Origin of the sequence: Glycomyces sp. NRRL B-16210 (genome assembly GCF_000719515.1) — a bacterium.
Lineage (GTDB): Bacteria > Actinomycetota > Actinomycetes > Mycobacteriales > Micromonosporaceae > Glycomyces.
In genome coordinates, this window is record NZ_JOGR01000010.1 from 401,275 (window position 1) to 509,531 (window position 108,257).

Genomic DNA, 108,257 nt, shown 5'->3' on the forward strand with positions numbered 1-108,257 from the left:
GCCGGCGTGGAGCCAGTCGCCGTAGGGGTGCTCCTTGGCGAGGGAGTCCTTGACCTCCTCGTCGTCGAGGATGCGCCCGGCGCCGGTGTCGACCAGGAACATGCGGCCCGGCTCCAGGCGGCCCTTCTGGACGACCTGCGCGGGCTCGATGTCGACCACGCCCGCTTCGGAGGCGAGCACGACGAGGTCGTCGGTGGTGCGCCACCAGCGGGCGGGGCGCAGGCCGTTGCGGTCGAGGACCGCGCCGATCTGGACGCCGTCGGTGAAGCAGACCGCGGCGGGCCCGTCCCACGGCTCCATGATCGAGGCGTGGTAGCGGTAGAAGTCGCGGCGCTTGGGGTCCATGGTCGCGTTGTGCTCCCAGGCCTCCGGCATCATCATGAGCATCGCGTGGGGCAAGCTGCGCCCGCCCAGGTGCAGCAGCTCGACGACCTCGTCGAAGTTGAGCGAGTCCGAGCTGTTGGGGGTGTTGATCGGGAAGAGGCGGCGCAGGCGCCCGGGCAGGTGCGCGGTGGCGAGTTCGGCCTGGCGGGCGGTCATCCAGTTGCGGTTGCCGCGGATGGTGTTGATCTCGCCGTTGTGGGCGACCATCCGGAACGGGTGGGCCAGCGGCCAGGACGGGAAGGTGTTGGTGGAGAACCGCGAGTGGACCAGGGCGATGGCGCTCTGGAGGCGCTCGTCGGCGAGCTCGGGGTAGAACTGCGGCACCTGCGCGGGGGTGAGCATCCCCTTGTAGACGACGGTGCGCGAGGAGAGGCTGACGATCGCGGCGGCGCCGAGGTGGCGTTCGCGCATCTCGCGCTCGGCCTGCTTGCGCACGGCGTACGCGAGGCGGTCGAGGTCGAGTCCGGAGGCGGCGGCGTCCTCGGCGGCGAGGAAGACCTGGGAGACGCGCGGCTTCGAGCCGAGCGCGGCGGCGCCGAGTCCGGAAGCGTCGGTGGGCACGTCCCTCCAGCCGAGCACGCGGCAGCCCTCGGCCACGGCGTACTTCTCGACGATGGAGCGGGCGCGGCCGGTCTCCTCGTCGCTCTCGGGGGTGAACACCAGGCCGGCGGCGTAGTGGCCGGCCTCGGGCAGACTGAACCCGGCGACCTCGCGGTAGAAGGCGTCGGGGATCTGGAGCATGATGCCGGCGCCGTCGCCCGAGTCGGGGTCGGGGGCGGTGGCGCCGCGATGCTCCATGCGGACGAGCGCGGACAGGCCGCGCGCGATGACGCCGTGGGCGGCGCGGCCGCGCATGTCCGCAACGAAGGCGACGCCGCAGGCGTCGTGTTCCCATGCGGGGCGGTAAAGACCGGGCTCAGAGTTCAGGGCAGAACGCAACCGTGGCCTCCTTCGTCGTCGAGGGCTCCTGAAGCGAGTGGGGCGCCGGAGCACAACGGTGTGTCGAACAACGGGACGACGTCGGCCCGAGAGAATGCAAAGTGTCAGGCGAGTGTAATGCATCGCTCATCTAGCGGACACCATCGTCCTACGATCCGAGCAGCTAGCGCGGTTTTTCTCCGCGGCGTCGCAAAGCCCCGCAACCGCTCCGCAATGGCGGTGTAACAGGGGGGCGGGCCGCGCGCGGTTGTGGCGATCGGTGGCTAGAGTGATCGCATATCGCACGGCGCCCATTCCCCGTGTTCGCACCCCCCACCTTTCCAGAGTACGTTCGCAAGGAGCCATTCACCAATGACCTATCCCCCGCCCCCTGGCTACGGCCAGCAGCCCCAGCAGCCGGGATACCCGCCGCAGCAGCAGGGCGGATACGCATCGCCCCAGCCGCAGCCGTCGCCGTACGGCCAGCCGCCCGCGCAGCCCGGCTACGGGGCGCCGCAGCAGCCCGGGTTCCCGCCGCCGCAGGGCGGCGGCCCCTACGGCGGCCCGCCGCCGATCCCGCCGAGCGCCGGCGGCGGCGGCGGCGGCTTCGGCCAGTTCGCGAAGGACACCGGCAAGGGCCTGCTGTGGAAGCTCATCCCCGTGATCCTGGTGGTCCTCGGGCTCGGCATCTACTTCGTGGTCAAGCTGGCCGGCGGCACCAGCGCGAGCGAGGCGCTGAGCGACCTCAACGACTCCGACACCGCCGCGGGCGTCGAGGCCGGCGAGTGCCTCTCCTCGTGGGAGTACTCCTTCAGCGTCTCGGAGGACCCGCTCGCCGAGCTCGTCGTCGACTGCTCCTCGCCCGACGCGGCCTGGACGGTCACCTCGGTCGAGGAGGACGTGGACCACATCCGCGCCGACTCCGCCGGCGTGGCCGACGACCTCGCCCCGATCGTCGAGATCTGCGGCGACGAGGTCCTCAGCTACCAGTTCGGCGAGACGTGGAAGGACTTCAACTACGTCGTCGACTCCTCGGGCGGCAAGCTCGACTACCTCATCTGCACCGAGTCGGTCGACCAGCCCGACTCGCAGGGCCGCACCGCGCGGATGCCCGGCGTCGGCGACTGCTTCAGCGAGGACGACGGCTGGTACGTGCGCGACTGCGCCTCGGCCACCTACGAGGTGACCGTGACCGTGCCGGTCGACCCGCCGGTGGCCATGACCGAGGACGAGATCTTCGCGGCCGCCGCCTCGTGCGGCCAGGAGGACTACATCTGGACGGTCTACCAGCTCACCGACCCGGCCGGCTACGCCGACACCGACCCGGTGACCGGCGTCCTCTGCGCCACCTACACCTACTAGAGCGCTGCATCTGAGGGCCGTCCCCGCGGGGGGCGGCCCTTTCGCGTGCCTGGAGAGATCAGAGTTCGCAGAGAAGCAATATGATGGAATCCAAGCGCTCAGACCACGCCTTGCAAGCCCGGCCACGCGACGGAGACCCCCCATGACCTACCCGCCTTCGAACCCCTACGACCCCTCCCAGCCGCCGGGCTACGGGCAGCCCACGCCCGCGCCCCAGCACTACACGACCGACGCCGACCCCTACGCCCGCCCCGACTCGTACGGGCCCGGCACCGGCTACGGCAACCCGCCGCTGAACGTCCAGCCCGGCAGCGCCCCGCCCGGCCAGCCCTACTCCCCCGGCCCCGGCTTCAGCCCCGCGACCGGCGGCTACACCCAGCCGCCCGTCGGCCCGCCCGGCGGGGCCTTCCAGCCCGGCCAGGCGGCCCCGCCGCCGCCCAAGGGCACCTCCAACGCGCCCTTGATCATCACCTTCATCGTGGTGATCCTGGCCATCGCCGGCGGCGGGATCTTCCTGGTCGCCAACCTCGGCGACGACGGCGACCCGGTCGCCGAGGAGAGCACCAGCGCCCCCGACGAGGAGACCTCCGAGCCCGACGAGGTCACGAGCGCGGAGACCCCGTCCGAGGAGGTCACCACCGACTCCGGCTCGGTCTACCGCGTGCCGAAGGAGGGCGAGTGCATCGAGAACGTCGAGTCCGGCTTCTACGTCGTCTCCTGCGACTCGGCCGACGCCTACTGGTACGTCGTCCACATCGAGCAGAACCCCTCCGACCCCGACCCGGACGACAGCTGGCACTCGGTGGCCGCCAACAACGCCTGCTCGGGCTATGAGTGGACCCAGTACTACTTCACCGACACCGCCATCGCCGCCGGACGCGACTGGGACCCGTCCATCGACTCGATCACCGCGATCTACTGCGTGCGCGAGGTCTAGCGCAAGGCGTCGGACACGGCGCTCTGCGGCGCGACCGGACCGGGCCCTGCGGGCCCGGTCCGCGTTAGTATCGGCCCCATGGCGATCACCTCCGGAGACCTTGAGCGGTTCGAGGCCCACCGGCCGCGCCTGGAGGCCATCGCCTACCGGATGCTCGGCTCGGCCGGCGAGGCCGAGGACGCCGTCCAGGAGGCCTACCTGCGCTGGGAGGCCGCCGACCGCGAACGCGTCGACGTCCCCGAGGCGTGGCTCACCAAAGTGGTCACCAACCTGTGCCTCAACCAGCTGACCTCGGCCCGCGCCCGCCGCGAGACCTATGTGGGCCAGTGGCTCCCCGAACCGCTCCTCGCCGGGGACCCCATGCTCGGCCCGGCCGACACGGTCGAGCAGCGCGAATCGGTCTCCCTGGCCGTGCTCGCCCTCGTCGAGCGCCTGTCCCCGGTGGAGCGGGCGGTGTACGTGCTCAAGGAGGCCTTCGCCTACCCGCACGCCGAGATCGCCCGCATCCTCGACATCAGCACCGCCAACAGCCAGCAGGTCTACCACCGCGCCAAGCGGCACGTGGTCGAGGGCCGGGCCCGCGCCGATGTCGACGAGGCCGGCGCGCGCCGCATCGTCGAGGAGTTCCTGGCCGCGGCCACCACCGGCGAGACCGAACCGCTCGTGCGTCTGCTCACCGGCGACGCGGTGAGCATCGGCGACGGCGGCGGGAAGGTCCCCGCCCGCGCCAAGGCGTTCGCCGGCGCGACCGCGGTCGCGACGTTCATGCGGGGCCTGTTCAAGCCCTCCAAGGCCAAGCACGACCTGCTCGGCGGCCCCGCCGAGGTCTACGGGACCGTCGCCAACAACGTGCCGGCGATCATCGCGGTCGTGGACGGCCGGATCGTCGGGATCATGTGCCTGGAGGTCACCGACCAGGGCATCGCCTCGATCCTCAACCAGGTCAACCCCGACAAGCTCGAACGCGCCACCGCGCGCTGGGCCGCCGCCGAGCACGGGGAGCCGCTGCTCAAGTCCTGGTAGCGCCCGTGTGATCGGCTTCATGCCGCACCGGTGTCAGCAAACTGCGGGCCGTCCGGTTCAAGTGGTGAACCACCGCGAGACAGGAGCACGGACATGCAGCACCGCATCATCGTCCTCGGAGCCGGATACACCGGGGCCGTCACCGCCGGTCGCCTCGCCAGGCGGCTGCGCCCCGAGGACGTCCACATCACCCTCGTCAACGCCGAGCCCGACTTCGTCGAGCGCGTCCGGCTGCACCAGCTGGCCGCCGGCCAGGACCTCAAGCCGCGGCCGCTGGCCGAGATGTTCGCCGGCACCGGCGTCGAGGTCCGCCTCTCCCGGGTCACCGCCGTCGACACCGAGCGCGGGACCGTCGCCGTCACCGACGCCGACGGCGAGGCCGACCTCGCCTACGACACGCTCGTCTACGCGCTCGGCAGCGGCTGGACCGACCACGGCGTCCCCGGCGCCGCCGAGCACGCCTACGAGATCGCGAGCCGGCCCGGGGCACTGCGGCTGCGCGAGCGCCTCGCGCGCCTCGAAGCCGGAAAGACCGTCACCGTCGTCGGCGGCGGCCTCACCGGGCTGGAGGCGGCCACCGAGTTCGCCGAGGCACGCCCCGACCTGCGCGTGACGCTCGCCGCCCGCGGCGGCCTGGGCGACTGGGTCTCGCCGAAGGCGCGGGCGCACCTGCGCAAGGTCCTGGCCGGACTGCGTATCGAGGTGCGCGAGCACACCGACGTCGCACGGGTCGAGTCCGGAGCGGTCGTGACCGCCGAGGGCGAGTCGATCCGCTCGGACGCGACGGTGTGGACCACCGGTTTCGCCGCCCACCCGATCGCGGCGGCGACCTCGCTGGAGACGACCGGGAGCGGGCAGATCGTGGTCGACGCGACCATGGCCTCGGTCTCGCACCCGAACGTCTACGCCGTCGGCGACGCCGCCTACGCCATGGGCTCGGCCGGCAAGCCGCTGCGGATGTCGTGCGCCTCGGGCATCCCGACCGCATGGCAGGCCGCCGATTCCATCGCCGCGCGCCTGACCGGCGGGAAGCTCCCGAACGCGCCGCTGCGCTACGTCAACCAGTGCATCTCGCTGGGCCGCGGCGAAGGGCTCATCCAGTACGTGTCCGCGGACGACACGACCCGCAGCTTCTCACTGCGCGGCCGCAACGCCGCCCGCTACAAGGAGCTGATCTGCAAGGGCGCGGCCTGGGGCGTGGCGAACCCCTTCTTCAAGATGCCGGTGCGCCGCAAGAAGGTCCGCACCGCCGAGCGCGGCGCGGCGCGGGCCGCCGCGAACGCCACGGCCTGAGAGAGGGAACCGGAAGGGCCGCGCTCGCATCGAGCGCGGCCCTCGCCGTCGTTGTGCGCCGACTCAGGCGGCGACGATGCCGGGATGCAGGTCCTCGGCCGGGGGGTTCCAGGCGTCGACGTCCACAGTGGCCTGATCGCCGGAGCGGATGTCCTTGATCTGGTGGCCCTCCTCGTTGGCGCTGAGCCCCTGTTCCCCTCCGGGGAAGAGCACGAACGGGATGCCGCGCTTGTCGGCGAACTTGATCTGCTTGCCGAATTTCGCCGCCGAGGGCGAGACCTGGGTGGGGATGCCGCGGCGGCGCAGGCGCTGGGCGAGGGCGTTGGCGGCGGTCCGCTCGTCCTCGTTCGCGAGCGCGACGAGCACGCAGGTGGGGACCTCGCGGGTGGCGGTGAGCGCGCCCGAGTTGAGCAGGGGCACCAGCAGTCGCGAGACGCCGATGGACAGGCCCACGCCCGGGTAGGTGTTCTTGCCGTCGGAGGCGAGCGTGTCGTAGCGCCCGCCCGAGCACACCGAGCCGAAGTGCTCCTCGCCCTCGATGAAGACCTCGTACACGGTGCCGGTGTAGTAGTCGAGGCCGCGGGCGATCTTCAGGTCGGCGACGACGAAGCCGGGGGCGGCCTCGGCGGCGGCCGCGACCACCGCGGACAGCTCGCTCAGGCCCTCCTCCAGCAGCTCGTTCGTGACGCCGAGGGCGCGGACCTCGCCGACGAAGGAGGTGTCCTCGGCGCTGATGCCGGCCAGGCGCAGGCAGGCCTCGGCCTGCTCAGGGCTCGCGTCGACCTTCTCGATGAGCTGCTTGGCGACCGCTTCGGGCCCGATCTTGTCGAGCTTGTCGATGATCCGCAGCGCCTCCTCGGTGTCGGCGATGCCGACCCCCTGGTAGAAGCCCTGGGAGAGCTTGCGGTTGTTGACGTGCATCCGGACCTTCGGGATCGGCAGGCCGCGCAGGGCGTCGGCGACGACGAGCGCCACCTCCACCTCGTAGTGCGCGGGCAGCGCGTCGCGGTCGACGATGTCGATGTCGGCCTGCCAGAACTCGCGGAAGCGGCCCTCCTGGGGGCGCTCGCCGCGCCACACGGGCTGGATCTGGTAGCGGCGGAACGGGAAGTTGAGCTTCCCGGCGTTTTCGAGCACGTACCGCGCGAAGGGCACCGTGAGGTCGAAGTGGAGGCCGAGCCCGGCGTCGGCGCCCTCGGCGTCGGCCTGGAGGCGGCGCAGCACGTAGACCTCGCGGGAGGTCTCGCCCTTGCGCAGGAGCTGGTCCATCGGCTCGACGGCGCGGGTCTGGAGGTTCGCGAAGCCGTGGAGTTCGAAGGCGCGGCGGAGATGGTCGACGACCTGCTGCTCGACGATCCGCTGCCGGGGCAGCAGTTCGGGGAAGCCCGAGAGCGGCTGGGGTCGTGACATGGCGGTCTCCTCGTTTGGAACGGTGGCGGGAACGGTCGCGGACTGCGGGCGCCGCTAATGGGCGCTCTGGGCCGCGCGCTTGAGGTAGGGGTTGCCGGTGCGCTCGGCGGCGATGGTGCTGCTCGGCCCGTGCCCGGGGAGGACGACCGTGGCGTCGTCCAGCGGCAGGACCTTGCGCCGCAGGCTGTCCCACATGGCGTCCTCGCTGCCGCCGGGCAGGTCGGTGCGGCCGATCGCGCCGCGGAAGAGCACGTCGCCGGTGAGCGTGTACGGCGCTTCGGCGTCGGCGGTGTGGAACATGGCCGAGCCGGCGGTGTGGCCGGGGGCGTGGTCGACGGTGAAGCGCATCCCGGCGAGTTCGAAGACGCCGCCGTCGGCGAGCGTCTCGACCCGGTCGGGCTCGGTCCAGTCGAGGCCGGTGCCGACCAGCGACATCATGTTGGCCCCGAAGCCCCTGGTGGGGTCTTCGAGCAGGTGCGCGTCGTCGGCGTGAATGAAGGCGGGCACGTCGTTGGCCCCGCACACGGGGGTGACCGAGAAGGTGTGGTCCAGGTGGCCGTGCGTCAAGACGACGGCGACGGGCTTGAGGCCGCGGTCGGCGAGCAGGTCCTCCAGGCGCGGCGCGACGCCGATGCCCGGGTCGACGACCACGCACTCGGCGCCGGGGCCTTCGGACAGCACGTAGCAGTTCGTGCCGAACGCATCCGCCACCAGCGTCTCGATGAGCACCCGCGCCTCCCCCTACTTCGCGGGCCCAGGATACACGGGGCATCCTGCGGTGACGCGTCTGACTTGACCCGGTTAGACTGCGGAACTCGTAACCCCCAGAACGCGCGAGCGGTTTTCACGCGCCACCGCGTTCGACAGATACCGGCAGTCGTAGGAGGCCCGAGGTGCCCGCCAAGTCCAAGCACATGGAGCGGCGCAAGCAGCGCATCGCGAACGCGAAGAAGAACGCGCGTCTCGCAGGGAAGCTGCGCCGACGCCGCCGCCTCCAGGCGTTGTTCGGGCTCCTCGCGATCGCGGCGGTGCTGACCCTCGCCTTCCTGTGGCAGACCGGGTTCTTCGAGTCCGAGCCCGAGACCGAGGAGTTCCCCACCGGCGAGTTCGAGGAGGACCCCCTCCTCGACCCCGAACTCGACGCCGAGCTCGACCCTGAGGCCGACCCCGACGCCGAGGCGACGGAGGACCCGGCCGGCGAGGCCGACGAGGACCCCGCCGGCGAGGCGGACGAGACCGATTCCGAGACCGAGTAAACACCCCTTAACCGCGCGAAGGAGAACCGACGGTGGCGTCGAAACAAGCCCAGCGCCTGGCCGCCCGGCAGCAGTTGGAGCAGCGCATGTCCGTGAAGGCCGACGAGGAGCGGCGCAAGCGCACCGTCCTGTGGAGCATCGGCGGCGTCGCGGGCCTGGTCGCCCTCATCGTCATCGCCGTGCTCGCGGTCAAGCTCTTCGCCCCCGAGGACGAGGAGGGTCCGGCCTCGGACCCCGACATCGCCGGCCTGATCGCGGACGCCGAGGCCGCCTCGACCCGCTGCGACGGCGTCGAGCCCAGCGGCGAGGGCGAGCTCGGCGAGGCCGTCGAGGGCCTGACGGACGGGCGCCCCGCCCAGGACGTCTACCTCGAGTGCTTCCAGATGAGCGCCCCCGACGCCTCGGCGACCAGGGACTGCCTCTACAACTCCGTCGACGGCGTCAGCCCGACCCCGCTGTTCACCCAGCCCGCGGCCGGGACGCAGGAGATGACGATCGTCACCAACCTGGGCACGATCACCGCGGACATCGACACCGGGCGCGCCCCCTGCACCGCCGGGTCGTTCACGACGCTCGCGCAGGACGACTACTTCGACGGCCAGCAGTGCCACCGGCTGACGACCGACGGCATCTGGGTCCTCCAGTGCGGCGACCCCGACGCGCGCGCCGCGATCGAGGGCGGGACCCCCGAGATGGCGGGCATGGGCTCCCCGGGCTACCAGTACAACGAGGAGAACCTGCCGGTCCAGGCCGAGGCGAACTACCCGGCGGGGACCATCGCGATGGCCAACGCCGGCGCGGGCACCACCGGCAGCCAGTTCTTCATCGTCTACGAGGACACGACGCTCCCGGCCTCCTACACGGTCCTGGGCCAGATCACCTCCGGCCTGGACATCGTCGAGCAGGTGGCCGCCGCGGGCGCGATGTAGCGAGCGGCTCGGTGCGAAGCGGCTCACGGTCGCCAGGGGGTCTTGACGGCCCCTCGGCGAGCCGGTGTCAGAGGCCGTTCGGTCGCCCGGGAGGCGCGAGGGCCTTCGCATACAGGCGTTGTAGGCGAAGGCCCGACCACGAAGCGGGCGGGCGAACGGGCCGCACGGCGGCCGTCAGGGCTCCGTCGACACCCCTTAGGGGGAGTCGCTCCGCACGGGCCCGGGCCCCGCGAAGCTAGGATGGGTGTCGAAGCTTTGTTGAGGTTTTGAGAATCCGATGAGCCGTGTGGAGACCGAGGAGGCGTCCGTGGTGACCGAGCGAGCCGCGACCGGCGATACCGCCGACGCCGTGCCCGCCGCGAGCGGCCCCACCGGGCCGCCCACGGGCCGGCGGATGCGGGCGCGCCTGGCGCGATTCAACGCCCCGTGGCAGTCCTCCCAGCTCCCCGAGGTCCTCGAACCGCTGGTGGCGGCCCACCGGGCCGCCCATCCCCGCGCCGACGTGCGGCTGCTCCAGCAGGCCTACACGCGGGCCGAGGAGCTGCACAGCGGCCAGTTCCGCAAGTCCGGGGACCCGTACATCACCCACCCGCTCGCGGTCGCCTCGATCCTGGCCGAGCTGGGCATGGACACGAACACGCTCGTGGCCGCGCTGCTCCACGACACCGTCGAGGACACCGACTACGAGCTGGACGAGCTCGGCGCCGAGTTCGGCGGGGAGGTCGCGCTCCTGGTCGACGGCGTCACCAAGCTCGACAAGGTGAAGCTGGGCGACGCGGCCAAGGCCGAGACGATCCGCAAGATGGTCGTGGCCATGGCCAAGGACCCGCGGGTGCTCGTCATCAAGCTCGCCGACCGCCTCCACAACATGCGCACCCTGACGTTCCTGCCGCCCGAGAAGCAGGAGCAGAAGGCCCGCGAGACCCTGGAGATCCTCGCTCCCCTGGCCCACCGCCTGGGCATGAACACCATCAAGTGGGAGCTGGAGGACCTGTCCTTCGCGACGCTGTACAAGAAGCGGTACTCCGAGATCGCGCGGCTGGTCTCCGAGCACTCCCCGCAGCGGGAGATGCTGCTCCAGCAGGTCATCGCGCAGGTCAAGGACCACCTGAAGAACTCGCGCATCAAGTCCGAGGTCTCCGGGCGACCGAAGCACCTGTACTCGATCTACCAGAAGATGATCGTGCGCGGGCGCGACTTCAACGACATCTACGACCTGGTGGGACTGCGCATCCTGGTCGAGAACGAGCGGGACTGCTACGCGGCGCTCGGTGTGATCCACTCGAACTGGCAGCCGGTGCCGGGTCGGTTCAAGGACTACATCGCGATGCCGAAGTTCAACATGTACCAGTCGCTGCACACCACGGTGATCGGCCCGAACGGCAAGCCCGTGGAGATGCAGATCCGCACGTGGGCGATGCACCGCACCGCCGAGTACGGCATCGCGGCGCACTGGAAGTACAAGGAGACGAAGAACTCCACCGTCGCCGGCCCGCCCGCGCACATCGACGACATGGCGTGGCTGCGCCAGCTCCTCGACTGGCAACGCGAGGCCGCCGACCCCTCGGAGTTCCTCGACGCGCTCCGGTTCGACCTGGCCTCCTCCGAGGCGTACGTGTTCACGCCCAAGGGCGACGTCATCGCCCTACCTGCGGGGTCGACCCCGGTGGACTTCGCTTACGCGGTGCACACCGAGGTCGGCAACCGCTGCATCGGCGCGCAGGTCAACGGCAAGATCGTGCCGCTGGAGTCGACGCTGTCCAACGGCGACGTGGTCGAGGTGTTCACCTCGAACTCCAAGACCCCGAACCCGAGCGAGGACTGGCTCGGGTTCGTCAAGAGCCCGCGGGCGCGCACGAAGATCAAGCAGCACTTCAAGCGCGAGCGCCGCGAAGAGGCGATCGAGCAGGGCAAGGACGAGCTGACGCGGGCGATGCGCAAACGCCGCCTGCCGCTCCAGCGGATGCTCACGCACGACAACCTCACCTCGCTCGCGAAGGACTTGAACCTCAAGGACGTCGAGGCGCTGTACGCGGCCCTGGGCGAACACCACGTGTCGCCGACCCAGGTCGTGCAGCGGCTGCTGGAGGTCCAGGGCGGGGCCGAGGGCGCCACCGAGGACATGGCCGAGGCCACCGCGCCGACGCAGCCGGCGCGGATCGTGCCCGAGGCGCACGGCGACATCCACGCCGCGGTCACCGTGGCGGGCATGGACGAGGGCGAGATGCCGGTGCGGCTCGCGCACTGCTGCAACCCGATCCCGGGCGACTCGATCATCGGCTTCGCGACCCGCTACCACGTGATCTCGGTGCACCGCAGGGACTGCGAGAACGCCGAGGAGCGCATCGAGCTCCAGCCCGACCGGGTGCTGGAGGTGCACTGGTCGCGCGACGAGGACGACCAGGCCACGTTCGTGGCCACCGTCCAGGTCGAAGCGCTCGACCGCCACCGGCTGCTGGCCGACGTCACGCAGGTCCTCTCGGGCGAGCGGGTGTCGATCCTGTCGGCGACGGTGACCACCACCAGGGACCGCGTCGCCTTGTCCCGCTTCACGTTCGAGATGGCCACACCGGAGCACCTGGACCACATCATCAAGGTGATCCGCAAGATCGACGGCGTCTACGACGCCTACCGCCTCACCGGCACCGAACGCGTGTAGCGGCCTCCGCGCACGCCTTCGGTATGGTGTGGCGGTTCCCCGCCGGCACAGTAGAAAGCGTGCGCATGACCGACCTCTCCGTTTTCGGCGACGACGAGCTCGCCGACGTCCTGGCCGCCCCGAAGGCGGTGATGGAGGGTGCGATCGTCGCCGACGGAGCGCCGAACGCCCTCCGGTTCCTCAAGGAGCTCACCGCCGCCGCCAAGGTCTTCAAGGAGGCGCAAAGGCACCGCAACGCCCTCGTGAAGGCCGTCGCGAACCGCCTGCGCGAGCGCGACGTCAAGGAGCCGCGCAGCGAAGGCCTCCTCGAACAGGACGAGGCGATCGCGAAGGCGCTCGGCACGACCGAGCGCGCCCTCGCCGCGCTGCGCGAGCGCGCCGGCCAAGAGGACTTCGACGCCTACGGCGCCTGGCTGGTGCGCATCGCCACCAAGGTCGCCGAGGCCGCCCGGTCCAAGTCGGGCGGTTTCTTCAGCAAGAAGGTCGCCGTCAGCGACGGCGAGCGGGAGTTCATCGAAAGGCTCGAAGCCCTCATCGCGCGCTGAGTCCGGCCGTGGCGTCCCAGTCGATCGTGTAGGCGTACTGCCAGGCGGTCTTCTCCGGAGTCGTGAAGCGCTCCATGAAGAACGGCATCAGCGCGTCCCTGAAGCGGGCGGCGATCGGCCCTGCGGCCTTGGACTGGTTGGTGCGCGCGGCCGCGGCGATCACGCGCTCGACGCGGGCCCTGCGCGCCCGGGTGTAGGCGGTGAAGGCTCGGTCGATCGGCAGGTCGCGCAGGCACCGGGCGAGTTCGACCGCCGATTCGATCGCGAGGCTCGCGCCCTGGCCCGAGGAGGGCGAGGTGGCGTGCGCGGCGTCGCCGATGATCGCGATCCGGCCCTTGGACCACGCCGGGACGTGCGGCAGGTCCTCAAGGGGCGATGCGGGGATGAACGACTGCGGCGTCACGTGCTCGAGGATTCGCAGGGCCGGGCCCGCGTCGTCGGCGAAGGCCGCGCGCATCCGCTCCATCCACTGCGCGAACGTGGTCTCGCGCATGGCCTCTCGGTCGAGGCGCTTGTGCGGGAGGTTCGCGAACCATCCGGTGCGGTCGCCGTCGGAGACGTACCCGAAGAAGGCCCTGCGGCCGAAGATCATGTGGAAGGCCCCTCCGGTGGAGGGCACTCCCGCGGGGCCGTCGATGAACCCGCCGAGTCCGATGAGGCCGGTGTAGCGCGGGCGCGGCGCGGCCGGGTCGACCAGGCCCCGCGCGACCGAGCGGATGCCGTCGCAGCCGATGAGCAGGTGGGCCTCGGCGGTGGTGTGGTCGTCGAACTGGGCGATGACGCTGTGCCCGGTGTCCACGGCGTCCACGAAGCGCTTGCCGCGCGCGATCGGCACGCCGGCGTCCGCGGCGCGCTCCCTCAGCAGCTCGGCGACCCGCCCGCGCGGCAGCGTCACGTGCCCCGGCAGGTCCGGGTCGGCCTCGATCGCGCCGAGGACCTTGCCGGAGCCGGAGTGGATGACCATGCGCGGGGTGGGGATGCCCGCGGCGGCGAAGTCGGTGTCGGCGTCGATCACCTTCAGCGCGCTCAGTCCGTTCGGGGCCAGCGTCAGCGGCCCGCCCTGCGTGTCGGCGCCGGTCGGGCGGGCCTCGAAGACCTGCGCCTCGATGCCGGCCTTCTGGAGGGCTAGGGCGGCGGCGGGGCCCGCGATGCCGCCGCCGACGATGAGGGCGCTGCGGGCCCGGCCCGTGGAATTCGATGCGTTCGTCATGGTCGCGACGGTATGGAGCAATCGGCCCGCACCGCGTCATCCTCCGGTAGCGTTCTGGATTCGACCGGGGATGTACGGGGAAAACGCTTCGGCGGACCCGGAGTGCTCATATAGTGATTCCGACTCACGTAGGGAGGGGTTCACCGTGGGGATGTCAGACAAGTTCAACGAGATCAAGGACAAGGTCGCGGACAACGCGGACGATCTCAAGGACAAGGCCGGAGAGCTGTACAACAAGGCCAAGGAGTCTCCGGCAGGAGAGAAGATGGGCGGACCGAGAGGGTCCGCCCGCCGTTTCGTGCTCTCAGGTGCCCCTCAGCGGCGCTTGCGCCGCTTCGAGTTGTTCACGTTCTGACGGGGCCGGGATCCTCCCCCGGTCCGCACCGGCGCGGGCTCCTCCAGCAGCTCCAGCGGGAGCTCGTCGGTCTTGGCCCGCACGAGGCGGTCGTCATCGTCGTCCTCGGCGGCGCGGCTCTGCGCGCCCTTGCGGGCGGGCCTGTCGTCCTCGGGCTCGCCGGCGCGCTTGGAGGCGATCTTCTGGTTGTGCCTCCGGTAGACGGCGCTGCGCTCGGCCAGGTCCACCAGCCACGGCGCGGCCAGGAAGATCGAGGAGTACGTGCCGACCACGATGCCGACGAACAGCACCAGCGCGAGGTCCTTGAGCGTGCCGACGCCGAGCAGGCCCACGCCGATGAACAGCAGCGCCCCGACCGGCAGCGCGCCGATCATCGAGGTGTTCAGCGAACGCATCAGCGTCTCGTTGATCGCGTCGTTGACGCCCTCGCCGAAGGTCTTCTGGCGGCTCTGGAGCAGGTGCGCGGTGTTCTCCTGGACCTTGTCGAACACGACCACCGTGTCGTACAGCGAGTACGCCAGGACCGTGAGCGCGCCGACCATCGTCGAGGGCGTGACCTCGAAGCCGACCAGCGAGAACACGCCCGCGATGAGCAGCCCGTCGTAGGCGAGGGCCGCGACCGCGGCGATCGCCATGCGCCGCTCGAAGCGCAGCCAGATGAACACGGTGATGAGGACCAGGAACACGATGAGCGCGAGCAGGGCCTTCTGGGACACCGAGGCGCCCCAGGTGGCCGAGACGGTCGCCGTGGCGATGTCGGAGGTCTCGGCGCCGACCGCGTCCGCCATGGCCTGGCGGATCTCGGCGGCCGTGTCCACGTCCGTGGCCGTGGTGCGGATGACGAAGGCCTGGTCGTCGCCGGTGCCGGTGGACTGGCCGGAGGCGATCTCCGCGCCCGCGGCGGCCGCGGCGGCCTCGACCTCGGTGATGGTCGTGCCGTTGGCCGGCACGGTGTACTGGTTGCCGCCGGCGAAGTCGATGCCCAGCGAGAAGCCCTTGAAGACCATGACGGCCACGCACAGGGCGCCCATGATCGCGGCGATGAGGTACCAGCGCTTGCGCTTGGCCACGAACTGGAAGTCGGTGCGGCCGCGGTAGAGCTTGCTCCAGACGGAGAGGCGCTCGGTCTCGGCGTTCTTCTGATCAGTGCTCATAACCGTTCCTTAAGCGCGCGAGGCCGAGGTGCCGGACGACGACGGGGCCGCCTTGGTGTGGAGCCCGGACAGCCTGGTGTTGTCGAGGAGCTTGCCGCGCGTGAGCAGTTCGGCGACCGGGTGGGTGAACAGGAAGACCACCAGGAGGTTCACGATGGTGGACAGGCCGAGCGCGAAGGCGAACGCGCGGACCGGGCCCAGCGCCACGAAGTACAGGACCAGCGCGGCGATGATCGAGATGGTGTTGGCCGACAGGATCGTCCGCCTGGTGCGCACCCAGCCCCTGGGCACCGCCGAGCGGGCCGAGCGGCCGTCGCGCATCTCCTCCTTGATCCGCTCGAAGTACACGACGAAGGAGTCGGCGGTGATGCCGATGGCGACCACGAACCCCGCGACGCCGGCGAGGGTGAGCGTCAGGCTGATCTGGGAGCCCAGCAGCGCCACCGTCGGGTACAGCACGAGCGTGGCGACCGTGAGGCTGCCGAGGACGACGAACCCGAGCATCCGGTAGTAGACGAGGCAGTACAGGAACACCAGCGCCAGGCCGATGACCATCGCCATCAGGCCGGCCTCGAGCTGCTCCACGCCGAGGGTGGCGGTGACCTCGTTGACGGTCTCGACCACGAACGTGGTCGGGAGCGAGCCGAAGTTGAGCTGGTCGGAGAGCTGGCGGGCCTCCTCGGAGGAGAAGTCGCCGGAGATCTGCGTCGAGGTCTTGGAGACCTCGCGGATGGTCGGGGCGCTGACGACCTCGTTGTCGAGGACGATGGCGACCTGCGAGCCGAGGCCCGCGGTGGTCATCGCGCCCCAGTTCTCGGCGCCGGCGGTGGTGAACTGGACGTTCACGACGAACCGGTTGGGGTTGGCCTGGTCGGTGCCGACGTCCGCCGAGTCCACGTCCGAGCCGAGCACGGTGGCCGGCTGGAGGAGGTACTTGTACGAGAACATCAGGTCCGGGTCCTCGTCGGTGGCCGGCTCGGGAGCCGAGCACGCGGTCACCTCGATGTCGGCCTCCTGGACCGCGCCGGGCGGGCGGTTGTCGAGCTGCGCGCAGGTCACCTGCGGGACGAAGAACTGGACCGATGCCGGGAGAAAGGAGACCTCTTCGGGAGTGAGGTCTCCGAACGGGTCCAGGAGCGCCATGGTGGTCTCGTCGGCCGGGGGGCCGGTCAGCGACTGGGCGGTGGCGGCCGCGTCGGGGCCGACCTTCTCCCACACGCTGTCGAGGGTGATCACGACGTCGTCGGTGGTGGGGGCCTGGCCGTTGCCGGCGGGCTCCTCCTCCTCGTCGGTGGCGGCCTCGTCGGTCGCCTCCTCGGAGCCGTCGTCGGCGGGGGCCTCTTCATCGGCGGGGGCTTCGGCGTCCTCGTCCGCGGACGCCTCGGCGTCCTCGTCGGGGGTGCCGGCCTCGCCCAGGGCCTCCTCCAGTGCGGAGTAGTCGGGCGTGGAGTTGGTGACGAGGCGGAACCGCAGCTCGGCGGGGGCGCCGACGTCGCGGAGGGATTCCTCGTCGATGTCGTCGCCGGCCACGTTGACCACGATGTTCTCGGTGCCCTCGACGAACACCTCGGGCTCGGCGACGCCGGTGGAGTTGACGCGGCCCTCGATGATCTGGCGCGCCTGCTCCATGGTCTCGGCCGTGGGGGCGGCGTTGGAGCCCTGCTGGTAGGCGGTGAGCGTCATCGACAGCCCGCCCTGAAGGTCGAGACCGAGCTTCGGGGTGGGGAACTTCCAGCCGGCGCCCGCGAGCGCGGACACCCACAGGAGCACGAGGAGCGCGGTCAGTGCCAGGAAATAGGTGGCGACTGGCTGGCGCTTGCGCTGGATCTTCTTCCGTGGGCGGTCAGCGCCCGTTACTGAAGCCAATGGTCGGTCTCTTCCTCAGAACTCGGATAGGGGCAGGCGCCGCGGTGACCTGCGCAGACGCTAGCGGGCGCCGGTCGGCCTCTCGGCCGACCGGAGGGAGTGGGCCCTCGGCGCTGCTTGCGAGCCGTAGTGTCGGCTAGCACACGTATCCTCGGCGCGGCTCATTCTAGGACGGCGGCCTTTGTCGGCTCTGCCCGCCCTGGGTGCGGCCGGATCGAAGCGGGTCCGCGGTGTCCGGTCCCGGTGGGCGCGGGCGGGCCCGAGGGCCCGTCGCGGCCTAGTACTCCTTGCGGTCGGAGTTGCCCGCGTGCTTGTCCTTGCCCTCGCCGCCGGTCTCGCGGAGCTTGTCGAGGTCTTCGTCGGTGAGGGTCGCCTCGGCTTCGGTGACGGTCTCCTCCTCGGCCTCGGGCTCGGTCTCGGCGGGGGTGATGACCTTGGCGATGGCCTGGCGGGCGAAGACGAGGAAGGTGTCGTCGCTGGCTTCGAGGGTGACGGACTCGTCGTCGGAGTCGACGACGGTGCCGTAGAGCCCGCCGATGGTCATGACGCGGGCACCGGGGGCGACCGTGTTCTGCATGTCCTGCTGTTCGCGCTGGCGCTTCTTCTGCGGGCGGATCATCACGAAGTACATGAGGGCGATGAAGCCCACGATCATGATGATGAACATGAAGTTCCCACCGCCGGTGCTGTCCTGCGCGAGGACGTCTGCGGATGCAAGCACGATGGTGCCTTTCGTCGTGGATGGTCGCGTTCTGTGTCGGTGACGTGGGCGGAGTCTATCGGGTGGAACGCGCCGCCCGGGCCGCCGCCTAGGGCCAACCCTACGCGTCTCCCGAGCCGAACAGCCCTTCGGCGGTGGGCGGGGTCAGGCCGAGGTGGTGCCAGGCGGCCGCGGTGGCGACGCGTCCGCGGGGGGTGCGGGCGAGGAGTCCGGCGCGGACGAGGAACGGCTCGCAGACCTCTTCGACGGTGTCGGGCTGCTCCCCCACGGCGACGGCGACGGTGGTGAGGCCGACCGGTCCGCCGTTGAAGGTGGTCACGAGGGCGCGCAGGACGGCGCGGTCGAGGCGGTCGAGACCCAGTTCGTCCACGTCGTAGAGGGCGAGGGCGGCGGCGGCGACCTTGGCGTCGATGGTGCCGTCGGCGCGGACCTGGGCGAAGTCGCGGACGCGGCGCAGGAGCCGGTTGGCGATGCGGGGGGTGCCGCGGCTGCGCCCGGCGATCTCGGCGGCCCCGGCGGCGGTGACGGCCACGTCGAGGATGCCCGCGGAGCGGGTGACGATCGCTTCGAGTTCGGAGCGGTCGTAGAACTCCAGTTGCCCGAGGAACCCGAAGCGGTCGCGCAGGGGCCCGGTGAGGAGCCCGGCGCGGGTGGTGGCGCCGACGAGGGTGAACGGTTCGAGTTCGAGCGGGATGGCGGTGGCCCCGGGGCCCTTGCCGACGATCACGTCCACGCGGAAGTCCTCCATGGCGGTGTAGAGGAGTTCTTCGGCGGGGCGGGCGATGCGGTGGATCTCGTCGATGAACAGCACCTCGTTCGGGCCGAGGCTGGTGAGGATCGCGGCGAGGTCGCCGGAGCGCTCGATGGCGGGCCCGGAGGTCTGGCGCAGGCCGACGCCGAGTTCGGCGGCGACGATCATGGCGAGGGTGGTCTTGCCGAGTCCGGGCGGGCCCGACAGCAGCAGGTGGTCCGGCGAGGCGCCGCGGCGGCGGGCGCCTTCGAGGAGGAGGCTGATCTGCTCGCGGACGCGGGACTGGCCGATGACGTCGTCGAGCTTGCCCGGGCGGATGCCCTCCTCGACGAGCCGGTCGAGCTCGGTGGCCTCGGCGGCGGTGAGCGCCGCGTCCCACTGCTCGGGGGTGAAGTCTTCGGGCTGGTCCATGGCTTAGCGCTTCCCGAGGAGTCGGATGGCCTGCTTGAGGAGGGTGGGCACGTCGGTGCCGTCGGCCCCTTCGGCGTCGAGCTGCTCGATGGCCGTCTCGGCCTCCTTCGCCGACCAGCCGAGGGCCTGGAGGCCCTGCCCGACCTGGACGCGCCAGCCGCCGGGGCGGCCGGCGGCCTGCTTGGGGACGTTGCCGAGGTCGACGGGGCCGATCTTGTCGGCGAGGTCGAGGACGATGCGCTCGGCGCTCTTCTTGCCGACGCCGGGGATGCGCGAGAGCGTCGCGGTGTCGGCGGTGGCGATGGCGTGGCGGATCACGTCGGGCCGCAGCGCCTCGATGGCGTCGCGGGCGATGCGCGGGCCGATCTTCTGCGCGTTCTGAAGCAGCTCGAACAGGTCCCGCTCCTCGGCGGTGTTGAAGCCGTGCAAGGTGATCGAGTCCTCGCGGACGATCGTGGAGATCGCCAGGACGGTCTCGGCGCCGACCTTGAGGTTCGCGAGCGTGTGCGCTCCGGCGTGCACGGCGTAGCCGACCCCGCCCACGTCCACGACGGCGTAGGCCTCCCCCACGGCGGCGACGGTTCCGGTGAGCTGCGCGATCATCGGGCACTTCCTCTCGGCGCCTGGGAGCGGGCGGCGGCCGCGGCGATGCGGGCCTTGACGCCGCCGCGCCACAGGTGGCAGATCGCGATGGCCAGCGCGTCGGCGGCGTCGGCGGGCTTGGGCGCGGCCTGGAGGCGGAGGATGCGGGTGACCATGGTGGTGACCTGGCGCTTATCGGCGGTGCCGTTGCCGCACACGGCGTTCTTCACTTCGGAGGGGGTGTAGGTCTCGGTGGGCAGTCCCAGGCGGGCCCCGGCGAGCAGGGCGATGCCCGAGGCTTGGGCGGTGCCGATGACACTGGCCACATTGTGCTGGCTGAAGACGCGTTCGACGGCGACGGCCTCGGGGCGGTGGGCCTCCAGCAGGGCTCGCAGTCCATCGTCGAGGGCGAGCAGTCGTTCGCCAAGGGGCGCTTCGGGGTCGGTGCGGACCACGTCGACGGCGACCATCGTGCCGGGCGCTCCGGGTCGTCCTTCGACGACCCCCACGCCGCAGCGGGTCAGGCCCGGGTCGATCCCCATGACGCGCACGCGCTCCTCCTGTCGCTCGGTTCGCGTCAGCTTATCCGCCCCCACCGACCGTCGCTTCGCAAGAGCGCCCGCGGGCGCGTTCGGGGCCCGCGATGGTGCGACGGGTGTGGCCGGAGAACGCTGCCGTGGCCTTGCCCATAAACCACTTGCCGGTCGGCTAGCGGCGTGGTTGTGTAGTAGGGGACCGGACACTCCGCGCGCGCCTCTCATCGGCGATCAAGGCGGGCCGCGAATCCGGCGCCCCCATCTCCGCTCCGCACACCACTGGTTTGGACTCACTGTGTCTGCTGCCGCATTCATGCCGCCCGTCGGCGCCGACGGGCACTCCCGCCGATTCATCGCCACGATGGTCTTCGTGCTCGGCGCGCTCTCGGCGACCGCGCCGATCGCCATCGACCTCTACCTGCCGGCGTTCCCCGCGATGGCCGACGCGCTCGGCACGCCCGAGAGCCGCATCCAGCTGACCCTCACGTCGATGATGATCGGCATGGGGCTCGGCCAGGCCGTCATCGGACCGCTGTCGGACCGCATCGGGCGGCGCAAGCCGCTGCTCATCGGCATGGCGGTCTTCACCCTGACCTCGCTGGTGTGCGCGATCGCGACCAGCGCGGACCTGCTCATCGCCATGCGCTTCCTCCAGGGTCTGAGCGGCGCCGCGGGCGTGGTCGTCGCCCGCGCGGTCATCCGCGACCACTTCGAGGGCGACGACATGACCCGCTTCACCGCGAAGATGATGTTCGTGACGATGCTCGCGCCGATGCTGGGCCCGATCGTCGGCGCGCAGCTGATCCGCTTCGGCCCGTGGCAGACGGTGTTCGTGTTCATGGCGGTGCTGTCGGCGCTGTCGACGTTCCTGGTGTGGAGGTTCCTGCCCGAGAGCCTCCCGGCGGAGGACCGCCGGGTGATGACCGGGCCGGAGTTCGCGTCCTCGCTGGGCACGCTGGTGCGCGACCCTCGTTTCATGGCGCCGACGATCGTGGTGATCATGAACTTCTCGATGCTGTTCACCTACGTCTCGACGTTCAGCTTCATCTCGCAGCAGGAGCTGGGGGCCTCTCCGGGCTTCTTCTCGCTGCTGTTCGCGATCGGCACGCTGGCGCTGCTGGCGGGCAACCAGGCGAACATGCTCATGATCGACCGCAGTCGCTCGGAGCAGCGCATGATCGCGGGGATGGCGATCTCGCTGGCGGGCATCGCCTGGCTGGTCGTGGTCCAGATGGTGGACGTGGCGAACCTGTGGACCATCCCGATCGGGATCGCGACCATGATGCTGGGCTGCGGCGTGCTCTTCCCGAACGCGGGCGCGGCGGCGATGTCCTCGCAGCCGCCGCAGATCGCGGGCACGGCTTCGGCGTTCATGGGCTCGGTCCAGATGGCGGCGGGCGGCGTGATGCCGGCGCTGGCGACGATCGGCGGCGTGACGCTGGCGAGCATGACCTTCGGTGTGGGCCTGTACGGCCTCATCACGGCCGCGGCGGTGGTCTGGACGATCCGCGTCTACCGCAAGGCCCCCAACCCCGCCATGGCGTAATGGCATACGCGACAGGGCCCGAAGCGCAAAGCGCTTCGGGCCCTGCTCGTCCGGGCTTATTCTTCGTCGAGTTTGGCGAAGACCTCGTCGCTGATGTCGGCGTTGGTCCACACGTTCTGGACCTCGTCGCTGTCTTCGAGGGCGTCGACCACGCGCAGGACCTTGCGGGCGCCTTCGACGTCGACCTCGATGTTCGTGGAGGCCTGGAAGCCCGCTTCGGCCGAGTCGTAGTCGATCCCGGCCTCCTGGAGGGCGGTGCGGACCGCGACCAGGTCGGTCGGCTCGCACAGCACCTCGAAGCCGCCTTCGCCGAGGTCGTTGACCTCGTCGGCGCCGGCGTCGAGGACGGCCATGAGGATGTCGTCCTCGGTCAGCTCCGGGTTCGGGGAGACGATGATCGTGCCCTTGCGGGAGAACATGTAGCCGACGCTGCCGGCCTCGCCGAGCGAGCCGCCGTTGCGCGTCAGGGCCACGCGCACCTCGGCCGCGGCGCGGTTGCGGTTGTCGGTCAGGCACTCGATGAGCACCGCGACGCCGCCGGGCGCGTAGCCTTCGTACATGAGGGTCTCGTAGTCGACGCCGCCGCCGTCGAGGCCGCCGCCGCGCTTGACCGCGCGGTCGATGTTGTCGTTGGGGACCGAGCTCTTCTTGGCCTTCTGGATCGCGTCGAACAGGGTCGGGTTGCCGGCCGGGTCAGGACCACCGGTGCGCGCGGCGACCTCGATGTTCTTGATGAGCTTCGCGAAGATCTTGCCCCGCTTGGCGTCGATCGCGGCCTTCTTGTGCTTGGTCGTCGCCCACTTGGAGTGGCCACTCATTCCGGCGTTCCTCGTTCCTCTTGCTCGACCGGTCCGGCGTTCGCGCCGCGGACCATTCCCACGAAGTACTCGTGCACCCGCGCGTCCGGCGTGACCTCCGGGTGGAAGGAGGTCGCCAGGCAGACGCCCGCACGTACGGCGACGATCCTACCGCCCGGCCCCTCGCCCCCATCGCGACCGCTCTCGGCGCCGGCCTCGACCGTGCCGATCACCCGGACTCCGGCGCCGACCCGCTCGACCCACGGCGCGCGGATGAACACCGCCTCGAACGGGCCCCCCGGGACGCCGTCGATGGCGATCGGCGTCTCGAAGGAATCCACTTGGCGGCCGAACGCGTTGCGGCGCACCGTCATCGGGATGACGCCGAAGGAGCGCTGGTCGGGGCGCCCGTCGAGGACCTCGTCGGCGAGCAGGATCATCCCCGCGCAGGAGCCGAAGGCGGGCATGCCTTCGTCGAGGCGCTTCTTGACCGGGTCGAACAGGTCGAAGACCTCCAGCAGCCGGCTCATCGCGGTCGACTCCCCGCCGGGGATCACCAGGGCCTCCACCGCGTCGAGCTCCGAGGCGCGCCGCACCGGCGTCGCCTCGGCCCCGGCCGCCTCCAGCGCGCGCATGTGGTCGACCACGTCGCCTTGCAGGGCGAGGACGCCGATTCGGGGCACGGTCATCAGAGAACTCCAAAACTCGTCGGGGGCCGGGCCACTCAAGGGTAATTCCGGCCCGGCACGCCGCCTACCTGGTCGATCGCCACTGTGACCGAACGGGCTGAACACGGCGGGGAGGTGACGATCCGTTAAAGTCTGCCTTCGAACGTGATGCACCCCTTGAGTCCGGGAGTTACAACAAGATGGCCAAGACCTCGAAGCGCAACCCGATGCCCCGCTCCGTCCGGGCCGCGCGCAACACCATGTGGATCCAGGCGGCGATCAGCCTCGCCGCCGGCGGGCTCGTCGTGCTCGCGCACCACACCGCCCGCGGGCTGGTGCCGCCCGCCGCGGAGCACGACGTCTACCGCGCCGCGGTCGGACTCGGCGGACTCGCGCTGTTCTTGATCCTCGCCACGGTCCTCATGCGCTTCCAGTGGCGCATCCTGTGGATCCTCATCCTGGTCGTGCAGGTCGCCGCCCTCGTCGGCCTCGGGTGGCTGCTGTTCACCGGCGGCCTCTACTGGGCGCTGTGCATCGGCCTCGCCGTCGTCCCGATTACGATCATGGGAACGCTTACCGAGCGCTTCGGCCGCCGCTGGTTCAACCACTAGGCGACCGGACCCCACCTGAAAGGCCCGCATCGATGCTCCCGCAACCGAACTTCGGCCCCAACCGAGAGCCCGTCGGCCCCGACGAGGACGACTCGGACGCCCCGCCCCGCAAGCTCCGCAGGTTGCAGATCGCGATGTGGATCCAGGTCGTCTGCGCCGTCCTCGCGGGCAATGTCTACGCCTTCAACGCCGTCTCGGCTCGGTCGGTCAGCCGCGAGGACATCCTCGAGTACTACACGGAGTACCCGCCGGTCGAAGGCGACCCGGCCGAGGTCGCCCAGGCGGCCTACACGACCTTCCAGAGCACGAGCTTCCTCGTCACCAGCCTGGTCATCGCCGGGCTCGCGGTCGTGGCCGCGATCATCGCCGCGATGTGCGCGATCCGCTTCAAGTCCCGCTTGAAGGCCGTGCGCTGGTGGGCCGTCGGCGCCACCGCGGTCCTGTTCGTCGAGGGCATGTACATGTCCGTGCAGTTCGGCCTGCTGGTCGCGCCCTGGGTGTTCGCCTCGGTGCTGGCGCTGTGGTGGCTGTTCTCCAGCGAGATCCGCTACTGGATGAACGAGTCGTTCCAGAAGGCCGCGCCGAAGGAGTACTGAGGCCCGCTCAGTCGGTCGGCTCCTCCTCTGGGCCGTGCTCGGTGAGGTAGTCGATGAACGCCGCCCGCGCGAGCGGCTCCGAGGCGCCCCACTGGCCCTTGGTGGCCTCGCGCCAGATGCCGACGAGGTCGTCGATGGCCACGCCGATCTCGGCCACGTCGGGATCGAGGTCCTCCGACTCCAGCGCGGTCGGGGTGTGCCGGAACAGTTCGATGAAGAAGCGCCAGTCGCGGCGCTGTCGGGCCAGCGCGAAGGCCCGCTGCTGGAGGTCGGCGGTCGGGAGCGCGTAGAGATCGCTTGCGTTCATGCGTCAAGCCTAGGAGTGTCGAAGCCGGATCGGAGCCCTTCGGCTCCTTAGGATCGGCCCATGAACAAGCTCGTCTCCACCGTCTTGGGAGCGGCCGGTCTCGCGGCGCTCCTGACCGCCGCTCCGGCGCAGGCCCTCACCTTGATCGAACCGGACCCCGCGACGGGGCCGCACAGCGAGCTGACGATCCGCGTGACCTCGGTCGAGGGCGGGGGCGAGTCCTCGATCACCTTGTCCTGTCCGGCGCAGTGGAGCGCGCACCCCAACGCCGAGGAGGCGTGCGCGCAGCTCGAAGCGGCGGGCGGGCACATCGACGCGATCGGCGGCGGCGACGGGATGTGCACCGCGCAGTACGACCCGGTGCGGGTGGTCGTGACCGGGAACTGGCACCGGGCGAGCCACTTCTTCATCGGCACGTACGGCAACCGCTGCCAGGCGGTGCAGGCGACCGGCGGCGCGCTGCTGGACTTCTGAAACGTGCGCGAATGGCCCGGGCGAGAACGCCCGGGCCCTTCTGCGTCTGCGGTGCTACCAGCCGCGCTTGGCGAGCTTCTGCTCCTCGCTGAGCGTGTCGACGTTGATGCCGACCATGGCCTCGCCGAGGCCGCGGGAGACCTCGGCGATGACCTTCGGGTCGTCGTGGAAGGCGGTGGCCTTGACGATGGCGGCGGCGCGGTGGGCGGGGTCGCCGGACTTGAAGATGCCCGAGCCGACGAAGACGCCCTCGGCGCCCAGCTGCATCATCATGGCCGCGTCGGCGGGGGTGGCGATGCCGCCGGCGGTGAAGAGCACGACCGGGAGCTTGCCGAGCCGGGCGACCTCGGCGACGAGTTCGTACGGCGCGCGCAGTTCCTTGGCGGCGGCGTAGAGCTCGGTCGAGTCGAGGGTGGCGAGGCGGCCGATGTCCTGGCGGATCTGGCGCATGTGGCGGGTGGCCTCGACGACGTTGCCGGTGCCGGCCTCGCCCTTGGAGCGGATCATGGCCGCGCCCTCGCTGATGCGGCGCAGGGCCTCGCCGAGGTTGGTCGCCCCGCACACGAACGGCACGGTGTACTGCCACTTGTCGATGTGGTTGGCCTCGTCGGCGGGGGTGAGGACCTCGGACTCGTCGACGTAGTCGACGCCGATGGCCTCCAGGACCGCGGCCTCGGTGAAGTGGCCGATGCGGGCCTTGGCCATGACGGGGATCGAGACGGCGTCGATGATGCGGTCGATCATGTCGGGGTCGGACATGCGCGAGACGCCGCCTTCGGCGCGGATGTCGGCGGGGACGCGTTCGAGCGCCATGACCGCCACGGCGCCGGCGTCCTCGGCGATCTTGGCCTGCTCGGCGTTGACGACGTCCATGATGACGCCGCCTTTCAGCATGTCGGCCATGCCTCGCTTGACGCGGGCGGTCCCGACCTCGGCCTCGGGCTTCTGGGTCTCTGACACGGTCACCGGCTCCATCTGGGTAGTACGTCGCGTTCGGCGGCCGGCCCGCGGGCCTCGCCGCCAGGGGTGATCTGACCTGGCCGATTCTACGCCGCGACCGGCCTCACAGCAGCCGTGAGCTGGTGGCGGCCGTTCACTGAACGGGGTCTTCGATGTCCCAGTACTCGGGGCGCGCGAGGCGGCGGTGCAGGCGCAGGACGACCGCCATCGGCAGGGACCGGGAGGCGACGGCGTCGCGGACGAAGTCGGAGTGGATCTGGCGGGCGAGGGCGACGCGCCGGTTGGCGGATTCGAGGTCGTCGCTCCAGACGGGGTCGGCGGCGAGTTCGCGCAGGGCGCGGGTGAGGTCGTTCTCGGCGTACTCGCGCAGTTCGCGCTGGCGCTGGGTGTCGGCGGGGACGGCGACGACGGAGAGGGCGAGGGCGACGACCTCTTCGAAGCCGGGGTTGCCGATGAAGCGCAGGACGGTCTCGGCGCGGTCGTCGAGTTTGGCGAGGAGGGCGTCCTCGGCGGCGTGGGCGCGCCGGTGCAGGCGTTCGACCCGGGTGACCGTCCAGGTCGCGTAGGCGCCTACGACGGCCACGATCGCCACGAGCACAGCCAACCACCACATCCGGATCATCGTACGGGCCTGCGGCCAGGGCCAGGGTCCGGGCGTGTCGCGCCGTGAGGGGGTGCTAGCGGCGTTCGGTGCCCGCTTCGATGGCGGCGCGGTAGACCTCCAGGAGGCGGGCGGCGACCTCGGGCCAGTCGTAGCGTTTGACCCACTCGTTGGCCCGTTCGACGTACGCCGTACGGAGTTCGGGGTGGTCGAGGAGGCGGGCGGCCTTGGCGGTGAGGTCGGCGGCGTCGCCGACGGCGAACAGCTCCCCCGCCTCGCCGTCGTCGAGGACCGAGCGGAACGCCTCGATGTCGGAGGCGAGCACGCAGGTGCCCGCGGCCATGGCCTCGGTGAGGACCATGCCGAAGGACTCGCCGCCGGTGTTGGGGGCGACGTAGAGGTCCACGCCGGCGAGCATGGAGGCCTTCTCGTCGTCGTCGACGGCGCCGAGGAAGCGGATGCGGGAGGCGACGGCGGGTTCGAGGCCGGCCACGGCCGCCTCGGGGTCGCCGCGGCCGACCACGACCAGGTGCAGGTCGGGGCGGTCGGCTGCCAGGCGCGCGAAGGCCTCGCGCAGGATCGGGAAGCCCTTGCGCGACTCGGTGTAGCGGCCCATGAAGCCGATGGTGGGGCCGTCGGGCAGGCCTTCGAGGGGGGCGGCCTTGCGGTAGAAGGCCACGGGCACGCCGTTGGGGATCTCGACGGCGCCGCCGCCGAGGTGCTCGACCTGGACCTTGCGGGCGTAGGGGCTGACGGCGATGCGCGCCGAGAGGTTCTCCAGGACGAGCTGGGCCATGTGCTTGCCGGCGGCGAGCATCCGCGAGCGCGTCATGGCGGTGTGGAAGGTGGCGACGACGGGGCAGCGGGCGTTGAGCACGGCCAGGCACGAGAGGCTGGGGGTGAGCGGCTCGTGCACGTGGATGACGTCGAAGTCGCCTTCGGCGCACCACTTGCGCACGCGCGCGGCCGAGCGCGGCCCGAAGGCGAGGCGCGCGATGGAGCCGTTGTAGGGCACGGCGACGGCCTTGCCGCCGGGGACGACGAAGTCGGGCAGCCCCTCGGTCTCGGTGGCGGGGGCCAGGACCGAGACGTCGTGCCCGGCGTCGATGAGGGTCTCGGCGAGGTCGCGGATGTGGAACTGGACGCCGCCGGGGACGTCGAAGGAGTAGGGACTGACGATCCCGATCCTCAGGACCCCCATCACGACTCCTTGGCGTCGGCGGCGAGGGCCGCAGCGGAGGGCCCGAAGTCGGCCGTCCAGAACCGCTGGAGCATGTGCCAGTCGTCCGGGTGGGCCCGGATGCCGCCCTCGAAGGAGTCGGCCATGCGCTGGGTGGTGATCGCTATGCGCTCGCGCAGCGAGCCGGTGCCGGTGTCGACCGGGCCGGTGATGCGGCAGACGGCACGGTCGGCCTCGTAGTGGATGTTGGCGGTGAACAGCTCGACGCGGTTGCGGATCGCCAGCAGGGCCGGCCCGGTCGGGAAGGTCGTGGCCTCCCCGAAGAACTCGACGGGGGTGCCGCTGCGGCCCAGGTCGCGGTCGGCGACGAGCGCGACCACGTGGCCTTCGGCGAGGGCCTCCCCGAGGGCCGCCTGCGGGTTGCGGTCGCCGCCGGAGGTCGGGATGATGTTCATGCCCAGCGCCTGGCGGTACGCGAGGAAGCGGCGGTAGACCCCTTCGGGTTTGAGCCGTTCGGCGACGGTGGTGAGGCTGTCGCCGGCCACCGAGCCGACCCAGGCGCCGGCGAAGTCCCAGTTCCCCGAGTGCGGCAGGGCCACGATCGAGCCCAGGCCCTGCTTCGCGCGTTCGTGCACGGGCTCGTAGCCGTTCATCTCGAACTTGCGCCGCAGCTGCTCGGTGCTCATCGACGGCAGCCGGAACGCCTCGAGCCAGTAGCGGGCGTAGGAGCGCATGGCCCGGCGCACCAGGTCCTCGTCGGGTTCGGCGCCGACGACGCGGGCGAGGTTCTTGCGCAGTTGCCGCACGCTGCGGCCGTCCTTCTTCACGGCGCGGTCGGCGAAGCGGTTCCCGAGGGCGGCGGCCGCGGATTCGGGCAGGAGCCGCACGCCGCGCCACGCCGCCAGGTAGCCCAGCTCGGTCAGGCGCTCACGCATCGACGCGTCCTTCGCTCGCTTCCAGGGAGGCTCGGGCGGCGAACAGGCGCTGCGTCACGGTGATCGCGGCCAGGAGCGCGAGCAGGCCCATGCCGACCTCCATCGCGAACGGGACGCCGAAGGACTCGGCGAGGACCGCGACGCCGGCGAGGATCAGCCGCTCGGGGCGCTCGGCGATGCCGACGTTGCATTCGGCGCCGAGGGACTCGGCGCGGGCCTTGACGTACGAGACCATCTGCGAGGCGATGAGGGCCGTCAGCGTGAGCGCGCACGCGAGGAACCGCTCCTCGGTGAGCAGCCAGTAGGCCAGGCCGGCGAGCATGGCGCCGTCGGCGAGGCGGTCGCAGGTGGAGTCCAGGAGGGCGCCGAAGCGGCTGCTGGTGCCCTTGACGCGGGCGATCGCCCCGTCGAGCATGTCGGTGAGCACCGACAGGCCGACCACGATGAGGCCGATGAACAGGTGTCCCTGCGAGAGCAGCAGGATCGAGGCGGCCACCACGATGGCGGTGCCGGCGAGGGTGACGGCGTTGGCGGACACGCCGATGCGGATGAGGGCCTTCGCGGCGGCGTCGACGTAGCGGCGGACGCCCGCTCGGCCCGAGGTCCGAAGGAACTTGGCCATGGTCTCCTGATTTCTCGGCATCGCCCGGATGGGTGTTCGGGCGCGTGGGTGCGGGCCCCGTCCCGGCCGGGGGGCCGGAAAGGGGCGCTGCCTTGACTCTAATGGTGCCCGGCCGGTCACACCCGCTCCCATGCGGCCGCCAGTTCGTCGCGGGTGTCCGACAGGAGCTGCGGGAGGGTCTTGGTCCGGCCGATGATGGGCATGAAGTTGGCGTCGCCGCCCCAGCGGGGGACGACGTGCTGGTGCAGGTGGCCGGCGATCCCGGCCCCGGCGACCTGGCCCTGGTTCATGCCGATGTTGAACCCGTGCGCGGCCATGACGGCGCGGATGACGGTCATGGCCCGCTGCGTGAAGGCGCCCATCTCGGCGATCTCGTCGGCGTCGAGGTCGGTGTAGTCGGGCACGTGGCGGAAGGGCACGACCATGAGGTGGCCGGAGTTGTACGGGTACTTGTTCATGACCGCGTACATGTGCCGCCCGCGCGCGACGATGTTGCCGTCGGCGTCGGCGAGCTTGGGTATCTCGCAGAACGGGCAGCCCTCGATGTCGGCGTCGTCGCCGGTCGGCTTGCCCTCGCCTTGGATGTAGGACATGCGGTGCGGGGTCCACAGCCGCTCGTACCCGTCGGGGACGCCGACGCCTTCGCGCTCTTCCACGGGGACGATCCTAGGCCACGCCGGGCAGAACCCGAAACCTGCGATTCGCGTCCTCCACGATGACGACGACTTCAGGACCATCGCAGAGGCCATCGGCGACCTGCGTCAGCGCAGCGTCCTCGAGTTGCCCGAATAGGTCGACGCACTGTGGGGGCGGGACGGCTTCGCCGTCCCGCCCCCACAGTGCGTTCGCTCAGGCCTCTTCGGTTGCGGCCGAGGGGCCTTCGTTGATCCGGGAGTGCACCACCTCGGCGATGTGGGCCAGGGCCTCCTCGATCGGGACGCCGTTGCGCTGGGAGCCGTCGCGGTAGCGGAAGGAGACCGTCCCCGCGTTCTGGTCGTCGTCGCCGGCGATGACCATGAACGGGATCTTCTGGAGCTGGGCGTTGCGGACCTTCTTCTGCATCCGGTCGTCGGAGTGGTCGACCTCGCCGCGCAGGCCCGCCTCGCGCAGCCGCGCGAAGAACGCCTCCAGGTAGTCGGCGTTCTCGTCGCGCACCGGGATGCCGATGGCCTGCACCGGCGCGAGCCAGGCCGGGAACGCGCCCGCGTAGTGCTCGGTGAGGACCCCGAAGAACCGCTCGATCGAGCCGAACAGGGCCCGGTGGATCATCACCGGCTGCTTGCGGGTGCCGTCGGCCGCCGAGTACTCCAGGTTGAAGCGGGCCGGCTGGTTGAAGTCGAGCTGGATGGTCGACATCTGCCAGGTCCGCCCGATCGCGTCCTTGGCCTGCACGGAGATCTTCGGCCCGTAGTAGGCCGCGCCGCCGGGGTCGGGCACGAGGTCGAGCCCGGACTCCTCGGCGACCTGCCGCAGGGTGGCGGTGGCCGACTCCCACAGGGCGTCGTCGCCGATGAACTTCGGCGAGTCGTCCTTGGTGGACAGTTCGAGGTAGAAGTCGTTGAGGCCGTAGTCGCGCAGCAGTTGGAGCACGAATTCGAGCAGGCTCTTGATCTCGCCGGCGGCCTGCTCGTCGGTGCAGTAGATGTGCGCGTCGTCCTGGGTCATGCCGCGGACGCGGGTGAGCCCGTGCACGACGCCGGACTTCTCGTACCGGTACACCGACCCGAACTCCGACAGGCGCAGCGGCAGCTCCCGGTAGGAGCGCCCGCGCGAGCGGAAGATCAGGTTGTGCATCGGGCAGTTCATGGCCTTGACGTAGTAGTCGGCGCCCTCGAACTCCATCGGCGGGAACATCGAGTCCGCGTAGTACGGCAGGTGCCCGGAGGTCTCGAAGAGCTTGCTCTTGGTGATGTGCGGGGTGTTCACCAGCTCGTACCCGGCCTGCTTCTGGCGTTCGCGCAGGTAGGACTCCATCTCGTAGCGGATGATCCCGCCCTTGGGATGGAACACCGGCAGCCCCGAGCCGAGTTCGTCGGGGAAGGAGAACAGGTCGAGCTGCTGCCCGAGCTTGCGGTGGTCGCGCTTCTCGGCCTCGGCCAGGCGCGCGAGGTACGCCTTCTGCTCCTGGACGCTGGGCCAGGCGGTGCCGTAGATGCGCTGGAGCTGCGGGTTCTTCTCCGAGCCCATCCAGTACGCGGCGGCCGAGCGCATGAGCTTGACCGAGCCGATGAGCTTGGTCGAGGGCAGGTGCGGGCCCCGGCACAGGTCCGACCAGACCTTCTCGCCGGTGCGGTCGCGGTTGTCGTAGGCGGTCAGTTCGCCGCCGCCGACCTCCATGACCTCGTCGGCGTCGGTGCCCTCGCCCTTGGTCTCGATGAGTTCGAGCTTGTACGGCTCGTTCGCGAGCTCGGCGCGGGCCTCGTCGAGCGAGGCGTACTTGCGCCGGTGGAAGGTCTGCCCCTGCTTGATGATCTGGAGCATCCGCTTCTCGACGGCCTTGAGGTCGTCGGGGTTGAACGGCTCGGCCACGTCGAAGTCGTAGTAGAACCCGTCGGTGATCGGCGGGCCGATGCCGAGCTTGGCCTGGTGCAGCTCCTGGACCGCCTGGGCCATGACGTGCGCGGCGGAGTGGCGCATGACGTTGAGCCCGTCGGGGCTGTTGAGCGCGACCGGCTCGACCTTCGCGTCGGCCTCGGGCGCCCACGAGAGGTCGCGCAGTTGCCCTTCGGCGTCGCGGACGACGACAATGGCACCCGGGCCGTTCACGGGGAGCCCGGCCTCGGCGACCGCGTCAGCGCACGTGGTGCCAGCAGTGACCCACAGCGGTTCGGTCGCGTTCGCGACGTCGGCTGGGTTGCTGTGGTTCGGCGCTGCGGGTGCCACGGTTCTCCTCGTTCGATGGTCGCCGGCGAGCCCGGCGGGGCATGGACGGGTCAATGGTAGTCGCCTCGCGGCCGTGGGCTCCATCGCATTAGATCGGTCGGGCGGTGGTGGCGGCCGGGCCCGGCGCTGCGATCGGCGACGGGCCCGGTGTCACTTCGCGGTGAGGACGATCTTCCCGAAGTGGCCGCCGGCGGCCATGAGCCGGTGCGCCTCGGCCGCTTCGGCGAGCGGGAGGCGGGTGGTGACGACCGGTTCGATCGTGCCCTCGTCGAGGGCGGGCCAGACGCGTTCGAAGACCTCGGCGAGGATCTGGCGGCGCTGCTCCAGCGGGCGTGCGCGCAGGGTCGTGCCGGTGATCGTGGCGCGCTTGGCGAGCAGGCCCCCGAGGTGGATCTGGGCGGCGTTGCCCTGCTGGAGGCCGATGACGGCGAGGCGCCCGTCCTGGGCGAGGGCCTTGAGGTTGGGCTCGAAGTAGGCCGCGCCGATCACGTCGAGGATGGCGTCGGCGCCGCCGGCCTCCTGGACGAGCGCGGCGAAGTCCTCGTTCCGGTAGTCCACGACGCGGTCGGCGCCGAGGGCTTCGAGCCGCTTTCCGGCCTCCTTGCGGGCGGTGGTCCAGACCTCGGCCTCGGCGAGCCGGTGGGCGAACTGGACGGCGAAGGTGCCGATGCCGCCGGCGCCGCCGTGGACGAGCACGCGCCGCTTGCGGTCGGCCTCCTCGCGCAGGAGGTAGCCGAGGTTGGAGTAGACGGTGGCGGCGGCCTCGGGCAGGCCGGCGGCGTCGACGAGGTCGGTGTTCTCGGGCTTGGGGAGCACGAGTCCGGCGTCCACGGCGACGTACTGGGCGTAGCCGCCTCCGGGCAGGAGCGCGCAGACCTCGGCGTTGAGGAAGGTCGCGTTGTCGTCGCTGCCGACGTTGACGATGGTCCCGGAGACTTCGAGTCCGGGCCAGGCGGGCGCTCCGGGCGGGCTCGGGTAGTGGCCGGCGACTTGGAGGAGGTCGGCGCGGTTGACGCCGGCGGCGGTGATCTCGATGAGCACTTCATCGGGACCGGGCACAGGTTCGGGCACCTGGGCGGCGGTGAGTTTGCCGTCGGCGACGGTCATGGCAAGCATCCACGCATAGTATGACTGCCGCTGAACGCCATGGCGCCATACCCGTCGGTAAGTCGCATACCGACAATGACGGTAAGCCGAATACGTTGCGCGCCAACGGATCAGGGGTTCTCGCTGGAGTGCCCGGGGAAGAGGTGCGCTTCGGGGTCGAGGGCGACCGCGGCGTTGTTGACGGCGGTGGCGGCCTCGCCGAAACCGGTGGCGATGAGCTTGACCTTCCCTGGATAGGCCGCGATGTCGCCCGCGGCGTAGACGCGCGGCAGGTTGGTGGCCATGGTGGTGTCGACGCTGATGCAGCGGTGGTCGAGGTCGAGGCCCCACTCCCCGAGCGGACCGAGGTCGGCGGTGAAGCCGAGAGCCGCCACGATCGCGTCCGCCGGGAGTTCCTGCGACCCTTGGTCTTTGACGTCGAGGGCGACCCCGGCCACGCGTTCGGTGCCGTGGATGGCGGTGACCTGCGCGTTGACGATGACGGGCACGCCGAGCGCCCGCACGCGGTCCACAGTGGCCTTGTGAGCGCGGAAGCGCTCGCGGCGGTGGACGATCACGGTGCTGCGGGCGATGCCGTGCAGCGCGAGCGCCCAGTCGAAGGCGGAGTCGCCGCCGCCGACGATGACCACGTCCTGCCCCACGTGGGCGGCGAGTTCGGGGACGAAGTAGACGATGCCCGCGCCGTGGAAGTCCGCGGCGGCCGGGAGCGGCCGGGGCGCGAAGCTGCCGAGGCCGCCGGTGATGAGCACGGCCCGGGCCGCGACGCGCTCGACCTCGGACGGCCCGTCGCCGGCCGCGCCGACGAGTTCGAGCACGGGCTCGCCGTCGACGTGCGCGAGACGTTCGGCGCGGCGGCCGAGCAGGTAGGCCGGTTCGAACGGGGCCGCCTGGCGCAGCAGGTCGGCGACCAGGTCGCGGCCCTTGATCGCGGGGAACCCGGCCACGTCGTAGATCTGCTTCTCGGGGTACATGGCGGTGATCTGGCCGCCCGCTTCGGGAAGGGCGTCGATGACGGCGGTCCGCAGGCCGCGGAAACCGGCGTAGTAGGCGGCGAAGAGGCCGGCCGGCCCCGCGCCGACGATGGCGAGGTCCACTTGGAGGGCCGTCAAGGGCGATCACCGGATTCCTGGTCGACGCTGAGCAGAGTGCGGGTCGTCACATCGTATCGGCCGAAGGGGCCCGACGGGGAAATCGCGGATCGATCTCTGGTCGCGCGCGCCGAATGATCATGTCAATGATTCTTGACATCATGTCTGCTCTGCTTTACGCTCGTGATGTAAAGATTTCTTGACATTCGGAGGTTGCGATGTCACTCCAACACCCCAGACCGATCGCGTCGATCGCGGCCGCTCCCGGCCGCCGAGGCGGTGCGGCATGACGAACGAGGAACCGCTCCTGCCCTACGGCGAGCGCTACGCGTGGGGCTACATGACCACCGCGATCGCGGTGCCGGTCGTCTACGTCATCGTCATGCTCGGGCGCCTGCGCGGCGTCCCGGCCGACCAGGTCGATTTCCAAGTGCCGCTGTTCATCGCAGTCGGCGCGTCGATCGTGCTCAACATGTTCCTGGCGCCCCCGCCGCGCAAGGGCCGCGACCGCCGCGACGAGCGGGACAAGGCGATCAGTGCGGCCGCCGAGCGGGCCGGGTTCGGCGCGCTCGGCATCGGCTTCCTGCTCCCGTTCGGACTCGTGCTCGCGGAAGTGGACTACGTCTGGATCGCGGGCGCGATCTACCTCGTCTACTGCGCCTCGGCGGTGGCCACCTCGATCGCCACCATCGTCGGCTACCGGCGGGGGTTGTGAGCGTGGCCCGGAAGACGAAGGTCACCAACAACATCCGCGCGCTGCGCTTCGCGAACGGGGAGATGACGCAGGCGCAGCTCGCGGACCGCATCGACGTGACCCGCCAGACCGTCATCGCGATCGAGCAGGGCCGCTACTCCCCCTCGCTGGAGATGGCCTTCCAGATCGCCCGCGTGTTCGGGGTGGCGCTGGAGGAGGTGTTCGGGTACGACGAACCGGACTGAGCGGGCTCGCCTCGGGCAAAGCGAAAGCCGCCATCGGGTTCCCGGTGGCGGCTTGAATGGTCTTGGGGTTCAGCCTCGTGAAGCGGCCTTCAGCAGACCGAGGAAGTCGGGGGCGTCCAGACCGAAGGCCGGGGAGTCGTCGCCGAGCTTGCTGTCACGGACCTGGAATCCATCGGCGATCTCACGAGCCTCGACGCAGTTGTCGTTCGCAGCGCTCGAACTCGACTTGCGCCACGAGATGCCGCGAGCCTCGACGCAGTTGTCCGTCTGCCCGTCACCGCCGCCACTCCGGCTCGACTTGCGCCAAGCGGTGACTCGCGCCTCGACGCAGTTGTCCGTCTGCCCGCCGCCACCGCCGCTGCGACTGGACTTGCGCCAAGCGGTCTGCCTCATGGTTTGAACTCCCTAACAGTCCTGGCCTGCCGGAGCCCCTCCTCGAATGCTCTCTTGCATCGTTGCACCGATACGGCTTCCTCAACGAATCTCGACTCGCCAGGTGCCTCGAAGTAGACGAGATCGGGGGTCCTGTCCTTCGATAGCGATAGTACACTGAACGACGCCGAAAGCGAAGGAACGGGACCGATCGCGAAGGGCACGTAGGCAACCTGGATGTTGGGCCGGGAATCGACCTCGCAGAGCAACTCCAGTTGTTCGGCATCGCACCCGCTCCGGAGCACCCCTTCGTGCAGCAGGGCCCGAATGAGAACCTCCGCTTCTCGCTCCTTCATCCGGCGTTGTCGCTCCAGTCGAACTCCGGTGAGCTCGTCCAACTGCTCGGCCCGCACGAACGGGTCCCGCTTGTGCATCTGCCGCACATATCGCTCGGTCTGGAACAGGCCCGTCACGAATGTCGTCTCGTGCAAGTCGATCGCAGTGGCGATCTGCTCGAATCCCAGGTAGGGACTGAAACCTGACCTGAGCATGGCTTCCATACTCTGCATCCAGGTGTCCCTGTCAACCAGGTCCCAGAGCCGCTGGAGCTCGAACTTCTTCTGGTCGGTAGCCTCGAACAGGTCGCACAAAGCCCCGATGACCGGGAAGGTCAAGCGGACCCTCGTGCCGGCCATGAGCCGTTTGAAGGTTCTGGTGGAGCCGACGATCTGCACGATGCGCACGTCCGTCAGCGGCAGGCCGGAGGCCTTCCACATGCTCTCGATCTCGCGCCCGATTTGCTGCCGAAGGGTCATTGGAGTTCCCATGAGCACAGTGTCACATGACTGCTCCACTCTGCAATACCTTCGACTCGTATGGCAGTTATGCACGTAGAACTGCCACTGCAATTGCCATGCGGCAGTCGGTGCGCCGCTAGACTTGCCCCGCACCACAGTCGGACAAGAGGCGGGCAGAAGCGCACCGCAGCGAAGGAACGCACATGACGATCAATCGGGGCAGGACCGCCCTGATCACCGGCATCAGCGGGCAGGACGGCTCCTACCTGGCCGAGCTGCTGCTCACCGAAGGCTATGTGGTGCACGGGATCGTGCGGCACACCTCCTCGCTGATCGCCAACACCTCCCGGCTCGACACGGTCTACCAGGACCCGCACGAGACGGGTCGGCGGCTGTTCCTCCACAAAGGCGACGTCACGGACGCGGGGATGATGGTGAACCTCATCCGCGACATCCGGCCCGACGAGATCTACAACCTCGCGGCGCAGAGCCACGTGCGCGTGAGCTTCGACCTGCCCGAGTACACCGCGAACGTGACCGCGCTGGGGGCGATCCGGCTCCTGGAGGCGGTGCGCGCCAGCGGGATCGACACCCGGATTTACCAGGCTTCCACTTCGGAGATGTTCGGTACGACCGCGCCGCCGCAGGACGAGAACACCCGCTTCCACCCGCGCAGCCCCTACGGGGTCGCGAAGGTCTACGCGCACTGGGCGACGGTGAACTACCGCGAGTCCTACGGGATGTTCGCGGTCAACGGGATCTCCTTCAACCACGAGAGCCCGCGCCGGGGCGAGACGTTCGTGACCCGCAAGATCACCCGGGCCGTGGCGCGGATCGCGGCCGGCCTGGAGCAGAAGGTGTACCTGGGCAACCTCGACGCGGTGCGCGACTGGGGCTACGCGCCCGAGTACGTGGAGGCCATGTGGCGGATGCTCCGGCACGACGAGCCGGTGGACTACGTGATCGCCACCGGGCGGGCGGCGACGGTGCGCGACTTCGCCGAGGCCGCGTTCTCCCACGCCGGGCTCGACTGGCGCGAGCACGTCGCGCACGACGAGCGGTACGAGCGCCCCGCCGAGGTCCCCGAGCTGGTCGGCGACCCCGCGAAGATCGAGCGGGAGATCGGCTGGAAGGCGCGGGTCCACTGGGACGAGCTGGCCCGCATCATGGTCGACGCCGACCGCAAGGCGCTGCCAGGAGGGGCGTGACCTCCGGTCGCGGCGCGGCCGGCGATTCGGTGGGCAAGCGCCTTCTCGCCGAGTAGGCTCGCGCGCATGACCCGATTGAGCACTGCGATCACCCTTTCCGGCGGCGCCGAGATCCCACGCTACGGCTTCGGCACCTTCAAGATCGACGACGACGGCGCGCAGGCCGCCGTCGAGACCGCGCTGGCGACCGGCTACCGGCTCGTGGACACCGCGGTCGGCTACCAGAACGAGGTCGGCGTCGGCCGCGCCATCGCCGCCTCGGGCCTCAAGCGCGAGGAGGTCTTCCTGACCAGCAAGGTCTGGGAGCACGGCTACGACGACGTCCGCCGCAACCTCCGCGAGTCCCTGGAGCGCCTCGGCACCGACTACCTCGACCTGTACCTGCTGCACTGGCCGCGCCCGGGCGTGGACCTGTACGTCGAGTCCTGGCGGGCGCTCGTGGACGCCCGCGCCGAGGGCCTGATCCGCAGCGCCGGCGTCTCGAACTTCACCGTCGACCACCTCGCCCGCGTCGAGGCCGAGACCGGGGCCGCCCCGGAGGTCAACCAGGTCGAGCTGCACCCGTACTTCAGCCAGCCCGAGCTGCGGGCCTACCACGACGAGCACGCCATCGCGACCGAGTCCTGGGGCCCGCTCGCCCTGCGCGGGGGCGGGCTGTTCGAGGACCCGGCCGTCCAGGCCGTCGCCGAGGCGCACGGCCGCACCCCGGCGCAGGTGGTCCTGCGCTGGAACCTCCAGCGCGGCAACGTGGTCATCCCCAAGTCGGTCACGCCCGAGCGCATCAGGGAGAACTGGGAAGTCCTCGACTTCGAACTCCCCCAGAGCGACCTGGAGAAGATCGACGCCCTCGACACGGGCGTGCGCCAAGGCGGCGACCCGCTCGAAGTCGGCAACTGAGCGACGCGGGAGGGCCCGGGCGCCGATCGGCGCCCGGGCCCTCCCGCGTGTCACGGGTCAGAACACGAGTTCGCGCTCGATCGACCCGGGCGTCTCGACGAACGCGTAGTCCTCGCCGCCGTCCAGGTTCTCCAGATCGCCGACCGGGGTGAACACCAGCGTCGCGGTCGCGGCGTCCTCGGGGATCGCGAACACGACCGTGTAGCGCAGGGTCCTGGCGGAGCTCTCGAGCTCGGCGGTGTCCCACGAGAGCGGGGCGATCTGCTCGTCGCCGGAGGCGACGCTCAAGGCGGCGTCCTCGTCCAGGTGCCACACGAGATTGTCCTCATAGGTGCACCAGTTGAACCTCACCTGGAGGAACACGGTGCCCTCGGGCGCCCAGCCCTGATCTTCGTGCCAGGCGCCGCGGTCGGCTTCGAGGAAGTCGCTGCCGCAGGTCAGGTCCCAGCCGCCGGAGCCGTTGCGGACGGTGACCTCCTCGTAGAAGAAGATCTCGACCAGGACCGGGCTGGTCGCGAGGTCGCCGTAGTAGGCGGCGACCGGGTCGACCCGCGCGCCGGTGCGCAGGTCCAGGCCCTGGGCGCGGGAGTCGTCCTCGACCCACAGGACGGCGTCCTCGTTCTCGGGGACGGTCACGGCGAGGAACGACCCGGGCTCGGGCAGCCCGTCGAGTTCGAACTCCTCGTCGCCGAGCGCGACCCAGGCCTTGACGGGGGCCGCCTCGAACTCGGGCTCGAGGCTCGGACCCAGCGCGAACTGGTTGAGCACCAGGTCCACGCCGTCGGCGGTCGGGGGCAGATCGGCGAGGAGCGACTCTTTCGCCGCGAGCGATTCGGGAGGCTCGGTCCCTTCGAAGTGGCACAGGACCGAGATGCTGAAGTGCGGGCCGACCAGATCGGCCTGTTCGTAGAACCACAGGTCGTCGCCCGCGGCGCACCAGGTGGCGTCGGTGGGTCCGGCCGTCAGCTCGTAGGCCGGGCTCGTCTCGGAGGAGGAGCAGCCGGTGGCGGTGAGCGCCAGCGCGACCAGTGGGACGAGCGTTCGTATTGTCGTGTTATGTGAAAGGGGCACACGGGGACTGTAGGCAATGACCGTCGGTCATGACTCAGTAGACGGTGGCGTTCTCAGCCGATGCCGTGGCGGACCGCCCAGAGGGCCGCCTGCGTGCGGTCGGCGGCGTCTATGCGGCGCAGCAGGTTCGTCACGTGGGTCTTCACGGTCTTCTCCGAGACGCCCAGGGCCCTGGCGATCTGGCGGTTGGTCTGGCCCTTCGCGATGAGCCCGAGCACCTGGCTCTCGCGCGGGGTGAGCGACGGGGCGGCCTGGGCGGCGGTGCCGGTCATCAAGCCGCGCATGGCGACCGGCGAGAACAGGAGCTGCCCTGAGTGGACGGTGCGGATCGCGCTGGCGAGCGCGTCGGGGTCGATGTCCTTGTACACGAACCCGGCCGCGCCGGCGCTGATCGCGGCGGGGACGCGGTCGGCGTCGGTGGCGGAGGTGAGGACGAGGACGCGCGGGCCGTCCTTGCCCGCGCCGAGCCGGTCGAGGACGCCTTGGCCGTCGAGGCCGGGCATCTTGAGATCGAGAAGCACCACGTCGGGCGCGGATTCGGCGATGGCGGCCAGGGCCTCCTCGCCGTCGCCGGCTTCGGCGACGACGGTGAAGTCGGGTTCGAGTTCGAGGTAGCCGCGCAGGCCGCGGCGGACCACGGGGTGGTCGTCGACGAGCAGCAGCCGGATGGGTTCAGGCACGTTCGGGCTCCTCGCCGGTGTGGGTGGGCTCGTCGGTCGGTTCAGGGTCCGCGCCGGTGCCGCTCGCCGCGCCCGAATCTGCGGAGTCCGCCGCTCCAATGCGGCCGCTGCCGGCCGCGTCCCCTCCCGAGTCCGGGCCGGAGCCTGAGTCCGCGTCGGCGTCTTCCGGCTCGCCGAGCCGCAGGGTTACGACGGTGCCTTCGCCTGGGGCGGTGGCGAGGTGGAGTTCGCCGCCGAGGGCCGCGGCGCGTTCCCTCATCGAGAGCAGGCCGAGTCCTCGGGTGGCGGCCTCGTCGGCGTCGAAGCCGTCGCCGTCGTCGGCGATGGTGATCTGCTCGGTCTCGACGGTGACGGCGACGTTGCGGGCCCGGGCGTGGCGGAAGGCGTTGCCGAGGGCTTCCTGCACGAGCCGGAGCACTTCGACCTCGCCGTCCCGGGAGAGGTCCACTGGGGAGCGCAGTTCGAAGCGGACGTCGATGTCGTGGAGGCGGTCGAGGAGGATGACGTGTCGCCGGAGGGTCTCGACCAGGCCGTGGAGGTCGAGTTCGGCCGGGCGCAGCTCCACGATCACCGCGCGCAGCTCGGCGATGGCCTCGGCCGCGAGCGTCTCGACCTCTTCGAGGCGGGTCGCGGCGGCTGCGGGGTCGATGGTGACGAGCTTGCAGGCGGCGCGGGCCGAGAGGCGCAGGGAGAACAGGCGCTGCATGACCGCGTCGTGGAGTTCGCGGGCGAGCCGGTTGCGCTCCTCCACGACGGTGAGCTCGCGGCTGCGCTCGTAGAGGCGGGCGTTGGTGATCGCTATGGCCGCATGGGAGGCGAGCAGTTCGATGAGGTCGGTGTCGGCCTCGTCGAAGCCGGGCTTACCGAGGTCGTTGGTGAGCACGACGATCCCCAGGGTGCGGTCGCCGTCGCGGATGGGGACGCCCAGGAGCGCGGCCATGGTCGGGTGGGCCTTGGGCCACCAGCGGAAGCGCGGGTCGCGGCGCAGGTCGTCGAGGCGGATCGGTTCGCTCTCGTGGAGGATCGCCGCGAGCATCCCGTGCTGGCGCGGGAGCGGGCCGATCTCCAGGCGCTGCTCCTCGCCGATGCCGTCGGTGATGAACTCGGCGAAGCCGCCTTCGTCGTCGGGGATGCCGATGGCCGCGTAGTCGGCGCCGACCAGGCGTCGGGCCGAGGAGACGATCACCTCGAGGACCTGGTGCACGGACAGGTGCCGGGTGATCGCGCCGACGGCCGCCGACACCTCGTGCAGCAGCGAGGCGGGATCGGAATGGGAGGCGGTCACGGTGCCAATGTAGTCGCATTCGCGGCCCGGATGCCTCGGTCGGTGGTCTTAGGACCTGCGGAGCACCGCCGACCGCGACTTCAGCCGGAGGCGCGCGGGCGGCGCCGGTCATAGCGTGGCGGGCATGAGCAACCACACCTTTGACACCGAAGAGGCCCGCACCGCGATCGTCACCGGGGCCTCCGCGGGCCTGGGCGAGGCCCTGGCCCGGAGCCTGGCCGCGGCGGGCTGGGACCTGGTCCTGACCGCCCGCGGCGAGGAGCGGCTGGCCGCGGTCGCCGCGGAGGTCGGCGCGAAGTACCTCGCGGGGGACGTGGCCGACGCCGCGCACCGCGAGCAACTGGTGGCGCTGGCCGGGGGCCCGATCGATCTGCTGGTGAACAACGCGTCCACGCTCGGGGAGGTGCCGCTGCCGCTGCTGGGCGAATCGGATCTGGAGGCGTGGCCGCGCCTGTTCGACGTGAACGTGCGGGCGCCGATCGCCCTGGCGCAGGCGGCGCTGCCGTCGCTGCGCGAGCGCGGCGGGGCGATCGTGAACGTCTCCTCGGACGCGGCGACGGGACCGTACCCGACCTGGGGCCCGTACGGGGCGACGAAGGCCGCGCTCGACCAGCTCTCGAACGTGCTCGGCGCGGAGGAGCCGGGGATCGCGGTGTGGGCGGTCGATCCTGGGGAGATGTCCACGGCGATGCTCGCCGAGGCGATCGGCGAGGAGGACGCGGCCCAGGCGGATTCGCCGCACGTCGCGGCGGAGCGGATCGTGGAGGCCATCGGGTTCCGCTGGTGCGCTTGCGAACGCGACGCGCCGCCGAGCGGCAGGTTCGCCGCGGCCGACTACGCGCGGCAGGAGGCCCACGAATGAGCGCCACGTTGACCTCCCCGTTCGAGTTCGCGTTGGAGGCGGCGATGGAGGCCGACCGCCCGGCCGAGGCGCGCGGTTCGGCGCGGTCGGACGTGCGGATGCTGGTGACCGACAAGGCGACCGGGACGATAGGGCACCACCGGTTCGAGGAGCTCGCGGCGCTGGTGCGGCCGGGCGACCTGCTCGTGGTGAACAACTCGACGACGCTGCCCGCCTCGGTGGCCACGCGGCAGGGCTGGCGGGTGCACTTCTCCTCCACGCGGCCGGACGGGTCGTGGCTGGTGGAGCTGCGCGACCGCGACAAGCCGTACCTGGGCGAGGTGCTGGGCCGGATCGTGGACCTGCCCGGCGGGGTCTCGCTGTACCTGGAGCGGCGGTTCGGCAAGCGGCTGTGGGTGACGCGGCCGCCGGTGGCCTCGGTGCCGGAGTACCTGGCGCGGCACGGCAGGCCGATCCGGTACTCCTATGTAGACAGGGACTGGCCGCTCAGCGCCTACCAGACGGCGTTCGCGACGGTGCCCGGTTCAGCCGAGATGCCGAGTGCGGCAAGGCCGTTCACCCCGGAGATCGTGACGCGGCTGGTGTCGGCGGGGGTGGGGATCGCGCCGATCACGCTGCACACGGGGGTGGCGTCGCTGGAGAGCGACGAGGACCCGTACCCGGAGTGGTTCGAGGTGGGGGCGTACACGGCCCGGCTGGTGAACGCGACGCGCGAGGCGGGCGGCCGGGTGATAGCGGTGGGCACGACGGCGGTGCGGGCCCTGGAGAGCGCGGTGGCCGGGGGAAGGGTCGTCGCGAAGTCGGGCCACACCGACAGGATCGTCTCCCCGGCGCGCCCGGTGGAGGTGGTGGACGGCCTGCTGACGGGCCTGCACGAGCCGAAGTCGACGCACCTGTCGATGCTGGAGGCGATCTGCGAGACCGAGCTGCTCCGGGACTCGTACACGGCCGCGATCGAGGCGAGGTACCTGTGGCACGAGTTCGGCGACGTGCACTTGATCGCCTGAGGTTCGGCACGCGATCGGCGGCTGGCCGCGTTCGGCGGGCGGCCGATCGCGGTGCGGTCAGGTCGGGTTCACGGACCCCTGTCGATTACGTTCCGGTCGATATCGCGATGCCGCCCGGTCGGGTAGGGCTCACGAGCCGCTGCCGGTCGCGTTCCGGTCGATGCCGAAGTCCTGACGGCGTCGTGTTCGGGCCGAGCGACCAGTAGCATTGCCGCGTGTCGTACCGAATCGGATCCGATGGCCTCCAGGAACCCTCCCGCGAACCCAAGCGGCGGCGGCGCTTCGCGATTCCCGACACCCCCGGGGTCACCCTGTTCGCCGTGGCGGTGGCGCTGGCGCTCGCCGCTGTCCTGTTCGTCGCCGCGCTCCCCGGCGAGGAGCGGGTCCTGTACTACGAAGGGCAGCAGGTCAGCCCGACCGCGCTGTGCGAGACCGCGGGCCCGGGCGGCGAGACCGTCAAGGGCGCGTGCGTCGAACTCGGCGAGTTCGAGACGCGTCCCACCGGCTGGAGCCCCGTGCCGCTCGTGTTCGCCCTCGTCCTCGTCGGCCTCGCGGCGGTGGTTCTCTCGGGCCTGCCGAAGCAGTTGCGCGAGCGCAGGACCGAGGAGGCCGCCCGCCTGGAGCGGATGACCGACGAGGACTTCAAGGGCTAGTCGACGTAGATGTCGGGCTGGAAGTCCGTCTGGCCCTCGACCACCGCGTAGCCCGAGAGGTCGGTGACGCCCTCCTCGGCGAGCACGTCCTCGACCAGGACCGCGTTGCCGGTGTAGGTGTTCGGGTCCTTCGCGAGGATCGCCAGCGCCGCGTCGGCCACGATCTCGGGCTTGCGGCTGCGGTCGAGCATCGGCTGCCCGCCGAGGGCGAACTCGACGGCGGCTGTCGCGATGGTGGTCTTGGGCCACAGGCAGTTGGCGCCGACGCCCGGTTCGGTCTGGGAAGCGCCGAGGGTCATGATCGTCATGCCGTACTTGGTGGCCGTGTACGGCCCGCCGGCGAACCAGCGGGGGTCGGTGTTCAGCGGCGGGCTGATCGTGAGCAGGTGCGCGTGGTCGGAGCCGCGCAGGTACGGCAGGGCGGCGCTGAGGGTCGCGAAGGTGCCGCGGAGGTTGACCCCGGCGATGAGGTCGAACTTCTTGAGGCTGAGTTCGCCGACGCCGGTCAGGTCGAGCGCGGAGGCGTTGTTGACGCACACGTCGAGGCCGCCGAAGGCCCCGGCGGCGGTGTCGATCGCGGCGCCGACCGCTTCGGCGTCGCGGAGGTCGCCGACGATCGGGAGCGCCTGGCCTCCGGCCTCCTCGATGGCCTTGGCGGTCTCGTTCAGGCTGCCGGGCAGCTTGGGATGGGCGTCGCCGGTCTTGGCGAACAGCGCCACCTTGGCCCCGGCCGCGCCGAGCGCGACTGCGATGGCCGCGCCGATGCCGCGGCTGGCGCCGGTGACGAAGGCGGACCGCCCGTTGAGGGGGTGGTTGCTGACGGCTGGCTCCATTGCTCTGCCTCCATGTGGTCGGTGTCCCCAGCATCCTACTAGTGAGTAACTTCGGAAGGAAGGCCCGTTGGGAGGACACTCCGGCCGAATGCTGAACGTCCGCTGTGAGCGGGTCCAGAACTCGCGTGGAAACGGAGGCGAACCCTTTCGGCGGCCGAGGCGGTGAAATAGGCTGGCCGGGCGGTCGTGTGGACCGGCATCAGTCGTGTGGACCAGCATTGAGGAGCGGTGGATGACTTCGAGCAGCGGGCCGGCCGGGGCCGCACCGCCTGCGGTGCCGCTGCGCGGCGACGGGTCCCCCGCGCGCCTGCTGGTCGTGGACGACGAGGAGAGCCTGGCCGATCTGCTGGTCGAGGCGCTCTCGTTCCAGGGCTACGCGGTCACCGCCGCCCGCTCGGGCACCGAGGCGCTCGCCGCGGTCGAGTCCGACCGCCCCGACCTGGTGATCCTGGACGTCAACATGCCCGGCATCGACGGGTTCGGCGTGGCCGACCGGCTGCGGGCCTCGGGCGACCAGACCCCGATCATCTTCCTCACCGCCCGCACCGCCCCCGACGACCTGCGCGACGGGTACGGCTCGGGCGGCGACGACTACCTCATGAAGCCCTTCCGGCTCGAAGAGCTGTCGCTGCGCGTCTCGGCGGTGCTGCGGCGCACGCTCGGGCGCGAGGCCGCCCCGCGCGGCGGCGACACCGTCGCGGTCGCCGACCTCGTCCTCGACCTCGCCGCCCACCAGGTGACGCGCGGGGGCGCCACGGTCGACCTCTCCCCCACCGAGTTCCGGCTGCTGCGCTACCTCGCCTCGAACGCCGGGCGGGTCGTGTCCAAATCGGAGCTGCTCAAGCAGGTGTGGGGCTACGACTTCGACACCGAGTCGAGCCTGGCCGAGACGTACGTGTTCTACCTGCGCCGCAAGCTCGACAAGCTCGGGCCGCGGCTCATCCACACCGTCCGCGGGGTCGGCTACATGCTGCGCCCGCCGCAGGAGTAGACCGTGGCCATCCGCGCCAAGATCGCCTGGGCCATGGCGGTCCTGCTCATCGTGGCCGTCGCCGTGATCGGGCTGGTGACCGTCCGGGCCGTCTCCAGCCATCTGACGCAGCAGGTCGACGAGAACCTCCACAAGTTCATCAAGCAGGGGTTCCGGACGGTCCCGAATGTGGACTCGGACGCGCAGATGGGCTACAACGAGTTCGCGCTCATGGTGTTCGACGAGGACGGCGAGCTGCTCGACACCGCCAGGTCCGGCTACTTCGACGCCCCCGACTCGCCGCCCGACATCAGCGAGCCGCCCGGCAACGTCGGGTACTTCACCGTCGAGAGCGTCGACGGCGAGGTCACCTACCGGGCCATCGGGGCGACCCTGCGGATCGACGGGAACGTGTTCCACCTCGTGGTCGCGACCTCGATGAACGACGTCCAGGCCACCATCTCGACGCTGACGCGCACCGTCGTGGTCACCGGGGTGGTCGTGGCCGCGCTGGGCATCCTCGCCGCGTGGCTCATCACCCGGCGCGGCCTGCGGGTGGTCGACCAGATGGTCGCCGACGCCGAGACCGTCGCGGCCGGGAGCCTCGCCCACCGCATCACCGCCGCCGACCCGCGCACCGAGATGGGGCGGTTGTCGTTGGCGCTCAACCGGATGGTCTCGCGCCTGGCCGACGCGATCGGCCAGCGCGACCGCCAGCACGAGCGGCTGCGCCAGTTCGTGGCCGACGCCGGGCACGAGCTGCGCACGCCGCTGACGGCCATCGGCGGCTACGTGCAGCTCTACCAGTCCGGGGCGACCGCCGAGGGCGAGAAGCTCGACCGGGCCATGGACCGGATCGGCTCCGAGAACGCGCGGCTGGCGAAGCTCGTGGACGACCTCATGGTCCTGTCGCGTCTGGACGAGGAGGTCGGCGGCGACCGCGAGCTGGTCGAGCTGTCGCGGCTCGCGCAGGACGCGGTGGACGACGCCGAGGTGGCCGACCCGAACCATCCGGTGCGGCTCGACGCGGCCGAGGCGGTCACCGTGGTCGCCAACGAGGGGCAGCTGCGGCAGGTCCTGGTGAACCTGCTGAACAACGCGCGTGTGCACACGCCGGAGGGCACCGCGATCGACGTCGCGGTCGCCGTCGAGGGCGACTGGGCGCTGCTGCGCGTGGCCGACCGCGGGCCGGGCATCCCCGAGGAGCACCGGCAGCGGGTCTTCGACCGCTTCTACCGGGCGGACCCGTCGCGCTCGCGGGCCACGGGCGGGTCGGGCCTGGGCCTGTCCATCGTGTCCTCGATCGTGGCCGCCCACGGCGGTCTGCTGCGGCTCGACAGCGAAGAGGGCCGCGGGACCGCGATCGAAGTGCGCCTGCCGATCGCGCGCCTGGAATGACCCCGATCGCCGTCGACTGCACGGCAGACCCCGAAGCACCCGCCGATCACGCGTCTGGAGCAACTCGCTACACCAGGTCTTTGACGCCCGAAGCGCCCGCCGCACGCACGCCCGGAACGACCCTCGCTACACCAGGTCTTTGACGAGGGCGTCGGCTTCCAGTTCCCTCGCGCGAGAGGCGGCGCCCCGGTTGCCGGCGCTCGGGATCACCAGCGGCGTCCCGGTCTCGGGGTCGTCGATGATGCGGCACGGCAGGTCGAAGACCTGGTCGACCATGGCGGCGGTGACGATCTCGGCCGGCGGGCCCTCGGCGACGATGTCGCCCTCGCGCATCGCGATGAGGTGCGTGGCGTAGCGCGCGGCCTGGTTGAGGTCGTGGAGCACCGCCACGAGGGTCCGGCCCTCCTGGTGGAGCTTCGCGCACAGGTCGAGGACCTCGATCTGGTGCGTGATGTCGAGGAACGTGGTCGGCTCGTCGAGCAGCAGCAGCGGCGTCTGCTGCGCGAGGACCATCGCGATCCACACCCGCTGGCGCTGGCCGCCCGAGAGCTCGTCGACCCCCCTCGCGCCCAGCTCGGTGATGTCGGTGGCGGCCATGGCCTCGGCCACGACCCGCTCGTCCTCGGCCGACCACTGCCGCAGGATGCCCTGGTGCGGGTAGCGTCCGCGCGCGACCAGGTCGGCGACGGTGATGCCGTCGGGCGCGATCGGCGACTGCGGCAGCAGCCCGAGGCGGCGGGCGACGGCCCGGGTCGGCTGGGTGTGGATGTCCCGGCCGTCGAGCAGGACCTGCCCGGCGGTGGGTTTGAGCATCCGCGCCAAGGCCTTCAGCAGGGTGGACTTGCCGCAGGCGTTCGGGCCGAGGATCACGGTGAACTCCCCTTCGGGGATGTCCACGCTCAGGCCCTCGCTGATGGCCACGCGGCCGTACCCGATCGTGGCGTCCTCGACGATCAATGGGCTTTGCGAGTCGGTCACGACAGGACCCCCTTCTTGCGGTGAGCGATGAGCAGCCAGATGAGGTAGGCGCCGCCGACGACGCCGGTGACGACCCCGGTCGGCAGTTGGCGGCCGGCGATCCCGGCCACGGCCACCGCGTCGGCGGCGGTCACGATGAGCGCGCCGCAGATCGCCGCGCACGTGAAGCTGCGGGCCGAACCGGTCAGCCGGGCGGCGATGTGCGGGGCCGCGAGCGCGACGAACGCGAGCGGCCCGGCCACGGCGACCGCCCCGGCGGTGAGCACCGAGGCGGTGACGAGCGCGATGACGCGGGTGGCGCCGACGCGGACCCCCAGGCCGGTCGCGGAGGCCTCGCCGAGGCGCAGCGCGTCCATGCCGCGGAAGAGGAACACGATCACCAGCGTCCCGGCGCCCAGCACGATGGCGACCGTCGCGGCCTGCTTCCAGTCGCGCCCGGCGAGGTCGCCGGTGAGCCAGTAGATCGCGCGGAACGCGTCGATGATGGAGGTGCGGGTGAGCAGGTAGCCGTTGATGCCCGCGAGGATCGCGGCGGTGCCGATGCCGATGAGCACCAGGCGGTAGCCCGAGGGGTCCCCGCCGCGCGTGAGCGTCCAGATGAACAGGCCGGTGACGAGCGCGCCGACGGCGGCGAAGGCGGTGGTGACCTCGGCCGAGGCGCCGGTGACGATGATCGCGACCAGCGCGCCGGAGGTCGCGCCCTGGGTCAGGCCGAGGATGTCGGGGCTGCCGAGGGCGTTGCGCGTCAGGTTCTGGAACAGCGCCCCGGCCAGGCCCATGCACGCGCCGACGGCGAGCCCGGTCGCCAGGCGCGGCAGGCGCAGCGTCCACACGATGTACTCGTCGCCCTTCGTGCCCTCGTGGATCAGCGCGGCCCACAGCCGGTCCAGGCCGATCGGGGTCGAACCGGTCGCGGCCGACCACACGGCGACGGCGACGAGCACCGCGAAAGAGCCGGCGACGGCCACAAATACGCGATGGCGCACCCGGATCGAGAAGCCGCCCACGCGGAGGGACGTGGAACGCCCGGCCTCCCTCGGGGCGCGCAGCGGCGAGGACAACGCGCTCACAGCCTGGCCACCTTCCTGCGGCTGACGAGATAGAGGAAGAACGGGCCGCCGGCGACGGCGCAGACGATGCCGACCTGCACTTCGCTGGGGCGGCCGACGACGCGGCCGAGCACGTCGGCGGCGAGCAGGAACGCCGCGCCGGTCAGCGTCGAGTACGGCAGGACCCACTTCTGGTCGGGGCCGGTGAAGAACCGCACCACGTGCGGGACGACCAGGCCCACGAACACGATCGGGCCGCACACGGCCGTGGCCGTCCCGGCCAGGACCGTGATGACCGCGATCCCCACGACGCGCAGCACCCGCGGGTCCACGCCCAGGCCCGTCGCCGTCGCGTCCCCGAGCGCGAGCGCGTTCAGCGGGCGGGCCAGGAGGATCCCGGCGGTCGCGGCCACGGCGATGATCGAGGCCACCAGCAGCGTCGGGGCCACATGGGCGTTCACGAGCGAGCCGACCGACCAGAACCGCATCTGGTCGAGCGTCGCGGCGTTCATGAGCTGGATCGCCGAGACGTAGGCGTACCCGGCGGCCGTGACCGCCGCGCCCGCCAGCGCGAGCCGCGCGGGGGTCGCGCTCGCGGCCCCGGCGATGAGGTAGACGGCGACCGAGGCGGCCCCGGCTCCGGCGAAGGCGAAGAGGATGGTCTGGGTGAAACCGAAGGAGCCCAGGAAGAACGAGGCGGTGACGACCGCGGCGGCCGCGCCGGTGTTGACGCCGAGCAGGCCCGGGTCGGCCAGGGGGTTGCGGGTCATCGCCTGCATGAGCGCCCCGGCGAGGCCGAGCGCGGCGCCGGCGGCGATGCCGAGGACGGTGCGGGGTACGCGCAGTTCGGTGACGACGGGGTAGGCGTCCGAGGCGGGGTCGTTCAGTCCTGCGAGGACCTCGTCGAAGCTCATCGGGCGGGCGCCCACGGCGATGCTGAGGACGGCCAGGGCCGCGATGACGGCGAGGAGGGCGAGCAGTCCCGCGAGCAGGCGGGCGACGCGGCGGCCGTTCCGGGGGCGGTGTATCGGTTCGCTTGTGTCGCTTGCGGATTGGTTGTCCGCGGGGTGCGGTGGGGCCGCATCCATGGCGCGGTGGGCGGTTGACAAGTGCGGACTCCGGAGGGATAGCGACAGCAGTTTTGTTTAGGCTAACCTAACCTCATCGCCCCTGCCAATGCCGTCGCCCCCCGAAGGAGTTCGCCGTGCCACTGCGCACCGCCCCCGCCCTGACCCGCCGCCGCCTCCTCGCCGCCACCGGCGGCCTCGGCGCCGCCTCCGCGCTCGCCGCCTGCGGCACCGGGCCCGAGGCCCCGGCGACGGAGGGCGACCCCGACTCCGGGCCGTTCTCGTTCACCGACGACCGCGACCAGACCGCGGTCGAGTTCGACCACACCCCTTCGGTGGTGGTCGCCTTCACCGGGCTCGCGGCGGCGCTCTACGACTACGGCGTCGAGGTCGCGGCCGTCTTCGGGCCCACCACGCTCGCCGACGGCGCGCCCGACATGCAGGCCGGGCGGCTGCCGGTCGACGAGCTGACCGTCCTGGGCAACGTGTGGGGCGAGTTCGACGTCGAGGCCTACGCGCAGCTCGGGCCGCAGCTCCTCGTCTCGCACTACTACGAGGGCTACGACCTGTGGTTCATCCCCGAAGAGCGCCTCGACGAGATCGAAGGGCTGGCACCCGGCATCGGCATCGAGGTCTCGCAGCCGACGCTCGACCAGATCATCGACCGCCACGCCGCGCTCGCGGTCGCACTCGGCGCCGACCTGGGCTCGGACGCGAACGTGGAGGGCGTCGAGCGCTTCGGCGCCGCCGCCGGGGCGGTGGCCGCCGCGGTCGCGGACAAGCCGCTCAAGGCGCTGGCGGTCGGCGCCCGCGCGGACGGGCTCTACATCGCCAACCCCGCCGCTTTCAACCTGCTCGCCAAGGGAGTCGAGCTGGGCGTGGACTTCGTGGTGCCCGAGTCGCCCGACTCGGACGGGTACTGGGAGCCGCTGTCGTGGGAGAACGCGAGCAGGTACGGGGCGGACCTGATCTTCCTCGACGAGCGCACGGGCAACCTCCAGCCCGAGGAGCTGGCGGACTTCCCGACGTGGACGAGCCTGCCCGCGGTCGCCGAGGGCCAGGTCTACGGCTGGAACGCCGAGCCGGTGTACTCGCACGTCGGCGGCGCGATCGAGCTGGAGAAGATCGCCGCGCCCCTGGAGGCGGCCCGGCCGCTCGAAGGGTGAAGCGCGGCAGTGGCTGACGCCACGTGACGGGGCCGGTCCGGCAACCCGCGGTTTGATTAGGCTAGCCTAACCTGAGTTCGGCCGGGCCGCTGCGATCCGACCGCCTACCGGTTCCGACCGTCCTTCACGAAGACCACCCCTCCCGATTAGGAGACACACATGGCTTTCGACGCCGACAGCGTCAAGATCGGCCGCCGCGGCCTGCTCGCGGGCGGCGGCGCCCTCGGACTCACCGGAGTGCTCGCCGCGTGCGGCACCGACGACGGCGACGACGCCGACGGCGGATCGGGCGGCTCCTGGTCCTTCACCGACGACAGCGGCGCCACCGTCGAACTCGACGCCGTGCCCACCAAGATCGTCGCCTTCACCGGACTCGCCGCCGCCATCCACGACTTCGGCATCACCCCCACCGGCGTCTTCGGGCCGACGGTCAACGAGGACGGCAGCGCCACCACCCAGGCCGGGAACCTGCCGGTCGGCGACATCGAGATCATCGGCAACTCCTGGGGCGAGTTCGACCTCGAGGCGTACGTGACCCTCGAACCGCAGATCATCGCCACCCACTTCTTCCGCGACCCGTCCTCGCTGTGGTACGTGCCCGAGGAGCGCGCCGACGAGATCACCGACCTCGCCGAGCCCGTGCTGCTCGCCGCCGACGACGGCGAGAGCCACCTCGGCGACGTGATCGAGCGCCACGCCGCCTTCGCCGAGAGCCTCGGCGCCGACCTCGAATCCGAGGAGAACCTCGCCGCCAAGGAGCGCTACGACGCCGCCGTCGCCGCCCTCCAGGAGGCGGTGGCCGACAACCCCGTCACCGTCCTGGCCTGCTCGGCCGCGGCCGACTTCTTCTGGGTCTCCAACCCCGAGAGCTACCCGGACCTGCGGCTGTTCACAAGCCTCGGGCTCGAGGTCATCGTGCCCGAGAACCCCGACGTGGAGGGCGGCTCGTACTTCGAGAACCTCTCGTGGGAGAACGTCGACACCTACCAGGCCGACGTGCTGCTGCTCGACTCGCGCGAGGTGGCCATCCAGCCCGACGCGCTGGCCGAGTTCCCCACCTGGAACGCGCTCCCGGCCGTCCAGGAGGGGCAGATCGTCGGCTGGAACTCCGAGCCGACGTTCTCGTACGCGGGCTCGGCGCCGCACATCGAGGCCCTCGCCGAGGCGATCTCGAACGCCAAGAAGCTCATCTGAAGGCCCACAACTGAATAATGCAAAGTGAGAAGGGGCGGGACCGCCAGCCGGGTCCCGCCCCTTCGTTGCCGCCCGCGCCGGGCTTCGCGGCTAGCGCAGGCGGAGGGTGACGACCTCGGGGTCGTGGTCGGAGACGCCGTAGGCGCCGTAGGCGGGCTCCTCGCCGAACGCGTACGCGTCGGCGGGGTAATCGGAGTTGAGGTGCGCCGACACCGCCGACTCGACCTTCCGCAGCAGGTGCGGAGAGGCCCAGAGCTGGTCGATCGTCTGCGCCTGGCCCATGAAGGTGTAGGAGTAGGCGGCCTCCGGGTGGGCCTCCAGCGAGAGGTCGTACAGGTTGGAGAGCCCCGAGTCCTCGTAAAGGCCGGCGAGCTGGTCGGACGGGCCGGTCCAGTCCCCCGCGATGGTCTGCCCCTCGGCGAACGGGTCGTCCGGGCGCGGGAAGACGTTGAGGTCCCCGCCGGCCAGGATGTTCGCCTTGCGGTCGTGATCGAGGATCGCGGCGCTGATCGCGGCCAGGTAGTTCGCCTGCTCGGTGCGGTGCAGCACCCGCGAGTCCGGGCCCGAGGAGAAGTGGTTGTTGATCAGGTAGATCTCCTCGGTCTTCTTGCCGCGGGCGTCCTTGAGGTGGAACTTGGCCACCTGGGAGGGGCGGCTGAACACGTCGAAGCCGTTGCAGGCGAACACGCCCGAGTTCGTGCACTGCTCGACCACCGCGTCCGGCAGAGCAGCGTTGAGCGCCTTGGGGTTCTCCACGTCGGCGTTGATCGCGTCGGGCTCGGTCGGGTAGTCCACCTCCGGGCTCGAACCGAAGACCGGGTCCCAGTGCTTCACCTTGGACGGTTCGGCGAGCTTGGGCTGGTAGAGGAAACCGGTCATGATGCCGCGGGTGTCGGCCGAGTCGAGGTCGCCGAGCGCCTTGTAGGTGGGGCCCCCGTACTCGGCGATGAGGAGCGCCAGTTCCTGGAGCGAGTCGGGCGCGCCGTCGCTGTGCTCGTTGGCCTCGCCGGTGTTGACCAGGTCGCAGACCAGGCGGTCCTCGCCGAGGTCCGAACGCTTGGTCCACTTCGGATTGACCGAGCACACGTCCTGCGCCTCGCCCTCCTGGGTCATGAGGATCGCCGGGCTGTGCAGGTCGTCCACGATCTGCGCGGCCTCGCGCTCCATGCGCGCCTCGTACTCCTCGTACGTGGCGGGCACGTAGTCGAAGGGCGGGTTGACGTTCCCTTCGGGGTCCTCGGGGTCCACGCAGCCCTCGTCGCCTTCGAAGTCGCACTCGGAGTTCGGGTTGTCGCGCGTGTCGTAGAGGTTCTCGATGTTGTACGAGCCGATCGCGACCTCGTGGCGGCCGGCCGGCTCGACCGGGTTGTTCGCCGCCGGCTCCAATCCGCCTTCGAGCACCAGGTTCTCGGCGACCTCGACGGTGTACTTCGCGTACGAGAGGTAGACGCCGCCGGTGGCGGCCTCGGTGATGACGTCGAAGGTCTTGGCCGGGGCGATGATCGAGTCCAAAGTGCCCTCGGTCGCGCGGATGCCCAAGTCCCCCAGGACGAACAGGTAGCCGTTGCCGTCGTCGAAGGCGCCCTCGACGGTGTCGAGCGGGTGCGCGTCGCGGAAGGCGCGGGCGGCGTAGCCGTCCTGCTGGGCCGCCGCGGCGTCGCCGCGCATGGCCCAGACCTCGCCGCCGGTGGAGGCGTACACGTCGCGCCCGGCGGTGACCACCGAGTCGGCCGGGACGGTCATCTGCATCCCGAGGTGGCGGCGGAAGTACTCGGTGGACGCGGTCTTGTCGTCGGGCGGGTCGATCTCCACCGAGGCGACCTCGGCGAGCGGGTCGAGCCCGGTCGCGACCACGTCGTACACATAGGCGGAGCCGCCGCTGAACTGGGTGTTCCCGTAGTAGTCGCCGACGACGGCGCGCACCACGATCTCCTCGCCCACGCTCACGGTCCAGTTCGCGCCCAGCTCGGCCTGCGCGGGCGAGCCTTCGAGGGTGCGGACGGTCGTGAACTGGTTGTTGAACACGAAGATCCCGTCCGAGGAGAGCGGGTCGCCGTCGGTGGCGCCCTCGCGCTCCTGGAGGAAGAAGCCCCGGTTGCCCGCCGGGTCCAGGGTCTCCTGGGTGACCACGCCCTGCACGTAGACCGTCTCGCCGGCCAACGGGGAAGAGAAGTCGGTGTCGCCGTCGGCGATCGCGCCCTGCACCTCTCCGATGTGGACGATGTCGATGCCAGTCTGGGCCTGGGCCGCGAACGCGAAGCCGGAGGCGCCGATGACCGCCGCGGCCGCTGTCGCCGCCGCGAGGCGGGCGCGTCGTCTGAGGGACTGCACGGGGGAAGCTCCAATGCTCGTCGCAATGCCTGGTGATGGTGCCCCGCTGCGCGAAAGGCAGGATGATGGGGCGGCCTCCACTCAACCGCACCGCCGGGACGAATGCAAGGCTTCCGGATGAATTCCTCGTATCATCCCATGTCTACCTGGAGCCGGACATGACGAAGGCGGGGCCCTGGGAGCAGCCCCGCCTTCGCGTCCGTGGCGGCCGGTTAACGCCCGCGGTGTTTCGGAGTGCGGTAGTCGGGCACCGTCACCTCGCCGAAGTCCATGTCCGAGGCCAGGTAGAAGCTCGTGTACTGCGGCTGGTTGTAGGTGGTCTGCTGGTTCGCCACGCCGACGCGGTACTGCGGGTCGTGCATGAGCGTGAACAGCTTGTGGTCGGTGACCTCGGTGGAGAGGTAGACGCGGATCGCGCTGGAGTCGGTGGTGCGCACCAGCAGCTCCTCGCGCCAGTCGCCGAGCACGTCGGCCACCAGGCCCGGGTTGCCCTTGGTCCAGTTGTTCGTCAGGGTCCCTTCGGCCTCCAGGAGCACGCCCCGCGTCCAGTCGTCGATCGTCGGCGTCTGGAGCACGTCGGTGGCCGTGCCGTTGACGAACTGCGTGGTGAGGTCCGCCGACCAGCGGATGCTCATGTTGGTGCCGGGCGCCGCGCCCGGGATCGGCTCCCCGGCGGCGGTGAACAGGCCCTCGGGATCGCCGGCCTCGTTGGGCGGCAAGGAGGCCCAGGCCTCCAGGCCCGGGATCGACGGGTCGATGTCGCCGACCATGCCGCGGCCGGTGTCGCGGCCGGTGTAGCCGCCCCACAGGACCTCCCCGGTGGCGGCGTCGCGCATCGCGTAGCCGTAGGGGGCCCAGGTGCCGCCCTCGAAGACCGAGAAGATCTCCAGGCCCTCGTTGTCGGGGTCGAAGTCCCCCACGTGGAGGGCGTCGCCGTGGCCGAGCTTGGCCCAGGCGCCGGGGTTGGCCGAGTCCTCGGGCATGGTCGCGTACGAGGAGTACAGCAGCGAGCCGTCGTCGTCGAGCGTGGCCGCGCCGTAGATGATCTCCTGCTTGCCGTCGCCGTCCACATCGGCCACGCTCAGCGAGTGGTCGCCCTGCGTGGTCAGCGTGCCCCACTCGGGGTCGGGGCCCTCGACGCCGTGGGGGCCGTCGTTGAACGGGTTGGACATCGGGGCGTGGCCCGAATCGGCCTGCCAGCGCTGGGTCAGACGCTTGCCGTCCCAGTCGAAGGCGGTGATCGTGGTCCGCGTGTAGTAGCCGCGGGCGAAGATCGCCGACGGGTGCTTGCCGTCGAGATAGGCGACGCCCGACAGGAAGCGGTCGACGCGGTTGCCCGGCTCGATGCGGCCCATGGCGTAGTCGCCCCACAGGAGGCCGTCGTCGCCGCGCTCGACCGGGAAGTCGATCGTCTTGAGCTCCTTGCCGGTCTTGCCGTCGAACACCGTGAGGTACTCGGGGCCGGACAGGATGAAGCCCTCGAAGTTGCGCAGCTGGTTGTTGCCCGAGCGCGCGGGGGCGTAGACGTCGATGAAGTAATCGGCGAGCGTCTCGGCGTCCTCTTGCGACAGCGGGTAGTCGAAGTCGAACTCCTCCTCGGCGCCGAGGGCGGCCTCGATGGTGGCGGGCCAGTTCCCGTCCACGACCTCGGGGTGCTGGTCCCAGCTCTGGAAGATGCCGACCAGGTGGTCGTAGTAGCCCTCGGCGGAGAGCCGGTAGTCGTCGGAGTGGGAGACCCCGGCGTTGACGTCCTCGCGGGGCAGGGTGATGTAGCGGGTCTTCCCGCCCTTGCCGTAGGACGTGGTCTTCGTCCCCGGGGCGGTCTTGAGCATGACCTCGGCGATGCCGTCGCCGTCGAAGTCGTAGACGTCGAACTGGGTGTAGTGCGCGCCGGCGCGGATGTTCACGCCGAGGTCGATGCGCCACAGGAGGTCGCCCTCCTGCGTGTAGGCGTCGAGGTAGACCGGGCCGGTGTAGCCGACCTGGGAGACGTCCTTGGAGTTCGAGGGGTCCCACTTGACGACGTACTCGTACTGGCCGTCGCCGTCGAGGTCGCCGGGGCTGATGTCGTTGGCGGAGTACGTATAGCTCTCGCCGGCGGGGGTGACGCCGTCGGCGGGCTTCTGGAGCGGGATGTCGAGGAAGGCCTCGGACCAGGGAGTGACGGTGTCGGAGGCGCCGCCGCCGCGCTTGTCGGCGACGACCTTGTACTTCGACCGGTCCTTGCCCTTGACGTCCAAGAAGTTGGTCGAGTCCGAGACGGTGGCGATCTGCTTGCCGTCCCGGTAGACCTTGAAATTGACACCGGTCAACCCTGAATCGTTATAACCGGTCACCTCGTCGGCGAGCAGCCGCCAACTGAGGAAGACACCGCCGTCGACCTTGGCCGCGACCAGGCCGCGGTCGAGCCGCTCGAGCTGGATCTTGTCGCCGTGGCCGCCGTGGCCGCCATGGCCCTGGACGGAGGCCGTGACCCCGGCCCCGGCCAGCGCACCGACCAGCGATACCGCGACGATCTTGCGAAACATTGTGGGGGGACTCATCGAAGGGGCTCCTCGATTGACTACGAGGCCAGTGGAAACGCGCCGAACGCCACGAGGGGGACGCCTCCCCAACCTCAATTGAAACGATTTAACGCATCGAAGACTATCGACATCAATCGCCCCTGTCAAGATCCACCCTGTGACGGCCGGTACCCCGAACCCCCCACCGGACTCCCCCGAACCCCAATCCGGTACAGTTACGCCTCGTCCCGGTCGATTAGCTCAGCGGGAGAGCACTCGCTTCACACGCGAGGGGTCACTGGTTCGATCCCAGTATCGACCACCACGCCCGTTCTATTAGAACCCTGGTCCCTTGAATAGGAACTAGGGTTCTTTTCGTGCCCGCCGTCCCGTGAACGGCACGGCAGCACTCCGCCTCGCTCCAACCCGTGTGCGTCATGAACACCTTCGGGGCGGGAAGCGCGGTCACGAACGTCCAGGCGGGGTTGTGCCTGGACGTGTCGGGTGGATGCTCGGGCCCGCCGTGTCGCAGCCCTTTGTTACCGTGCGCAGAAAGCTTGCGGCGACCCTGCGGGCCGCAATGCCACCCGTGTCTGTGAAGGAGACCCGAAAGTGCGACCAGATGGCTGACGCGCTGATCGTCCGAGGCGGTTGGGAGGGGCACGCGCCCGTCGAGGCGACGGAACTGTTCCTGCCCTTCCTGCGGGACAACGGATACACCGTGCGCATCGAGGAGACCCGGGACGTGTACGCCGAGGATCTCGGCGCGGTCGACCTCATCGTCCAATGCGTCACCATGTCGGAGATAACCGAACCGCAGCTCGACGGCCTGCGGAACGCGGTCGCGGCGGGGACGGGACTCGTCGGCTGGCACGGCGGGATCGCCGACTCCTACCGCGCCTCCTCCAACTACCTCCAGCTCATCGGCGGCCAGTTCGCCTGCCACCCCTCCAAGGAGCCCCACCTGCTCGAAGGCGGCCAGGAGGACAACTACCTGCCGCACGCCATCGAGGTCACCGACCTCGGCCGGGAGCATCCGATCACCCGCGGCATCGACGACTTCGAGCTGCACACCGAGCAGTACTGGGTACTGCACGACGACCTGATCGACGTCCTCGCCACGACCACGCACCCCACCCGGCCCTGGCACCCGTGGCATCGCCCGATCGTGTCCCCGGCGGTCTGGACGCGGCGATGGGGCGCCGGTCGCATCGTCGTCGCCACCCCCGGCCACAGCGTCGACGTGCTCCGGCACGAAAGCGTCCGCACCATCATCGAGAGGGGCATGCGGTGGGCGACCCGCACGGCATCGGCATAGTCGGCTTGGGGGCGATCTCCTCCCAGTACCTGGCGACGATCAAGGCGCACCCGCTCATCGAGGTCGTCGCCGTCGCGGATCTGAACCCGGCTCGGGCGGTCGAGGTCGCCGCCGAGACCGGGGCGAAGGCGGTCACGGTCGACGAACTCGTCAACGATCCCGAAGTGGGCACCGTCCTCAATCTCACGATCCCCGCGGCCCACGCCGACGTCGCGCTCCGGGCGCTCGCGGGCGGCAAGCACGTGTACGGCGAGAAGCCGCTCGCGGCGGCCTTCGACGACGCCGAGCGCGTGGTCGAGGCCGCGAGAGACGCGGGCCTGGTGGTGGCAGGCGCCCCCGACACCGTGCTCGGCACGGGCATCCAGACGGCCAGGGACGCCGTCGATTCCGGGCGCATCGGCACGCCCACTTCCGCGGCGGCCACCATGGTCGTCCCCGGGCACGAGCTGTGGCATCCGAACCCCGACTTCTACTACGCCGAGGGCGGCGGGCCGCTGCTCGACATGGGGCCGTACTACGTCACGGCCCTCGTGCACCTGCTCGGCCCGGTCGTCTCGGTCTCCGGCGCCGCGAGCCGGTCCCGCGACGTCCGGACCATCCGCAGCGGACCGCGCGCCGGGGAGCGGGTCCCGGTCACCGTCGACACCCACGTGACGGGCCTCCTCCAGCACGCGGACGGTGCGGTGAGCACGATCCTGATGAGCTTCGACGGCGTCGCCACCGCGGCGCCCCCGATCGAGGTCCACGGCACCGAGGGATCGCTCACGGTCCCCGACCCGAACCAGTTCGACGGCGACGTGACGCTCCGCCGGCTCGGTAGCGATCAGAACGTCGCGCTTCCCGCGAGCGCCGGTTACGCGGACGCCGGTCGCGGCATCGGCCTGATCGACATGCTGCTCGCCGACCCGGGCCGCCCGGCCCGGGCGAGCGGCGCCCTCGCGCTCCACACCCTCGAAGTCATGACCGCGGTGCTCCGGTCGGCCGCGGTGGGGCGTCGGCTCCCGGTGGTGACCTCGGTCGAACGCCCGAGCATCGTCCCGCTGACCGAACGCGCCTCCTGAAACGGTCGGGCGAGCTCCGCGCAGGCGTGCGGCCCACCCGACCGTCGCGATCCCGCGGCGAACTGCGCCACCGGCCGAGCGGCCCGTCCGATCCGTTCCGACCGGTAAAGGCGCGGGACTCAACGGACCAGTGCCGCGACGAGTCGCGTGACGGCGGCGGCGTCGGCCTGCGGCAGGAACAGCGACGGCTCGTTCAATTCCACTTCGAGCACGCAGAACCGCCCCTCGTCATCGCGGACGAGATCGACCCGGGCGTAGACCGGCGTCCCGAAACGTTCGGCGACGAAGTCCACCGCGACCTGGGCGACCTCGATCTGCGCCGCGGTCGCCGTATGCGCGGCGTTGGTCTCCTCGGCGAAGAGATCGTCGACCGTTCCGGCCTGCGGCACCGCGACCCGCTTGCTGGCGGCATGGCTGAACCGTCCATTGAAGAAGACCAGCGGCCACTCGCCCTCGACGGCGATCGACTCCAGGAACGGCTGCACCAGCACGACCTGCCCGGACGCGTGGAGCCGAGCCACGTGCGCGATCGCGGCCTCGTGCTGATCGGACGCGTACGACGCGACCTCGCGGCTGCCGGCGCCGACGGCCGGTTTGACCACGAAGCCGCCGTCGGGGAACGTCGCCGCCGAGCCCGGTGGCACGTAGACGGTCGGCGTGACCGGAATCCCGGCGCGCTCCAGCTCGGCCAGGTACCGCTTGTCGAGGCTCCACCGCACGGTCGCCGGCGGATTCACCAGCTCGCTGACCGCGTCGACCTCGTCGAGCCAGCGCAGGAACTCGGGCAGGCGCTGCGGATAGTCCCAGGCCGACCGCAGCACGACGCGGTCGAAGCCCGACCAGTCCGCCGCCGGGTCGTCCCAGTCGAGCACCTCGACCGCCACCCCGGCCCGCCGCAGCGCGTTCACCGCCAGCGGCTCGTCCTCGTCCCGGCCCCGGGCCTCCCTGGCCGTCACCCACGCCAATCGCCTGATCACGCGAACACCGTATCGAACCTTCCCGACCGCCGAGCCTGGGCCGCATGCGGCGCACCAGAGTCCGCCCGGGGCGGGTCTCGGGCTCGAACTGTCAGCGCTCTGCGTCCGGCCCGGCCTCCGCTCGGTCCGATTCAAGACGGGCACGCGGCACTCCCGCGACCGGCGCCGGGCGCCAACCCGCAATCGCGGCGGCGAGATCGCTGTGGCGGAATCGGTAGGTGCCACCGGGTTCACGGCGGAGGACGCCGACGCGGTGCGCTTCACGCAGGAAGGCCATCACGCGCCACGGCAGCCCTCTCGGCGCCAGGAACAGGACCACGAGTCCCAGATGGACGAATGCGGCCGCGCCCGCCCGGCGGTGGCGGAACGCGAGCACCCATTGGATCCCGTAGTACAGGCCGCCCGCGAGCGCCGTTGCCAGAGTGACGACGATGCTCAACCACAGGATTCCCGAAACGACGTAGCCGACGATGAACGCCGGTATCGCGTAGCCGACTCCGAACACGTACCCGACGCGCAGGTCGCGCCGCAGCAGCAGGTCGGGGTGCGTTGCGATCGGCGCGGGGTCGGGCGCGATCACCGCGTACAGCAGGGAGATCGGAAATGCGAACGCGAAGGCGAAGAGCAGGCTGGTCGCGAGGTCGAGGAACACCAGTCCGAGCACTGCGACGAAGAGGAACAGCGGCAGACCGCTCCTGACGGCGGCCATGAGGTGGTCGCGGTTGACCTCGAACTGGGTCTCGGACGGCCCGGGCGGCGGGTTCCGCACGCAAGCGCCGCCCAGGGCCAGGCCCGCGCCCAGACCGATCAGGCAGCCGATCCACCATGCGGGCTCGGTCGGCACCCCCACGGCGTCGAGGAAGATGGACATGCCGAAGCCGAACGACGCCACCGTGACGACCACGGCGAGGATGCCGGCCACGAGGCGGGTCGGCAACGGGGCGAACGAGGAGAACCGCCACCAGGCGATCGGATCCCAGGTGTCGCCGCGGCGCGTGCGCTCCGCCAGGAACTGAAGCCAGCGCATGGCTTCGGCCCGTCGCAGACGGCCCCGGCGGCGGTCGTCTCCGCGCAGTGTGAGGGCGAACCTCGTAGGTGCGAAGAGTCCGAGGACGTGCGCCTTCAACGCGTCGACGTCGGCGAACCGGGTGAGTTCGGCGGGGTCGCCGTCGGCGTAGACCTCGGGTACGAGTGCGAGCACCAGCGGTTTCGACAGCGCTCGGGCGCCCACCGAATCCCGGTTGACCACGGCCAGCACCGGAGCCCATGCGGCGCTTCGCGAAACAGGAACGGACGCCTTGAGGTACCGCTTGATCTGTCCGGAGGTGAGCTTCTGGAGTTCGACAACTGGCCGTGGCCGGGGAAGGCGGTCCCCTCGCCGATACCCGGGGACGCCACGGTCTGGTTCACCGGAGACGAGCGGGGCCATTGCCCGGTCTTCCGGCGCGACCCCGACGGCACGGTCACCCGATTGACCGCTTCCGGCGTCTATGCCTCGTTGTGCATAACGCCCGACGGGTCCACTCTCTACGGACGGCGCAGCGCGATCGACAGCCCGCCTCGCGTGGTCCGGCTCGACGCCGCCGAGGCCGATCAGCAGCCCACGTTCCTCGATGCGCCTGGCGGACTCGGTTCGCTTCCCGGCACTCTGACCGAGATGCACGCGGAGGCGGACGACGGGTTCGGATTGCGCGCCTGGCTCGTCCTGCCCGAGGGCGCCTCGGCCGAGCGCCCTGCGCCCCTGATCGTCATCCCGCACGGCGGACCGCAGCGGTCCTGGAGCGCTTGGACGTGGCAGTGGAACCCGTGGCCGCTCGCCGCCCGCGGCTACGCGGTGCTGCTACCGGACCCGGCGCTGTCCACCGGGTACGGGCAGCGGATGCAAGAGCGCGGCCGGGGCGAATACGGCGGCCGGCCCTACCGCGACGTCATCACGCTGACGGACGCGGCACTGGCGCGCGACGACCTCGACCCGGCCCGGACGGGCCTCGCCGGCTGGTCCTTCGGCGGCTACCTGGCCCTCCGGACCGTGACCCGCACCGACCGTTTCAAGGCGATCGCCTCGCACGCCGGGATGTGGAACCTGGAAGCGTTCCAGGCGGACTCGGCGATGCATGCCTACTTCCACAAGATCTTCGGCGATCCGTTGACGCAGCCCGAACGTTACGAGGCCGACTCACCGCACCGTGACGCGGCGAGGATCACGACACCGATGCTGATCGTGCACGGCGGCAAGGACTACAACGTGCCGGTGAGTCAGGCGTTGGGCCTGCACAATGACTTGAAGCGGTTCGGGGTGCCCGTCTGGTTCCTGTACTTCCCGGACGAAGGCCACGGCGTCGGCAAGCCGTACCACCTCCGTCTCAAGTACGAGACGGTGCTGAACTTCTTCGACCACCATGTCCTCGGACAGGAGTGGCGACGGCCCACACTGTTGTGATCCATCGTCTGCCGGCCGCCCCAGATGCGCTGGAAGGTCTCAGTTCTCGTCGTCGTCTCGGCTCCGTGCCTCCGGTCCCACCGGTAGCGGCCAGGCGGTGGTGGGTCCTTCGCGTGTCATCAGTGATTCCAGGCGTCTTGAGAAGCCCGGGCCGACCAGCGACTCGGCAGCCGGCATGACCGTCCCCTGCTGTTCACGAATACTGTTGAGTCGGACGATCTCGCTTGCGTAATCCTCGACGGTCGACGTCGTGGACGCTTCGAGCTCTGCGACGTCGAGCAGGCGTTTCACTTCGATCATCGGTGGATCGATGCCCTCGGCCACGGCGGCGGCCAGTCGGGCATGACCGTCCAGCACCGCGTAGGAGTCCAGGCCGCTGACCCACCAGAGCAGAACGGGAGGCAGAGCGTTCTCGCGCGCGAGCCTTCGGTACGCCTTGACTCTGCCTTCCTCGGCTTGGGGCATCGATCGCATCGGCATGACATCGTGAAGGCTGTAGTGGTCCCACCAGTCGATGAATCCGTCTTCGTCGCCTTGCACTATCTGTGCCGGGGTCTTTCCTCCGTGTGGCCCCTCCGCAAATCCAAGCCAGTCCAGCGGCTTGAGGATCCAACGGCCGTCGTGCAGGGGACCTGCGTCTTGTTCGGCAAGGCAGGCGGCGATCCAATAGGACCAACGAGACGGATCGGCGCCGAATGCGCGGGCCCTCGATGCGCGAATCGGCGGGAGTGGCGAGTGGTACTCCCGTGTCCTCCGGAAGTCCACGCCGCCTCGATCAGGCTGGAGTCTCCCTTCCCAGAACACTTCACCGTTCTGCTCCAACAGGATTCGGTGCGCAGCCGTACGCACCCGCAGACTCGGGCGGCGGCGACCCGTGACGTGCAGTATCAGGCCCTGCCACCGATCGTCGCGGCCGGACAGGGGCTCTCGGTGAATCCGCATGGCTTCCATGAGAGGGACTCCTGAACGTCGCTCGTCGGGTGCGGCGATTTTACACGTCGCGGGCGTGGACGCCCAGGTGCTTTTCCTGCGTTGGTGGTTTCAGTAGGGTGTTGCTGTGGCGAATGAATCGATGCGGCAGAACTGGACCGACGGGGCCGCCGGGTGGGTCGCGAACCAGGCGATCTTCGACGCGGTGTTCGCGCCGGTCACGGCGGCGATCCTCGCGAAGGCCTCTTTGGGGACCGGGCGGCGGGTGCTCGACATCGGTTGCGGGACAGGGACGCTGCTTGCGGCGAGTGTCGCCGCAGGCGCTGAGGTCGTCGGTGTGGACATCTCGGAGGGCATGGCCGCGGCTGCTCGCGGGCGTGTGCCCGAGGCGACGGTGGTCGTCGCCGACGCGCAGACCGCGGATCTGCTCGCCGAGGTTCCGGGGGCGCCGTTCGAGCGGGTCGTCTCGCGCTTCGGCGTCATGTTCTTCGAGGACCCCGAGGCGGCGTTCGCGAACATCCGCCGTGCGGCCGCGCCGGGGGCTCGCCTCGTGTTCGCCTGCTGGCGAGGCGAAGCGGAGAACCCGATGTTCAGCTTGGGTTCGCAGATCCTCATGGACCGGCTCGAACCGGAGCTTGAGGATCCCGCACCCGGCGCTCCGGGGCCGATGGCGTTCGCCGATGCCGATCGGCCTGCCGCAGTGCTGGCGGCCTCCGGGTGGGAGGCGGTGGAGGTCGAGGCGTTCGACTTCGTGTGCGACTACGGGATCGACGGCAGTGACGGTGTCGAGGAGCGGCTGACCACGATCCTCGCCGGCGGCATCGGCCGACTCGCCAGGGAGCAACTGGTGCCGCGCCTCGGCGAGGACGGCTGGGCGGCGGTCGTGGAGGAAGTGCGCAGCGAACTGCGAGATAATCTCGTGGACGGCACGGTCCGGTTCCCGGGCGCGGTCTGGATCGTCTCCGCGATCAACCCGGCCTGAGCGGCGCGGTTGTCACACCGGGGCAATACGATCGGCGCAACCACCGAACGGAGCCGACTGTGACCACCGACTACTACCTCCGGCCGGGACCGTTCACCGATCCCGGGCCGCATCGAGAGGCTCTTCTCGCGCTGCCCGGCAATATCCCCGCGCTGCTCGACGCCCTCCACGGCCTACTTATCCACGAGCACCTCACCTGGGCCTACGGCGTCGAGCACCGCCCCGAGCACAACGAGACCTCGAACCTGCGCCACGCCGAGGACCTCCTCGGCCGCCTCCTCGCCGACGGACGGCCGCTCACCGAGCCCCGTGAGGCGGATCGGCGACTGGGCGGCACCTGCCGCCACTTCACGCTGCTGACCGTTGCCGCCCTGCGCGCCCACGGCGTCCCCGCCCGCGCCCGCTGCGGCTTCGGCGCCTACTTCAAGCCGGACGTCTTCGAGGACCACTGGGTCGCCGAGTACTGGAACGCCGACGAGGGCCGCTGGGTCCTCGTCGACGCCCAGATCGACGACCGCCAGCGGGAACTGTTCGGCACCGATGTGGACACCACCGACGTCCCCCGCGACCGGTTCATCGTCGCCGGTGACGCCTGGCGGCGCTGCCGCGCCGGCGAGGACGACCCGAACCGCTACGGGCTCAGCGTCACCGACGAGTCCGGCGCCTGGTGGATCGCGTCGAACCTCATCCGCGACACCGCCGCCCTGTCCAACCTCGAGATGCTCCCCTGGGACGACTGGGGCGCCATGCCCGGACCCGAGGACGAGATCGGACCGGACCTCACCGAACTGCTCGACCGACTCGCAGCCCTCACCGCGAACCCCGAAACCGCCGCGGAGACCCGCCGGCTCTACGACCACGACAGCCTGCGAGTCCCCGAGAAGGTCCACAACGCCAGTAGAGGCCACGACGAACCGACATTCCTCCGCGCCTGAGCGCGACGGTTCCTCAGGTTGAGCGGGGCTTGAGGTTGGGGGTTATCAGGGCCAGGTTCTGGATGGTTGCCAGGCCGCATTGGGCGGCGTCGTTGGTGGAGAGGGTGCGGGCCTCGTCCACTGGGGAGAGGACTTCCGGCGGGAGTATGCGGACCGCTCGGAAGGCCTCCTCTCCCATGAACTCGCCTCCTACGAAGTAGGCCTCCCAGGCTCGGTCGGCGAGTGCGTTGTCGCCCAGGCGGTTCGCCGCGTAGGCGGCCAGTCGGGAGTGCGCCTGTTGCAGGTTGAGGCCGGTCGGGACGACGCCGAGTTCTTCGCGCTGGTCTTCGGGTTCGGCCAGGTAGAGGCGGCAGTACTGGAGCCAGGACTCGCGGAATCCGGGGGCCTCGATCTGGCCGGCGTCGATGAGGCTCACCAGTTCGCTGCACACCTCGACCAGTCCGAAGACGGCCGAGAGGTGCGAGACGGAGACGCGGTCGCGGTCGGTGGCGAAGCGGCCCGTGTCGAGATCGTAGAGGGCTTCGCCGGTGAAGAAGCCCTTGGGCAGGGAGCCGATGTCGGTCATCGTGCCGATCAGGCGGTCGCGCGAGCGCTCGTTGCCGGTGATCTCCCAGTCCGCCAGCCAGGTCGCCGCGAGCGCGCTCCAGTCGGTGCCGAGGCCGACCGCGAGCGCCCGGCGTTCGGGTTTGTAGGTCGCGGCGTCGCGCCGCACCTTGCGGGTCGGGTCGAGGTTGAGGAACGTGGTGTCCGAGTCGCGCAGCTCCAGCATGAGGTCGCGGGTGTGCTCGTCGCCGGTGAGGAAGTAGTGGCAGCGCCGGTACGCGGGCGTGGAGATGCGCACCTGCTTTGCGCTGCAACCCCAGTGCTGCACGTTGTGGCGAGTGCCGAGGCCCTGCCAGGGGCCTGCGTGGTAGACGTCCACGTCCCCGGTGTGCCGGGTCATGCGCTCGGCGAGGCGGTACACGTCCGCTCTTCCGGTGCGCAGGAACGAGGTCCACAGCCACAGGTCCGGCGAGAGCTCGGAGTTGTCCCACGCGTAGCCGCCGATGTCGTAGCGCCAGGTGTGCCGGTCGGTGTCGTAGGCGTGCATGACGTCGCCGAAGTTCCAGAATCCGTACCAGGAGCGCTGGTCGACCTGGCCGACGTAGTAGTCGAGCAGGAAGTCCAGCCGGTCCTCCAGTGCGGCCCTCCGGGGATCGGCGCGGTCGGGCAGGTCCCAGTCGCCCAGCACGCCCGCCTCGTGAAGCGCCTGGGGCGTGGGCGCCAGTTGCGGGCGGGTCGCCGTGCCACGGGCGATGCGCGCGAGTTCGGTGACGGGAGGCGTGGCCGCGAACGGGGTCACGGTCAGCTCGTGGGTGCGGCCGATGCCGTGGGCGGTGCCGAACCCGGGTTCGTAGTCCTCGTAAGTGATCTCGAGGGCTTCGAGCTGGTCGGCGTAGTCCTCCTGGCCGAGGCCGTCGTGGTAGAAGCGCAGGTCCATCGGGGCGGCCTCGGGCGACCACAGCCAGGTGGTCAGGGTCGCCTCGTCGGTGTCGGCGCCGCGGACGTCGAGGCCGGTCGGGTGCGACTGCCAGAACCCGGTCAGCGCGACCGCCAGGCCGCCGCCGATGTCGCCGACGTAGGCGAGGCCTTCGGAGCGGGTGCCCTGCGCGATGTCGATCCAAGGCTTGTCGGAAGAGGTTCGCTTGTGGAGGGTGAAGCCGTTCGCGTTGAGCTGGCGCAGTGAGTAGTCGGGCCAGGTGGGGATCCAGCGCGCGAGTTCGTCGACCGAGCGCTCCCATGTGGAGGGATCGGGCGTGGGCCGCCCGTCGAGTTGCGCGGCGCGCACTTCGGCGCCCGGGTCGCGGCGCAGGCCGGTCAGCCCGCGCACCGCCTCGCGCAGGAATCCGCCGTCGGCGCCCGCGAACCGCACGTGCCGGTCGTGCCACGCGGCGCGCAGCGGCACGGTGAACCGCAGGCCGAGCGAGCTGAGGAAGTCCTGGTCGGGCTCGCCGTCCCAGATGAAGGAGTGGACGAGCCTGAAGGTCGCGGCCCCGGCGGCGAAGATCAGGCGGACCGTGAACGGCAGCCATTCGCGGCCGTCCTCGCGGTGGACGCCGGTGACGCGGAGGACGGCGCGCAGCGGCCCGTCCTGCTCGACGGCGCAGCCGGTGACGTGGCCGACGGCGTGGACCCGGCCTCGCACGTCGGGCTCGGGGTGGTCCTGGCGGCTGGAGACCAGCCTGCCGGCCTTGGCCACCTCCACGTCTCCTATTTGGAGGGACCGTATGAGTTCGGGTCCGGAGTCGGCCACCACCACTCGGCTCTCGCCGGTGTCGACGGTGAAGCCGCCTTCGGTGGGGGTCACGGTGACTCGGGCCTGAGGGGCTTCGCTGCCGCCCAGGACGACTCGGTACTCCTCGGCGGGTTCGCCCGCGCCGAGGGCGACGCCCGCCCATTTGACGCTGCCGTCCGGCCACGTGGCGAGCGGCCAGGTCTGCGCCGGCACCGGTGCTCCGGCGCCGTCGAGGACCGCCAGGTCCGCCGGATCGGCGACCGCGCCCGGCGTGAGCGGGACGCCGCAGGTGACGCCGCCGATCGCGAGGTCGGGCGCGGCGTCGTCCAGCCAGCGCAGCGGGACGTCGACGGTGGTGTCGTTGTGCTCGGTGTTCATGACAGCTCGGTCACCTCGAGGTTGCGGTAGTGGGCGACGAGGGGCGACATCTGGCGGAAGCCGATGCGTCCGGCGCCCAGCGGCTCGTCGTCGTGGAACGTGAACAGTTGCAGGTCGTCGATGGCGAAGGACACCTCGTTGCCGCGCTTGACGATGCGCGCGCGGTAGTGGCGGTCGGCGTCCTCGGGGGCGGGCAGCGGGTCCGCGCCCTGCGCGACCAGATGGAAGCCGGGGCTCTTGCGCAGGTTGCAGGTTCGGAAGCTGCGCTCGGCCGGCCATTTGCGGCGCAGGTAGGAGACGTGCAATGTGGACACTTCGCCCGAGTGGTATTGCGGGTAGTGCCCGGTGCGCTGCGCGAGCGACGGGTCGAACAGGTCGCGTCCGCCCGTGCCGGTCGCGGCGAAGAAGAGGATCGCCAGTCCGGCGCCCGCGAGCGGTTTGAAGTCCCAGGCGATCGCGATGTCGGCGCCGAAGACCTCGGGGCACCAGAAGGTGAAGTGGGCGTGGTCGCCGCGCCCGGCGGCCTCGAAGGCCGCCTCGTCTGCGGCGCTGGACAGGACGATGCCGCCGTCCGCGTACTCGACTCGGGCCGGGCCCTCGGCGACCCAGTCCTCCAGGTCGGTGGAGGTGGCGAGCGGGTTGCGGTAGGTCAAGGCCGCACCATCCACTTGCCTAGGGGCTCTTGGTCGTCGCCGATCCCGCGCAGGGTGCGCAGCGCTTCGGCGACGTACGCGGCAACCGCGGCGGCTCCGGCCGTGGTGAAGTGGGTGTTGTCCTTGGACAGGGCCTCGTCCACTTCGATGCCGCGCGCCGCGGCCGCGCCGTGGACGAACAGGGCCGCCGAGGCCTCCTCGCCGAGCCACGGGTAGAGCCAGCGGGTGAAGGCGGTCAGGTCGATGACGGGCACGTCGAGTTCGCGCCCGAGCGACCGGACCGCCGCGGGGTAGGGGCCGTGGGAGTGGCGCAGCTCCCCCGCCTCGTCGAACAGTCGGCGTTCGACGCTCGTGGCGAGGACGGGCCGCGCCTCGGCGGCGCGGACCTCGGCGATGAACTCGGTGAGCCGCGTGCGGTAGCCGCCGTCCGCGGCGAGCTGGTCGGGGTCCTTCTGGTCGTTGTGACCGAACTGGATCACGACGGTGTCGCCCGCCGCGAGTTCGGCGGTGAGCGTGTCCCAGTGGCCCTCTTCGCGGAAGGAGCGCGTGGTGGCGCCGCCGACGGCGAGGTTGCGCACGGGTTCGGCGAAGTGGCGGGCGAGTTCGTCGCCCCATCCGAGGAGGGGCAGGTCGGCGCGGCCGGAGGTGCGGCCGTGGTCGGTGGGGGCGACGGTGGAGTCGCCGGCGAGGTGGATCGTCATCAGCCTTTCACGCTCCCGATGAGCATGCCTTTCGCGAAGTGCTTCTGGAGGAACGGGTACGCCAGGATCACCGGGATGGTCGCGACGATGACCACGGCGAACTTGATGCCTTGGGCGGGAGGCGGGACCTCCGAGTTGAGCTCGTCCGCCGAGAGGGACGCGGCGGCGGTGACCTGGCGCAGGATCATCTGGAGCGTCCACTTGCTCGTGTCGCTGAGGTACAGCAGCGGCGAGAGGTAGTCGTTCCAGATGCCGACGGCGTAGAACAGCGCGAAGGTGGCCAGGACCGGTTTGGACAGCGGGAGGATGACGTTCCAGAGCACTTGCAGCTCGTTGGCGCCGTCAATCTTCGCCGACTCCTCCAACTCGTTCGGCAGTTGCTGGAAGAAGTTCTTGATGATGATGAGGCTGAACGGGTTGATGGCCATGGGCAGGATCAGCGACCAGTAGCTGTCGAGCAGGCCGAGGTCCTTGACCACGAGGAACGTGGGGATGAGTCCCGCGCTGAAGACCATCGTGAAGATGACCAGGCTCAGGATGGTGCGGCGGCCGGGGAGGTCGGTCTTCGCCAGCGGGTAGGCCATGAGCGCGGTGAGCGCCAACTGGATCAGGGTGCCGACGAAGGTGACCACGACGGTGGTGGCGAAGGCCCGCACGATCACCTTGGAGGACAGGATCGACTCGTACGAGACGGTGGTGAACTCGTTGGGCCACAGGAAGAACGGCCGGGTGGTGATCTCGAGTTCGGTCGCGAAGGAGCCGGCGAGCACGTACAGGAACGGGAGGATGGCGAGCATCCCCACGCCGATCAGCAGCACGATGTTGAGGACGTCGAAGGCGCGTCCGGCGCGGGTGTTGAACCGCCTGTGCGTCGTGGAGGCCATCAGAAGATCCCCTGCTGGTTGAAGCGCTTGGCGAGCCAGTTGGTGCCGAAGATGAGCACGAGCCCGATGATGGCCTTGAACAGGCCGACGGCGGTGGCGTAGCTGTAGGCGCCCTGCTGGATGCCCGCGAAGTAGACGTACGTGTCGAACACGTCGGCGACGGATCTGTTGAGCGAGTTGGACATCAGGTAGATCTGCTCGAACCCGGTGTTGAGGATCTGCCCGGTCTGGAGGATCAGGAGCACCACGATGGTGGGCATGATCGAGGGGATGGTGATGTTCCAGACCCGCTGCCAGCGCCCGGCGCCGTCGATGATCGCGGCCTCGTACTGCTCCTGGTCGACGCCGGCGAGCGCGGCGAGGAAGATGATCGTGCCCCAGCCGGTGTCCTTCCAGACCATCTGCATGAGGATGAGCGGGCGGAACCAGTCGCGCGAGGCGAGCATGTTCGCGTCGGTGTCGAACAGCCACGAGAAGAAGGTCCACAGTGGCCCGTCGCCGATGGAGAACATAAGCGCGGTGATCGAGACGACCACGGTCCAGGACAGGAAGTGCGGGATGTACACGAGCGTCTGGACGGTGCGCTTGAGGATCTGGAGGCGCAGTTCGTTGAGCAGCAGCGCGAGCACGATCGTGAGCGGGAACGCGATGAACAGGCTCAGCGCCGCGACGATCATGGTGTTGGTCAGCAGGCGCGGGAAGTCCGGGTTGGTGAGGAACTCCTGGAAGTGGGCGAAGCCGACCCACTCGCTGCCGTCCACGCCGAGGAACGGGATGTAGTTCTTGAACGCGATCCGGGCCCCGTACATGGGCCAGAACCGGAACAGGACGAAGTAGACGATGCCCGGCAGCATCAGGAAGAACAGCCACCGGTACCGCACCACGTCGGTCCAGAGGCGCCGCCTGCGGCGGCGGACGGGCGGCGGCGCGCCCGGCGGTTCGCGGTCGACCTGGAGGGCGGTCGTCATCGCAGTCTCCTCGGGGATCGGAGTGGAGGCCGGCGCCGCCGAGCGGCGCCGGCCCCGCACCAGGGGGTCAGTTGGCGGACGAGTAGAGGTCGTTGATCTCCTGGGCGACCTCGCTGCCGCCGCTCGAATGCCACTGATCGATGGCCGCCTGGAGGCCGGCCTCGTCGATCTGCCCGTCGATGTACTGGATGCGCGCGTCCAAGATGATGTTGTCGAGCTGCGCGCCCTTGGTGGTGTAAGTCGGTGAGACGAAGGCCGCGGCGGGGTTGAACACCGCGTTCTCCAGGTCCTCGGCCTGGAGGGCGAGCCGGTAGTCGTAGAACTCCTGCTCGTAGTCGGTCCCCTGCTTGATCGGGTGGGCGGTGTAGCCGGCGAGGTTCATGCCCAACTGCGCCCAGGCCCCGGTAACCAGGTCGGTGAACTCCTGCTTGGCGGGGTCGAAGACCGCGCCGCCGTCCTCGACGGTGTAGTTGTCGCCCTCGATGCCGTGGTTCATGAGGTTCTGCGCCTCGGTGGTGTTGAGCTCGTTGAGGGCGGTGAGCACCTGGTCGAGCTGCTCCTCGGTCTGCACGCTGCTGCGCGGGATGGCGAGGAAGCCGGCGTAGCCGGCGGTGGGCATCGCGAAGGTGCCGTGCGGGCCCTCGAGCTGGCCGGCGAGGCCGACGTACTGGTCGAAGCCCTCGGGGTCCTGGTCCTTGAACAGGCCCACGAGCTGCGCGGCGCGGGACTGGACGTCGATGATGATGCCGCCCTCGCCGTTGAGGAACGGCTCGTTCCAGTTCGCGCCGTCCATGGTGGCGTAGTCGGGGTTGACGTAGCCGTTGTCGACGAGGTCGCGCTCGTACTCCAGCGCCTCCAGCCACGCGTCGGTGGTGAAGGAGGGGACGAGTTCGCCGCCCTGGTCGGTCCAGAGGTTGCCCGCGCCGTGCCAGACCTCGATCGCGTCGTAGGGGCTGCCGTTGCCGAGGCCGGCCCAGGCGATGTTGATCATGCCGTAGGTGTCGTCCTGGCCGTTGCCGTCAGGGTCGTCCTCGGTGAAGGCCCGCGCGATCTCGTAGAGGTCGTCGGTGGTCTCGGGCAGGTCCAGGCCGAGGTTGTCGAGCCAGTCGGCGCGGATGATGACGCTGTGGCGGATGACGTCGCGGGCGCGGTAGACGCCGTAGACCTTGCCGTTGACGCTGGAGGCCTCCTGGACCTCGGGGTTCTCGGTGACGAGGTTCGGGTAGTCGCCCGAGGCGAGGTGCTCGGTGAGGTCCCAGAACCCACCCGCCTCGGCGGTCTGGACGAAGGCCTGGTCCTTGCCCTGGATGACCATGACGTCGGGGATGTCGTCGCCGGCGAGCACGGTGTTGGTCTTGGAGCCGTAGTCGCTGTTGGGCACCCACTGGACGCTGAGGTCGAGGCCGGCGATCTCGCTGAGGGCGAGGTCGATCGGGTCGTCCTCCTCCGGAGGGGTCGCGGAGAAGAACGGCGCCATGATGTTGAGCGACTCCAGGGGCTCGCCGCTGCCGGAGTCGTCGTCCGAGCACGCGGTCAGCGCGAGTCCGCTGACGGTCACGGCGGCGAGCGCAGCGATGGGAATGCGCTTGCTTGCTTTCATCGGGATCCTTTCGAAGGGGTACTCATCAGTGCGGTCCGGTCGGCGTCGCCGCCGGAGGGGTCAGGCCGCGGCCGGAAGGTTCCGGTCGTTGGCGGCGTAGAAGGACAGGCAGAGCGCGGTGCACAGGTGCACCCACACCCCGATGGAGAGCACGGGCAGCAGCCCGGGCACGAACGCGGTGACCGCGGCGATGAGCGCGGTCGTCGCGATGAGCAGGAGCGGCGCCCCGGGGAACCTGACGAGGAACGCCCAGGACAGGCGCAGGCAGCGCGCGCGGCGCAGCTCGTAGTGGGCGTCCATGGTCAGCGCGAGCACGAGGTGCGCGAGGCAGACGGCGGACGCGGCGACGAGCGCGATCTGGAGGCCGCCGGAGCCTGGCCGGTCGGTCAGGGCGGCGAGGTTCCAGCCCAGGCACGCCAGTGCGACGGCGGAGGGGGCGGCGAGGAGGTTGGCGTGGACGAACTGGCGGCGCCACCGGGCCGCGAAGGCGCGCACGAGCCGCTGGGCGTCGCCGCGCAGGCGGGTGCGGCTGCACGAGGCCGCGGCGGACAGGGCCGGGGCCCAGCCGAGCACGACCCCGCCGGCCAGCGTGAAGACGATCACGAGCAGGTTGAGCAGGCCGACGTAGGCGAGGGCGTCGAGGCGGCCGTACCAGCGCTCGACCCGCGAGCCGTCGCGGGCGGGCGCGGCCGGTCCGCGAGGGGTCTCCAGCGTCGTCATGCGTGCTCCCCACATCATCGTCGATGCGTGTTCGGGCGGCCCGGTCGGCCGCTCGTCTCCCGTGCCGCGAGGGGCGGCCCGGAGTTCACCAGAATTTGAAAGGATTCAAATGTGATTGACACAATAGTTAACGATCACCAGTTCGTCAACGGGGGGCAGGCTTCCACGTAAAGACCGTCGGTAAGGCCGCACTTCGGTCATACGGCGCCCGTGAGCAGCGGCGGGATCGACTCCATTGGGGATCGGTCCATTCTGGGATCTTCTATCGTTGCGCCGCAATGGGATTCATGGTCATCGAAGGCCGAGATGCGGTCGAACGGGAGCGTGCGGGGCACGCAGCGGAGTTGAATCGGTTCAAGTCGGTGACGGAAGGCGGGGTTCGGGACGTGACGCGGGTGCCGAGACGAGGTGCGGGGAACGGGACGCCGGGCGGGGAACGGGACGCGATGCGCGGATCGGGACGCGGCGAAGGCCGCGGGCGGACCCGCGGCCTTGCTCGAACACTCGGTGAGGCGGGGACCGGCCCGGAGGCCGGTCCCCGCGAAGGTCAGGCCCGGGTCGCGGCGGTCGCCGCGAAGGCCTTGGCGGTCAGTTCGATCGAGTCGATCCGGTCGGCCGTCTCCTCGGTGTAGTGGACCGTGATCAGCTCGTCGGCGCCCGTGGCCTCGGCGAATTCGCTCAGGTAAGCGCCCACCGCCTCCGGCGTGCCCACGGCGGTGTACTTCGCCATGGCCGCCAGTTGCTCGCCTCCGGGCGAGGCGAGGAACCGGTCGATCTCCTCGTCGCTGAAGTCCGGCCCGCTGGTTCCGCGCTTGACGAAGGCGCGGGCGCGGTTGCGGAAGGCGATCGTGCGCTGCGCCTCGGCCTCCTCGTGCTCCTCGGCGGCGAACACGTTGAGGCCGGCGATCAGGTACGGCCGGTCGAGCTGCTCGGACGGTTCAAACTGGTGCTTGTACGCGGCGACCGCCTCGTGCAGCGAGGCCGGCGCGAAGTGGGAGGCGAAGGCGTAGGGCAGTCCGAGGCGCGCGGCGAGCTGGGCGCCGAACAGGGAGGAGCCGAGGATGTACAGCGGGATCTCGCCGATCGCGCGCGGCACGGCCTGGACGCCCGGGACGGTGGACTCCCCGCGCAGGTACCCCTGGAGTTCGAGCACGTCCTGCGGGAAGGCCTCCGCCGAGTTCGGGTCGCGGCGGATCGCGAGCATGGTGTTGCGGTCGGTGCCGGGCGCGCGCCCGAGGCCGAGGTCGATGCGGCCGGGGAACAGCGTCTCCAGCGTCCCGAACTGCTCGGCGATGATGAGCGGCGAGTGGTTGGGCAGCATGATCCCGCCGGCGCCGAGCCTGATGCTGTCGGTGTGCTCGGCGATGTGGCCGATGACCACGCTCGTCGCGCTGGAAGCGATGGTCGGCATGTTGTGGTGCTCGGCGTACCAGACCCGGCGGTAGCCGCTGCGTTCGGCGGCGCGGGCGAGCTCGACGCTCGCGGCGAGGCTCTCGCGCGCGGACCGGCCCGGCGCGATCGGCGCGAGGTCGAGGATCGACAGGGCAACGGCCATGTTCGGAAGCCTTTCTCCAGTTCGAATGCTTCGGTTCCAACGCCCCGGGGCGTTCGGGGAATTTCCGAAACCGTCGCCTTCGGGGCCGGCGGCACCATGAGTCTCGTCACCGGGGGAATTCCGGGGCCGCGGGGCGGCGGTTCAGGTGCCGTTCGCGATCGTGAAGCGCACGCCGGTGAGCTTCTCGGAGACCGTCCACAGTCGCTTCGCGGTCTCGGGGTCGGTCGCCTTCGCGTTGAGCGGGGCTAGGACCGGGCGGCCTTGGCGTTCCTTCCTGCCGTCGGGGCCGTAGTACTGGCCGCCTTGCGCCTCGGGGTCGGTCGCGGCCCGCAGTTGCGGCAGGACGCCGTCCTCGACCGGCTGGGAGATCAGCTCCGCGAACCAGCCGCCGATGAACCGCAGGAACGGGTTGACGCCGTTGGCGACCAGTTGCGTCGCGGTGAAGCCCGGGTGGGCCAGGAGGCTGGCGACGGGGCTGCCGGCGGCCCGCAGCCGCCGGTCGAGTTCGAGCCCGAACAGGGCGTTCGCGAGTTTCGACTGCCCGTAGAAGCCGGCCGCGCTGTAGCGCTTCGCGCCGGTGAGGTCGTCGAAGTGGATCTCGCCGCGGTGGTGGGCGAGGGAGCTGACGGTGACCACGCGCGGGGCGCTGCCCGCTTCGACGAGGTCCATCAGGCGCCCGGTGAGCGCGAAGTGGCCGAGGTGGTTGGTGGCGAACTGGCGCTCGTGGCCCTGCGGGCTCAGCGAGCGCGGCGGGGCCATGACCCCGGCGTTGTTGACAAGCAGGTCCACAGCGGACAGGTCGGCGTGGAGGGCCTCGGCGAACGCGGCCACCGAGTCGAGGTCGGCCAGGTCGAGCCGGCGCGCTTCCAGGCTCGCCTTGGGGATCTCGGCGAGGATCGACTCGACGGCCTCGCGGCCCTTGTCCTCGGTGCGGACGGTGAGAATGACGTGCGCGCCCCGGCGCGCCAGTTCGCGCGCGGTCGCGAGGCCGAGCCCGCTGTTGGCGCCGGTCACGACGGCGGTGCGGCCGGTCTGGTCGGGGATGTCGGCGGCGGTCCAATGGTTGGCGTTCATGGCGGGTCTCCCGGTGGTGAGCGTTCGCGGCCGGTCGAGAAGGCCGCCCGATAACATGAATCCTAGTTCATCTTAATACTCGCCCATGCCCCGGGGAATTGCAAGCCGCCGCCTCGATCGCCTGCTACGCATCGGTTCCCGCGCACCAGGCGCGCCAGACGCGGCGGCTGTTGGGCAGGTCGGGGTCGTCGAGGAGGCGCAGGACGTACCCGGCGTGGAGGCGCGACCACGGGTCGTCGGCCTCGGCGGCCCGTTCGAGCCGGGCCCGCAGGTCCGGGCAGTCCAGGACCCGGGCGACGCGCACGTACCCGCGGTCCTTGCACCGGTAGGCGCGGCGCACGGCCGCCTCGACGAGGTCGATGAGCTTGGCCCGCACCGGTTCGGTGTGCCCGGGGACGGCGAGGTCGCGGATGAGCCGCTCCTTCGTGCCCCAGGACTTGGCGTACCGCCCCCACTCCCCCGGCCGCGTCGCCTCCCATTCGAGGAACAGCAGCGCGTACGGCAGGCCGGGCCAGGAGGCCATGTCGCCGCGCGGGCGGTCCCACAGCGCGCCGGGCAGCGAGTACCGCTGGGCGTCGTGATAGGCCTGCCACACCGCGAGGTAACCCGGCCTCGCCTCCAGCCACTGTGGTTCGGTGAGGTCGTAGGCCGAGCGCATCGCCTCGTTGGCGCGCTCCAGGGCCAGGCGCACCGCGTCCTGGGCGCGCAGCAGCTGCCCGATCGCCACGGCGCGCGCACCGGGGTCCTCGGCGATCAGTCCGTGCGCCCAGCCCAACCGTTCGTCCCAGTCCGCCTGCCCTGATTCGTCCACCATGTCCGCGATCCTCTCTTGTTCGCGCGCGGAAAGGAAGGGCGGGGCGTCCTCAGGCGGGCGGCTCGGGGAACGCCGCGGCGATGCGCGGGCCCCCTTCGGGTCGCGGCAGGGCGGTCGACCGTGGACGCGGGCCGCCGAGTCCACGATCGACAGTCCTGCGCCGCGGACGGAGTCGACGCTCGCGCGTTAGAGGCCGTCGAGGTAGTCGGTGAGGGCCGCGGCGTAGGCGGCCGGGTCCTCGTTCCAGGAGGCGGTGTGGCCCGAGGCGGTGGTGAACACCGTGGTCCGCTCGGGCGGGAGGAGTTCGGCGAACTCGAGGGTCGCGGTGTGGTCGACGGTCTTGTCGGCGGTGTCGACGAACAGGAGCATCGGCATGGCGAACTCGTCGGCGAAGTTGCGCTGGTCGAGGTCGTCGAGGTCGATCTCGGCGCGCAGCTCCACGATGCGCTTGGCCGTCCAGGTGATCGGGGCGATCACGTCGCGGTCGGCGGCCTGCATGTCGAGGGTCGAGTTCCAGTCCATGACGGGCGAGTCGAGGACGACGCCCCTGACCGAGCCGGTGTCGGCGAGTTTGCGGGCGGCGGTCGCGACGATCGCGCCGCCCATGGACCAGCCGTGGAGGATGACGTCCTCGGCGCCGTGCGCGAGCGCGTAGTCCACCGCGTCGATCACGTCGTCGCTCTCGTATTCGCCGAGGCTGTGGAGGCCGTCGGGGGCGGCCGGAGCGCCTTCGTCGTTGCGGTGGGTGACGGCCAGGACGGGGTAGCCGAGTCCGCTGTAGACCTCGACGCCGCGGAGGGTCTCGACCGGGGAGGCGTTGCGGCCGTGGACGGTGATGACCCAGGTGGACTGATCGCCGGGGACGTGCCAGGCGGGGGCGTCGCCGAGTTCGGTCGCGATGGCGACCTCTTCGAAGGCGAGGCCGAGCGCGGTGGCGGGGTCGTCGCGGTAGGTCCAGGTGTCGATGCGGACGGCGGTGCCCTCGGCGAGGTCGCCGTAGAGGACGCGGTCGAGGGTGCGGGTGACGGTGTCGCCGTCGGTGGACAGGACCGCGCCGAGCACGGCCTGGCCGCCGTCCCAGGACAGGCCCCAGACGCCGTCCTTCTCGGTGTTCTCGCCGCGCGGCAGGGTCACGGTGGTGGCGTCGAGGGCCTCGACGGTCAGCGGGTAGTCGTTGGGGCTGTGGTCGACGTTGATGACCTCGCCGGAGAAGTACCAGCCGGCGCCGCCGAGCCCGGCGAGGGCGAGCACGAGGAGCGTCGCGAGGGCGATGACGAGGGCGCGCAGCCGGCGGCGGCGCTTGGGCGTGGGGGCGTCGGTCTCGACGGTGGCGGTCACGGCGGATCCTAAGGAATGGGAAGGGCTGATCGGTAGATCTTAGTGCGGCGACGCCGGACCGTCCTCCCGGATGTCACCTGGACGACCGGCGCCGTTCACGTGCCGGTCGCCCGGTTCGACGGGAAACCGGCGGTTTGCATCGTTGTACGATCACCCCGAACCTAGGAGGTGCCATGGCGGCGACCCTGCACGATGTCGCGAACCTCGCGGGCGTGTCGTTCAAGACGGTCTCGAACGTCGTCAACGGCTATCCCCACGTCCGCCCGGCCACCCGCGAGAAGGTCGAGCGGGCGATCGCGGAGCTGGGCTACAAGCCGAACCTGAGCGCGCGGAGCCTGCGCTCGGGCCGCACCGGCGCGATCGCGCTCGCGGTGCCGGAGTTGAACCTGAGCTACTTCGCCGAGCTCGCCGGCTTCGTCATCGAGGCGGCCGAGCGGGCGGGCCTGGTGACGCTCGTCGAGCAGACCGGCGGCGACCGCGCCCGGGAGATCGCGCTGCTCCAGAGCCCCCGCCTGCGCCGCACCGACGGGCTCATCCTCAGTCCGCTGGGGATGCGCCAGGAGGACGCCGGCGCGCTCGACGTGGCCTTCCCCCTGGTGCTCCTGGGCGAGCGGACCTTCGACTGGCCGAGCGACCACGTCACCATGGACAACCTGCGCGCGGCCCGGGCGGCCACCGAATACCTCCTCGCATCCGGGCGGCGGCGCATCGCGGTCATCGGCGAGAACGAGGACGAGGTCATGGGCTCGGCCCGGCTGCGCCTGCGCGGCTACCGGGAGGCTCTGGAAGCGGGCGGGGTCGAGTACGACGAGCGGCTGGTCGCCCGCGCGACCCTGTGGCACCGGGCCGACGGCGCGCGCGCGATGCGCGAGCTGCTCGACCGCGGCGTCGCGTTCGACGCGGTCTTCGGGTTCAACGACACGCTCGCGCTCGGCGCGATGCGGGTGCTCCAGGAGGCCGGGCTGCGCGTGCCCGAGGACGTGGCGGTCCTGGGCTTCGACAACCTGGACGAGGCGGCCTACGCGATCCCGTCGCTGACCACCGTCGACCCCGGTCGCGAATGGATCGCGCGCACCGCGGTCGAGACGCTGCTCGAACGCCTCCGGCGCGGCGGCGGCGAGGCGCCGCCGAGCACGAAGCTGGCGGACTTCACGATCGTCGCGCGCGAGTCGGCGCCCGGCGCCTGAGGCCGGCGGTCGCCGACACGCTGCGGACCGGGGTGTCGGCACCCTTGCTTCTACAACGTTGTATGTTACGGTCGACACGTCGCCGAAACGGCGCGCCGCGGCGAGAGAAGACCGCCGAGGAGCACCGCGCAACCACCGCTCACCAGATCGGCGGCGACGGGGAGGGTCCATGCGATCCTCGTATTACAACGTTGTAGATAGCCATTGCGACGTGGAACCGGCGCGGACAGCGCAGTCTCGCACTGAGAGGGAACATGGACATGAAACGCACGCGGATCCTACTGGGCGCCGGCCTGACGTCGCTCGCGCTCGTCGCGGCCGGCTGCTCCGGCGGCGACGCCGACGGCCCGGTCGAACTCACCTTCTGGCACGGCTACACCGAGGCCGACGGCGACGTCCTCGAAGGCATCGTCGAGGACTTCAACGCCTCCCAGGACGACGTCACCATCACCACCGAACTGAAGACCTGGGCAAGCATCGACGACACGCTGCTGACGGCCCTGTCCGCGGGCGAAGGACCCGACCTCGTCGCCATGCCCGCCGAGCGCCTGCCCGTGTACGCGGCCCGAGGCGCGTTCGCCGAACTCGACGACTTCTACGCCGACGAGGCGAGCAACACCGCGAACCTCGTCCCCGGCGCGGTCGACATGATCGAGGTCGAAGGCGCCAAGTACGGCGTGCCGACCGGCTTCGTGCCCCTCGCCGTCTACTACAACACCGCGCTGTTCGACGCCGCCGGCGTCACCGCCTTCCCCGAGACGTGGGACGACTGGGTCGCGACCGCCGAGCGGCTCACCGAGGACCAGGACGGCGACGGCACGCCCGAGCAGTACGGCGTCGTGCTCCCCGACCACGCGACCGTCGCCAACGGCCTGTGGCCCTCCCTGCTCTACGGCAACGGCGGCGACCTCGTCCAGGACGGGAAGGCCGTCATCGACTCCCCCGAGAACGCCGAGACCCTCCAGTACTGGGTCGACGCGATCAACGACCGCCAGATCTCGCCGACCGGCGTCGACGGCATCGGCGCCGACGAGCTGTTCAGCGCCGGCAAGGCCGCGATGACCGTCGGCGGCCCCTGGATGGCCTCGATCGCCGACGAGAACGGCATCGACTACGCCATCGCGCCGCTCCCGGCCGGGCCGCAGGACCAGGCCGCCTCGGCCATCGGCGTCTCCATGGCCGTCACCGTGGACGCCGACGACGACGCCCGGGCCGCCGCCGAGGACTTCCTCGCGTTCTTCCTCGACGACGACAACGCCGCCGCCTGGTCCCTCGGCTCCGGATGGCCGCCGCTGCGCACCGACGTCCCGGCCGACGCGGTCGCCTCCAACCCGGTCGTCGCCTCGCTCACGGAGATCGCGCCCATGGGCCGCCCGCTCCTGCCCGGCGTCGTCAACAGCGTCGACGTCCTCAGCGCCGTCGACGAACTCACCCAGCGCGCCGTCGCCGGCGAGGACGTCGCGACGCTCCTGGCCGACGCGCAGGACAAGATCCAGAAGGCGCTCGACGAGTAGCACGCGGCGGCGGGGGCGCACCGCCCCCCGCCGCCGCGCCGCGCGAGTCCTCGAAGGTCGAAGGGAAACCATGAGTGCTGAGCAGTCCACGACCCGCCGGTACCGGCCGCCGGCGCCGCTGGGCGGGCGCCGCCGCGACGGCGCCGGGAGCCGGAACGCGAAGGCCCTCGCCTTCCTCGCCCCCGCCCTGGTCGTCATCGGCCTGTTCGTCATCTGGCCGATGCTCTCGGCGCTGCGCCTGTCGTTCACCGACGCCAGCGGGTTCGGCCGGGAGGAATGGATCGGCCTGGAGAACTACCGGACGGTCTTCACCGACCCCGACGTGTTCGACGCGGTCGCCAACACCGTCTGGTACACCGTGCTGTTCACCCCGACCGCCGTCATCGCGGCGCTCGCGCTGGCACTGCTGCTCAACAGCCCGCACCTGCCGTTCCGGTCCTTCTTCCGCACCGCGCTGTTCGTGCCGTTCGTGGTCTCCTTCGCCGTGGCCGCCTTCGCGTGGAGCTACCTCATCGACCCGCGCGTGGGCCTGCTCAACTACTGGCTGCGGGGCCTGGGCGTCCAGATGGGCGACGTGCTCCAGGACCCCGACCTCGCGATGCCCGCCGTCGCGTTCGTGGCCGTCTGGAAGCTCTTCGGCTTCTACTTCGTGATCTTCCTGGCCGGCCTCCAGGACATCCCCACCTCGCTGTACGAGGCCGCGCGGATGGACGGCGCCGGGCCGTGGTCGCGCCTGCGCCACGTCACGCTCCCGATGCTGTCCAACACGATGGCGTTCGTGCTCGTCTTCGCGATGATCGCCGCGCTCCAGGCCTTCGACCAGATCTACGTCATGACCGGCGGCGGCCCCTACGGCAACACCCAGACCGTGGTCATGGAGATCTACGAGTCCGGGTTCAGGAAGCTCGACATCGGCTTCGCCTCCGCACTGTCGTACGTGCTGCTCATCGCCACGCTGCTGCTGAGCCTGGTGCAGTTCGTCTTCTTCGGCCGCAAGGAAAAGGACCTGTCATGAGCGTCGCCGAAAAGTCGCGGAGGCGGCTGCGCGAACTGCGCCCCAGCACTGTGCTCGCCACCCTCGCGCTCCTCGCCGTCAGCGCGATCGTGCTCCTGCCCATCGCGGTCATCGTGCTCACCGCGTTCAAGCCCGTCGCGGAGGTCAACGCCTACCCGCCGAGCCTCCTGCCCGACGCGTGGACGCTCGACAACCTCCGCCAGATCACCGCCGACCTGCCCTTCGCCCGGCTCATCGCCAACAGCTTCGCCTTCGCCGGCGGCGTGACGGCCTTCGCGCTCGTCTTCGACTCGCTCGCGGCCTACGCCCTGGCCCGCATCGACTTCACCGGCCGGCGCGTCCTGCTCGTCGTCATCATCGCCACCCTGATGATCCCGTTCCAGGCCACGCTCATCCCGCTGTACCAGCTCGTCTCCGACCTCGGCTGGGTCAACACGTACGCCGCGCTCATCGCCCCGCGCGCGGCCGACGCGTTCGGGATCTTCTTCCTGCGCCAGTTCTTCCTGGGCCTGCCGCGCGACCTCGACGCCGCCGCCCGCATCGACGGCGCCTCCGAGTTCCGCGTCTTCCGGTCGATCGTGCTGCCGAACGCCGTGCCCGCCCTGCTGACCCTCGGGCTGTTCACGTTCGTGAACAACTGGAACGACCTGCTGTGGCCGCTGGTCTTCACCACCAAGGCCGAGATGGGCACCATCACCTCGGGCCTGACCCTGCTGACCGGACCGAGCGGCATCGTGCCGCACGGCGTGATGATGGCCGGGTCGCTCATCGCGATCCTCCCGCTCGTCGTCGCGTTCCTGTTCGTGCAGCGCCGATTCATCGAGAACATCGCGACGACGGGACTCAAATGACCGCTCCCCACCACCCGCCCCGACTTCACGCCGCCGCGGGCGCGCCCTGGCACCGCGACGGCCGGCTGCACTTCGCCGTCGGCGTCGAGGACACCTTCGTGCCCCAGACCGGGCCCGGCGAGCGCCCGATCGACGAGTACGCGCTCACCGAGCACTACGAGCGGTGGCACGCCGACCTCGCACTCGCCGACGACGCGGGCGCGGAACTGGTCCGCTGGGGCGTGCCCTGGTACCGGGTGCAGCCCGAACCGGACCGGTGGGACTGGGACTGGCTCGACCGGGTCATGGCCCGCTTCGCCGAGCTCGGGCTGCGGCCGGTCGTCGACCTCATGCACTACGGCACGCCGCTGTGGCTGGAGCGCCAGTTCGCGAACCCGGACTACCCGCGGCGCGTCGCCGAGTACTCCGCCCGCGTCGCCGAACGCTATGCGGCGTACGGGGTCACCGACTACACGCCGGTGAACGAGCCGATGATCCACGCCCAGTTCTCGGGCGAGTACGCCTACTGGCCGCCGCACCTGTCCGGCCCCGGCGGCCTCTCCTCGATCGTGGGGCAGCTCGCGCGCGGCTTCGTGCTCGCCCAGCACGCCGTGCGGGACGTGCTCGGCGACGACGCGGTCTTCGTGCACGTGGACGCGGGGATGCGCTACGTCGGCGACACCGACGCGCCCGAGCACCGCGAGCTCGCCGCGCGCCTCAAGGAGCAGATCTTCCTCGTCGAGGACCTCGTCACCGGCCGCGTCGGCGAGACCCACCCGCTCGCGCCGTTCCTGCGCGCCAACGGATGGGGCGACGAGGACCTGGCCTGGTTCCAGGAGGCCCCTGCGCACCCGGACGTGGTCGGCGTCAACTACTACCCGCTCCACTCCACCGAGGTGTTCGAGGCCGGGGTCTTCCACTCCGGCGGCTTCCCCGACCCGCGGCCGACCCGCGACGACGGCGTCGACGGTCTGACCGAGCTGCTGCGGGCGGCGGCCGACCGGTACGGGGCGCCGGTGATGCTGACCGAGACCTGCGTGACCGACTCGGTCAAGGCCCGCATCGACTGGCTCGACGAGTCGGTCGCCGCCGTCCGATCCCTGCGCGCCGACGGGGTCGACGTGGTCGGGTACACCTGGTGGCCCCTGTTCGACATGTACGAGTGGACCTACCGGCACAGCGAGCGCCCGCGCGAGGCGCACCGGCTCACCATGGGGCTCTGGGAGCTCCAGGAGCGCCGCGACGGCCTCGCGAGGGTGCGGACCGCCGTCGCCGACCGCTTCCGGCACCACGCGACCGGCGGTGCGTGACCACCTGGTGGCGACGCCCGGACTCGGCTTATTGCCAGTTGTTTGCAACAGTAGAGTGGTCGTGTACTGGTGGCGAACGACGGGGAAGGCCGGTCGGTGGGAACGGAAGCGGACGGTGCCGCCCGAGGCGCCGTGGTCATGGGCATCGAGTCCTCGTGCGATGAGACCGGCGTGGGGCTGGTCGCGGGCGGGCGCCTGCTCGGCGAGTGCACCGCCACGAGCATGGACGCGCACGCCAGGTTCGGCGGGATCGTGCCCGAGGTCGCCGCGAGGGCGCACCTCCAGTCGATGGTGCCGACCGCGCGGACCGCGCTGGAGCGGGCCGGGATCGGCAAGGGCGAGGTGGACGCGATCGCCGTGACCGCCGGGCCGGGCCTGGCGACGGCGCTGACGGTGGGGATCGCCGCGGCGAAGGCGTACGCGCTCGCGCTCGGCGTCCCGCTCCTGGGCGTCCACCACCTCGCCGGGCACATCGCCGCCGACACCCTCGAACACGGGCCGCTGCCCGAGCGCAGCGTGGGCCTGGTGGTCTCGGGCGGGCACACCTCGCTGCTCATGCTCGGCGACCTCGCGCGCGACCCGATCGAGCACCTCGGCGACACCGCCGACGACGCGGCCGGGGAGGCCTTCGACAAGGTCGCCCGGCTCCTAGGGCTCGGCTACCCGGGCGGGCCCGCGCTGAGCAAGGCGGCGCTTGAGGGCGATCCGGAGGCGATCCGGTTCCCGCGCGCGACGGTCGGCGAGTACGGGTTCTCGTTCTCGGGGCTCAAGAGCGCCGTGGCCCGCTGGGTCGAGGCGAGCGAGGGGCCGCTGCCGGTGGCCGACATCGCCGCGTCCTTCCAGGAGGCGGTGTGCGACGTGCTCACCGCCAAAGCCGTCGCCGCCTGCCGCGCCCACGGCGTGGACACGCTGGTCATCGCCGGGGGCGTCGCGGCCAACGGGCGCCTGCGCGAACTGGCCGGGGCCCGTTGCGCCGAGCACGGGATCGCGCTGCGCATCCCGGCGCCGCGCCTGTGCACCGACAACGGCGCGATGATCGCCGCCGTAGGGTCCATGCTGGTGGACGCCGGCGCGCCTTGGGCGCCGCCGGGCATGTCCGCCGATTCCTCGGCGCCGCTCACCGCGGCGGCGCTGCAACCCCTGAAAGGGAGCCTGTGAACCGTTCGAGCAACCTCACCGACCTCGAAGAGCAGTACGGCGCGCACAACTACCACCCGCTGCCGGTGGTCCTCGCCGAAGGCGACGGCGCCTGGGTCACCGACACCGAGGGCCGCCGCTACCTCGACTGGCTGGCCGCCTACTCGGCGGTGAACTTCGGGCACCGCAACCCGCGCCTGGTCGCCGCCGCCCACGCCCAGCTCGACCGGCTCACGCTCGCCTCGCGCGCGTTCCGCACCGACGCGCTGGGCCCGTTCCTGTCCGGCCTCGCCGAGCTGTGCGGCAAGGACGCGGTCCTGCCGATGAACACCGGCGCAGAGGCGGTCGAGACCGCGATCAAGGCCGCCCGCAAATGGGGCTACACCCGCAAGGGCGTCGCCGAGGGCAAGGCCAGGATCGTCGTGTTCGACGGGAACTTCCACGGCCGCACCACGACCATCGTCGGCTTCTCCAGCGACGAGGACTCACGCGCGGGCTTCGGGCCCTTCGCGCCCGGCTTCGACTCGGTGCCCTACGGCGACATCGAGGCGCTGGAGGCGGCGATCGGCCCCGACACCGTCGCGGTCCTCGTCGAGCCCGTCCAGGGCGAGGCCGGGGTCATCGTGCCGCCGGCCGGCTGGCTGGCCGGGGTCCGGGGCCTGTGCGACGACAACAATGTGCTCATGATCGCCGACGAGATCCAGTCGGGCCTGGGCCGCACCGGCTACACCTTCGCGTGCGAGCGCGAGCAGGTCGTGCCCGACGTGTACCTGCTCGGCAAGGCCCTCGGCGGGGGCATCCTCGCGATCTCCGCGGTGGCGGCCGACCGCGAGGTCATGGACGTCTTCACCCCCGGCACGCACGGCTCGACCTTCGGCGGGAACCCGCTCGCCGCCGCGGTCGGCAGCGAGGTCGTCGCCATGCTCGCCACCGGCGAGTGGCAGCGCCGCGCCCGCGACCTCGGCAAGTACCTCGAAGGGGCGCTCGCCGGGCTCGACGGGTCCAGGATCGACGCGATCCGGGTGTGCGGGCTGTGGGCCGGGGTGGACCTCGCCGAGGGCGGCCCGACCGCCCGCGAGGTGTGCGAGCGCATGGCCGCCAAGGGGGTCCTGTGCAAGGAGACCCACCAGCGGACCGTGCGCATCGCCCCGCCGCTGGTCATCGAGCCCACCGAGATCGACCTCGGAGTAGCGGCGCTCGCCGAGGCGATCAAGGGCTGAGTCGGCCCGACGAGGGGTACGGGGTGAAACCGCTGCGATGGTCGGTCACGTCCAGTGGCCGGCCGATCGCCGGGAACGCCCGCTGCGGGCAGCCGGTCCGGTCGCACACCTTGCAGCCCGGCCCGATCGGGGTCAGCGCCGCCGGGTTCGCCAGGTCGAGCCCGTCGGCGTACACGAGCCGGTTCGCATGGTGAAGGTCGCAGCCGAGCCCGATCGCGAAGGTCTTCGCCGGCGTGCCGAAACCGCCGTAGCGGCTGGTCACGGTGCGCGCCACCCACAGGTAGGCGCGCCCGTCGGGCATCTGCGCGAGCTGCGTGCGGATCTCCCCGGGGTGCGCGAACGCCTCGTAGACATTCCACAAGGGACAGCTGCCGCCGACGCGTGAGAAGTGGAAGTCGGTGGCGGACTGGCGCTTCGAGATGTTCCCGGCCCGGTCCACGCGCACGAAGAAGAACGGCACGCCGCGCCTTCCTGGGCGCTGGAGCGTGCTCAGCCGGTGCGCCACCGTCTCATAGCCGACGCGGAACCGGTGCTGGAGCAGGTCGATGTCGTAGCGCAGCTCCTCGGCCGCGCGGGCAAAAGCGCCGTACGGCAGGATCAGCGCGCCCGCGAAGTAGTTCGCCAGGCCGATCCGCGCCAGCGCCCTCGCCTCGCCGCCCGACAGGTCCGCGGCCGCAACCAGCGCGTCGATCGCGTCCGAGTGCTCGGCGAGCGCGAGGTGGGTCGCGAGCTGGAAGGCCCTCTGGCCTTCGGTCAGCAGCGTCGAGAGGCGCAGCACGCGGCCTTCGGGTTCGAAGCGGCGCTTGGTGCGCTCCTGCTCGGCGGGGTCGAGGTCGGCCACGGTGGTGCGGTGGCGCCGCTCCAGCAGGCGCGTCAGGCCGCCGACGAGATCGGCCTGCTCGAGTCCCGCTTCGGCGGCGGTGCGTTCGGCGGCCTCGTCGAGTTCGGCCACGTAGTTGCGCTTGGCGTAGAACAGGTCCCGCACTTCCTCGTAGGCGGTGGGGGCGGCGCCGGTGTCGAGTTCGACGCTCATGGCGGCGTTGCGTTCCAGCGCGTGGCGGTAACGGCGGTGCAGGTCGACGACGTAGCGCGCGAGTTCGGGGGCGCTCTCGGCGAGTTCGCGGGTCTCGTGCGGGGAGATCTGCTCGGCGTGGGCGGTGTCGGCGAGGGCATCGCGCATCTGGGCGGCGAGGCGTTCGCTCTCGGCGGTGGAGAAGCGCTGCACGTCCACGTCGAAGACTTCGGCGAGGCGCAGGAGCACCGGGCCGGTGATGGGCCGCTGGTTGGACTCCATCTGGTTGACGTAGCTCGTGGAGATGCCGAGGGCGGCGGCCAGTGCGGCCTGGGTGAGGCCCTGCTCGTCGCGGAACCGCCGCAGCCGGAGCCCCACTTTCGCCTGCTTCAACGCCATGGCCTGCCTCTTTCACAAGTTTCACAACTGCGGGTCGATATTTTCACAAGAAACCACATGTTCAGTGGTTTCTCTGCCTCATTGATGTGTGCACACTGTGAAGATACATCCGGCTACGGAGAAGGTGGGCGAGGAGTGGACGCAGCGGGCACGGGCGGGCCGACGATCGCCGACGTGGTGTTCCCCGAGCAGCTCAATCACCGCGGGACGCTGTTCGGCGGCGCGGCGCTGGCGTTGATGGACCGGGCCGCGTTCGTCGCGGCGAGCCGGTCGGCGCGCACCGACGTGGTGTGCGCGGGGGTCGAGAAGGTCGAGTTCAAGCACCCGATCGAGGCGGGCGACCTCATGGAGGCGAGCGCGGTGGTCGAGCGGCGCGGCCGGCGGTCGATGACCGTGGGCGTGACGGTGGTGGCCGAGCGGCTGCGCACCGGCGAGCGGCGCGAGGCGCTGCACGGGACGTTCCACATGGTCGCCACGGAGGTACCCGCCCGGTGGGCGGAGGACGAAGCGTCAGAGGAAACAGCGGTTCAGGAAGGTTCGGTATGAGGCGGTACGAGGTGCGGGTCCACGCGTCGAGCGAGGACCTGCCGCGGGAGCGGCAGTTGGCGTGGCGGATCGCCGAGGTCGCGAGCGACCCGGTGGCGGTCGCACCGGAGGTGGCCGAGATGATCGGCAACCGGGTGATCGACAACGCGGCGGTGGCGGCGGCCTCGCTCGGGCGCGGGCCGGTGGTGAACGCGCGGGCGCAGGCGCTGGCGCATCCCTTCAACCCGGGTGCGGGCGTGTTCGGCACGGAGGCGAGGGTCTCGCCGGAGTGGGCGGCGTGGGCGAACGGTGTGGCGGTGCGGGAGTTGGACTTCCACGACACGTTCCTGGCGGCGGACTACTCGCATCCGGGCGACAACATCCCGCCGGTCCTGGCGGTCGCGCAGCATCGCGGGCTCGACGGCCGGGCGCTGGTGCGCGGGATCGCGACCGGGTACGAGGTCCAGGTGGACCTGGCGCGCGGGATCTGCCTGCACGAGCACAAGATCGACCACATCGCCCACTTGGGGCCGTCGGCGGCGGCGGGGATCGGGACGCTGCTGGGCCTGCCGACCGAGATCATCTACCAGGCGGTGGGCCAGGCGCTGCACACGACCACGACGACGCGGCAGTCCCGCAAGGGGGCCATCTCCTCGTGGAAGGCCTACGCCCCGGCGTTCGCAGGCAAGACCGCGATCGAGGCGGTGGACCGGGCGATGCGCGGCGAGGGCGCGCCCTCGCCGATCTACGAGGGCGAGGACGGGTTCATCGCGTGGCTGCTGGGCGGCCCCGAGGCGCGGTACGAGGTGCCGCTGCCCGAGCCCGGCGAGGCCAAACGCGCCATTCTGGACACTTACACGAAGGAGCATTCGGCGGAGTACCAGAGCCAGGCGCTCATCGACCTGGCCCGGCGGATGGCCCCGAAGATCGGGGACCTCTCGCGCGTCACCGATGTCGAGATCGCGACGAGCCACCACACGCACTTCGTGATCGGGACGGGCGCGAACGACCCGCAGAAGACCGACCCGGACGCGAGCCGCGAGACCCTCGACCACTCCATCATGTACATCTTCGCGGTGGCCCTGGAGGACCGGGACTGGCACCACGAGCGCTCGTACGCGCCGGAGCGGGCGCACCGGGAGTCGACGATCGCGTTGTGGCGCAAGGTCCGCACCGTCGAGGATCCGCAGTGGACGAAGCGCTATCACGACCCGGACCCGGACGAGCGGGCCTTCGGCGGGCGGGTGACCGTGACGCTCGACGACGGCACGACGGTGGTGGACGAGATCGCCGTGGCCGACGCACATCCGAGGGGCGCGAGGCCGTTCGCTCGCGAGCAGTACATCGCGAAGTTCCGCGCCCTCGCCGAGGGCGTGATCGACCGCGCCGAGCAGGACCGGTTCCTCGACTTGGCCTGCCGCATAGAGGAACTCGACGCGCGCGAGGTGCGCGAACTCAATCTCGCCGCCGAGGCGCTGCCGCAACCGACCGAAGAGGGACTGTTCTGATGACGCAGGCACGCACGACCCCCGCCCAGAAGCGCCGCCGTTTCCGCGAGGCGCTCGCCTCGGGCCGGCTCCAGCGGCTGCCGGGGGCGTTCTCGCCGCTGGCCGCCCGCGCGGTGGCCGACCACGGCTTCGACGGGGTGTACGTCTCCGGCGCGGCGCTCTCTGCCGATCTGGCGCTGCCGGACATCGGGCTGACGACGCTGACGGAGGTGGCCGGGCGCGGCGGGCAGATCGCGCGGGCCACGGAGTTGCCGACGCTCATCGACGCGGACACCGGGTTCGGCGAGGTCGCGAACGTGGCCAGGACGATCGGCGCGTTCGAGGACGCCGGGCTCGCCGGGTGCCACCTGGAGGACCAGGTGAACCCCAAGCGCTGCGGGCACCTCGACGGCAAGGAGGTCGTCGGGACCGACGTGATGCTCAAGCGCGTGCGGGCGGCGGTGCGGGCCCGGACGGACCCGGACTTCCTCATCTGCGCGCGCACCGACGCGCGGGCCGTCGAGGGCCTGGACGCGGCTATCGACCGTGCGAAGGCCTATGTGGACGCCGGGGCGGACATGGTGTTCCCCGAGGCGATGCGCGACGAGGCGGAGTTCGCGGCCTTCCGCAAGGCGGTCGAGGTGCCGCTGCTGGCGAACATGACCGAGTTCGGCGCCTCGCCGCTGCTGACGGCGCGGCAGCTCGAGGACCTGGGCTACAACGTGGTCATCTGGCCCGTCAGCAGCCTGCGCTCGGCGATGGGCGCGGTGGACGAGCTGTACGCGACCTTGCGCGAGCAGGGCACGCAGGAGCCGGTCGTGGACCGGATGCAGACCCGCGCGCGCCTGTACGACCTGGTCGACTACGCCTCCTACGCCGCGTTCGACGAAGAGCTGTTCGATTTCAAGATCCCCGGGAGGGACGCATGAACGCCGACATCCACAAGGGACTGGCCGGGGTAGTCGTGGACACCACCGCGATCTCCGAGGTCGTGCCCGAGACCAACTCGCTCACCTACCGCGGCTACCCCGTGCAGCAGCTCGCCGCGTCGCGAAGCTTCGAGGAGGTCGCGCACCTCATCTGGTACGGCGAGCTGCCCGACGCGGCCGCGCTGCGCCGCTTCACCGAACGGGAACGGGCCCTTCGGGAGGTCACGCGTTCGACCCTCGCCGTCACCGACCGGGTGCCGGACAACTGCCACCCGATGGACCTGCTGCGCACGGCGGTGAGCGGCCTCGGCGCCGAGGACCCGGCCGAGGACGACAACAGCCCCGAGGCGAACCGGAAGAAGGCCGAGGCGCTGTACGCGAAGCTGCCGACGGTGATCGCACACGACTTCCGCCGCCGCAGAGGCCTGGAGCGCATCCCGCCGGACCCGGGCCTGGGGTTCACGGCGAACTTCTTCCACATGTGCTTCGGCGAGGTCCCCGCCCCGGAGGTGCTGCGCTGCTTCGAGGTCTCGATGATCCTGTACGCCGAGCACAGCTTCAACGCCTCGACGTTCACCGCGCGGGTGGTGGCCTCGACGCTCTCGGACATCTACTCGGCCGTGACCGCCGCGATCGGCGCCCTCAAGGGCCCGCTGCACGGCGGGGCGAACGAGGCGGTCATGCGCATGATGCTGGAGATCGACGACCCCGCGCGAGCCCGCGAATGGCTGCGCGAGCGCTTGGCCGCCAAGGAGAAGGTGATGGGCTTCGGGCACCGCGTCTACCGAGGCGGCGACTCGCGGGTGCCGACCATGAAGGCCGCGTTCGAGTCGATGGCCGCCCTCGGCGGCGGCGAGAAGTGGGTGCGGATGTACGAGGAGCTCGAAGCGGAGATGCTGGAGGCCAAGGGACTCCACCCGAACCTCGACTTCCCGGCCGGGCCCGCGTACTACCTCATGGGCTTCGACATCCCGATGTTCACGCCGCTGTTCGTCATGTCCCGCATCACCGGTTGGACGGCGCACGTCATCGAGCAGTTGGAGGCGAACGCCCTGATCCGCCCCCTGTCGAGCTACAACGGCCCGCACGAGCGCAAGGTCCCCGAACGGCAGCTCGTGGCCTGAGCACTGGAGCCGGACGCGCTGGAATCGGGGACCCTGCCCGGCGGGCAGGGTCCCCGATTCCAGCGCTGTTCGCGTGCGTCCCAGCGGGTTCGCCGCACCGCTCCAACGTCGGCCAGGCGATCCGCCCGAGCCGACTCGGATCAGTCGGGGCGGCGCATCAGGCCGCTCGCGCCGGTGCGGTGCCGTTGCGGGACTTGAAGGTGCGCAGCCGCAGGCTGTTGCTGACGACGAACACGCTGGAGAAGGCCATGGCCGCCCCGGCGAGCATCGGGTTGAGCAGCCCGAACGCCGCGAGCGGGATCGCCGCGGTGTTGTAGGCGAAGGCCCAGAACAGGTTCCCCTTGATGGTGGCGAGGGTGCGGCGCGAGAGCCGGATCGCGTCGGCGGCGGCCCGCAGGTCCCCGCGCACCAGCGTGAGGTCGGCGGCCTCGATCGCGACATCGGTGCCGGTGCCCATCGCCAGGCCCAGGTCGGCCTTGGCGAGCGCGGCGGCGTCGTTGACGCCGTCGCCGACCATGGCGACGGTCTTGCCCTCGGACTGGAGCCGGGCGATGACGTCGACCTTGTCGGCGGGCAGCACCTCGGCCACGACCTCCTCGATGCCGACCTCGGCGGCGACCTGCTCGGCCACGGCCCGGTTGTCGCCGGTGAGCAGCACCGGAGTCAGGCCGAGCCGCTTGAACTCGGCCACGGCCTCGGCGCTGGTCGGCTTCACGGCGTCGGCGACAACGAGCACCCCGCGGGCCTCGCCGTCCCAGGCGACCGCGACGGCGGTCTGCCCCTTCATCTCGGCGTCGGCCTTGGCCGTGGCGAGCGCGCCCGGGAGTTCCAGCGACCAGTCCTCCAGTAGCGCCTGCCGACCCACGAGCACCGCGTGGCCGTCCACGACCCCTTGCACGCCTTTGCCTTCGACGTTCGCGAAGTCCGCGACGGTCGGCAGTGCGCCGACCTCGGCGGTCGCGCCCTTGGCGATCGCCTGGGCGATCGGGTGCTCGGAGGCGTCCTCCAGGGCGCCGGCGAGGCGCAGCAGCTCGGCGCGGTCGGTGCCTTCGGCGGGGACCGCGTCGGCCAGGGTCATACGGCCGGTGGTCACCGTGCCGGTCTTGTCGAGCACGATCGTGTCCACGCGCCGGGTCGATTCGAGCACTTCGGGACCCTTGATGAGGATGCCGAGCTGCGCGCCGCGGCCGGTGCCGACCAGCAGCGCTGTCGGCGTGGCGAGGCCGAGGGCGCACGGGCAGGCGATGATGAGGACCGCGACGGCGGCGGTGAAGGCGGCGCTTGCGGGGAAGCCCGCGCCGAGCCACGCGCCGAGGGCGGCCACGCTGATGGCGATCGCGATGGGCACGAACACGCCGGAGACGCGGTCGGCGAGGCGCTGGACCTCGGCCTTGCCGGACTGGGCGTCCTCGATGAGCCGGGCCATCTGCGCGAGCTGCGTGTCCGAGCCGACCCGGGTGGCGCGCACGGTGATCCGCCCGCCCGCGTTCACCGTCGCGCCGGTGACGTCGTCGCCGACGGCGACTTCGACGGGCACCGACTCGCCGGTGAGCATCGAGGCGTCGACGGCGGAGGTGCCGGAGACGACCGTGCCGTCGGTGGCGATCTTCTCGCCGGGGCGCACGACGAACTCGTCGCCGACGGCCAGCTCCTCCACTGGAATGCGCGTCTCGGTGCCGTCGCGCAGGACGGCGACCTCCTTGGCGCCCATGTGGAGCAGGGACCGAAGCGCGTCCCCGGCGCGGCGCTTGGCGCGCTTCTCGAAGTAGCGCCCGGCGAGCACGAACGCGATGACGCCGGCGCCGACTTCGAGGTAGATGTTGCCGGCGCCGTCGCTGCGCTCCACAGTGAACTCGAAGGCGTGGCGCATCCCCGGTTCCCCTGCGGTGCCGAGGAACAGCGCGTACAGCGACCACGCCAAGGCCGAGAGGGTGCCCACCGAGATGAGCGTGTCCATCGTGGCCGCGCCGTGGCGCAGGTTCACCCAGGCGGCCTTGTGGAACGGCCATCCGGCCCACAGGATCGCGGGCGCGGCGAGGACCAGCGAGGCCCACTGCCAGTAGTTGAACTGGAAGGCCGGGACCATCGCCATGGCCACGACCGGGATCGCCAGCGCGACGGCGCCGATGAGGCGCTGCCGCAGCGAGTCCAGCTCGGGGTCGGCGGCGGGTTCGCCGTCTGCGGGCTCCTCGGGTTGAGGCAGCGCGGCGGTGTAGCCGGTCTTCTCGACCACCGAGATGAGTTCGGCCGGGTCGAGTTCGGTGGGGGCGGTGACCTTGGCCTTCTCGGTGGCGTAGTTGACCGTGGCGGTGACGCCGTCGAGCTTGTTGAGCTTCTTCTCGATGCGCATGGCGCACGAGGCGCAGGTCATGCCGCCGATGTCGAGTTCGATGACGTTGGCGGCACCGCGAAGCGGCGCCGGTCGGGCTGGTGTGCCGTCCATGGGGACTCCTCCGGGTGGGCGTGTCATCGCGCTTCGATCGCGAATTGGGCGGTGTGGACCTGGCCGTCGACCTGGAAGTCGAGGTAGAGGAGGTAGCGGCCGGGTGTGGGTGCGGAGGCGGCGAAGACGATGTCGGGGCCGGAGGTGGCGCCGGGTTCGGGCTCGTCGCCTTCGGGGTGCACGTGGAGGTAGGCGAGGTCGCCTTCGCGAAGGGCCACGAGGTGGCCGTAAGCGCCGAGGTAGGGCTCAAGCTCGGTCACCGGTTCGCCGTCGCGCGACACCGTGAGCGTCAGCTCGGAGGCCTCTCCGGCCACGAGGTCGCCGTCAAGGGAGACGGTGAAGTCGCCGGTGTCGGCGGTAGGAGCGATGGCGAGCGGTTCGGTGGCGTCGAGTTCGCCGTCGACCTGGAAGGTGCGGCTGAGGGTCACGTCCTCGCCGGTGGGGGGCACGAAGTCGGTGAAGACCCGGTAGCCGCCGGGCGCGTCCCACTCCCAGGGAAGGGACCAGGCCCCGTCCGCGCCGAGCTCCGGATGCACGTGGCGGAACCCGGTGCCGTCCTCGCGGACGACGATGAGGTGAAGGTCTTTTTCGTGCGAGGTCTCGTACTCGGTGAGCGGTTCGCCGTGCGGGTCGGTGATCGTGAACGAAAGCGTCCCTGCGTCACCGGGCACGGCAGGCGCTGAGACCTCCCCGAGGAGGTAGCCGTCCTGCTCGATGCCGAGCCCGCGCGGGGCGTTGACGGCGTGCCCGCCGTGTTCGCCGGTCTCCATGTCCTCATCCCCTTCCATGTCGTGCCCCTCGTCGGAGGCCGACCAGTTGTCGACGGTCTCCTCGGGAACCGCGACGCCGCCGACGGCGAACGCCACGGCGAAGACGCCGGCGAGTCCGGCGGCGTAGAGGCCGATGCGCAGCGGAGCATTCATGTCAGGTCCGTCCCAGATGGTCGACGATCATGGCGCTTCCTCTCATCGAGCGTACCCCCGGAGGGTATCAACGAACCCAATTTATACCCCATAGGGGTATCAGGCGCAAGGGTGAGCACGACCACGAAGCCGATGAATCCGAACCCGAGGCCTCGTCCATACGGACACAACCCACCGACCACCCCAAGGAGCACCTGCCTTGAACATCGCAACGACCACCGCATCCGTCACAGGCAGGCCTCACGCCACCGCTTCCACCCGCCGTCTGCTCGCGTGCGGCGTGCTCGCCGGGCCGCTGTTCGTCGGCGCCACGATCGCGCAGGCGGCGACGCGCGAGGGCTTCGATCCCGTCGTGCACCCGCTGAGCCTGCTGAGCCTCGGCGACCTCGGCTGGATCCAGATCGCGAACTTCGTCGTCTCGGGGCTCCTGGCCGTGCTCGGCGCGGTCGGCCTGCGTCGCGCGCTGATCGACGGCCCCGCCGCGAAGTGGGGGCCGAGACTCTTCGGGCTCTACGGGATCGCGCTGGTCTGGGGCGGCGTGTTCGTCGCCGACCCGGCCTTCGGGTACCCGGCCGGAACGCCGGAGGGCGCGCCCGCGGCGCAGAGCTGGCACAGCGTCCTGCACGCGTTCGCCGCCCCGGCCGCCGGGCTCGCGCTGTTCGCGGCGTGCTTCGTGTTCGCGCGCCGCTTCGCGCGCGGGCAGCGGACGCTGTGGCGCGGGGTCTGCTACCTCGTGCCGGTGCTGTACCTGGGACTGACGGCGGCGGCGTTCCCCGCCGCCGACTACCGGTGGATGTTCGCCGGAGGCGCGCTCGTGTGGCTGTGGGCGGCGACGGTTTCGCTCCAGACCCTGCGCGCGGCCCGGTAGAACGATTATTTTCGCCAGATCCGCAACCGCCTCATCGCAACGGAGGAACCTCATGACCGCTCAGCCCAAGGGACCGACCTCGTACTTCCCTTCGATCGAGAAGACCTACGGCCGCCCTATAGCCGACTGGCTCAGCGATCTCGAGGCAAGCGGACTCAGCGGCCACAAGGCGCTGGTGGACTGGCTGAAGACCGAGCACGGCCTGGGCCACGGCCACGCCAACGCCCTGGTCGCCTACCACCTCAACCCCGGAAAGTGGCCCGACTACTCCGGCGAGTGAGCGACCGGCCCCACGGTGCGCTCGCGGGGCCGCCGAGTTCCCGGCGGCCATTGCGGCGCTCGAAGGGGCCGTTCAGGAGTGAACGCCGCCTTCGCTTCGTTCGGCGATCAGCCCGAGCTGCTGTTCTTGCGGACTTTCACGTACCGGGGGGCGTGGAGCGCCGGGCCGCGCTTGGCGCGCAGGACTTTGCCGTCCTCACCGGCCGACCAGGAGGGCAGGGTGGGCCAGCGGGCCATCAGCTCGTTGCGGAAGGCCCGGCCGCGCAGGTTGGCGAGGCCGTTGCCGACCAGCGCGGCCGTGAACAGGACGGCCGAGGCGACCATGACCGCGAGCGAGGCGGTGTTGTAGCGGGCGAAGACGTCCTCCGAACCCAGGCCCTTGCCTTGACCGACCAGGTAGGCGGACACGCTGAAGACCAGTCCGATCCCCGAGAGTGCCGCGCCGACCAGCGCCAGCGGATGCGTTCGCCGCTGGGCGTGGTGCGCGAGGAGGTCCCTTCCCGGGCGGCCCGAGCGCGTGTCGGCGAGCCGCTTTCGCAGTTCGGCCCGTTCGGCGCGGCGCTGGCGCCAGTCGATCGCGATGCCGACGACCGCGAGGATCGTGGCCAGGGGCAGCAGGACCGCGAAGATCACGAAGCCCCAGGAGAGGAGCTGTTCGATGAACGAGCCGTAGGTGACCTCGTCGCATTGGCGACCGCTGCCGGGCATGGTTCCGCAGCGCATCGTCACCGACCCCTGGAGCGCGACGAAGCCGAGGGCGAGGATCAAGGTGGCGATGTATAGGAACCGCTCGGCGAGCGTCGGGCCGCGGTGCTTCCGCTCCTTTGATGAACGGAACGCCCGCTTCCAGGCGGCGGCCTCGTCACTGGAGCTCCAGTTCGCGGCGATGAGGGCCTGGCGGCGTTCGTGGGCCGGGGTGAGCAGCTTGGGTCCGGCGAGGGCGAGCAGGGTCATGAGCGCCGCATAGCCGACGAACAGCGAGACGAGGAGCACCTCCTCGGAGCTGCCGCCGTCGAAGACCAGGATGCCGACTCCGACGATGCCGAGCATTCCGGCCAGAGCGGCGTTGCACCACCCGAAGACGGTCAACTGCGTCGCCGGTTCGGCGGTCGCCGAGGCGACCTGCTCGGGGGCGGGAACCTCGTGGCGGGAGGCACCGCGCGCGGCGGCTTTCACGAGCGCTCTGGAGGTGGTCAGCTCGCGCAGGAAGGCCACCAAGGCGAAGGTGAACCAGGTGGCCACGGCGAACACCATCAGGCTGCCGACGCTCATCCGAGCGAGGTCGTCGATGGCGTTTTCGAGCCCGGGATCGTCGAACAGGCGCTCCTCGGCGAGGATGCCGCCGATGAGGATCACCCCGAACGCGAAGGCCAGGCCGATCAGGAAGGCGATCAGGGCGTGGACGGCGGCGCGCGCGATCTCGCCGCCGAGACCCACGGGGTACTCATGCCATCGCCAAGTCCGGCTGGAGTCGTTCACCGAGCGCTTCCTTTCCGGGGACAGTTTCCGCAGCATGCTACGAAAGCCACGCCACCGAGCGGCACTCAGTCGTCCGGCATCAGGTCGCTGAACCTGCCTAGGTCGCGGACAGGATATCTTGCGAGGAGTTCATCAAATACGCCTTCAAAATTGAGGTACGGATCACGCAGCATCGCTGCCAGCACGATTCCCTCGTCGCCGAGACGTTGTAGGTAGATATCATCGTCTTCGTCTCGACTGAATACCGCTTTCATCCTCGGATGATCTTCGAGCAGCTGCGCCGAACCGACCAGCATATTACGGAACACTGCACGATTCTCACGACGATTGAGGTGCTTATTCATCCGGAAACCTATGGATACGGTCCGGCTGACATCGAACAACTCGGCCAGGGGCGAAGGGTCTTCCGGAGGCCAATCCAACGCCGTCAGTATCACCTCTCTCCTGAACGCGCGAGGAGGATGGCCGGGTTCGTGAAAGCGTTCATCACAATGGAGAAGGTCAGCGAAGTAGTCAAGCAAATCCGCAGGCTCGATATCCGGCGTGATCTCCAAATCATATTCAAGAGCCATACTAATCAACCTCCGAATCCCAGGGATAGAGCTGCTTGACTTCGCCCTTATGGATGATTTTAATCTCCTTTAGCCCTCGAATTGGATCGCGCTCCAGACGGGATCGAATTTGTGCAACAGTCGCACCACAGTCGTCCAGATTCAGGATTATTCGATTAGCTTGTTCTTCCTTGACCTTCTTACGAATCCTAGTGCGAATGCTATTCATATTACTACCGATCGGCGCATAGCAATCCCAGAAGTTCCCCTGAATAAGGTAGTCGGGGCTCTTGCCTATTGGTTTCGGTGGTAGTTGCTTAATGTCGTATCCGTTCCGCGCCAATACGATCGCTGACTCGTTCTCGCGCACGAGGCCTCGGCTCTTGCCGCCGTCAGTGTCTGTCGGGTCACCGGTGGGGCGGCGGGTCGGGTCGGGTTCGTGGGCTGGCTTGGTCACGCTTGGGGGTGACGCGGTGGGTTGGAGGCCCTTGGTTTCGGGCCCTGCTGTTCCTCCGCCACGTGTGGCCAGTAAACCGCGCAGCGCCTCTACTTGGGCGCGAAGGGCTTCCAGGGCGTCGGCTAGCGCGTTGGCGTGGCCCACAAGCTCCTCGGCTCGGTCGCTGGCCGCTTGGGCCTCTCCTGCTTTGGTGCGCATACCGAGCGCCGCCGTCGCTCCAGCCAGGGAGTCTAGGGTCTCCTTGGAGGCGCTGATACCTCCCGCGAGTTCGCGGGCGCGTTCGGCGTTGCCGCCGACGGCGCTCGACGCTTCATCGATGCTCGCCACAAGGGCTCTCCTCGATCGGGGTGATCAATCTTGGTGACTATACGACTACGCGACCAGTCATCGCGAGCCGGAGCGAAATCGCGAAGGACATCCGCGCTGGAACTGGAGAGGGTATCGCAGATGAGCCTGCCTGATGAGGATTTGCGAGTGGTGGAGGCGCGGCCGGAGGCGATGAGCGACCTCTGGGAGAAGGAGGAACAACTCGATTCATACGGGCTGGCCGCCTACGCCAAGGAAATCGGCCTAGCGCCCCCTGAAGGCTTCTGGTCGGTCGAAATTGTCGTGGCGTTCCCCGAGAACGGTCCAGAGGACGGCGTCCTGGCCTGGCTCGGGCCGGATACCAGCGGCCAAGGCGACGACCAATAGGCCTCGGAAATATCGACTATCCCGCCGAGGCGATCACCACTGCCGAGCCTCGGTGTGCGAGACGGCGAACGGCCCCCGGTGACGCGGGGGCCGTTGTGGTTCGTCCTGCCGGTCGCTCAGCGCTTCAGGTCGCCCAGGATGGCGGTCCAGTCGGCGGCCGAGGCGTCGAGGATCGGCGAAGCCTCCCCGAGCTTCGTGTCCCGCACCTGCACCACGCCCGCGAGGGCGCGGGCCTCAACACACTGGCCCCCTTGGCCGTTGCTGCGCGAGGACTTCTTCCACCGCGCCTCCAGGCACTGACCGCCCTGGTTGCCGCTGCGCGAGGACTTCTTCCAGTTTTCCGTCAGCATCGCTCGTCTCCACTCATGTCAGCCGCTCGGCCATCGCGAGCGTGTCCGAGAATACGTCACGCACCCGGTCTGTCTCCTTCTTGGTCGCCTCATAATGCGCGCCGAACGGACCTTCGTGATAGCCCACATCACGCTCGTCATTACCATCGAAGCTCAGAATCGTGTAGGGACCTTCCATCGACGGGTGGAAGAGCTGTGCCGGGAGTATGTAGATTTCGATGTTGGGCCGCTCGTTGTCCGCTCTGAGCTGCCCCATCTGCTCCTCGTAGAACGCTTCGCGCTTCATGATGTCGAGCGAGTACTGCGTCTGGATGACCCGGATCCTCGGAGCCCTCTCACTTTCGACAACCGCCTCACGGCGGCTCGCCCGAAGATCGAGCGAGTCGTCAATCTGGTTCAGCGTCAACTGGCCACCGACCTCCATTACGGCGCGGCCGTAGGCGCGGGTCTGCAAGACCCCGGTGATGTACGCGTCTTCGAAGATGTCGATAGTGGCCGCCAGCGGCTCAAGCTGCTTCAACCGCTCGAACCACCTGGGGCCGCTGTCACGCCAAGTATTCGGCGATCCCTGCCTGATCTGCTTGGCCTTCATCTCGGCCTCGGCTATGACGTAATCCGGCGCGCCGTACTTGCCTAGGAGCCAGCCGACTGTCATCGGCTCCATGTATTGCAGCTTCGCCGTCTCGTAGGAGCCGATGATGTCCTTTGTGGTCCCGAACTCGTAAGCGACGGCTTCCCGACTCGTATAGCCGGCGCGGATGCGCCAGCGCGTGAGGAGGTCGCCGAGGTCTCGTTGCAAGAATCCTGCACTCATCCCGCAATGATCGCAAATCATCACGCTTAGTTGTCAACCCCTACCCCCGTGTGATTCAGGTGTTCTGTGTGTCAAGCGGACACCCTAATGGAATATCCACTTGGAATCCCGCGCGGAAATTCCACCCTGGATCTCCACGCGACTTCGCCACTCGACATCGCCACTCGGCATGTCCGCCAGGGTATTTCAGCGTGGTTTGAGTCGCTGACCTGCGCCTATGGTGGGTTTCACTGAAGCGGAGCCCCGCGACTCGATGTCGCGGGCGCGTCCTACCGAAGCGAGGAGTCTTCAGATGTCCCCAGCAGCAAGCCGCCAGCAGGTGGCCCCGGTCGAGACCGAGCGCGGCATGTTCAGCGACGGCATCGACCGCTTCTCGGTCTGCGCCTCCCCCGCCTCGTCCGTGCCCGGCTCGTTCCGCGTCTACCTCGGACAGCGCGGGGGCGAACTCGTCCTGGTGGTCTCCGGGATCAGTTCCCAAGACCTGAAGGCCACCTGGGGCGACAAGTGGCGCGAGCTCTCACCACAGTGGAAGGAATGGATGCAGCTCACCGCGTTCACCGTCTTCTACAACGGCGGCGCGGATCTGCCGAAAGAGCCCGTCGGCCGCGCCAAGTTCTGCGAGGGCTGAGCGCGCCCGCACCGGGAGCATCCGATTCGCCCGCGACCATCCGACCCGACCCGAGACAGGCGAGCATGACCAACCAGGAACGCACCAGCGCCGCCCGCAAGTTCCGCATCGGCGAGCGCGACTACACCGTCGAGCGGTTCCAGAACCAGTTGAACGGCCCGCACTTGCGCGTCACCACCTCCGACATCTCAGGGGCGGTGATGACCCGCGGGATCGAACCGGGCTCACTGCCGTTCTGGGTGGGCGGCTACGCGATCGACGAGCCCTCGCTGCGCGTCGCGATCGCCTCCCAGGTCGCCGAGCTGTGCGACCCGAAGCCGCGGAGCGCATGAGACTCGGGCGGGGCGCTCCTCCCCCGGCGGGCGCCCCGCCCGACCGGCGTCCTCGGCGTGTCGGGTGGAACACGCCGAGGACCCTTCCGCCGAGCGTCCATGAAGGGTGATGACCGGACGCTCGGCGAAGCTCCGCGAGACCCCCAGGCCTCGCGGGGCCGAGGCCGCGGCCCGCGGTGACGAGCGGGCCGCGGCCTCATCCCGTTCCAAGCCCCGTCTCGCACCCGGCGCTCCCGCCGCCCGGTCATGTTGATCATGAGACACCAGGGACTATGCCGAGACCTCCTCGTGATGTTCTAAGGTAAGGCTTACCTAAAAGAGGAGGCCCATCGTGTCCGACCGTATTCCCTTGCGCCGCAAGGCGACAGCGTTGATCGCCAGTACGGCCGGGCTGCTGCTCGCGGCGTCCTGCGGCACCACCGACCCCGTCGCCGGTCCGGACCCCGCCGAGCGGGAGTCCCAGCTCGACGAGCAGTGCCAAGGCGCGGTGATCCCCGAACTGCCCGAGCTCGAACCCGTCAGCGAGGGCTCGGGCACCGCGACGGTGGCCACCGAGTTCGGCGACGTCGAAGTGCCCGTCGCGCCCCAGGCGGCCCTCGGCATGTACACCACCGACATCGACATCCTCATCTGGCTGCGCTACCCGCTCGCCTCCAGCCAGCCCATCCGCGGCGACGCCGGCTACCAGACCTTCCCCTGCTTCTTCCCCCAGGACGCGCTGGCCGAGGTCTCGACCTTCGCGAACTACCCCGAGTACGACTACGAGTCCCTGCTCATGGCCGAGCCCGACTTCATCCTCAACGGCCTGGGCTACGACCCCGACGTGGTCGAGCGCCTGCCCGACATCGCCCCGACCTACAGCGTCAACGCCTACGACGGGCAGCCGTGGCTCACCCACTTCGAGCAGACCGCCGAGGCCCTGGGCCGCACCCAGTACTTCCAGGAGTGGAAGGCGATCTACGACGCCCGCGTGGCCGAGATCAGCGCCCAGATCGCCGACCCGGCCTCGATCACCGTGGCCCCGGTCGGCTACTGGGAGGACCAGTTCCAGACCGGCTGCTACTCCGGCGTCGAATGCCAGGTCTTCGAAGACCTCGGCCTGACCATCGCGCCGACCTCGCTGAAGAACGACCGCGAGGGCGAGGCCCTCAGCGGCGAGCAGATCGGGACGCTGAGCGACCTGGACTACGCGTTCATGATCCGCGGCCTCGGCGCCGACGAGGAGGCCCAGTTCCAGCAGCTCCTCGCCGAGGCCGCCGAGAACCCGCTGTGGGCCCAGCTCGACTTCGTCGAGCAGGACGGCATCGTCGGCTACGAGATGGAGATGACCTTCGGCTCGCCCAGCGGCCAGCTCGCCTTCCTCGAAGTCGTCGCAGAGGCCCTCATCGGATGAGCGGGCACCCCATGCGCATCATGCACGCCGAGGTCGCCCAGATCGTCGACCTCTCCCCCGCCCTGCGCCGCATCGTCTTCGGCGGCCCCGCGCTGGTCGGCTACCCGACCACCGGCGTCGGCGACGAGTACGTGCGCGTGCTCTTCCCGCTGCCGGGCGAGGACCGCCCGCCGCTGCCCGAGGTGGCCGGGGACGATCTCGACTACTCGACGGTGACCGGCGACCGGATGCGCACCTACACGATCCGCGACGTCGACGCCGAGCGCGGCCTGGTCACCATCGACTTCGTCGTCCACGACGGCGGCCTCGCCGCCGCCTGGGCCCTCGAAGCGACGATCGGCGACGTCGTGGGCCTCAACACGCCCAAGCCGCTGTACGACCCGCCCGAAGGCCTGGAGTGGCAGGTGCTGGTGGCCGACAACGCGGGGCTGCCCGCCGCGCTGCGCCTGGTCGAGCTGACGCCCGAGCACGTGCGCACCCGGCTCGTGCTCGAAGTCGCCGCAGAGGACCACAAGGTGCCCGTCCCCGAGCACCCGCTCGTGGAGACCACCTGGGTCATCGGCGGCAACGGGCACGGCCCGAGCCACCTCGATGAAGTCGTGCGCGGCCTGCCCAGGCCCGAGGGCACCGGTTACGTGTGGGTCGCCGGGGAGACCAAGACCCTCCGCGGCGCCCGCAAGCACCTGCGCCGCGAACTCGGCCTGCCCGCGAGCGCCTACAAGGCCCTCGGCTACTGGACCGCCGACGCCGAGAAATGGCGCGAGCGCTTCGCGGCGCTCGACGAGACCACCCGCGCCGAACTCGACGCCATGTGGGCCTCCGACCGCGACCCCGAGGTCATCGCCGACGAATACGAAGACCGGCTCGACTCCCTGGGACTATGACGACACCACTGCCCACGGCCGCGGCCGCGGCCGACGACCTCTCGAAACCGCCCGACCGGCGGCGGCGCAGGCTCCTGGGCCTCGCCGCCGCCGCGGCCGCGCTCGCCGTCCTCGTCCTGCTCAGCCTCGCGCTCGGCTCCAAGCCCCTGCCGATCGGCGAAGTCGCCGAAGCGCTGTGGCGCGACAACGGCGACCCGCGCATCATCGTGGTCGGCCAGCGACTCCCCCGCACCGTGCTCGCCGTCCTCGTCGGGATCGCCCTGGCCGTGGCCGGGGCGCTCATGCAGGGCCTCACCCGCAACCCCCTCGCCGACCCCGGGCTCCTGGGGGTCTCGGCGGGGGCGGCGCTCGGCGTGGTCCTGGCGGTGTGGCTCATGCCCGCCGCCGGCCCGCTGCTCCAAGTGTGGGCGGCGTTCGCCGGGGCGGTGGTCACCGCGTGCGCGGTGTTCCTCATCGGCAGCCTGGGCGGGCGCGGGCGCTCGCCGGTGACGCTGGTGCTCGCCGGGGTCGCGCTCGGCGCGGTCCTCCAAGGGCTCGCTTCGACAGTGGTGCTGCTGAACGCGAACGTGTTCTTGACGATGCGCAGCTGGCAGGCCGGGTCGGTGGCCGACCTCGGCTGGCGGGCCGTGTTGACGGTCGCGCCGTTCCTGGCCGCAGGGCTGCTGCTCGCGGCGTTCGCCGCGCGGGGCCTGAACGCGGTCGCGCTCGGTGAAGACCTGGCGAACGCGTTGGGCGCCAACCAGTGGCTGACGCGCATCGCGGTGGTCGCGGCGGTGACGCTGCTGTGCGGGTCGGCGACGGCCGCGATCGGCGTCGTGTGGTTCCTCGGGATGATGGTCCCCCACGTGGCCCGGTGGATCACCGGGCCCGACCAGCGGTGGATCCTCGCCTACAGCTGCCTGCTCGGCCCCTCGCTCATGATCGCCGCCGACGTGCTCGGCCGGGTCGTGGTCATCCCCGACGAGATCCCCGCCGGGGTCGTCACGGCCGTGATCGGCGCGCCCGTCCTCATCTGGATGGTGCGGCGCCGGAATGCGAGCGGCCTGTGAGGCGCTATGTGGTGCTGCGCGCGGGCGAGCGCGCCTCGAGCCGGACGATGCTGCGGGTCTTCGCCGTCACGGCGCTGCTGGCGGTCCTCGCCGTGTGCTGCGCCGTGATCGCCTTGGGACTGGGCGAGATGCGGGTCTCGGCGGCGGACGTGGTCCGCGCGCTGGTCGCGGACGCGGGGCCGGCGCTGGAGACGGTGATCGTGCAGTGGCGGCTGCCGCGGGTGCTGCTCGGGCTGGTGTTCGGGCTCGCGCTCGGGCTCAGCGGCGCGATCTTCCAGTCGCTCACGCGCAACCCGCTCGGCAGCCCCGACGTCATCGGCTTCGACGCGGGCGCCTACTCCGGGGCGGTCCTGTCGATCATCGCCGTCAGCAGCACCGCTCTGGTGATCCCTTCGGCACTCGGGGGCGGGATCGCCACGGCGCTGGCGGTGTACCTGCTGGCGTACCGGCGGGGCGTGCACGGCTTCCGGCTCATCGTCGTCGGCATCGCCGTCACCGCGCTCCTTGGCTCGGCGAACACGTACCTGCTGCTCAAGGCGAACCTGTGGACGGCGCAGATGGCCGCGGTGTGGGCCGCGGGGAGCCTCAACGGGCTCGACTGGGGCGACGCGCGGAACGGCATCGCCGTGATCGCGGTGCTGCTGGTGCCGCTCTTCTGGCTCGGGCGGCGGCTGCGGATGCTGGAGATGGGCGACGACGCGGCCGCGGCGCTGGGCGTGGCGGTCGAACCGGTCCGCCTGGCGTTGGTCGTCGTGGGCGTCTCGCTCACGGCGGTGGTCACGGCGCTGGCGGGGCCGATCCCGTTCGTGGCGCTGGTCGCGCCGCAGTTGGCGCGGCGGCTGACGCGGGCGCCGGGCGTCCAGTTGGTGCCTTCGGCGGCGATGGGCGCGCTGCTGCTGGTCTCGTGCGACGCCGTCGCGCTGAACGTCCCGCCGCAGGCGCTGCCGGTGGGGCTCATGACGATCGTGCTCGGCGGCGCCTATCTGGTCTGGCTGCTCGTGGCGCAGTCACGGAAGGAGATGCGATGACCCTCGAAGCGTCGGGAGTGACCTTCGGCTACCGCGACCGGCCGGTCGGCGAGGACCTCGACCTCCGGATCGAGGAGGGTTCGTTCACGGCGATCGTGGGACCGAACGCGTGCGGGAAGTCGACGTTGCTGCGGGTTCTGTCGCGCCTGCTCAAGCCGAATGCGGGTGCGGTGCTGCTGGACGGCGGGGCGATCGCGTCGATGCCGTCGAAGCAGGTGGCCAAGCGCATGGGGCTGCTGCCGCAGTCCTCGATCGCGCCGGACGGGATCACCGCGGCGGACCTGGTGGCACGGGGGCGGTTCCCGCACCAGTCGGCGCTGCGGCAGTGGAGCCGAGCCGACGAGGCGGCGGTGCGCGAGGCGATGCGGGCGACGGGCACGACGGACCTGGCCGACCGGCTCGTGGACGAGCTGTCGGGGGGCCAGCGTCAGCGGGTGTGGGTCGCGATGGTCCTGGCGCAGGAGACGGGGCTGCTGCTGTTGGACGAGCCGACGACGTTTCTGGACATCGCCCACCAGATCGAGCTGCTGGACATCTTCGCTGGGCTCAACGACGAGGGACGCACGGTGATCGCGGTGCTGCACGATTTGAACCAGGCGGCGCGGTACGCGTCGCACATCGTGGCGATGCGCGAGGGCGCGATCTATGCCGAGGGGACGCCCGAGGAGGTCATCACGGCCGAGACGGTGGAGCAGGTGTTCGACCTGCCGTGCAAGGTGGTGCCCGACCCGGTGTCGGGAACGCCGCTGGTGCTGCCGCTGAGCCGCGCGCACAGAAGGAAGGGCTGAGAGCCGGATCGAGGAACCCGGCAGGTGCGGGCCGGGGTACCGCACCCCGCACCCCGCACCCCGCACCC

The 108,257-nt window shown here is 70.6% G+C and carries 104 protein-coding genes, 1 tRNA gene and 1 pseudogene (1 of these 106 running past the window's edge); 51 read left to right on the forward strand and 55 right to left on the reverse strand.

Annotated elements, in window-relative coordinates; translation table 11 throughout:
* Positions 1-1,323 carry the beginning of a glutamate synthase large subunit gene (gene gltB / locus IF12_RS0115950; RefSeq protein ID WP_051704464.1) on the reverse strand. Its footprint begins 3,189 nt before the window's first position, so 1,323 of the gene's 4,512 nt are visible here — the first part of the coding sequence; its start codon is at positions 1,321-1,323; its stop codon lies off the left edge, out of view.
* A 351-nt stretch (positions 1,324-1,674) separates the two neighbouring features.
* On the opposite strand from gltB, the gene IF12_RS24290 reads away from it, so the two are divergent.
* The 4 genes from IF12_RS24290 to IF12_RS0115970 all read left to right on the forward strand — a co-directional run bounded on the left by IF12_RS24290 (position 1,675) and on the right by IF12_RS0115970 (position 5,917).
* On the forward strand, positions 1,675-2,664 hold the full coding sequence (locus IF12_RS24290; RefSeq protein WP_030160073.1) for a hypothetical protein: 990 nt from the start codon (positions 1,675-1,677) through the stop codon (positions 2,662-2,664).
* 142 nt (positions 2,665-2,806) lie between these two features.
* On the forward strand, positions 2,807-3,601 hold the full coding sequence (locus IF12_RS27040) for a hypothetical protein (RefSeq protein ID WP_030160075.1): 795 nt from the start codon (positions 2,807-2,809) through the stop codon (positions 3,599-3,601).
* Between the two features lie 78 nt (positions 3,602-3,679).
* Positions 3,680-4,624 carry an RNA polymerase sigma-70 factor gene (locus tag IF12_RS0115965; protein WP_030160077.1) on the forward strand — a complete coding sequence of 315 codons (945 nt, stop codon included), beginning with the start codon at positions 3,680-3,682 and terminating at the stop codon, positions 4,622-4,624.
* A 93-nt stretch (positions 4,625-4,717) separates the two neighbouring features.
* Positions 4,718-5,917 carry an NAD(P)/FAD-dependent oxidoreductase gene (locus IF12_RS0115970; protein ID WP_030160079.1) on the forward strand — a complete coding sequence of 400 codons (1,200 nt, stop codon included), beginning with the start codon at positions 4,718-4,720 and terminating at the stop codon, positions 5,915-5,917.
* Between the two features lie 63 nt (positions 5,918-5,980).
* Here the strand turns inward: IF12_RS0115970 and hisS are convergent, their stop codons facing one another.
* Positions 5,981-7,327 (reverse strand): histidine--tRNA ligase, encoded by a 1,347-nt coding sequence (gene hisS, locus IF12_RS0115975; protein ID WP_030160081.1) that lies wholly within the window; start codon positions 7,325-7,327, stop codon positions 5,981-5,983.
* Between the two features lie 54 nt (positions 7,328-7,381).
* Positions 7,382-8,056, reverse strand: coding sequence for an MBL fold metallo-hydrolase (locus tag IF12_RS0115980; protein WP_030160083.1), 675 nt, complete (start codon positions 8,054-8,056; stop codon positions 7,382-7,384).
* 164 nt (positions 8,057-8,220) lie between these two features.
* Here IF12_RS0115980 and IF12_RS0115985 point away from each other — a divergent pair, with 164 nt between their 5' ends.
* The 4 genes from IF12_RS0115985 to IF12_RS0116000 all read left to right on the forward strand — a co-directional run bounded on the left by IF12_RS0115985 (position 8,221) and on the right by IF12_RS0116000 (position 12,716).
* A complete protein-coding gene (locus tag IF12_RS0115985) occupies positions 8,221-8,583 on the forward strand; it encodes a hypothetical protein (RefSeq protein ID WP_030160085.1) in 363 nt (120 codons plus the stop codon).
* A gap of 32 nt (positions 8,584-8,615) precedes the next feature.
* Complete coding sequence (locus IF12_RS26695) at positions 8,616-9,512, forward strand: peptidylprolyl isomerase (RefSeq protein ID WP_231492619.1); 897 nt, start codon at positions 8,616-8,618, stop codon at positions 9,510-9,512.
* Between the two features lie 277 nt (positions 9,513-9,789).
* Entirely contained in the window at positions 9,790-12,171 is a 2,382-nt protein-coding gene (locus tag IF12_RS0115995; protein WP_081913648.1) for a bifunctional (p)ppGpp synthetase/guanosine-3',5'-bis(diphosphate) 3'-pyrophosphohydrolase, read from the forward strand.
* A gap of 59 nt (positions 12,172-12,230) precedes the next feature.
* Positions 12,231-12,716, forward strand: a complete 486-nt coding sequence (locus tag IF12_RS0116000; protein ID WP_197034745.1) for a hypothetical protein — start codon at positions 12,231-12,233, stop codon at positions 12,714-12,716.
* Here the strand turns inward: IF12_RS0116000 and IF12_RS0116005 are convergent.
* A complete protein-coding gene (locus IF12_RS0116005) occupies positions 12,703-13,926 on the reverse strand; it encodes an FAD-dependent monooxygenase (RefSeq protein ID WP_030160093.1) in 1,224 nt (407 codons plus the stop codon). The two genes, IF12_RS0116000 and IF12_RS0116005, sit on opposite strands and share 14 nt — an antisense overlap.
* Positions 13,927-14,077: 151 nt before the next feature.
* Between IF12_RS0116005 and IF12_RS25115 the strand changes: the two genes are divergently transcribed.
* Positions 14,078-14,281: a hypothetical protein gene (locus tag IF12_RS25115; RefSeq protein ID WP_030160095.1), complete on the forward strand. Its 204-nt coding sequence runs from the start codon at positions 14,078-14,080 to the stop codon at positions 14,279-14,281.
* On the opposite strand, the gene secF is transcribed toward IF12_RS25115, so the two are convergent.
* The 6 genes from secF to ruvC all read right to left on the reverse strand — a co-directional run bounded on the left by secF (position 14,242) and on the right by ruvC (position 20,317).
* Positions 14,242-15,435 carry a protein translocase subunit SecF gene (gene secF, locus IF12_RS0116015; protein ID WP_051704466.1) on the reverse strand — a complete coding sequence of 398 codons (1,194 nt, stop codon included), beginning with the start codon at positions 15,433-15,435 and terminating at the stop codon, positions 14,242-14,244. The two genes, IF12_RS25115 and secF, sit on opposite strands and share 40 nt — an antisense overlap.
* A gap of 9 nt (positions 15,436-15,444) precedes the next feature.
* On the reverse strand, positions 15,445-17,301 hold the full coding sequence (gene secD, locus IF12_RS0116020) for a protein translocase subunit SecD (protein WP_133884334.1): 1,857 nt from the start codon (positions 17,299-17,301) through the stop codon (positions 15,445-15,447).
* A 277-nt stretch (positions 17,302-17,578) separates the two neighbouring features.
* Entirely contained in the window at positions 17,579-18,022 is a 444-nt protein-coding gene (yajC, locus tag IF12_RS0116025; protein ID WP_197034746.1) for a preprotein translocase subunit YajC, read from the reverse strand.
* 100 nt (positions 18,023-18,122) lie between these two features.
* The gene (ruvB, locus tag IF12_RS0116030) at positions 18,123-19,184 is read right to left on the reverse strand and encodes a Holliday junction branch migration DNA helicase RuvB (protein ID WP_035749194.1); all 1,062 of its coding nucleotides are present in this window, start codon (positions 19,182-19,184) and stop codon (positions 18,123-18,125) included.
* Between the two features lie 3 nt (positions 19,185-19,187).
* A complete protein-coding gene (gene ruvA, locus IF12_RS0116035; protein ID WP_030160106.1) occupies positions 19,188-19,787 on the reverse strand; it encodes a Holliday junction branch migration protein RuvA in 600 nt (199 codons plus the stop codon).
* On the reverse strand, positions 19,784-20,317 hold the full coding sequence (ruvC, locus tag IF12_RS0116040) for a crossover junction endodeoxyribonuclease RuvC (RefSeq protein ID WP_035749196.1): 534 nt from the start codon (positions 20,315-20,317) through the stop codon (positions 19,784-19,786). Before ruvC ends, ruvA begins: the two co-directional genes overlap by 4 nt.
* A gap of 280 nt (positions 20,318-20,597) precedes the next feature.
* On the opposite strand from ruvC, the gene IF12_RS0116045 reads away from it, so the two are divergent.
* Positions 20,598-21,848 carry a multidrug effflux MFS transporter gene (locus IF12_RS0116045; protein WP_166659609.1) on the forward strand — a complete coding sequence of 417 codons (1,251 nt, stop codon included), beginning with the start codon at positions 20,598-20,600 and terminating at the stop codon, positions 21,846-21,848.
* Positions 21,849-21,904: 56 nt separating this feature from the next.
* On the opposite strand, the gene IF12_RS0116050 is transcribed toward IF12_RS0116045, so the two are convergent.
* Positions 21,905-22,666, reverse strand: coding sequence for a YebC/PmpR family DNA-binding transcriptional regulator (locus IF12_RS0116050; protein WP_030160111.1), 762 nt, complete (start codon positions 22,664-22,666; stop codon positions 21,905-21,907).
* Positions 22,663-23,334 carry a pyridoxal 5'-phosphate synthase glutaminase subunit PdxT gene (pdxT, locus tag IF12_RS0116055; RefSeq protein WP_030160113.1) on the reverse strand — a complete coding sequence of 224 codons (672 nt, stop codon included), beginning with the start codon at positions 23,332-23,334 and terminating at the stop codon, positions 22,663-22,665. Before pdxT ends, IF12_RS0116050 begins: the two co-directional genes overlap by 4 nt.
* A 179-nt stretch (positions 23,335-23,513) precedes the next feature.
* Between pdxT and IF12_RS0116060 the strand changes: the two genes are divergently transcribed.
* Both IF12_RS0116060 and IF12_RS0116065 read left to right on the forward strand, forming a co-directional pair.
* Entirely contained in the window at positions 23,514-23,924 is a 411-nt protein-coding gene (locus IF12_RS0116060) for a hypothetical protein (RefSeq protein WP_030160115.1), read from the forward strand.
* A gap of 32 nt (positions 23,925-23,956) precedes the next feature.
* A complete protein-coding gene (locus IF12_RS0116065) occupies positions 23,957-24,520 on the forward strand; it encodes a hypothetical protein (RefSeq protein WP_030160117.1) in 564 nt (187 codons plus the stop codon).
* 7 nt (positions 24,521-24,527) lie between these two features.
* Here the strand turns inward: IF12_RS0116065 and IF12_RS0116070 are convergent, their stop codons facing one another.
* On the reverse strand, positions 24,528-24,827 hold the full coding sequence (locus IF12_RS0116070; RefSeq protein ID WP_030160119.1) for a hypothetical protein: 300 nt from the start codon (positions 24,825-24,827) through the stop codon (positions 24,528-24,530).
* Between the two features lie 60 nt (positions 24,828-24,887).
* On the opposite strand from IF12_RS0116070, the gene IF12_RS24305 reads away from it, so the two are divergent.
* Positions 24,888-25,301, forward strand: a complete 414-nt coding sequence (locus IF12_RS24305; RefSeq protein WP_051704468.1) for an SSI family serine proteinase inhibitor — start codon at positions 24,888-24,890, stop codon at positions 25,299-25,301.
* A 54-nt stretch (positions 25,302-25,355) separates the two neighbouring features.
* On the opposite strand, the gene pdxS is transcribed toward IF12_RS24305, so the two are convergent.
* From pdxS to IF12_RS0116120, 9 genes are all read right to left on the reverse strand, one after another.
* Positions 25,356-26,276 (reverse strand): pyridoxal 5'-phosphate synthase lyase subunit PdxS, encoded by a 921-nt coding sequence (pdxS, locus tag IF12_RS0116080; protein ID WP_030160122.1) that lies wholly within the window; start codon positions 26,274-26,276, stop codon positions 25,356-25,358.
* A gap of 118 nt (positions 26,277-26,394) precedes the next feature.
* A complete protein-coding gene (locus tag IF12_RS0116085; protein WP_030160124.1) occupies positions 26,395-26,874 on the reverse strand; it encodes a hypothetical protein in 480 nt (159 codons plus the stop codon).
* 64 nt (positions 26,875-26,938) lie between these two features.
* Entirely contained in the window at positions 26,939-28,054 is a 1,116-nt protein-coding gene (locus tag IF12_RS0116090; RefSeq protein WP_030160126.1) for a glycosyltransferase family 4 protein, read from the reverse strand.
* Between the two features lie 8 nt (positions 28,055-28,062).
* Positions 28,063-28,977 (reverse strand): phosphatidylinositol mannoside acyltransferase, encoded by a 915-nt coding sequence (locus IF12_RS23220; protein ID WP_051704469.1) that lies wholly within the window; start codon positions 28,975-28,977, stop codon positions 28,063-28,065.
* The gene (gene pgsA / locus IF12_RS0116100; protein WP_030160128.1) at positions 28,970-29,599 is read right to left on the reverse strand and encodes a phosphatidylinositol phosphate synthase; all 630 of its coding nucleotides are present in this window, start codon (positions 29,597-29,599) and stop codon (positions 28,970-28,972) included. The genes IF12_RS23220 and pgsA overlap by 8 nt, the downstream gene beginning before the upstream one ends.
* Positions 29,600-29,715: 116 nt before the next feature.
* A complete protein-coding gene (locus IF12_RS0116105; protein ID WP_255343556.1) occupies positions 29,716-30,255 on the reverse strand; it encodes an HIT domain-containing protein in 540 nt (179 codons plus the stop codon).
* Between the two features lie 193 nt (positions 30,256-30,448).
* The gene (thrS, locus tag IF12_RS0116110) at positions 30,449-32,482 is read right to left on the reverse strand and encodes a threonine--tRNA ligase (protein ID WP_051704470.1); all 2,034 of its coding nucleotides are present in this window, start codon (positions 32,480-32,482) and stop codon (positions 30,449-30,451) included.
* A 150-nt stretch (positions 32,483-32,632) separates the two neighbouring features.
* Positions 32,633-33,598, reverse strand: a complete 966-nt coding sequence (locus IF12_RS0116115) for an NAD(P)H-quinone oxidoreductase (protein ID WP_030160134.1) — start codon at positions 33,596-33,598, stop codon at positions 32,633-32,635.
* A 101-nt stretch (positions 33,599-33,699) separates the two neighbouring features.
* Entirely contained in the window at positions 33,700-34,698 is a 999-nt protein-coding gene (locus tag IF12_RS0116120; RefSeq protein ID WP_030160136.1) for an NAD(P)/FAD-dependent oxidoreductase, read from the reverse strand.
* 265 nt (positions 34,699-34,963) lie between these two features.
* On the opposite strand from IF12_RS0116120, the gene IF12_RS0116125 reads away from it, so the two are divergent.
* Together IF12_RS0116125 and IF12_RS0116130 are read left to right on the forward strand one after the other, a co-directional pair.
* Entirely contained in the window at positions 34,964-35,392 is a 429-nt protein-coding gene (locus IF12_RS0116125; protein ID WP_051704471.1) for a hypothetical protein, read from the forward strand.
* A gap of 2 nt (positions 35,393-35,394) precedes the next feature.
* On the forward strand, positions 35,395-35,616 hold the full coding sequence (locus IF12_RS0116130) for a helix-turn-helix transcriptional regulator (protein ID WP_030160140.1): 222 nt from the start codon (positions 35,395-35,397) through the stop codon (positions 35,614-35,616).
* 69 nt (positions 35,617-35,685) lie between these two features.
* Here the strand turns inward: IF12_RS0116130 and IF12_RS0116135 are convergent, their stop codons facing one another.
* Both IF12_RS0116135 and IF12_RS0116140 read right to left on the reverse strand, forming a co-directional pair.
* Entirely contained in the window at positions 35,686-36,009 is a 324-nt protein-coding gene (locus tag IF12_RS0116135) for a DUF397 domain-containing protein (RefSeq protein WP_051704472.1), read from the reverse strand.
* Positions 36,006-36,803 carry a DUF5753 domain-containing protein gene (locus IF12_RS0116140; protein ID WP_030160144.1) on the reverse strand — a complete coding sequence of 266 codons (798 nt, stop codon included), beginning with the start codon at positions 36,801-36,803 and terminating at the stop codon, positions 36,006-36,008. The genes IF12_RS0116135 and IF12_RS0116140 overlap by 4 nt, the downstream gene beginning before the upstream one ends.
* A gap of 185 nt (positions 36,804-36,988) precedes the next feature.
* On the opposite strand from IF12_RS0116140, the gene gmd reads away from it, so the two are divergent.
* Together gmd and IF12_RS0116150 are read left to right on the forward strand one after the other, a co-directional pair.
* The gene (gmd, locus tag IF12_RS0116145) at positions 36,989-37,993 is read left to right on the forward strand and encodes a GDP-mannose 4,6-dehydratase (protein ID WP_030160146.1); all 1,005 of its coding nucleotides are present in this window, start codon (positions 36,989-36,991) and stop codon (positions 37,991-37,993) included.
* A gap of 66 nt (positions 37,994-38,059) precedes the next feature.
* Positions 38,060-38,890 (forward strand): aldo/keto reductase, encoded by an 831-nt coding sequence (locus IF12_RS0116150; protein WP_030160148.1) that lies wholly within the window; start codon positions 38,060-38,062, stop codon positions 38,888-38,890.
* Between the two features lie 57 nt (positions 38,891-38,947).
* On the opposite strand, the gene IF12_RS0116155 is transcribed toward IF12_RS0116150, so the two are convergent.
* From IF12_RS0116155 to IF12_RS0116165, 3 genes and pseudogenes are all read right to left on the reverse strand, one after another.
* Positions 38,948-39,961: a hypothetical protein gene (locus tag IF12_RS0116155; RefSeq protein ID WP_030160149.1), complete on the reverse strand. Its 1,014-nt coding sequence runs from the start codon at positions 39,959-39,961 to the stop codon at positions 38,948-38,950.
* Positions 39,962-40,014: 53 nt separating this feature from the next.
* Positions 40,015-40,641, reverse strand: coding sequence for a response regulator transcription factor (locus IF12_RS0116160; RefSeq protein WP_030160151.1), 627 nt, complete (start codon positions 40,639-40,641; stop codon positions 40,015-40,017).
* A 175-nt stretch (positions 40,642-40,816) separates the two neighbouring features.
* Positions 40,817-41,884: pseudogene (locus IF12_RS0116165) on the reverse strand (GAF domain-containing sensor histidine kinase); the annotation flags it as partial.
* A gap of 166 nt (positions 41,885-42,050) precedes the next feature.
* On the opposite strand from IF12_RS0116165, the gene IF12_RS0116170 reads away from it, so the two are divergent.
* From IF12_RS0116170 to IF12_RS0116180, 3 genes are all read left to right on the forward strand, one after another.
* Complete coding sequence (locus tag IF12_RS0116170; RefSeq protein WP_051704473.1) at positions 42,051-42,788, forward strand: SDR family oxidoreductase; 738 nt, start codon at positions 42,051-42,053, stop codon at positions 42,786-42,788.
* Positions 42,785-43,795, forward strand: coding sequence for an S-adenosylmethionine:tRNA ribosyltransferase-isomerase (locus IF12_RS0116175; protein ID WP_030160157.1), 1,011 nt, complete (start codon positions 42,785-42,787; stop codon positions 43,793-43,795). The genes IF12_RS0116170 and IF12_RS0116175 overlap by 4 nt, the downstream gene beginning before the upstream one ends.
* 215 nt (positions 43,796-44,010) lie before the next feature.
* Positions 44,011-44,448 (forward strand): hypothetical protein, encoded by a 438-nt coding sequence (locus IF12_RS0116180; RefSeq protein WP_030160159.1) that lies wholly within the window; start codon positions 44,011-44,013, stop codon positions 44,446-44,448.
* Here the strand turns inward: IF12_RS0116180 and IF12_RS0116185 are convergent.
* On the reverse strand, positions 44,445-45,281 hold the full coding sequence (locus tag IF12_RS0116185; RefSeq protein WP_030160161.1) for an SDR family oxidoreductase: 837 nt from the start codon (positions 45,279-45,281) through the stop codon (positions 44,445-44,447). The genes IF12_RS0116180 and IF12_RS0116185 overlap by 4 nt on opposite strands.
* 232 nt (positions 45,282-45,513) lie before the next feature.
* On the opposite strand from IF12_RS0116185, the gene IF12_RS0116190 reads away from it, so the two are divergent.
* A complete protein-coding gene (locus IF12_RS0116190; protein WP_166659610.1) occupies positions 45,514-46,272 on the forward strand; it encodes a response regulator transcription factor in 759 nt (252 codons plus the stop codon).
* Positions 46,273-46,275: 3 nt separating this feature from the next.
* Complete coding sequence (locus tag IF12_RS0116195; RefSeq protein ID WP_051704474.1) at positions 46,276-47,649, forward strand: cell wall metabolism sensor histidine kinase WalK; 1,374 nt, start codon at positions 46,276-46,278, stop codon at positions 47,647-47,649.
* A 126-nt stretch (positions 47,650-47,775) separates the two neighbouring features.
* Here the strand turns inward: IF12_RS0116195 and IF12_RS0116200 are convergent, their stop codons facing one another.
* The 3 genes from IF12_RS0116200 to IF12_RS0116210 are packed head-to-tail and all read right to left on the reverse strand — an operon-like array spanning position 47,776 to position 50,764.
* Positions 47,776-48,627 (reverse strand): ABC transporter ATP-binding protein, encoded by an 852-nt coding sequence (locus IF12_RS0116200; RefSeq protein ID WP_197034748.1) that lies wholly within the window; start codon positions 48,625-48,627, stop codon positions 47,776-47,778.
* Positions 48,624-49,697, reverse strand: coding sequence for an iron chelate uptake ABC transporter family permease subunit (locus IF12_RS0116205; protein WP_166659611.1), 1,074 nt, complete (start codon positions 49,695-49,697; stop codon positions 48,624-48,626). Before IF12_RS0116205 ends, IF12_RS0116200 begins: the two co-directional genes overlap by 4 nt.
* On the reverse strand, positions 49,694-50,764 hold the full coding sequence (locus tag IF12_RS0116210; RefSeq protein WP_035749199.1) for an iron ABC transporter permease: 1,071 nt from the start codon (positions 50,762-50,764) through the stop codon (positions 49,694-49,696). The genes IF12_RS0116205 and IF12_RS0116210 overlap by 4 nt, the downstream gene beginning before the upstream one ends.
* A 116-nt stretch (positions 50,765-50,880) precedes the next feature.
* Between IF12_RS0116210 and IF12_RS0116215 the strand changes: the two genes are divergently transcribed.
* On the forward strand, positions 50,881-51,909 hold the full coding sequence (locus tag IF12_RS0116215) for an ABC transporter substrate-binding protein (RefSeq protein WP_051704477.1): 1,029 nt from the start codon (positions 50,881-50,883) through the stop codon (positions 51,907-51,909).
* Positions 51,910-52,068: 159 nt separating this feature from the next.
* The gene (locus tag IF12_RS0116220) at positions 52,069-53,103 is read left to right on the forward strand and encodes an ABC transporter substrate-binding protein (RefSeq protein ID WP_030160175.1); all 1,035 of its coding nucleotides are present in this window, start codon (positions 52,069-52,071) and stop codon (positions 53,101-53,103) included.
* A 90-nt stretch (positions 53,104-53,193) separates the two neighbouring features.
* Here the strand turns inward: IF12_RS0116220 and IF12_RS0116225 are convergent, their stop codons facing one another.
* Together IF12_RS0116225 and IF12_RS27045 are read right to left on the reverse strand one after the other, a co-directional pair.
* Positions 53,194-55,434: a hypothetical protein gene (locus IF12_RS0116225; protein WP_051704478.1), complete on the reverse strand. Its 2,241-nt coding sequence runs from the start codon at positions 55,432-55,434 to the stop codon at positions 53,194-53,196.
* 212 nt (positions 55,435-55,646) lie between these two features.
* The gene (locus IF12_RS27045) at positions 55,647-57,977 is read right to left on the reverse strand and encodes a rhamnogalacturonan lyase (protein ID WP_166659612.1); all 2,331 of its coding nucleotides are present in this window, start codon (positions 57,975-57,977) and stop codon (positions 55,647-55,649) included.
* Positions 57,978-58,188: 211 nt separating this feature from the next.
* Here IF12_RS27045 and IF12_RS0116235 point away from each other — a divergent pair.
* The 3 genes from IF12_RS0116235 (at position 58,189) to IF12_RS0116245 (ending at position 60,317) form a co-directional block, all read left to right on the forward strand.
* Positions 58,189-58,263: transfer RNA gene (locus IF12_RS0116235), tRNA-Val, on the forward strand.
* Between the two features lie 297 nt (positions 58,264-58,560).
* Positions 58,561-59,256, forward strand: a complete 696-nt coding sequence (locus IF12_RS0116240) for a ThuA domain-containing protein (RefSeq protein ID WP_030160181.1) — start codon at positions 58,561-58,563, stop codon at positions 59,254-59,256.
* A complete protein-coding gene (locus IF12_RS0116245; RefSeq protein ID WP_030160183.1) occupies positions 59,229-60,317 on the forward strand; it encodes a Gfo/Idh/MocA family protein in 1,089 nt (362 codons plus the stop codon). The genes IF12_RS0116240 and IF12_RS0116245 overlap by 28 nt, the downstream gene beginning before the upstream one ends.
* Positions 60,318-60,436: 119 nt before the next feature.
* Here IF12_RS0116245 and IF12_RS0116250 read toward each other — a convergent pair whose 3' ends face one another.
* Positions 60,437-61,294, reverse strand: coding sequence for a RimK family alpha-L-glutamate ligase (locus IF12_RS0116250; RefSeq protein WP_051704479.1), 858 nt, complete (start codon positions 61,292-61,294; stop codon positions 60,437-60,439).
* Positions 61,295-61,385: 91 nt separating this feature from the next.
* On the reverse strand, positions 61,386-62,495 hold the full coding sequence (locus IF12_RS26270; RefSeq protein ID WP_197034749.1) for a hypothetical protein: 1,110 nt from the start codon (positions 62,493-62,495) through the stop codon (positions 61,386-61,388).
* Positions 62,496-62,765: 270 nt separating this feature from the next.
* Between IF12_RS26270 and IF12_RS26275 the strand changes: the two genes are divergently transcribed.
* Entirely contained in the window at positions 62,766-63,734 is a 969-nt protein-coding gene (locus tag IF12_RS26275; RefSeq protein ID WP_197034750.1) for a S9 family peptidase, read from the forward strand.
* A gap of 39 nt (positions 63,735-63,773) precedes the next feature.
* Here the strand turns inward: IF12_RS26275 and IF12_RS25775 are convergent, their stop codons facing one another.
* The gene (locus IF12_RS25775) at positions 63,774-64,685 is read right to left on the reverse strand and encodes a hypothetical protein (RefSeq protein WP_133884336.1); all 912 of its coding nucleotides are present in this window, start codon (positions 64,683-64,685) and stop codon (positions 63,774-63,776) included.
* A gap of 106 nt (positions 64,686-64,791) precedes the next feature.
* On the opposite strand from IF12_RS25775, the gene IF12_RS0116270 reads away from it, so the two are divergent.
* Together IF12_RS0116270 and IF12_RS0116275 are read left to right on the forward strand one after the other, a co-directional pair.
* Positions 64,792-65,646, forward strand: coding sequence for a class I SAM-dependent methyltransferase (locus tag IF12_RS0116270; RefSeq protein WP_035749201.1), 855 nt, complete (start codon positions 64,792-64,794; stop codon positions 65,644-65,646).
* Positions 65,647-65,705: 59 nt separating this feature from the next.
* Positions 65,706-66,581: a transglutaminase-like domain-containing protein gene (locus IF12_RS0116275; RefSeq protein ID WP_051704481.1), complete on the forward strand. Its 876-nt coding sequence runs from the start codon at positions 65,706-65,708 to the stop codon at positions 66,579-66,581.
* A gap of 13 nt (positions 66,582-66,594) precedes the next feature.
* On the opposite strand, the gene IF12_RS0116280 is transcribed toward IF12_RS0116275, so the two are convergent.
* From IF12_RS0116280 to IF12_RS0116330, 11 genes are all read right to left on the reverse strand, one after another.
* The gene (locus IF12_RS0116280) at positions 66,595-69,234 is read right to left on the reverse strand and encodes a hypothetical protein (RefSeq protein ID WP_030160198.1); all 2,640 of its coding nucleotides are present in this window, start codon (positions 69,232-69,234) and stop codon (positions 66,595-66,597) included.
* On the reverse strand, positions 69,231-69,887 hold the full coding sequence (locus IF12_RS0116285; RefSeq protein ID WP_197034751.1) for a DUF1961 family protein: 657 nt from the start codon (positions 69,885-69,887) through the stop codon (positions 69,231-69,233). The genes IF12_RS0116280 and IF12_RS0116285 overlap by 4 nt, the downstream gene beginning before the upstream one ends.
* Positions 69,884-70,588: a rhamnogalacturonan acetylesterase gene (locus tag IF12_RS0116290; RefSeq protein ID WP_030160201.1), complete on the reverse strand. Its 705-nt coding sequence runs from the start codon at positions 70,586-70,588 to the stop codon at positions 69,884-69,886. The genes IF12_RS0116285 and IF12_RS0116290 overlap by 4 nt, the downstream gene beginning before the upstream one ends.
* Positions 70,588-71,472, reverse strand: coding sequence for a carbohydrate ABC transporter permease (locus IF12_RS0116295; protein WP_030160203.1), 885 nt, complete (start codon positions 71,470-71,472; stop codon positions 70,588-70,590). The genes IF12_RS0116290 and IF12_RS0116295 overlap by 1 nt, the downstream gene beginning before the upstream one ends.
* The gene (locus IF12_RS0116300; protein ID WP_030160206.1) at positions 71,472-72,440 is read right to left on the reverse strand and encodes a sugar ABC transporter permease; all 969 of its coding nucleotides are present in this window, start codon (positions 72,438-72,440) and stop codon (positions 71,472-71,474) included. Before IF12_RS0116300 ends, IF12_RS0116295 begins: the two co-directional genes overlap by 1 nt.
* Positions 72,441-72,507: 67 nt before the next feature.
* A complete protein-coding gene (locus tag IF12_RS0116305) occupies positions 72,508-74,040 on the reverse strand; it encodes an extracellular solute-binding protein (protein ID WP_030160208.1) in 1,533 nt (510 codons plus the stop codon).
* Between the two features lie 60 nt (positions 74,041-74,100).
* Positions 74,101-74,760 carry a YesL family protein gene (locus IF12_RS0116310; protein WP_051704482.1) on the reverse strand — a complete coding sequence of 220 codons (660 nt, stop codon included), beginning with the start codon at positions 74,758-74,760 and terminating at the stop codon, positions 74,101-74,103.
* A gap of 547 nt (positions 74,761-75,307) precedes the next feature.
* The gene (locus tag IF12_RS0116315; protein ID WP_030160212.1) at positions 75,308-76,315 is read right to left on the reverse strand and encodes an LLM class flavin-dependent oxidoreductase; all 1,008 of its coding nucleotides are present in this window, start codon (positions 76,313-76,315) and stop codon (positions 75,308-75,310) included.
* Between the two features lie 141 nt (positions 76,316-76,456).
* A complete protein-coding gene (locus tag IF12_RS0116320) occupies positions 76,457-77,389 on the reverse strand; it encodes an oxidoreductase (RefSeq protein ID WP_030160214.1) in 933 nt (310 codons plus the stop codon).
* Between the two features lie 124 nt (positions 77,390-77,513).
* Positions 77,514-78,203: a hypothetical protein gene (locus IF12_RS0116325; RefSeq protein WP_030160217.1), complete on the reverse strand. Its 690-nt coding sequence runs from the start codon at positions 78,201-78,203 to the stop codon at positions 77,514-77,516.
* A gap of 186 nt (positions 78,204-78,389) precedes the next feature.
* Complete coding sequence (locus IF12_RS0116330; protein WP_051704483.1) at positions 78,390-79,541, reverse strand: S9 family peptidase; 1,152 nt, start codon at positions 79,539-79,541, stop codon at positions 78,390-78,392.
* A gap of 173 nt (positions 79,542-79,714) precedes the next feature.
* Between IF12_RS0116330 and IF12_RS0116335 the strand changes: the two genes are divergently transcribed.
* The 7 genes from IF12_RS0116335 (at position 79,715) to rocD (ending at position 87,754) form a co-directional block, all read left to right on the forward strand.
* Positions 79,715-80,728, forward strand: coding sequence for a LacI family DNA-binding transcriptional regulator (locus tag IF12_RS0116335; RefSeq protein ID WP_030160222.1), 1,014 nt, complete (start codon positions 79,715-79,717; stop codon positions 80,726-80,728).
* Positions 80,729-80,988: 260 nt separating this feature from the next.
* Complete coding sequence (locus IF12_RS0116340; protein ID WP_030160224.1) at positions 80,989-82,242, forward strand: ABC transporter substrate-binding protein; 1,254 nt, start codon at positions 80,989-80,991, stop codon at positions 82,240-82,242.
* A 70-nt stretch (positions 82,243-82,312) separates the two neighbouring features.
* Entirely contained in the window at positions 82,313-83,257 is a 945-nt protein-coding gene (locus IF12_RS0116345) for a carbohydrate ABC transporter permease (RefSeq protein WP_030160226.1), read from the forward strand.
* Entirely contained in the window at positions 83,254-84,108 is an 855-nt protein-coding gene (locus IF12_RS0116350; RefSeq protein WP_030160228.1) for a carbohydrate ABC transporter permease, read from the forward strand. The genes IF12_RS0116345 and IF12_RS0116350 overlap by 4 nt, the downstream gene beginning before the upstream one ends.
* The gene (locus tag IF12_RS0116355; protein ID WP_051704484.1) at positions 84,105-85,397 is read left to right on the forward strand and encodes a family 1 glycosylhydrolase; all 1,293 of its coding nucleotides are present in this window, start codon (positions 84,105-84,107) and stop codon (positions 85,395-85,397) included. The genes IF12_RS0116350 and IF12_RS0116355 overlap by 4 nt, the downstream gene beginning before the upstream one ends.
* A 138-nt stretch (positions 85,398-85,535) precedes the next feature.
* Positions 85,536-86,555 (forward strand): tRNA (adenosine(37)-N6)-threonylcarbamoyltransferase complex transferase subunit TsaD, encoded by a 1,020-nt coding sequence (gene tsaD / locus IF12_RS0116360; RefSeq protein ID WP_030160232.1) that lies wholly within the window; start codon positions 85,536-85,538, stop codon positions 86,553-86,555.
* Complete coding sequence (gene rocD / locus IF12_RS0116365) at positions 86,552-87,754, forward strand: ornithine--oxo-acid transaminase (RefSeq protein WP_030160235.1); 1,203 nt, start codon at positions 86,552-86,554, stop codon at positions 87,752-87,754. Before tsaD ends, rocD begins: the two co-directional genes overlap by 4 nt.
* Here rocD and IF12_RS0116370 read toward each other — a convergent pair.
* Positions 87,744-89,159: a helix-turn-helix transcriptional regulator gene (locus IF12_RS0116370; RefSeq protein WP_030160237.1), complete on the reverse strand. Its 1,416-nt coding sequence runs from the start codon at positions 89,157-89,159 to the stop codon at positions 87,744-87,746. The two genes, rocD and IF12_RS0116370, sit on opposite strands and share 11 nt — an antisense overlap.
* Positions 89,160-89,339: 180 nt before the next feature.
* Between IF12_RS0116370 and IF12_RS0116375 the strand changes: the two genes are divergently transcribed.
* Genes IF12_RS0116375 through IF12_RS0116390 form a run of 4 tightly spaced genes read left to right on the forward strand, consistent with a single transcriptional unit; the run spans position 89,340 to position 93,230 of the window.
* A complete protein-coding gene (locus IF12_RS0116375; RefSeq protein WP_197034752.1) occupies positions 89,340-89,711 on the forward strand; it encodes an acyl-CoA thioesterase in 372 nt (123 codons plus the stop codon).
* Positions 89,708-91,198, forward strand: coding sequence for an MmgE/PrpD family protein (locus IF12_RS0116380; RefSeq protein WP_030160241.1), 1,491 nt, complete (start codon positions 89,708-89,710; stop codon positions 91,196-91,198). The genes IF12_RS0116375 and IF12_RS0116380 overlap by 4 nt, the downstream gene beginning before the upstream one ends.
* Positions 91,198-92,106, forward strand: a complete 909-nt coding sequence (prpB, locus tag IF12_RS0116385) for a methylisocitrate lyase (RefSeq protein WP_030160243.1) — start codon at positions 91,198-91,200, stop codon at positions 92,104-92,106. Before IF12_RS0116380 ends, prpB begins: the two co-directional genes overlap by 1 nt.
* Positions 92,103-93,230: a bifunctional 2-methylcitrate synthase/citrate synthase gene (locus IF12_RS0116390; RefSeq protein ID WP_030160244.1), complete on the forward strand. Its 1,128-nt coding sequence runs from the start codon at positions 92,103-92,105 to the stop codon at positions 93,228-93,230. The genes prpB and IF12_RS0116390 overlap by 4 nt, the downstream gene beginning before the upstream one ends.
* Positions 93,231-93,387: 157 nt before the next feature.
* Here the strand turns inward: IF12_RS0116390 and IF12_RS0116395 are convergent, their stop codons facing one another.
* Together IF12_RS0116395 and IF12_RS0116400 are read right to left on the reverse strand one after the other, a co-directional pair.
* Positions 93,388-95,673 (reverse strand): cation-translocating P-type ATPase, encoded by a 2,286-nt coding sequence (locus tag IF12_RS0116395; RefSeq protein WP_051704485.1) that lies wholly within the window; start codon positions 95,671-95,673, stop codon positions 93,388-93,390.
* A gap of 23 nt (positions 95,674-95,696) precedes the next feature.
* The gene (locus tag IF12_RS0116400) at positions 95,697-96,596 is read right to left on the reverse strand and encodes a hypothetical protein (protein ID WP_030160248.1); all 900 of its coding nucleotides are present in this window, start codon (positions 96,594-96,596) and stop codon (positions 95,697-95,699) included.
* Between the two features lie 199 nt (positions 96,597-96,795).
* Between IF12_RS0116400 and IF12_RS23225 the strand changes: the two genes are divergently transcribed.
* Both IF12_RS23225 and IF12_RS0116410 read left to right on the forward strand, forming a co-directional pair.
* Positions 96,796-97,464 (forward strand): DUF998 domain-containing protein, encoded by a 669-nt coding sequence (locus IF12_RS23225; protein ID WP_035749206.1) that lies wholly within the window; start codon positions 96,796-96,798, stop codon positions 97,462-97,464.
* A 52-nt stretch (positions 97,465-97,516) separates the two neighbouring features.
* On the forward strand, positions 97,517-97,744 hold the full coding sequence (locus IF12_RS0116410; protein ID WP_030160252.1) for a DUF4287 domain-containing protein: 228 nt from the start codon (positions 97,517-97,519) through the stop codon (positions 97,742-97,744).
* A 107-nt stretch (positions 97,745-97,851) separates the two neighbouring features.
* Here IF12_RS0116410 and IF12_RS0116415 read toward each other — a convergent pair whose 3' ends face one another.
* From IF12_RS0116415 to IF12_RS25785, 3 genes are all read right to left on the reverse strand, one after another.
* Entirely contained in the window at positions 97,852-99,222 is a 1,371-nt protein-coding gene (locus tag IF12_RS0116415; protein WP_133884337.1) for a hypothetical protein, read from the reverse strand.
* Between the two features lie 65 nt (positions 99,223-99,287).
* A complete protein-coding gene (locus IF12_RS25780; protein WP_133884338.1) occupies positions 99,288-99,794 on the reverse strand; it encodes a SitI3 family protein in 507 nt (168 codons plus the stop codon).
* Between the two features lies 1 nt (position 99,795).
* Complete coding sequence (locus IF12_RS25785; RefSeq protein WP_133884339.1) at positions 99,796-100,557, reverse strand: hypothetical protein; 762 nt, start codon at positions 100,555-100,557, stop codon at positions 99,796-99,798.
* A gap of 120 nt (positions 100,558-100,677) precedes the next feature.
* Between IF12_RS25785 and IF12_RS0116425 the strand changes: the two genes are divergently transcribed.
* Positions 100,678-100,923 (forward strand): hypothetical protein, encoded by a 246-nt coding sequence (locus IF12_RS0116425; RefSeq protein ID WP_030160260.1) that lies wholly within the window; start codon positions 100,678-100,680, stop codon positions 100,921-100,923.
* Between the two features lie 116 nt (positions 100,924-101,039).
* Here the strand turns inward: IF12_RS0116425 and IF12_RS0116430 are convergent, their stop codons facing one another.
* Complete coding sequence (locus IF12_RS0116430) at positions 101,040-101,273, reverse strand: DUF397 domain-containing protein (RefSeq protein ID WP_030160262.1); 234 nt, start codon at positions 101,271-101,273, stop codon at positions 101,040-101,042.
* Positions 101,274-101,286: 13 nt separating this feature from the next.
* Positions 101,287-102,087 (reverse strand): DUF5753 domain-containing protein, encoded by an 801-nt coding sequence (locus tag IF12_RS0116435; protein WP_133884340.1) that lies wholly within the window; start codon positions 102,085-102,087, stop codon positions 101,287-101,289.
* 292 nt (positions 102,088-102,379) lie between these two features.
* Between IF12_RS0116435 and IF12_RS0116440 the strand changes: the two genes are divergently transcribed.
* The 7 genes from IF12_RS0116440 (at position 102,380) to IF12_RS0116470 (ending at position 108,189) form a co-directional block, all read left to right on the forward strand.
* Entirely contained in the window at positions 102,380-102,715 is a 336-nt protein-coding gene (locus IF12_RS0116440; protein ID WP_133884341.1) for a hypothetical protein, read from the forward strand.
* Positions 102,716-102,780: 65 nt separating this feature from the next.
* Entirely contained in the window at positions 102,781-103,047 is a 267-nt protein-coding gene (locus tag IF12_RS0116445) for a hypothetical protein (RefSeq protein WP_030160268.1), read from the forward strand.
* Positions 103,048-103,378: 331 nt separating this feature from the next.
* Positions 103,379-104,440 (forward strand): ABC transporter substrate-binding protein, encoded by a 1,062-nt coding sequence (locus IF12_RS0116450; RefSeq protein ID WP_133884342.1) that lies wholly within the window; start codon positions 103,379-103,381, stop codon positions 104,438-104,440.
* Positions 104,437-105,324, forward strand: a complete 888-nt coding sequence (locus tag IF12_RS0116455) for a siderophore-interacting protein (RefSeq protein ID WP_197034753.1) — start codon at positions 104,437-104,439, stop codon at positions 105,322-105,324. The genes IF12_RS0116450 and IF12_RS0116455 overlap by 4 nt, the downstream gene beginning before the upstream one ends.
* Complete coding sequence (locus IF12_RS0116460; protein WP_030160271.1) at positions 105,321-106,373, forward strand: iron ABC transporter permease; 1,053 nt, start codon at positions 105,321-105,323, stop codon at positions 106,371-106,373. The genes IF12_RS0116455 and IF12_RS0116460 overlap by 4 nt, the downstream gene beginning before the upstream one ends.
* A gap of 47 nt (positions 106,374-106,420) precedes the next feature.
* Entirely contained in the window at positions 106,421-107,401 is a 981-nt protein-coding gene (locus tag IF12_RS0116465) for an iron chelate uptake ABC transporter family permease subunit (RefSeq protein ID WP_081913676.1), read from the forward strand.
* Positions 107,398-108,189: an ABC transporter ATP-binding protein gene (locus tag IF12_RS0116470; RefSeq protein WP_030160273.1), complete on the forward strand. Its 792-nt coding sequence runs from the start codon at positions 107,398-107,400 to the stop codon at positions 108,187-108,189. The genes IF12_RS0116465 and IF12_RS0116470 overlap by 4 nt, the downstream gene beginning before the upstream one ends.
* The last annotated feature ends 68 nt before the right edge of the window (positions 108,190-108,257 follow it).

Bases quoted from the DNA above. Each gene is read 5' to 3' on its own strand.
- IF12_RS24290 (WP_030160073.1), top strand. From the start codon at position 1,675: ATGACCTATCCCCCGCCCCCTGGCTACGGCCAGCAGCCCCAGCAGCCG.
- IF12_RS27040 (WP_030160075.1), top strand. From the start codon at position 2,807: ATGACCTACCCGCCTTCGAACCCCTACGACCCCTCCCAGCCGCCGGGC.
- IF12_RS0115965 (WP_030160077.1), top strand. From the start codon at position 3,680: ATGGCGATCACCTCCGGAGACCTTGAGCGGTTCGAGGCCCACCGGCCG.
- IF12_RS0115970 (WP_030160079.1), top strand. From the start codon at position 4,718: ATGCAGCACCGCATCATCGTCCTCGGAGCCGGATACACCGGGGCCGTC.
- hisS (WP_030160081.1), bottom strand. From the start codon at position 7,327: ATGTCACGACCCCAGCCGCTCTCGGGCTTCCCCGAACTGCTGCCCCGG.
- IF12_RS0115995 (WP_081913648.1), top strand. From the start codon at position 9,790: ATGAGCCGTGTGGAGACCGAGGAGGCGTCCGTGGTGACCGAGCGAGCC.
- IF12_RS0116005 (WP_030160093.1), bottom strand. From the start codon at position 13,926: ATGACGAACGCATCGAATTCCACGGGCCGGGCCCGCAGCGCCCTCATC.
- IF12_RS25115 (WP_030160095.1), top strand. From the start codon at position 14,078: ATGTCAGACAAGTTCAACGAGATCAAGGACAAGGTCGCGGACAACGCG.
- secF (WP_051704466.1), bottom strand. From the start codon at position 15,435: ATGAGCACTGATCAGAAGAACGCCGAGACCGAGCGCCTCTCCGTCTGG.
- ruvB (WP_035749194.1), bottom strand. From the start codon at position 19,184: ATGGACCAGCCCGAAGACTTCACCCCCGAGCAGTGGGACGCGGCGCTC.
- ruvA (WP_030160106.1), bottom strand. From the start codon at position 19,787: ATGATCGCGCAGCTCACCGGAACCGTCGCCGCCGTGGGGGAGGCCTAC.
- IF12_RS0116050 (WP_030160111.1), bottom strand. From the start codon at position 22,666: ATGAGTGGCCACTCCAAGTGGGCGACGACCAAGCACAAGAAGGCCGCG.
- pdxT (WP_030160113.1), bottom strand. From the start codon at position 23,334: ATGACCGTGCCCCGAATCGGCGTCCTCGCCCTGCAAGGCGACGTGGTC.
- IF12_RS0116060 (WP_030160115.1), top strand. From the start codon at position 23,514: ATGGCCAAGACCTCGAAGCGCAACCCGATGCCCCGCTCCGTCCGGGCC.
- IF12_RS0116065 (WP_030160117.1), top strand. From the start codon at position 23,957: ATGCTCCCGCAACCGAACTTCGGCCCCAACCGAGAGCCCGTCGGCCCC.
- IF12_RS0116070 (WP_030160119.1), bottom strand. From the start codon at position 24,827: ATGAACGCAAGCGATCTCTACGCGCTCCCGACCGCCGACCTCCAGCAG.
- IF12_RS24305 (WP_051704468.1), top strand. From the start codon at position 24,888: ATGAACAAGCTCGTCTCCACCGTCTTGGGAGCGGCCGGTCTCGCGGCG.
- pdxS (WP_030160122.1), bottom strand. From the start codon at position 26,276: ATGGAGCCGGTGACCGTGTCAGAGACCCAGAAGCCCGAGGCCGAGGTC.
- IF12_RS0116085 (WP_030160124.1), bottom strand. From the start codon at position 26,874: ATGTGGTGGTTGGCTGTGCTCGTGGCGATCGTGGCCGTCGTAGGCGCC.
- IF12_RS23220 (WP_051704469.1), bottom strand. From the start codon at position 28,977: ATGCGTGAGCGCCTGACCGAGCTGGGCTACCTGGCGGCGTGGCGCGGC.
- pgsA (WP_030160128.1), bottom strand. From the start codon at position 29,599: ATGGCCAAGTTCCTTCGGACCTCGGGCCGAGCGGGCGTCCGCCGCTAC.
- IF12_RS0116115 (WP_030160134.1), bottom strand. From the start codon at position 33,598: ATGCTTGCCATGACCGTCGCCGACGGCAAACTCACCGCCGCCCAGGTG.
- IF12_RS0116125 (WP_051704471.1), top strand. From the start codon at position 34,964: ATGACGAACGAGGAACCGCTCCTGCCCTACGGCGAGCGCTACGCGTGG.
- IF12_RS0116135 (WP_051704472.1), bottom strand. From the start codon at position 36,009: ATGAGGCAGACCGCTTGGCGCAAGTCCAGTCGCAGCGGCGGTGGCGGC.
- IF12_RS0116140 (WP_030160144.1), bottom strand. From the start codon at position 36,803: ATGACCCTTCGGCAGCAAATCGGGCGCGAGATCGAGAGCATGTGGAAG.
- gmd (WP_030160146.1), top strand. From the start codon at position 36,989: ATGACGATCAATCGGGGCAGGACCGCCCTGATCACCGGCATCAGCGGG.
- IF12_RS0116150 (WP_030160148.1), top strand. From the start codon at position 38,060: ATGACCCGATTGAGCACTGCGATCACCCTTTCCGGCGGCGCCGAGATC.
- IF12_RS0116170 (WP_051704473.1), top strand. From the start codon at position 42,051: ATGAGCAACCACACCTTTGACACCGAAGAGGCCCGCACCGCGATCGTC.
- IF12_RS0116175 (WP_030160157.1), top strand. From the start codon at position 42,785: ATGAGCGCCACGTTGACCTCCCCGTTCGAGTTCGCGTTGGAGGCGGCG.
- IF12_RS0116185 (WP_030160161.1), bottom strand. From the start codon at position 45,281: ATGGAGCCAGCCGTCAGCAACCACCCCCTCAACGGGCGGTCCGCCTTC.
- IF12_RS0116190 (WP_166659610.1), top strand. From the start codon at position 45,514: ATGACTTCGAGCAGCGGGCCGGCCGGGGCCGCACCGCCTGCGGTGCCG.
- IF12_RS0116210 (WP_035749199.1), bottom strand. From the start codon at position 50,764: ATGGATGCGGCCCCACCGCACCCCGCGGACAACCAATCCGCAAGCGAC.
- IF12_RS0116220 (WP_030160175.1), top strand. From the start codon at position 52,069: ATGGCTTTCGACGCCGACAGCGTCAAGATCGGCCGCCGCGGCCTGCTC.
- IF12_RS27045 (WP_166659612.1), bottom strand. From the start codon at position 57,977: ATGAGTCCCCCCACAATGTTTCGCAAGATCGTCGCGGTATCGCTGGTC.
- IF12_RS0116240 (WP_030160181.1), top strand. From the start codon at position 58,561: ATGGCTGACGCGCTGATCGTCCGAGGCGGTTGGGAGGGGCACGCGCCC.
- IF12_RS25775 (WP_133884336.1), bottom strand. From the start codon at position 64,685: ATGGAAGCCATGCGGATTCACCGAGAGCCCCTGTCCGGCCGCGACGAT.
- IF12_RS0116280 (WP_030160198.1), bottom strand. From the start codon at position 69,234: ATGAACACCGAGCACAACGACACCACCGTCGACGTCCCGCTGCGCTGG.
- IF12_RS0116290 (WP_030160201.1), bottom strand. From the start codon at position 70,588: ATGACGATCCACCTCGCCGGCGACTCCACCGTCGCCCCCACCGACCAC.
- IF12_RS0116295 (WP_030160203.1), bottom strand. From the start codon at position 71,472: ATGGCCTCCACGACGCACAGGCGGTTCAACACCCGCGCCGGACGCGCC.
- IF12_RS0116300 (WP_030160206.1), bottom strand. From the start codon at position 72,440: ATGACGACCGCCCTCCAGGTCGACCGCGAACCGCCGGGCGCGCCGCCG.
- IF12_RS0116305 (WP_030160208.1), bottom strand. From the start codon at position 74,040: ATGAAAGCAAGCAAGCGCATTCCCATCGCTGCGCTCGCCGCCGTGACC.
- IF12_RS0116310 (WP_051704482.1), bottom strand. From the start codon at position 74,760: ATGACGACGCTGGAGACCCCTCGCGGACCGGCCGCGCCCGCCCGCGAC.
- IF12_RS0116315 (WP_030160212.1), bottom strand. From the start codon at position 76,315: ATGGCCGTTGCCCTGTCGATCCTCGACCTCGCGCCGATCGCGCCGGGC.
- IF12_RS0116320 (WP_030160214.1), bottom strand. From the start codon at position 77,389: ATGAACGCCAACCATTGGACCGCCGCCGACATCCCCGACCAGACCGGC.
- IF12_RS0116325 (WP_030160217.1), bottom strand. From the start codon at position 78,203: ATGGTGGACGAATCAGGGCAGGCGGACTGGGACGAACGGTTGGGCTGG.
- IF12_RS0116335 (WP_030160222.1), top strand. From the start codon at position 79,715: ATGGCGGCGACCCTGCACGATGTCGCGAACCTCGCGGGCGTGTCGTTC.
- IF12_RS0116340 (WP_030160224.1), top strand. From the start codon at position 80,989: ATGAAACGCACGCGGATCCTACTGGGCGCCGGCCTGACGTCGCTCGCG.
- IF12_RS0116345 (WP_030160226.1), top strand. From the start codon at position 82,313: ATGAGTGCTGAGCAGTCCACGACCCGCCGGTACCGGCCGCCGGCGCCG.
- IF12_RS0116350 (WP_030160228.1), top strand. From the start codon at position 83,254: ATGAGCGTCGCCGAAAAGTCGCGGAGGCGGCTGCGCGAACTGCGCCCC.
- IF12_RS0116355 (WP_051704484.1), top strand. From the start codon at position 84,105: ATGACCGCTCCCCACCACCCGCCCCGACTTCACGCCGCCGCGGGCGCG.
- tsaD (WP_030160232.1), top strand. From the start codon at position 85,536: ATGGGCATCGAGTCCTCGTGCGATGAGACCGGCGTGGGGCTGGTCGCG.
- IF12_RS0116380 (WP_030160241.1), top strand. From the start codon at position 89,708: ATGAGGCGGTACGAGGTGCGGGTCCACGCGTCGAGCGAGGACCTGCCG.
- prpB (WP_030160243.1), top strand. From the start codon at position 91,198: ATGACGCAGGCACGCACGACCCCCGCCCAGAAGCGCCGCCGTTTCCGC.
- IF12_RS0116390 (WP_030160244.1), top strand. From the start codon at position 92,103: ATGAACGCCGACATCCACAAGGGACTGGCCGGGGTAGTCGTGGACACC.
- IF12_RS0116395 (WP_051704485.1), bottom strand. From the start codon at position 95,673: ATGGACGGCACACCAGCCCGACCGGCGCCGCTTCGCGGTGCCGCCAAC.
- IF12_RS0116400 (WP_030160248.1), bottom strand. From the start codon at position 96,596: ATGAATGCTCCGCTGCGCATCGGCCTCTACGCCGCCGGACTCGCCGGC.
- IF12_RS0116410 (WP_030160252.1), top strand. From the start codon at position 97,517: ATGACCGCTCAGCCCAAGGGACCGACCTCGTACTTCCCTTCGATCGAG.
- IF12_RS25780 (WP_133884338.1), bottom strand. From the start codon at position 99,794: ATGGCTCTTGAATATGATTTGGAGATCACGCCGGATATCGAGCCTGCG.
- IF12_RS0116425 (WP_030160260.1), top strand. From the start codon at position 100,678: ATGAGCCTGCCTGATGAGGATTTGCGAGTGGTGGAGGCGCGGCCGGAG.
- IF12_RS0116430 (WP_030160262.1), bottom strand. From the start codon at position 101,273: ATGCTGACGGAAAACTGGAAGAAGTCCTCGCGCAGCGGCAACCAGGGC.
- IF12_RS0116435 (WP_133884340.1), bottom strand. From the start codon at position 102,087: ATGAGTGCAGGATTCTTGCAACGAGACCTCGGCGACCTCCTCACGCGC.
- IF12_RS0116440 (WP_133884341.1), top strand. From the start codon at position 102,380: ATGTCCCCAGCAGCAAGCCGCCAGCAGGTGGCCCCGGTCGAGACCGAG.
- IF12_RS0116445 (WP_030160268.1), top strand. From the start codon at position 102,781: ATGACCAACCAGGAACGCACCAGCGCCGCCCGCAAGTTCCGCATCGGC.
- IF12_RS0116455 (WP_197034753.1), top strand. From the start codon at position 104,437: ATGAGCGGGCACCCCATGCGCATCATGCACGCCGAGGTCGCCCAGATC.
- IF12_RS0116460 (WP_030160271.1), top strand. From the start codon at position 105,321: ATGACGACACCACTGCCCACGGCCGCGGCCGCGGCCGACGACCTCTCG.
- IF12_RS0116465 (WP_081913676.1), top strand. From the start codon at position 106,421: ATGCTGCGGGTCTTCGCCGTCACGGCGCTGCTGGCGGTCCTCGCCGTG.
- IF12_RS0116470 (WP_030160273.1), top strand. From the start codon at position 107,398: ATGACCCTCGAAGCGTCGGGAGTGACCTTCGGCTACCGCGACCGGCCG.